The organism is Kluyvera sp. STS39-E (genome assembly GCF_040932435.1).
In the GTDB taxonomy this organism is placed as follows: Bacteria; Pseudomonadota; Gammaproteobacteria; order Enterobacterales; family Enterobacteriaceae; genus Kluyvera.
The window spans coordinates 57,076-171,903 of record NZ_JBFQGA010000003.1 but is presented as its reverse complement, the minus strand read 5'-3'; the positions used below and the strand labels follow the sequence as shown (position 1 = coordinate 171,903).

Here is a 114,828-nt window from a genome sequence, read left to right as displayed (position 1 = left end):
ATCGGTGAAGTGACGCGGTGGCTGCGTTTGCCGCTCAACCACTTCGCCGCTTTCACACAATAGCTCATCGGCTTTGGCGACAACCGGCAGCGGCGTCCCGTCGTTATCCTCATCCCGCTCTTTTGCCCCCAGAAGCGTACGCCAGCCGGCTTCCGCCAGAAAACGCGCTTTAGCGACAAATTTCCCGTTAGCAATATCGAGATCAATCTGACATTTACGAAACACCGCATCCGGGCAGAATTGCATCAGATACTGACGGGCAACCAAGGTGTAGACCTTGGATTCGTTTTCGGTGAGATTAACTTTGCTGGAACGAGCTGTCGGGATAATCGCGTGGTGAGCATCGACCTTTTTATCATCCCAGCAGCGGTTACGGATATCGATATCGACCACCGGCTGCGGAAGCAGATCCGCCGCATGAACACTAATAGCGTTAATCACCGCCTGACGCCCGGCAAAGTGTTCTTCCGGCAGATAGCGGCTATCGGAACGCGGATAGGTGATAAGTTTGTGGGTCTCATACAGCTTTTGGCAGATATCCAGCACGTTCTGGGCGCTAAAGCCAAACCGTTTCGCGGCTTCAATCTGCAGGGCCGATAACGAGAACGGCAGCGGTGCGGCTTCAGAATCGCGCTTGTCGTTATAGGCGGTGACAATCGCTGGCTGACCGCTAATACGCTTAACGACATGTTCAGCCAACGTTCGGTTGAGTAAGCGCCCCTCTTCATCCTGATGCGGTTCACAGGCTTCACTCGGCTGCCAGACGGCGGTAAAACGCTCGTCCTTCGGCGTGATAATATGCGCCTTCACTTCAAAGAAATCTTTCGCGACGAAGTTTTCAATCTCTTCATCACGACGCACCACCAGCCCCAGCACCGGCGTTTGTACGCGGCCCACGGAAAGCACGCCCTGGTAGCCAGCGTTACGACCAAGAATGGTATAGGCACGCGTCATATTGATGCCGTATAGCCAATCGGCGCGCGCACGGGCCAGCGCGGAAACGCACAGCGGGATAAATTCACTGTTGGCACGCAGCCGAGAAATCGCCCGCTCTACGGCCTGCGGGTTAAGATCGTTGATTAGGCAGCGCTGCACCTGATGGCGCTTTTCTGCGCCCAACTGGAGATAGTCCAGCACTTCATCCACCAGCAGTTGCCCTTCACGATCCGGGTCACCGGCATGAATGATTTCCTCAGCGTCGTGGAGGAAGCGCTTAATGACGTTGAGCTGCTTGGTGACCGACGCCCGGGGCTGGAGCTGCCATTTTTCCGGGACAATCGGTAGGTCCTGCAAATTCCAGCGCGCATAGCGGCTGTCATAAACATCCGGCTGCGCCTGTTCCAGAAGGTGACCGATACACCACGTCACCACCTGACCGTTGCCACACTCGATAAAACCGTCGCCCTTGCGGTGAGGCTTAGGCAGGACGTCGGCAATGGCGCGAGCCAGGCTCGGTTTTTCCGCGATAAACAGGCGCATGGATTCAGCGCAGCTCGATCATCGGACGGCCACCACGCGCGGTAACCAACTCGCCAATGGCGGTCAGATTGATACCAAACTCAGCGGCAGCGGCGTGTACCGCCTCTTCGGCGTCCGGTGTCACTGCCAACAGCAGGCCGCCGGAGGTTTGTGGATCGCACAGCAGCGCACGCTGCTCTGCGGTCATCGCGCCCATCAGATGACCATAGCTGGCAAAGTTACGTTCAGTGCCACCTGGAACCGCGCCAAGCGAAATGTACTCTTCTACGCCCGGCAGTTTCGGCACCGCATTAAAATCAATCTGTGCCTGCACGCCTGCGCCTTGGCACATTTCGCTCAGGTGACCCAGCAGACCAAAGCCGGTGACATCGGTCATGGCTTTAACACCTTCGATATTGGCAAACGCGGAGCCGACCAAGTTCATCTGGCACATCACTTCCGTTGCCAACCCCTGATGTTCAGGCTTAAGCAGTGATTTTTTCTCAGCGGTGGTCAGCACGCCAATGCCAAGCGGCTTAGTCAGAAACAGCTTACAGCCAGCTTGCGCAGTGCTGTTTTTCTTCACCCGCTCCGTTGGCACAATCCCGGTGACCGCCAGGCCGAAGATAGGCTCTGGGGCGTCGATGGAGTGACCGCCCGCCAGCGCGATACCGGCCTGTTTGCAGGCAAAGCGGCCGCCTTCGGTCACTTCGCGGGCAATTTCCGGCGCCAGTTTGCTAATAGGCCAGCCGAGAATGGCGATAGCCATAATGGGCTTTCCGCCCATCGCGAAAATATCGCTGATGGCGTTGGTGGCCGCAATCCGACCAAAGTCGAATGGGTTATCGACAATCGGCATAAAGAAATCGGTGGTACTGATGACCGAGGTACCGTTACCCAGGTCATAAACAGCAGCATCGTCGCGCGTTTCGTTGCCAACAAGCAGGTTCGGGTCGATAAACTTTGTTTGCTCGCTGTGCAGGATGGTCTCCAGCACCTTCGGCGAAATTTTACAACCGCAACCCGCTCCGTGGCTGTACTGCGTTAAACGAATGGCCTGCTCGCTCATGGACAACTCCTGTCATTGCTCTGGCATATGCGTAAGGACCATATGGTAACGCCAGAACCGGGCGGTGATAAGTACGACTGTCTGAATTCGCGGGCATTTGCCTGGAATACAGACAATCGTCATGGATTTTCAGAGATAACGGACGAACGGCGCCGTATCCGGGGCGACTATCGTGGTCGACGCTTTCAGCTGTGGGGTGCCAAGATAGAGGAAGCCGACAATTTTATCCTGTGGCCCGCAATCGAAACCATCACGTACTGCCGGGCTTTCCGTCAGCGCACCGCTGCGCCAGATGCCGTTAAAGCCCTGTGCTACCGCTGCCATCTGCATCGCCATCACCGCGCATCCCGCCGACATTTCCTGCTCCCACACTGGTACTTTCGGGTGCGCTTGGCATTTGGCGATCACGGTAATAATCATCGGCGCGCGAAACGGCGCTGTGCGTGCTTTTTCAATCGCTTTTTCGTCGCCCTGTGCTTCAACCGCGCCCTGCTCCAGCAGGCCGCTGAAACGTGCGCGACCTTCACCTTCAATAATCACGAACTGCCACGGCTGCAACGTGCCGTGATCCGGTGCGCGCATCCCGGCACGCAGAATATTCTGCAACGCTTCCCCAGCCGGTGCCGGCTCCGCAAGACGGGAAGCACTGCGGCGATTTACCAATAATTCAAGGGCATCCATTTCGTCACTCCTCTTACGTTATTTTTCATAAAATTAACATGCACGAGGATTTTGTTACAGCACCGAAGGCGATTCCTGCTGACAACCGGCGACGGTCTATTTAGGATAGCCACACGTTTCACCGTTTCGGTGAACCTTTTATTTTTAGCAGGGAGAATACATGCGAACCGTATGGCGCTTCATTGTCGGATTCTTTAAATGGACGTGGCGATTACTTAATTTCGTCCGTGAACTGGTGCTCAACCTGTTCTTTATCTTGCTGGTGCTGGTTGGCGTTGGCATCTGGATGCAGCTTAGCAGCAGTACCACCGAACATAGCAGCCGCGGGGCGTTGCTGATGGATATCAGCGGCGTGGTGGTGGATAAGCCGTCCGCCAGCAGCAAACTGAGCGTTATTGGCAAGCAGATTTTCGGCGCCAGTTCTGACCGTCTGCAGGAAAACTCCCTGTTCGACATTGTGCAGACCATCCGTCAGGCCAAAGACGATCGCAATATCACCGGTATTGTGCTCGATCTCAAAAACTTCGCCGGCGGCGATCAGCCGTCGATGCAGTACATCGGTAAAGCGCTGCGCGAGTTCCGCGACAGCGGCAAGCCGGTGTACGCGATTGGCGACAGCTACAGCCAGGGTCAGTACTACCTTGCCAGCTTTGCGAATAAAATCTGGCTGTCGCCACAGGGCGTCGTTGACCTGCATGGCTTTGCCACTAATGGGCTGTATTACAAAACCCTGCTCGATAAGCTGAAGGTGTCAACGCACGTGTTCCGCGTTGGGACCTACAAGTCCGCCGTTGAGCCATTTATCCGTGATGATATGTCACCCGCCGCGCGTGAGGCAGATAGCCGCTGGATTGGCGAGCTGTGGCAGAACTATCTCAATACCGTAGCGGCTAACCGTCAGATTACCGCTCAGCAGGTATTCCCGGGCGCGCAGGCCATGCTCGACGCCCTGCGTCAGGCCGACGGCGACACGGCAAAATACGCACTGGATAACAAACTGGTGGATACCCTTGCCTCAAGCGCCGAGATCGAAAAAGCGATGACCAAGGCGTTTGGTTGGAGCAAAACCGATAACAGCTTCCGCGCGGTCAGTATGTATGACTACGCGGTGAAAACACCGGCAGATACCGGTTCAAGCATTGCCGTGGTCTTCGCTAACGGTGCCATTATGGATGGCGAAGAAACCCCGGGTAACGTCGGTGGCGATACGACGGCGGCGCAGATCCGCGATGCGCGTCTTGATCCGAAAGTGAAAGCCATTGTCCTGCGCGTCAACAGCCCTGGCGGCAGCGTCAGCGCCTCTGAAGTGATTCGTGAAGAGCTGGCGGCTGCGAAAGCGGCGGGTAAACCGGTAGTGGTGTCGATGGGCGGTATGGCGGCCTCTGGTGGCTACTGGATCTCAACCCCTGCGGATTATATTGTCGCCAGCCCCAGTACGCTGACCGGCTCTATTGGTATCTTCGGGGTCATTAATACCGTGGAAAATACGCTCGATGCTATCGGCGTTCACACCGATGGCGTGGCGACCTCGCCGCTGGCCGATATCGCGGTGACGAAGGCGCTGACGCCGGAAGTACAACAGATGATGCAGCTCACCATTGAGAACGGCTACAAGCGCTTTATCACCCTCGTCGCGCAGTCGCGTAAGAGCACGCCGGAAGCCATCGATAAGATTGCTCAGGGCCACGTGTGGACCGGTGAAGACGCTAAAGCCAATGGTCTGGTCGATAGCCTCGGTGACTTCGATGATGCGGTGGCGAAAGCCGCTGAGCTTGCGAAAGTCAAAACGTGGCACATTGACTACTATCAGAGCGAACCCACGTTCTTCGATATGGTGATGGACAGCATGTCCGGCTCCGTGCGTGCAGCGCTGCCACAGGCATTGCAGGCATATCTGCCGGCACCGCTGGCGTCAGCGGCAACCGCGGTCAAAGCCGAGAGCGATAAGCTGGCGGTATTTAACGATCCGCAAAATCGCTATGCAATTTGCCTGACCTGCGCCAATATTCGCTAATCGTAATCCCCTCCTAGCCGGAGGGGATTTTCTTTAGATAATTCATTCGACGAACCCATGCAAAAAAAATCCATATACGTCGCCTACACCGGCGGGACCATCGGGATGCAGCGCTCCGATCATGGCTATATCCCCGTTTCCGGACATCTGCAGCGCCAGCTAGCGTTGATGCCTGAATTCCATCGGCCCGAGATGCCAGACTTTACTATCCACGAATATGACCCGCTGATGGACTCCTCCGACATGACGCCGGAAGACTGGCAGCATATTGCGGACGATATTAAAGCGCACTACGACGAGTATGACGGCTTTGTGATCCTTCACGGCACCGACACCATGGCATTCACCGCCTCCGCGCTGTCATTCATGCTGGAGAACCTGGGGAAGCCAGTGATTGTGACCGGGTCGCAGATCCCGTTGGCTGAGCTGCGTTCAGATGGGCAGATTAACCTGCTGAATTCGCTGTACGTCGCGGCGAACTACCCGATTAACGAAGTGACGTTGTTCTTCAATAATCGTCTGTATCGCGGCAACCGAACCACCAAAGCCCACGCAGATGGCTTTGATGCCTTTGCCTCGCCGAACTTACAACCGCTGTTAGAAGCGGGGATCCATATTCGCAAACTGGGCACCCCACCCGCGCCGCATGGTGAAGGCGAGCTGATTGTGCATCCGATTACTCCGCAGCCTATCGGCGTGGTGACCATTTATCCGGGCATTTCCGCCGATGTGGTGCGCAACTTCCTGCTGCAACCGGTTAAAGCGCTGATCTTGCGCTCCTACGGCGTCGGTAATGCGCCTCAGAACGGTAATTTTATCAACGAACTGACTGAGGCCAGCAAGCGCGGCATTCTGGTCATTAATCTGACCCAGTGTATGTCCGGCAAGGTGAATATGGGCGGCTACGCTACCGGTAACGCGCTGGCACAGGCGGGCGTGATTAGCGGTTCAGATATGACCGTCGAGGCCACACTGACTAAGCTGCACTATCTGCTGAGTCAGGGGTTAGATGCCGAAACTATCCGCCAAGCCATGCAGCAAAACCTGCGTGGCGAACTGACGCCTGACGATTAAGGAGAATGTCATGACCCAACGCGCACTGTTATTGGTCGATTTGCAAAGTGATTTCTGCGCCGGCGGCGCGCTGGCCGTGGCGGAGGGTGACAGCACCATCGACGTCGCCAATCTGCTTATCCGCGCCTGCCAAATTCGCGGTGATAACGTGGTCGCAAGCCAGGACTGGCATCCCGCCAACCACGGCAGTTTTGCCAGCCAACACGGGGTTGATGCTTACAGCCAAGGATTACTGGATGGCTTGGCACAAACCTTCTGGCCTGATCATTGCGTACAGGACAGCGAAGGCGCGGCGTTTCATCCGCTGTTGACCCAGCAGAGTATTGATGCGGTTTTCCACAAAGGTGAAAACGTTAATATCGATAGTTACAGCGCCTTTTTCGATAACGGTCATCGGCAGAAAACCGGACTGGATGCGTGGCTGCGTGAGCAAGGCATCAGCGAATTAATCATTATGGGGCTGGCAACGGACTACTGCGTCAAGTTCACCGTGCTGGATGCATTACAGCTGGGGTATACGGTCAACGTGATTACCGATGGCTGCCGTGGCGTTAATATTCAGCCACAGGACAGCGCTAACGCGTTTATGGACATGGCAGCAGAAGGCGCGACGTTATACACCTTGGACGATTGGCTGGAAATTCAAGGTTAAATCGCTCAACTGTGGGCCGGATAAGGCGTATGCGCTGCCATCCGGCCATGCGCCATACCCGATGGCGCTGCGTTTTTAAGGTCTAAAATCACCCACTTATCTGGGCTACTTTTTCATCGCATCACCTTCCCTCCCCGTGAACCCCTTCGCAGTTTTAACGCAGCGGCAATGCTATGTTCGAACGGTTGTTTTTTCGCCACGCCATTATCGTGGCGTGTTTGCTTTTTTAATGTCAAAGAGGACCGTGTATGAAACTTTTGCCTTTGCTGGCAGCATTGCCCCTGCTCTGCGCTTCGGTTGTTTCCGCTAATTCCCTGATGTCGGTTGGCTACTTTAACGGAGGCGGTGACGTGACCGCCGGGCCGGGCGGTGATATTAATAAGCTCGATGTCCGCCAAATTACCCATCTCAACTATTCGTTCGGCCTTATCTACAACGATGAAAAAGATGAAACCAACGACGCGTTAAAAGACCCGGCAAAGCTGCACCAAATTTGGTTATCGCCAAAGGTGCAGTCCGATTTAGAAAAAATTCCCGTTCTGCGTAAACAAAACCCTAACCTCAAAGTCCTGCTGTCAGTTGGCGGCTGGGGAGCTCGCGGCTTCTCTGGCGCCGCGGCAAGCCCGGAGGCGCGCACGGTATTTATTCATTCCGCCCAAGAGGTGGTGAAAAAGTATGGCCTTGACGGTATCGATCTCGATTGGGAATACCCGGTAAATGGTGCCTGGGGGCTGGTTGCCAGCCAGCCGGCGGATAGAGACAACTTCACTACGTTGCTAAAAGAGCTGCGAGCGGCTTTTGGCAGCCATAAGCTGGTGACCATTGCCGTTGGCGCTAACGCTGAAAGCCCGAAAAGCTGGGTAGATGTGAAGGCCATTGCCCCACTGCTGGATTACATCAATCTGATGACCTACGACATGGCGTACGGCACTCAGTACTTTAACTCGAACCTGTATGATTCGACCCAGTGGCCAACGGTGGCGCAGGCGGATAAATACAGCGCCGACTTCGTGGTGAATAACTATATTGCCGCTGGCTTGAAACCGAGCCAAATGAACCTCGGCATCGGTTTCTATGGCCGCGTGCCGAAGCGTACGGTAGAGCCGGGTATCGACTGGAGCAAACCAGACGCGCAGAAAAATCCCGTAACTCAGCCCTATTTCGGCGTACAAGAGGTTGAACTGTTTAAATCGCTGGGCGTGGATTTGAGCAAAGACACCTATGTGAAGTACAACGATATCGTCGCCAAACTGCTAAACGATCCGCACAAACGCTTCACCGAGCACTGGGACGACCAAGCTAAAGTGCCGTGGCTGTCGGTACAGTCGAGCGACGGGAAAGCACTGTTTGCGCTTTCGTATGAGAACCCGCGTTCGGTCAGTATTAAGGCCGACTACATCAAGAGCAAGGGGCTCGCAGGAGCGATGTTCTGGGAGTATGGCGCAGACGACAACAACCAGTTGGCAAAGCAACTGGCTGAGTCATTAGGTATCAAGCACTAAGGTCAATAGTATTGACGCCGGTAGCCCACCGGCGTCATTCCTCAGTGTTGCTTAAAGGTCATAATAGGCTTCGGCGCGATGCCGAAATCTTCTTTCAACTGCTGCTTACTTTTCATCACCATCTGACCCTGAGTGTCGATAGTCATGTGCTGCGCGTCATTGTTATGGCGAGATTGCCAAAGCATCACCAACTGCAGACTGTTTTCTTTTTGTTCGTCGGTCAGGGCGACACCATCCGGCCATTTTCCGAGCTCTACAGCGGTCACTAAACGCTGGTAAATTTCCGGCGTCATATTGTCGATCATTTGCTCAATACTCATCTCCAGCCCCTTCTCCTTTGGAATAATTTGCTGAATCGTTTTTTCAACCCTTGGTTGAGCTACCGTTCTCTTCATCCGTGAAGTTCAGAGACGCGGAATTGACGCAAAAACGTTCACCTGTCGGCTGCGGACCATCGGGGAAAACGTGTCCCAGATGGGCATCGCAATTTCCGCAACGAATTTCAGTACGTTGCATACCGTGGGAGTAATCATTGAGATAACGAATCGCCGTGTCGCTCACCGGCTCGTAAAAACTCGGCCATCCGCAGCCAGAATCAAACTTGCTTTCGGAATGAAATAACGGCGCATCGCACACTAGACAGTGGTAAACCCCATCACGCTTGTTATGGAGCAAACGCCCGGTAAATGGCGGTTCCGTGCCGTGTTTTTGCGTAACGTAAAACTGCATTTCGCTTAGGGATTTTTGTAATTCTTCTGGGGTGGGTTTATTTACCATTTTGCTCACATCTCACTATGGAAAATACAATTACCAGAGGATTCTAACAAAACATTAACAATGAAACTTGATCTTTTGTTCTAAACTTAATCGGCGTGAAAAGGCAGCTGGGTTATTGTGACCCAAGTCACATTTTTATCTTCTGCGCCCTTTAAAATCCCCGGCGCCGCCCTCATGTGGTTTCAGGCTCACAGGAAGAGTGAGGCAGGTCATTCGAGCAAAGCTTAGGCAGCAGATTGATTTGTCGCAATGATTGACACGATTCCGCTTGACGCTGCGTAAGGTTTTTGTAATTTTACAGGCAACCTTTTATTCACTAACAAATAGCTGGTGGAATATATGACTATCAAAGTAGGTATCAACGGTTTTGGCCGTATCGGTCGCATTGTTTTCCGTGCTGCTCAGGAACGTTCTGACATCGAGATTGTTGCAATCAACGATCTGTTAGACGCTGAATACATGGCTTACATGCTGAAATATGACTCCACTCACGGCCGTTTCAACGGTACCGTTGAAGTGAAAGACGGTCATCTGGTCGTTAACGGTAAAAAAATCCGTGTTACCGCTGAGCGTGACCCAGCTAACCTGAAGTGGAACGAAGTCGGTGTTGACGTTGTTGCTGAAGCAACTGGTCTGTTCCTGACTGACGAAACCGCTCGTAAGCACATCACTGCTGGCGCGAAAAAAGTTGTTCTGACTGGTCCTTCCAAAGACAACACGCCTATGTTCGTTAAAGGCGCTAACTTCGAAAAATATGCTGGCCAGGATATCGTTTCTAACGCATCTTGCACCACCAACTGCCTGGCACCGCTGGCAAAAGTTATCAACGACAACTTCGGCATCGTCGAAGGTCTGATGACCACTGTTCACGCGACCACCGCTACTCAGAAAACCGTTGATGGCCCATCTCACAAAGACTGGCGCGGCGGCCGCGGCGCATCCCAGAACATCATCCCATCCTCTACCGGTGCTGCTAAAGCAGTAGGTAAAGTACTGCCAGAACTGAATGGCAAACTGACTGGTATGGCGTTCCGCGTTCCTACTCCGAACGTATCCGTTGTTGACCTGACCGTTCGTCTGGAAAAAGCTGCTTCTTATGAAGAAATTAAGAAAGCACTGAAAGCTGCTTCCGAAGGCGCAATGAAAGGCGTTCTGGGCTACACCGAAGACGACGTAGTTTCTACCGATTTCAACGGTGAAATCTGCACTTCCGTATTCGATGCTAAAGCAGGTATCGCTCTGAACGACAACTTCGTGAAACTGGTTTCTTGGTATGACAACGAAACTGGCTACTCTCACAAAGTTCTGGACCTGATCGCTCACATCTCCAAATAAGTTGAGATGAGAATCTGATCCAAAAAGGCGACCTCGGTCGCCTTTTTTTATGGCTATGTTTTAAACACCAAGGATTGCAGCATGATTAACAAAATTTTCGCTCTTCCGGTTCTTGAACAGCTTACCCCTGTACTCTCTCGTCGCCAGCTTGATGAGCTTGCGGTTCTCGTTATCGACCACCCAAAAGTAAAAGCCTCCATCGCCTTCCAGGGCGCACACCTGCTCTCCTGGAAACCGGCTGGTGAAGAAGAGGTATTGTGGCTCAGTAATAACACGCCGTTCAAAAACGGCATTGCACTACGTGGCGGCGTGCCAATTTGCTGGCCGTGGTTCGGCCCGGCGGCGCAGCCTGGTTTCCCGGCACACGGCTTTGCCCGTAACCTGCCGTGGGAACTGAAAGCGCATAACGAAGACGATAACGGTGTGGTGCTGACTTTTGAGTTGAAAAGCAGCGACGCAACGCGTCAGTATTGGCCGCACGAATTCAGCCTGCTGGCCCGTTTCAAGCTGGGTAAAACCTGCGAAATGGAGCTGGAAGCACACGGCGAATTCGAAACGACCACCGCGCTGCACACCTATTTCAACGTAGGTGATATCCACGCAGTGAAAGTAAGCGGCCTTGGCGACCGTTATATCGATAAAGTGCAGAACGCTGAGATTGGCGAACTGAGCGACGGCGTACAGACCTTCCCAGATCGTACCGACCGCGTTTACCTCAATCCAGAAGCCTGTAGCATTATCCACGATAGCTCACTGAACCGGGCGATTGATGTCGTGCACCATCACCACGTCAACGTCGTCGGCTGGAACCCAGGTCCCGCGCTGTCGGTCAGCATGGGCGATATGCCAGATGACGGTTACAAAACCTTCGTCTGCGTCGAAACCGCTTGCGCCAGCGCTCCACAAAAAGCAACGGCAGAAAAACCTGCACGCCTGAGCCAGACCATTCGTGTTGTAAAACGCTAATCCTCTCCCCTGCGTTCTCTGTCGGGTAATACGTGATTACCCGACAGCTTTCTTTAGACCCACATCAATAAGCCCTTTAAATCTAAATACAGATATTGGACATCACAATGCCGGAAGGAATAACCATGGTGGGGTCGAGAGAGAAGCAGAAACCTAGCGAGGTCATGCGGTTGAAACCCGCACTTTAATAAAAAGCCTCATAACGGTGCAGTGCTCCGTTATGAGGCGCGACGACAGTGCGTCTTTATCTCGTTCAGGAAGTCAGACGCTTGGCCTTAGACTCCCAGTGAGCTTTAGAAGGTATAGGTCACGCCGGTGGACAACAGACCGCTCCAGCTCTTATCAACCATTGGGCTGTCGGTGATTTCATCAGACAGACGGGTATAACGTGCAGTGCCGTAGACGCTCCAGTTACCCGCAAAGCGGTAGTTGGCGCTCATTTCCAGATACGGGTTCCAACTGTTGCTTGGATCGTAGCTGCGCAGGCCGCTGCGTGCGGCTTCACGATGGGATACGCCGTAATAGTACTGGTTCTGGTTTTCGCTGTTCCACTCGACGCCAATGCCCGGCGTTAAGGTCAGGCCGCCGTTGGTATAGCGATATACCCAAGCCGTGTCCCACACGATACCGTTGCTGTTATCGAGCACATCACCAGACAACGCGGTACGCAGCGAACCATATTGCGTGTGGTGCATCCAGGATACACCTGCCATCACGGTAGATTTACGCTTATCAAGTCTACGCAGTTGGCTGTTGTCGCTGTCGCCAGGCTTGAAGTACGTCGGAGACCAGTACCCCATCACCGAGAGCTGGTCGGTACCGTCGTTCCACAGATAGTAGCCGCCGCCCAGACCACGGAACCAGAAGTTATCCCCTTCATAGTTGATAACGGGTACAGGATAGACATCGTGGTCGTACTGTTTGTATGGATGTTCCACAATCCCCACGCCTGCGCCCAGCGTGAGCTTGCTTTCCGCCTGTGCAGCAGTTGCAGAAGTGGCGATCAGTACCCCGAGAGCGAGAAGTTTGATTCGATTCACAATCCGTAATTCCTTTTTATTCAACGTATCAGCGGCAGAAGTTTACCTCCCACACTGCCGTATCACAAACTTTTTACTTTTAATGGCAAAGTATGACCGGCCATTTTCTCCGCCAGGGATGGCAGTACGCTTGCAAATACGTGACAGCTATATGAAAGCATAAAAAAGATTAAAAGATTTAATGGCGTATTATTTGATGAGTTATTGATATGTCATTGAAATTCGTTTTTATCGCCATGCAAGTTTTGCAAATGCCATCTACGCTTATTTTTAGAAGGTGTCATTGCCGCGCACGTTAACCTTACTGTCCAACAATCTGGCACACGGGTTGCTGGGAAAAACAGTGAGCGTCGCTCAGCTTACCCCTTCCGGGAGCCCACACTATTCATACCAATGGCTCTTAACCTGTGCTAAAAAAATGAAAGGACGGCATGCCATGAATATATTCGATCACTATCGCCAGCGCTATGAAGCTGCCAAGGACGAAGAGTTCACACTGCAGGAGTTTCTCGCCGTATGTAAGCAAGATCGCAGTGCCTATGCTAACGCGGCGGAACGGCTATTAACGGCTATTGGCGAGCCGATAATGGTTGATACGGCCCAAGAACCACGGCTTTCCCGTCTCTTTTCAAACCGAGTCATTGGGCGCTACCCCGCGTTCGAAGAGTTCTACGGCATGGAAGAAGCCATTGAACAGATTGTTTCCTACCTGAAACACGCCGCCCAGGGACTTGAAGAGAAGAAACAGATCCTCTATTTGCTCGGCCCGGTGGGTGGTGGTAAATCATCGCTGGCCGAACGACTGAAATCGCTGATGCAGCGCGTGCCGATTTACGTGCTCAGCGCTAACGGTGAACGCAGCCCGGTCAACGATCATCCGCTATGCCTGTTTAATCCGCAGGAAGATGCGCAGATTTTGGATAAAGAGTTTGGCATTCCGACTCGCTATCTGGGCACCATCATGTCGCCGTGGGCAGCGAAGCGTCTGCATGAGTTTGGCGGTGATATTACCAAGTTCCGAGTGGTCAAAGTCTGGCCGTCCATTTTGCAGCAGATAGCGATTGCGAAAACCGAACCTGGCGATGAGAACAACCAGGATATCTCCGCGCTGGTCGGTAAAGTCGATATCCGTAAGCTTGAGCACTTCGCGCAAAACGATCCTGATGCCTACGGCTATTCCGGCGCACTGTGCCGGGCAAACCAAGGGATTATGGAATTCGTTGAGATGTTTAAAGCCCCTATCAAGGTGCTGCATCCACTGCTGACCGCCACGCAGGAAGGCAACTATAACGGTACCGAAGGGATCTCCGCCCTGCCGTTTAACGGCATCATTCTGGCGCACTCTAACGAATCTGAGTGGGTGACCTTCCGCAATAATAAGAACAACGAGGCGTTCCTTGACCGTGTTTATATCGTCAAGGTGCCTTATTGCCTGCGCATCTCTGAAGAGATGAAGATTTACGAAAAACTGCTCAACAACAGTGAACTGACCCATGCGCCATGCGCACCAGGCACACTGGAAACGCTGTCACGCTTCTCTATTCTGTCGCGTTTGAAAGAGCCAGAGAACTCCAGCATCTACTCCAAAATGCGTGTCTACGACGGTGAGAGCCTCAAAGACACCGATCCGAAAGCCAAGTCGTACCAAGAATATCGCGACTACGCCGGTGTAGATGAGGGGATGAACGGTCTTTCTACCCGTTTTGCCTTCAAAATCCTGTCCCGCGTCTTCAACTTCGATCACGCCGAAGTGGCGGCGAACCCGGTACATCTTTTCTACGTGCTGGAGCAGCAGATTGAACGCGAGCAGTTCCCGCAGGAACAATCGGAACGTTATCTTGAATTCCTCAAAGGCTATCTGATCCCGAAATACGCCGAGTTTATCGGCAAAGAGATCCAGACCGCCTATCTGGAATCCTACTCAGAGTACGGTCAGAATATTTTTGACCGCTACGTAACCTATGCCGACTTCTGGATTCAGGATCAAGAGTATCGCGATCCGGATACCGGTCAGCTGTTCGACCGTGAATCTCTGAACGCCGAGCTGGAAAAAATCGAGAAGCCTGCCGGGATCAGCAACCCGAAAGACTTCCGCAACGAGATCGTCAACTTTGTGCTGCGCGCCCGTGCCCACAACAACGGCCGCAACCCGAACTGGACGAGCTATGAGAAGCTGCGCACGGTTATCGAGAAGAAAATGTTCTCCAACACCGAAGAGCTGCTGCCGGTGATTTCGTTTAACGCTAAAACCTCAACCGATGAGCAGAAAAAACACGACGACTTCGTCGATCGGATGATGGAAAAAGGCTACACCCGCAAACAGGTTCGCCTGTTGTGTGAATGGTATCTGCGTGTCCGTAAATCATCATAACGGTGAAGCCCGGTAGCACTTATGCTCGCCGGGCTCACCACAATAACCAGCCTGTAGGCCGGATAAGCGGAGCGCCATCCGGCATCAACAGACGCGGTAAGTTGGCAAAGCAGTTCAGGAGGGCTTATGACCTGGTTCATTGACCGGCGTCTGAACGGCAAAAACAAAAGCGCGGTTAACCGCCAGCGCTTCTTGCGTCGTTATAAAGCGCAAATTAAACAGTCGATCGCCGAAGCCATCAACAAACGTTCGGTTACCGACGTCGACAGCGGAGAATCCGTTTCTATTTCGACGGATGATATCAGCGAGCCGATGTTCCATCAGGGGCGCGGCGGGTTACGTCACCGGGTACACCCCGGTAATGACCATTTTGTCCAAAACGATCGTATTGAACGTCCTCAGGGCGGCGGCGGTGGCGGCGGTAGCGGCCAGGGGCAAGCAAGTGCCGATGGCGAAGGCCAGGACGAATTTGTTTTCCAGATCTCCAAAGATGAATATTTGGATCTGTTGTTTGAAGACTTGGCGTTGCCAAACCTTAGACGCAACCAGCAACGTCAGATAACGGAGTATAAAACTCATCGCTCCGGCTACACCGCCAACGGCGTGCCGGCCAATATTAGCGTAGTCCGTTCACTGCAAAACTCGCTTGCTCGTCGGACGGCAATGACCGCAGGTAAACGCCGAGAACTGCATGCGCTGGAGGAAACGCTGGACGAAGTCGCTAAAAGCGAACCGGCACAGCTACTGGAAGAGGAGCGGTTACGCAAAGAGATAGCCGAGTTACGGGCTAAAATCGACCGTGTGCCGTTTATTGACACCTTTGACTTACGCTACAGAAACTACGAAAAACGTGCGGAGCCTTCCAGCCAGGCGGTGATGTTCTGCCTGATGGACGTTTCCGGTTCGATGGATCAGTCAACCAAAGACATGGCCAAGCGCTTTTATATCCTGCTCTATCTATTCTTGAGCCGGACCTATAAAAACGTCGAGGTGGTCTATATTCGCCACCACACCCAGGCCAAAGAGGTCGACGAGCATGAGTTCTTCTATTCGCAGGAGACCGGCGGCACCATTGTTTCCAGCGCGCTGAAGCTGATGGATGAAGTGGTGAAAGAACGCTATGACTCTGCGCAGTGGAACATTTATGCGGCGCAGGCTTCGGATGGCGATAACTGGGCCGATGATTCGCCGCTGTGCCATGAAATTCTGGCGAAGAAAATATTACCGGTGGTGCGCTATTACAGCTACATTGAAATCACCCGCCGGGCACATCAAACCCTTTGGCGTGAGTACGAACACCTTCAGCAGACTTTTGATAACTTTGCGATTCAGCATATTCGCGATCAGGATGATATCTACCCGGTGTTCCGCGAGCTGTTTCATAAGCAGGGTTCAACGATTAAGGACTGACTTATAAAAAATCAGCCGGGCATCTTAAATAACCGGCTGATTTTTTTTACCAACTCACTTCCTAACTCAGACCGTCAGAAACGATATTTAACCCCGAGCATGACCGAAGCATCGCTGTAGCTGTTATCCCCCACCTGCACGGCGGTACCGCCCCAGAGATTCAGCGACGGCGTAAGCTGCCCCTGCATGCCCAGTTTTAACTGCGCGATGTTACGCGCACCATCAACTGAAACCGTTTCGCCATTCATTCTGACACCAAAGTTTTCACTGTTATGCAGCCAGTTGGCCTCAATATACGGTTTAAATTCGCGCTGTTGGTCATCGTCTAGATGCGAGTGGCCTTTCAGATACAGGCGGACACCGAGGCGCGTTTGAATGTTGCCGCTATTCACGTCCTGCACGGTAGTGCCATTGTTCTCGACGAGAGAGCCGTTGTTTTTAACACCCATCCAAATAACCTGCGCCTGCGGCTGAATATACACCGCCGTGCGTGCATATTGTGCCAGCTGGCTAATGTGGCCGGTCTCAAGTGAAGCCGTTATACCATGGCTTTTCCAAGACTCGCTTGGCTGACCGGAGCCCGTGAGGTCATTGTTAAACCAGTTGTACAGCGCCCAGCTATCAACATACCAGCCGGTTTTGCGCTGGGCATTTTCGAACCACGTGAGGTAACCACCGGCACTGTAACCCTCAATCTGTGAGTCTGCGCGATAGCCCGTCAGGTGTGAACGGGTGTTGGCTTGCTGGTTGGCATAACCCGCCATCACCCCGGCATCCCAGCGGTCGTCACCGGTAAAACTGCCGTTGACCAATTCGCCGCCCAGCTGTGCCACATAGCGATTAGACTGAGTTTTAAGCTGATCATTGCCGGATGAGAAACGATTATGCCCCCCTTCCTGCCGTAGCCACATAGCCGTTTTCTTCATCTCACCGCTGATAGGGTCGAAGTATTCCGTCCCCCCCTCGCGATCATCTAAGGTCAATGTAAATAACGTATTGGCTGCTTGCAGGTTGGCGAGATAAGCGCCGACTTCCGGACGATAGGCCTTCGGCCCTTCGGGATCACTCGGCACCGTGGTCTTAGGATCGACATGGTTGGTCAAATACCAGTTTTTCCCTTTTTGAGTGAGGAAATAATCATACGCCCCGGCGGTGATGCGGCCGCTTTGATAAAAGGCGTTGCTAGCGGACCGGCCCAGGACTTCAATAACCTTAATACCGTTCAGCGCTTTTTCACCCTGCCCGCCGACGTTATTGATTGCCACCCCGGTAGAACCACTGGTATTGCCGGTTATGGCCAGTAAGTCTGACGGCGATTTGTCGCCCGCCAGCAGCGTGTTCATCCGCAGTATACTGCCCTCGCCGCCGACATAATCCCCATTCACCTGCAGTCGGTTGGTGAGCGAGGAGTCATTTTGCCGGTAGAGTTGGATGGTGCCATTATTTTGTAGCCCACCGTTGACGGTGAATCGGCCCGATCCCGTGGACTGCTCAGCGGCGCTGCCCACGACAAGCATCGCGCCCTGTTGCAAGAGGGTATTACCCGCACTTCCGCTGCCTGAAAGCTGTGCACCGGACTGAACCGTCGTATCTCCAGCCACACTCCCATCGACGTTCAGCACGCCTTGTTCAACCGTAGCCTGCCAGCTATCCTTGCTGTGACCAGTAAGATCGAGTATGCCCTCGCCGCGTTTAGCCAGATTTCCGCTGCCCTGAATCGCCTGAGCAAGGGTGGCGCTATGAGCTTGGGTATCAATAAAACCGTTGCGGTCAGTCACCGTTAATGGGCGGCTCGCGGCAAGGTCAAGATTGTCATTGAACCTTAGGCCACCACCGTCAAAAGTTATTGCACTGCTGGCATCACCTAATGAACTCTCTTTGCTTACCGCAATAGCGCCCTGATTGATGGTCGTACCACCGCGCCACTGATTGCCTGCCGGCGCATCAGGCTGCAAAGTCAGCGTCCCGTCACCGGTTTTTACGACCTGTCCGCTGCCCGTTATCTGGCCCGCGTAGTTTTCGTTTTTATCCTGAGTCAGCCGCAGAATGCCATTATCGATAACATTATTGAGATTGTTTCCACTTCGCGTCGGAAGGCTGCGTGCCGGCGCCTCTACGGTTGCGGCCGCATCATTATTGCCCTGCGGATTAATCACCAATTGGCCGTTATAGCCGCTATTGTCGCCTGATAATCCCAGTGTTCCCTGATCCACGCTGACAATGGTGAACCCGTTTAACGTACCCGAGATATCCCAGCGGCCCTCGCCATCCTTGGTGAGAGTACTGAAGTTGGAGATATCCCCCCGCAGCCGGTCCTGCGAGTTAAGCGAACCGTTTAGCGTCAGATTATTGACGCCCCCGCCACCGTTGATATTACCGGTGACTAACGAGTTGCTGTAAAACTCCAGATCATCATTACCGCGGCCAAAGGACAGGCTGCCAACAACTTTACTGTCCGGATGATTGACAAACACGATACCCGCACCGCCGGTGGTGGAGCTGGTGCCAAATACTGGTGCCGTACCGGTTTCACTGGTGCCTCGGGCAATCACGCCAAAGTTTTCCACCCGGTTGCGTACCGTTGGCGCGCCGTAACTGCGTTCATCATCCTGGAACCAGAGGGCAGCAGCATTACCGTTAGTTTGAATGTGACCGCGATTAATTATGGTGTTACCAAAGCCCATAACGTTAACAGCTTCGGCGTTATTCACGCGGCCATTCGACATGACAACGCCACTTGGAGTCACGGTAATCTGGCTGTTAGAAACCACTTCAATGGTGTTTGCACCCGCATTCAGCAAGCCGACAGAACCCGCCTGCGCCGCATTTTCTACCGTACCGCTAACGTTAACCACGTTGCCGTCATTAAGGCTGATTGCCGGAGCGTTACCACCATTAAGCACCGTATTGGCATCTACAGAAACCGTTGCATTGCTGGTGTTACGCCCCTCACCGATTTTCTGTAGCAGCGTTCCACCTCCGCCACATTGCACATTATTTGACGCTGATTGACAGACTGCGGCGCTGGCAGGAGCCGAAAAGGCGCCAGTAAACATTGCCGATTGGATCAGCAATGCAATATATGTTTTCTGCATGTTAAAACTCTTTCGAAAAACGCTTTATTTTGTCAAAGAAATAGACTGATTAGCTGGGCATTTGGCGCAAACCTAGTTAAACATTCGACACAGGAACCAGTGAATGAATGATTATCCTGCTCTGAATATGTTAAGGTCGCAATAGTGATGTTTAAATATATTTCTATTGCAGATATTGCGGTGATATGAACTTAAAAAGGATGCAGGGAACGATCCCATGGAAATGGATACGCCTATGGGCGGCAAAGAAAATGAGAATTATTCTATCAAAAATATTTATTCCACTACTGCATTGCTAGAGATACCATTCACCGCGTGATAAAATTGTTTCTGAAAAGAAAGAGCAAACCGTTTAATCATGAAACTTCAGAATAAAATACTCCGCTTTGTCATCTCCGGTGGCGTGTTGATACTTACCTCATCGTTTCTTATCTATGAGTTAATCGCCACTCATCGTGATATGTCTGACTATATGAAATATATTGTCGACAAAGGCGAATCAGCTTTTCTCTATGATAAATATCAGAATCAACTGATTATTTCGCAGTTTGCAAGAAAGATGGACGACCGCCCTTCCGCCGCCGCGGTGGCCCGGGCCTGCGCGAGCGTGCAGCACCGCGGTAAGGTCAGCGGCCTTAATATCGACGGCAAGGGCTATTCACCGCTACATGGTTCACTTTCCGTTGGTAATAAACCCTGCAACCAGTGGGTGAACGATCTTCCGGCACTGGAAGCATTTGATGCGGCCATCGCCAATATGACGGTCTGGAAGCCGGTTTTACCTAATGAGCCACGGCCAAATAAACATTTTCGTTACTATATTGATTTAATGAATCAATATGTTTATTTCAATTCACCCGTTATTATTAACGATCCGTCATTAACCAGCTGGAATTTCCTCTATGGAAGCCGTCTTGGTATTTCTCCTGGCAGCCTCGAAAATTTATTTCTCGGGCGCACCGTAGTCTCCAGCATTTACATCGATACTTTCACTCGAAAGAATATTTTAACGTTCCTGACGCCGGTCTATAAACAAGAGCAGCTCAAAGGCATCGTCATGGTTGACCTTTCTCGCCAGGATATGCACGATATTTTTAATACCCGCGATCGGCCGCTAGTCTGGCGCTACCTTGATATAACCTTTACCGATTTAGATACCAACGCCCATATCGAGGTGCACCGCAGCGCGTCGCACCTGCTGAGCTACGTTCACTATTCCCGGCCGCTAGCGGAAAATATGCAGGTTGAAGTGTCACTCGATGTGATGTATTTCCTACTGAGTTCGTGGAAGCTGTTTCTGTTTTATCTGGTGACGACCCTCGCTGTACTGCATTTGGTGCGCACCCATTTCCGTCTTTATCGGACAGTCAGCAAAGAAAACATCAGTGATGGACTAACCGGGTTGTATAACCGCAAGATACTCTCCACGGTGCAGAGTATGCGCTTGCAGCGTCTGACCGAGCAGGGTGTCGGCATTGTGGTTATCGCGCTGGACTGCGATAAGCTCAAGTACATCAACGACACGTGGGGTCACGATGAGGGCGACCGCGCCATCATCATGCTGGCCCGAGCCATTTCAGCCACTATTCGCAAAAGTGACTACGGTGTGCGTCTCGGCGGCGACGAGTTTTGCATTATTCTCGTCGACTACGAAGAAGACGAAGGCCGAGTGATTGTCGAGCGCATTCAACAAAATCTGCAGCAAATCGATACCAATAACCGCGTGAGCTTCTCGTGGGGGGCCTATAAGATGCGCTCTGGCGACACGCTTGATGAGGCCATGAAAATCGCCGATCAGCGACTTTACCAAGATAAAAAGAGCTGATGCCTCACCATCACCGGAGAATGACATGATTGAACCGATAACATCCGATATCCACCAGCAGCTATTAGCATTGCTCGACAGTCATCAGGCGCGCTACCGCGTGGTGTCGCACGAGGCCGTGGGGAAATGCGAAGCCATATCGGAAATACGCGGCACTGCGCTCGGCCAAGGAGCAAAAGCACTGGTGTGTAAAGTGAAAGGCAACGGCGTGAATCAACACGTGCTGGCGGTCTTGGCCGCTGACCAACAAGCCGATCTTTCACGCCTCGCCCAGCATCTCTGCGGTTTGCGGGCATCGCTTGCCAGTCCGGCTGAAGTTGAAGCTCTGACCGCCTGCGTTTTTGGCGCCATCCCACCGTTTAGTTTTCACCACTCGCTGAAGCTGGTGGCCGATCCGCTGCTGTTTGAGAATTTTGCTGAGATTGCCTTCAACGCCGGCAGCCTTGAAAGATCGGTTATCCTCAACACCCAAGACTACCTGCGTATCGCCAAGCCTGAACAGGTCGCCTTCCGTCGTCAGGACTAGTCACATCAGCACGACCGGAGACGATTCCACTGTTTATCTGCAATAGCCGTTGATGAATCGTGGCGGTAAGCGAGTTAATCAGGCAAATGCCTGAAATCCTCTAAAAATATTGAAAAAAGCCTGTTTACACTACGCGTTTTGCGTACAGTAAGCAGGCTACTTTTTCTCTTTTTGGCAAGGATTTCCATTTTATGCTCGATACCACTCTGCTAATCCTTCTTGGTTTGGCGGCACTTGGCTTTGTCAGCCATAACACTACCGTCGCCGTATCCATTCTAGTGCTCATTATTATCCGCGTTACCCCGCTCAGCACTTTTTTCCCTTGGGTTGAAAAACAGGGGCTAAGCATTGGCATCATCATCCTGACCATCAGCGTGATGGCGCCTATCGCCAGCGGCACGCTGCCTGCCAGCACGTTGCTGCACTCATTCGCTAACTGGAAGTCATTGGTGGCAATCGGCGTGGGGGTGTTTGTCTCATGGCTTGGCGGGCGCGGCGTGACGTTAATGGGCAGCCAGCCGCATCTGGTGGCCGGTCTGTTGATCGGCACCGTACTCGGCGTGGCGCTGTTTCGCGGCGTCCCGGTGGGGCCGCTCATCGCCGCAGGGCTGGTATCTCTGCTTATTGGGAAGTCGTAGTGAGGGCTGCCAGATAGCGCCCCGGCGTTTGTCCCAGCCCCTTGCGAAACATAGTGATAAACGCGGTAGTGGAATCATAACCCAGCGATAGCGCAACCTGTTGGACGTTAAGCCCGCGCACCAGCATTTGTAGAGCAAGAATCAATTGCAACTGGTGCCGCCAGCGACGGAAGTTCAGCCCGGTCTCCCTGACCACCAGTCGCGCAAGGTTACGTTCGCTCATCGCAAATCGACTGGCCCACTGGCTCAGCGTTTGCCATTGCGCGGGTTCGGCTTCCATCATCTCCACCATTAAGCGAATTTTAGGATGCGCCGAGACCGGTAGCTGTAGCTGCTGTTCCGGCTGCTGTGGAAGTTCATCAAACAACACCTGGATGAGGCGCTGCGTTTCTGCCGTCTGACGCGCCGCTTCATCTCGCTGGGCCAGCGCTAATATCAGCTCACGAACCAACGGTGAGATTTTCAACGTGCAGCAATGCGCGGGCATTTTTGCCGCACCGGGTTCAATAAACAAAAAGCACAATTCCGCCTGCGGGGTTGCGCGGTTGCTGTGCGGCACCTCACCGGGCACCCACACCGCAAACTGCGGAGGCACCATCCACAGCGCATTTTCGACTTCGCAGGTGATGGCCCCGTGCAGCGCCAATATTAACTGCCCCTTGCGGTGCTGATGCTCTGGGATGTACTGCTCTCCCTGAACCACCTGAATACCGAAAGCCACGGCTGCATCCTGATGGCTATCCGGGTGGTAGCCATCTAAACCCAGTCCTAACATGTTTTTGTCCGAATTTAGCGATAATCTGTCATTTTAGCTTGATTTCAATGCAGGCCAAAGCAGGTATTGTAGTCATCCCATTTTTTTGTTGAGAAGACTATGTCTCGCACATCTCCTTCTTCCAGCCAACGCTGGATGCTGATTATTGGTATTTTACTGATTGCCTCGACGCTGCGCGTCACTTTCACCGGTGCAGCACCGCTTCTGGATGCTATTCGCGCCGAATACGGACTGACAACCGCGCAGACTGGGCTGTTGACGACATTACCCTTGCTGGCATTTGGCCTTATTTCTCCCCTTGCCGCCGGGGTCGCTCGCCGTTTAGGGATGGAGCGAAGCCTGTTTATCGCCATGCTGCTGATTTGCGCAGGGATCGCAATCCGCTCGCTTCCCTCAGTGCTGCTCATGTTCGCAGGAACCGCGGTGATTGGCTGCGGCATTGCCCTCGGCAACGTTCTCCTACCGGGCCTAATTAAGCGAGATTTCTCAAACCATGTCGCTAAATTTACCGGCGCGTACTCGGTGACCATGGGTGCCGCGGCCGCGCTGGGTTCCGCGCTGGTTGTACCGATTGCGCTGAGTGGTTTTGGCTGGCGCGGCGCATTGCTGGCGCTGATGGCATTTCCGCTACTGGCGCTGGTATTCTGGCTACCGCAGTGGCGATCGACGCAGACAACTGCGATCTCCGGCAGCGGAGCAGCACATAATCGCGGGATTTGGCGGTCGGCGCTGGCCTGGCAGGTGACGTTGTTCCTCGGGTTAAACTCGTTGGTCTATTACGTCATTATCGGCTGGCTCCCGGCCATTCTCATTAGCCAAGGTTATAGCGAAGCGCAGGCAGGCTCTCTGCATGGCCTGCTGCAGTTAGCGACGGCAGTCCCCGGCTTTATCGTCCCGATTATTCTGCTGCGCGTCAAAGATCAGCGTGGAATTGCAATTACCGCCGCGCTGATGTGCGCCGTCAGTGCCCTCGGCTACATTCTGCTGCCCGCTCAGGCGGTGGCTTGGACAGTGATATTCGGTTTTGGCTCAGGCGCCACGATGATCCTCGGGCTGACCTTTATCGGGCTGCGTGCCAGTTCCGCACACCAGGCCGCCGCACTTTCCGGTATGGCACAGGCGGTCGGCTATTTGCTGGCGGCATGCGGGCCGCCGTTAATGGGAAAAATGCATGATGTCAGCGGCACATGGCATATTTCGCTGGTCTCATTAGCGGTCATTGCGCTGGTGATGGCTGTATTTGGCGGGTTAGCGGGACGTGACCGGGAAATTAACGCCGGCTAATTGGAGCGATGGTAATCGCTGATGGCGTGATTCATATCCCGCCATCAGGCATCTAGCGTTTGAGATTACCGCGCGGCGGCGTACAGGAACGCCTGCACCAAAGGTGCTGGACGTCCAGCCAACGCATTGCGTTCATGCTGGAATAGCGTCGCCACAAAGAATGGATGAGTCACCAACTCCACCGCACGAATATCGCCGTTGTCATCCCAGCCGGTGACCCGCAGCGGCTGGGTATCCAGTTCAGCGGCAAAGTCAGGGGAAATACCGTAGTTGCAGTGGTAGCCTTCTTCAATTGTGTCACGACCGTAGGCGCGCGCAATCAGCGTATTCGCTCGCAGCTCGATGGCGTCCGTTTTTTCCACCAGCGAGCAGGTTAACGGTGCTATCACCATCCGCCCTTCTTTATCGGTTTCCGCGTGTGCAGCATCTTCCCAACCCATCACATTGCGGGCGTATTCAATAATCGCGTGTTGGAAACCGCCGCAGGTGCCGAGGAACGGCAGGCTATTTTCCCGCGCGTAGCGTACCGCCATCAGCGCGCCTTCGGTATTGCGATACGGGCTAGCAGGCACCAACCAAAGCGCATCGTAGCCGGATAAATCTTCAGCGCTCTTGATATCTTCAGTGGCTAACCACTGGTACTTAACGGTAAGTTCAAGCACCGCCGCAGCGTCATCAAGGGCGAGGGGAATCGCCTGATGCGCAAGCACATCGGCATTGTAGTCGCCAACCAAGGCAATACGAAGGGAGGGAGTGACAGCAGCGTTTTCCATGAGAGTCCTTATGTGCAGACATTAACGAACGGCATAAGGAGCCTCAGACTAGCGATCTACGCTGCCAATAGCAACACCCGGATAGCGAACCCCGCCATTCTTTGTGGTATGGTCAAAAAAGGATAAAGGGAGGAAGGATATGATCCAGTGTAAACGCGTTTATGAAGACGCAGCACCCGATGATGGTTATCGCGTTTTAGTCGATAGACTCTGGCCGCGCGGCATCAAAAAGGAAAACCTTGTCTACGATGAATGGTGCAAAGATTTGACCCCTTCAGCCGAGCTTCGCAGAGCCTATCATGGAGAAGTCATCGATTTTCCAACGTTCTGCCAGCATTACCGCGAAGAGCTTTCGCACCATCGCGACGAGGGGCAGCGTTTAGCAATGATTGCCAACACGCAAGGGCTAACGCTGATTTACGCCACCACCAACACCGTGCAAAATCACGCACGCGTGCTCGCCGACTGGCTGAAAAATCTATAACACCCTAGCGACGTCTTCTGACGTCGCATTATTCCACAAGCGCAGTACGTTCTTCCGTCGGCAGCGCATCGGGCGTTAACGGCAACAGATACTCGGCGCGTACAAACGCGAAACCGTGTTGCCCTTCGCCTGTAGTGACATCGCCGGTCACTAGCCACAACGCGCGCGGCGCATCAGCATCTAGCTCCGTCATGACGCCATTGACGGGATTCAAGCAACGCTCTCCGGGGTTAATCAGCGCAAACAACTCAACGCTCTTACCAATATTGCCGCGGCCAATAACAGTACGGGCACCAATGATAATGGCAGTGGTCCCCGGCTTTAGCGAAAACATACGACTCTCGTTAATCAGATTTATCCTAGAGGCGCTAGTTTACGCAAAGCCGCAGTCACTGTCATTTTTTCTGCGGATGATCGCGACGCCACAGCGCCCATTCTTCGATCGTTTCGCCGTTGGGTAACTTACAAAGGCTAAATTGCCCCTGAGCATTCATCTGCGGAATGCTTGTCCCGCCCTTCTCTTGGCAGTAAACCGCAGCAGGATTCGCCATACCCACCTGCGGTGGCGTCGGTGCATCTGGGACGGTCTGTTTGGCGCAACCAGCCAGTAAAATAGGTAACAATAAAGCCATACGATTTGACATAAGCCGTCCTTAATCTCCACGGGAGTTTAGCTTTAAACTCCATAATTTCTTCATTTTAGCTACACTTTTGCGACGTAAAGTAGCCTCGTTCTCAACTGACCAGAGAACAGAACATTCCATAATCAATGAGTTATTTTTGCCCCATCTCCCCCGATGGGGCTTTTTTTTTAGAATATAATACATTGAAATAAAAGGATTTATTTCTCTCAGTGTCCACGCATTGACCACATCAAACAAAACCCTGTCCATTCGGCAGGGTTTTTTCATGTATTGATTATACCTTTCGCCGCCCAATTAAACCCAGACACATGACTAGATCCTTTTAACAAACCCGCGCACTACTTTGCAAAACTTCAAACCGGACAAACTCCCCGACAGCCCGCGCCCCGCAAGGCGTCACCAATTATCGGCCAGACTTCCAGCCAGTTGCGCCGCGCCGTTATGATCGTGACGGAAAGTAAAACGATCCTTTTAAAAACATTAACTTATCCAATCAGTTAGCCGCGCTGGCCGTAGCGCTTTTTGCAAAGTGTCGCAATCCCTTGCGTTGCGTGCAAAAGCCAGCAGACCACAAACGCCCAGCAGTGGCGCGGGCTGGCGGGTCGCTTTGCGCAAAAATTCTTTTGCAAAATTTTTTAGATCCAAATAGCGCAGGCGGGTGCGGTGTAGCGCCGTTTCCGTCTCGGATCCGCTTCCGTCTGCATTCTGTCGCTGCGCGTGCGGGGCGTGGTTGAACGAACGCAAAAAAGGCCGAACGGTGTCGACCTTGTACTTTTGCGCGTGCTGTGTGGCGTTCTGTGAGGTCTGGCGGCGTGGGGGTTTCCGTCAGGCAATGAGAGGACTGTATTTTTCCTTTAACGTGCCGGTTTTAGTGGCCGCGCTGGTGAACTGGTCGGCCTGGGTTGGTGCGCCGACGCTTGGGTGCGTATGCGAGGCGCAGACCTTCGCCAGCTCGCTGACCACGTCCAGCGTATCGGTTAACAGCGTCAGGACGTTAATATCTTCACTACCCAGTTTTACCACTGGCGCGATTAACTCCTGCGCCTGGGCGACGCTGCGGCGAATGCCGGTAATTTTCTCTGTAAGCGATTTGCCCACGTTAACAACGGCAGCCCCTTTGATGTTGTCGTCCAGGTTGCCGCCAACCTCGCGGTTTACGTTCCGGCCAACACTGACAGAATTGTCCTTGCTGCAGCTCAACGTCAGACCGCCAGACGTGCCGACGCTGTAATCCCCCTCGGCGATGTGAACAACCGCCCCGGCCATCAGTGTGGCCGTGCCCAACACGGTGGTTTTATCCGTGGCCTGGATAGTGGTTTCACGCGCAACCAGCGTGCGCTTTTCATCGTCGGCGGTAACTTCGCGTGTCATGGAGTTTTCGCGGATAACCTGATCTGTCTGGCGTTCCCAGTCACCGGCCACCGTCACCCGCTGCGAAACGCCATCGCGTTGTTGCTGCAACTGCTCGCCAGGCTTAACCGCTGGCAGGCTGTGACCCTGGGCCATTATCTGACGGATAAAGGGTTTATCCTGGCGACCGCCAACAAAACCGATCTCCACCTGCGTGCCAGACGGCGGGAATTGAAACATACCCGACTCACTGCCCGCCATTGGCACCGGCAGCGGCACGGCAGAATAAACCGGCGTGTTGGCTGCCGGGTTTCCGTCATCATCCAGCAATTGCAGATCGACGGCGTAGCGCGGGCGAAACGGGTCGGCGATGTTACCGCTTGATACGTCTTCGCTATGCGCCACAACCATGGCGAGTTTCGGCAGGTGTAAACCGGATGCCAGTTCCGGGTAGGCGCTTTCGGCCTGGCGCTGAAATGTCGATTTCTGCAACGGCTGGCCGGTGGCTTTGTTGCGTGGCTGCCAGGTGATTGCCATATCGTCGTTATTTAACCGAACCTGATTTAACCGCTGGCCGTTGACCTCCACGCCGGGGCGCAAGCTCTGGATCATTGGCACGGTCATGGAATTGCCGCCGCCCGTTGACTGGCTAAACTCTGGCGGGATCTCCACCGGCTTGCCTGCAAATAAACTATGCTCAGCCGCGCCCGTAAAGACTGCGCCGTCCGGCATCTGATACCAGACATAATCCGTAATGGAAAACGCCCGGCCCAGCGTCGCCAGCAGCTGGTAACCGGTGCCGCTATGGGTAAAGTGTGGAATGGGTGTATCGGCATAAGCTGCGCCAGCTGGCGGCGCAACGGTTAACCCGCTTTGCTCCGATATCCAGTCAGTGATCTGGCGTAACGTGGGGTGCTGGAAAGAACACGGCCACATTTTATCGAAAATGCCGATAAGCTCCCGCACGAACAACCGGCAGGAACCATTATCAGCAGGCTGCGATCGCTCGACGTACCCCGTAAACCAGCGCAGGACTAACCCATCGTAACCCACATCAACGCGCACCATTTTGCCGGTGTAATCCGTCTCAGTGTTGGCTGTGATAAATCCGCGCCCGCACGCGTTAAGCTCCAGCACAATGTTGCAATCCACCATCTCGATCGGGTCGCGGGATAAGAAAAGGCGTTTAATCGGTTTCATGGCTTACCCCAGCGCGTCGTTAATAGGCTTCAAAACTTTTTCTTCAAGCCAGCTCATTTTATCCGGCGTCTCGTCAGCAGATACGGAAGCACCCGCGCCGCTTGCGCCGGTTTGTTTTGTGCTGGCCGTGGCGTTCCCCTTCCTCGCCTGCCGTTTCTCCGGCACGCTGCCTTTTTCCCGTAAAGTAAAACTCACCTGCCAGGCGAGGCGGTCTTCCTGCGGGACGGCATCAATCTGGCCGGTAAAGGTGGCCTCACGTAAATTGATAGCCGTCGCCGTCGCATTGGCGACGCGGTAAACCTTAAGCTCACCACTTGCCGCCGTTGCGGATGCCAGCTGGAAAAGGCGTTGTAAAACGGCTTCGTCGTCGAAGGTGACCAGCCCGGAGACGCGCAGCTCTTTGGCTTTTATGCCCTGTTCAGCATTGGCCGTGCTCGATGTCTGCCCGGACATGTCTTTCTCCTGAAATTGCATCGACGGCGAAACGAGCATGTTTTGCATCGGGATGCCCTCACCATCAAGCGCGAGTAATGCTGTCTGGGTCATGGATCATTCCTTGTAAGTCAGAAAGCGAATCGCCAATAAACATCATTGCCGCTGTATGCACGGCGGTTGTCTGCGGGAATCCTTTAAGCAGCTCCAGCGCTGCGGCAGTGTGGTTGCCGCTGTAATTAAAGGCCCATACTTTGGCGCTGGCCTGTTTCAACTCATCCATTGCCCCGCTCAGGGCAGCCAGCTGCGCGGCGCGTTCTTTGATAAACCCGGCAACCTGGCTTTGCAGCTCTGCGGGATTTGTGCCGGTTGCGGCTTCCAGCTGCGCGGCGGCAATGCGCTGCGCATTGACGGCCAGGCGGCTGGTTGAAACGGACAACGGCACGGCGACCGGCAGGGCATCAACTTTTACCGGCAGCTGCATTTTTACGGCGCTCAACTCAGCAGCGGCGGCAGCCATGCGGCTAATCTGGGTAAACGCGGGCGCGGGGAATACCGTTGCCAGCTCTTTTAATGCCGTCATAAAAATGTCGTGGGTGTTTTCGGCAATCATCATGACGATCACATCGCCATTCCCGCCACTGGTTGCCAGCTTGCCCGCCAGATACCCCAGCGCGTTGGCCGGGCTTAAGTAGCCGCCTGAATCATTAAGCTGGCCCAGTCCATAAACCCACGGATGCGCGGGAATAATTGAGCAATTCATCGCTGACATAGAATCAGAAAACGCGAGACGGGCATCACGCCACATTTTATTTAATCTCCGGCCATTCAATATCAGGCGCTGAATCCGTGATTACGGCTGTAACCTCGTCGATATAATCCAGCGTTTTATTTACTTTATCTTTTTCTTCGTCAGTTAACTGGCGGCCCATTAATAATTTAGTTTGCAATACCGAAATAGATTCCTGCGCGGCATTAATTAAAAACTCTTTTTGTGCCTCAGCGCTTGCGACCGCTGCGGCATGGGATGCCTTTTCATCCAGTTTCCACGTTTTACCATTCCAGACATAAAATTCGCCGGGGTATGGAATGGTTGTTGTATTTTCTGGCAGCGCTCCCGGCTTACTGATATAAACAGGCTGGCCGGTTTCGGTATCATATACCGTTTGCCCACGGTGATTTTCCTGAATGCTCCATTCTTTTTTATTTAAATCAAAAATTGCCACACTGTCAGCCGGGCACGCGGGCGGCTCAATATCGGTAGAATTAGCAGGTAACCCCGTAAACGGCTGAATATAGGCATCACTTGTGCCGATGAATTCTTTTGTATCCGCACGCAGATTAAACACTTTAATTAATTGTACTGTAGCGCTCATTTTGAATGACATTATGCCAGCCTCACGATGTAGTTAAATGCGATGTTTTTAACGGTGGTTTCTTCGTTCCCGCTTTCTTCAATAAAGATTTCATGCCCGTGCGGGCCAAGCTCCACAATGTGAGCATGGGCGCCGATATACACGACGTGAGGGTGCAACCCCGCTACAGTAGTGGCAAGACCTCCAGTCCATACCCCGGATCCCCCGCCCGATGCATGCTTGCTGTTCGAAATGGTCGTCAACACGCTTGCCGTCAACCTATGATCGTGATCGCCGTTCTCCGTGGTTGTCTTTGAACCATAATCAAATTCTTGCGTTAACTTTGTGCCCAGGTCAGTCTCAGAAATCGTTGCACCATGACCGTGCTTTTTGTTGCCGTCTTCCTCGTATGACAGCACATCGCGCCCATCCGGGCGGCCCTTGATAGTCTGGCTACGCATATCCGGGAGAATGCCGTCAGGATAGGCCGCACCCAGCAGCGGATAAACGACCGGGTCAAATGTCTGCCCCAACATCAACGCCCATTTTTTTGGCGGCGTGTCAGTCGGCCAGGGCTGCGGGATGCCAACCGGCAGCACATCATTGATATCCATCGCGGCCAGCTCACCCAACCCCAGATCATCATTTAGCCCCTTCGGGCGCAGGTCAGTGATGTTGCCGTCTTCGTCAACGCTGGCTATCGCATACACATAATGCGGCCGGCCGTCCTGCTGGTAATTCTCCAGCGCATCCGCAACCGTGATTTTGCATTGAATGCCCCAGACGCTGGTCAGCGTTCCCGCCCAGCAGACATCCAGCCAGACCTTTACCGGGCCTGTTACCTCAATATCTACATTCTCAGGCAGATCCGCACGCAGCCCGGCAACATAACCCGCGCCCTGGGTCACGAAATATTGCTCACCCTGGCGAGCAACCAGCCAGCCGTTGCCAAAGAACGCGGCGTCGCCGTACAAATCGACATTTTCAACGCGCTTGCGCTCATCAATGCCAGCCAGGCGGGCGGTAAAATCGATCTGCCAGGTTTCGGCAGGCGTGGTGATTGCGGTCGCCGCTTTCGCGCCGGTGTATTCCATCATCATGGAACGTACCAGGACGTTGCCTTGTTGACCGGCAGCGTTTTTAATTTTCCGCTGGGTTGGCGCATGAATAACCATCGCCAGCACGCCGGACTCACTATTCACCAGACCGATCCAGTTAAAATCAAAATCGCCGACATCCGTGCCAATGGTTACCGAATAACTAACGGCGTTGTCATTAATAATGCCCGCCTTACTGACTTCCTGCCGATGTACAATCTTATCTGCTGCGGGTAATGCTTCCGTAACATCAACCGGCTTTGTAATATCCAGCCCCGGAATATAAGCGAAGACAAATTCATCCAGCGTAACGGGAGTATTATCGATCGCCTGCTGCGCTTTCCAGTCCTGAAATGCTTTTGTAATAGCAACCTGTGACATAAATAAACCTCTAAATCTTTGCGCTGTATGTTTCGTTTGAATCTTTATTCTCTGGGGCAAGCGCGGCGGGATAACAAATATATTCGCCGTCATACCATCCCACGCCGATGGTTATTGTTTTGCTCGTAATAACCTCAAAACGATATCGGCGACACGTTCGGCCATACTTGCGGATTATCTCCAGAAGCAAATCACTATTATCTGCAATCTGGCTATCGGTCACGCGGGCGACAATAACGTCCCAGTCTTCCGCGTCTTGTCGTTCCAGCAATTCGACTTTGCCAATACCCAGCCGGGCGAATATGGCAATAAACCCGGCAATTTCCCCAGCCTGCTGGGCGTTAATAAACGCGTAACTCACCCGCTTGCGGTAAAGCTCCAGCGGCTCGCCATTGAAACGGGTCATATCACGTTCCCAGGCGATGAGGCTCAGAATCGGCTCGGCGCAGGTCAACGGGTCAAATTGCCTTAACGGCCAGGTTACCCACTCGTAAACCTGCGACCAGAATTTCACGCACGCCCGTAATAGTCGCGCCGGGTCGCCTTTATCCATCCATGACGGCAGTTTCAGCCCGGCCAGCTTCTGGAGGAAATCAGACATTTTCGCCCCCTTCGTCCAGGGTGTTTTTAATCTCCACCGCCAGCGCATCCAGACGGGGGATCGTCAGGTCGCTGATAATGTCCGACAGCGAAAAGGCCAGCGAATCCACATCAACAAAGGTTTTGTGAATTTCACGTCCCAGATTTGAAAATGAGAAACGCGAGTAAGGCCATGTCTTTTTTACGTCGTAATTGGCGTTCTCACGAAACGCGCAACGGATCAGGTTAGCAATATCAGCCTGCAACCTGGTGACGGCCTCGTCGCCCAGGTTGTCCATACTTTCGACATACACGGTCACCGCCAGACTGTGACGCGTCTCCGGCATGGCGTAACACTGCAAATCATCGCCGTGGCCGTGGTGCCCCTGGCCGGTGATATAGTCATTCACCGTATCAATAAAGGGCTGTGACGCTTCCCCACTATCCAGCAGCAAATAAGCGTTTGCGGTGCCTGGCCCGCGCGGCGCATCGTGCAAAAAGAAAATGCGATCGATACTCAGCCCGACAACGCCCGAAATCATGCTGCGGTAGATAGCGTCAGTGTGATAGCTGCCAACCAGATTAAACTGGTTGCGCGTGCGGTCGCGCAGTTCGTCGTCGGTTTCCTCATCGGCCCCGGCGTGATTAGCCAGTCGTCTTCGTTAACGGCGCTGGTGATACCGTCCACCGCGACCGGCATGATCCGGTAATAACCGGGCGCAAGGTTGTAGCCGGTGCCGGTGCCCGTCGCCGTGACGGGGATTAATGCGCTTTCAACGCCTGCGGCGATGGTCGTGTCCTCACTGACCGATAAGGCATACACCGTGCCGTTAATGCGCTCGGTTTGTACCAGCGTACCGGCAGGAACGACGACCGCGTCAGCCGAATTCACCTTAATGAATCGCAGCACGCCACCGGCAGCGCTCGCCGGTTTGGCCTCGATATTCACCGCCCACGCCAGCAAGCGCAGCATAGCCCCGGACGCCGTCGCCACAAACATATTGCGCAGCACCACGTCGATCAGCGCGGCACGCAGCCATAACACTGGCGTGGTGACTATTTTCGAAATCAGCCGCCAGAAAGGTGACATCCGCGACGTATTGGTGACAAACCCTTCGGCCTGTACGGTACTTTTAAACACGGCGGTGATTTCGGCTTCCGTTGACGGCATCCCGCTATCATTCAACACCTGCTCAAAATCAACGGTCGGCTTCTCAGTCATAGTTAACCCCCGTTTCAATGCTGCCGAAATCGTAGGTTTCAGCCGTCACATACAGCCGTTCAATACTTTCTTCGGTGATATAAATTGTCCCAGGGATCAGACGTTCGTCGCTTTCCACCAGTAATGACAGCTGGGTCAGCACGTCACCGCGCATCGTCGGGCTACGCTCCCCGATCAGACGGGTTGCAATGCCGCTTTCCAGAATGCTGTGGATGATGTCTTGCGCGATGCTGTCCCGGTTGTTGCAGCGCTGCGGCTCGTTGCCACTGTCCAGCGTGAAATCGCCGTCAGTGATCAACAGGTCGATGTATTTCAGTTCGGTACTCATCCGGCGTTAAGCTCCTGCCATTCGGCCAGCTGGGCCGGGGTGATTCCATTCGGGGCGTTGATGTAGGTATCGCCCCACGTTTTACGGCTATCCACTACGGTTTTACTGTCAGATTTAATCTGACTCATCAGCCCGCCGCGTGGGATGTCGGCGCTTGGCTGGTTACCGGTCAGCAGTGACGGCCCGGTCATTTTTGGCGGTGCTGCAGCTGCATTCGGTGCGGTCACCGGCTGCGGGATATCGGCTTTGACTTCGATATTGACGCCCGGCAACTTGTTTAGCTTCTCAACAATCCAGTTGTAAGCCGTGGTAAAGCCTGCGGTGATTGATTTCCATACCTCGTTAAACACCTCGCCCACCTGTTTGGCGACGTCCATCACCCAGGCGAAAGCGTCCGTATTCATCAGCGCCGTGGTCAGTTCTTCCCAGTGGGTGACGACATACCAGATCCCCACGGCCAGCAACGCCAGCGCGGCAATAATCAGGGTGATCGGGCTGGTCAGGATTTGCATTGCCACACCGGCGAACATGGAAGCCTTACCGTAAAGCCACATAACGACCGATGCCGATTTAACAATCGCGGTTAATCCCACCATCACGAAGCCAAACACGCCCATAACGATATTTGTCGCCGCGCCAGCCAGGCCAAGAGACAACACCGCCAGCACCACATAACCCAGCACGCGGGCGATATTCGGGAACATTTCCAGCCAGCGGGCAAACGTGGCCCCAACAGCGGCGGCTTTATTCATCATCGGCGTAAGAATCGGGATCAGCGTGTTGCCCAGGGCGACGCGCATCGCGTAGAAAGTCGCCTTGATACGTTCCCACGGCGCGGCCATACGTTCGGCCATTTCCTGGGCCCGTTTCATACCGTCATTGCGCCCCAGCTCGGTGATGCTGCGATTTAGTGCGTTTTGCTGGCCGTATAGTTTTTTAATGACATCCGCACCGCCGCCGAACGCCGCGTCCAGCGCCTGCTGGGCTTTGACGTTCCCTTCAATGCTGGCGCCGTATTTGTTTTGCAGCTTCTGGAGAATGTCGCCCATTGGCAGCATTTTTCCGCTGGCATCAACAAAACTCATCCCCAGCTTTTCAGCTGCGGCGGGGGCGCTTCTCAAAAACTGCTCGTAAATGCCGCTGGACTCGGTGCCCAGGGTGCGCGAAAGCGTGCCCAGTACCGCGAATTGTTCATCCATGCTTACGCCAAAATCGGCCCCGGCGTTTTTGGTGCCCTCGATCAGCTCCTGCATGGTCTGCATTTTCACGCCGAAGTTTTGCACCATGTACGCCGTTTTACCGGCCAGCTGTTCGGCAAACTGGACGTGCCCCAGGCTGGACAGCTCCGCATTAAACCGGGATGCCATCGCGCCGATATATTCGCCCGCTTCCTCGCCGGTCGCCTTAACACCTGCGGCCAGCGTGTTGGCAGCGATAGTGACGCGGGGTAAATCCATATCCGACAGCCCGGCCATTGCGCCTTTCATCGCATAGCTTGAATTGACGACATCAACCGCGCCCTTGCCGTAACGCATACTGAATTTAAGCGCCTCACTGGACAGCTTTTTCAGCGCATCCCCGGCCACGCCTTTGGATCCGACTTCATTTAGCGCGGCGTTCATTTCGTAGGCCGGGCCAACCACGCCCGCGATGGATTGAGCAACACCCCAGACGGCGGCAGCACCGATGCCGATTTTCGTAAATGACGCCTGCGATTTTTCAGCAAAACCCGACAGCGAAGACTGGGCCGTTTTAAGCGGCCGCGTCAGCTTGTCGATAAGGCTCAATGTGAAATCCAGGTGACTCATATCATTTTCCGTTTAGTGCCAGGGCTATGCCGTCTGCCGTTTTCCGGGCTTTGGTCTGGGCGAAATACTCATCCAGCCATAGGGCGCGGGCGATGCTTTCTTCGTCGTCGGCTTCGTGCGGGAGGTAGTAGCGGCGCAACGCAAGATACTGCTCCAGCGCGTTTCCCCGTATGGCCGCCACCCGCGCCGTTAGTTTTTTACTTCGATCTCAAGTTTCGGTGAGTAAATTTCGTTCACCTTCTCAACGATCTGCATTTCGCAGCCCGGATAACTTTCCATGAGTTCAACCAGCTGCGCTTTGCAGTCGCCGGACACGATACGGGACAGATAAGTCGCCATCGGTGCCATTTTGTTGGTCAGGGTCATTTCGTTAATCAGGTTATTGAACGCGGTTTTATTCGGCTCAAAAGTCAGGGAAACGCCCTGCACAGTCATGGTGATCGGTTTTGCTTTGCTCATTTGGTTAAATCCTTTCGTTGTCGAATGTTGCCCACAAGGGCGTTATGTCGTGCGGCGCAATCGACATACATTTGCCGATAAGCGGTTAACGCCGCGTCATAGTCATTTCCGGTCGGCCCGGCCAGACGCGGCAGGGTGACCGGGCAAAGAGTCAGCTGGTTTTCCTGATAAGACTCGCTCGGCTTGATCTGCACTTTCGTTGAACAACCGGACGTAATCATCAGTAGCGCAAACATTGCTAAACACCGGCTTAATGGTTTCCGTATGGATAACCCGTTCCGTGCGCACTTCATTGGCTTTTAGCTCCGCGAGTTTTTCTTCCAGCAATTCGCCAGATTTCTGCGTCGCATCCGCGACCACCTGGCGGGTTTTGTCGCCCGCCTCATTAACGGCCAGCGTCAGCTTTGCGTCATACCAACCGTGCGCCTGCCAGCCGAAGACCATCGCAGCAACCAGCAGCAAAAGCGGCCCCAGCTGATCACGCATCAGCGCACCCCTTCGTGCGCAAGGCTAAAATGATTGCCGTCAGGGCGTGATTTGAAGCGCCCGCCCCACGACCCGCCCAGACTTTCCCAGTATTCACCCAGCGCCAGGTAATCCTCGGTGCGGGTTTTGTACTGACCGTTCACAAACAAATTGAAATCAACGGCCAGTCGCTGGGTATGCAAACTGTTTGCAATGCCGCTGCCTTTTTTGGCGTTCAATGCGGCTTGCTCCGGCGTGCGGTACGCTTCGCCAAACGTCAGGCGCAGACCGCGATCGTTAGCCCATAAAATCAGCTGGGCGATTTTCACCGCGAAGACCTGCTGTTTTTCGCTCAATGTCATGGCGTTTTCTTCCCCCATTTCCTGATATACATTTCAAATCCACGCTTAAGGCCGGCTTCGATAAACGCGGCCCCCAAAATGCCCAGCCCGCAGGCAATCGCGACGACGACCAGCTCCGGCATATCCGGGTATTTCAGCAGCGGGATTGCTGCCAGTGGGGCCACGGCGGCCCCCAGAATCACGCGGCCCAGCAACAGGCGAATGGTTAGCGGCTCATTGCTCACCATCAAATGCCCCAGGCCAATCACCGCGCCAATCAGCAGCAGCTTTGCTAATAGCCCTTCTCCGTTCTGCATGTCGTTATCCTTTCAGGTCGCGAGTATCACGGGCTGACAGGTACGACACGCCATCGATCGCGATAAAGTCCGGGCTGGTCACCATGAATTTAATTTTCTTGGTGGTCTTGCTGGCCTCGTTGGGGTTGATGTTGACAACGTCAGACAGCGAAGGGACGCAGCCAAACACCTCGATTTTTTCTTCGTCGTCGCCCGCGTTGGCATAGAACAAAAAGTCCTTTGCGGGAATATCACGCCAGCTGCCTGCGGCGCGGGCTACGGCGGTGAATTTCTTGAAGTTCTGCGAATCGACTTCGACTTCCACGTCTGCGGATACCGATCCTTTGGTGTACCCGTTCGGGACGCCGCGCGTTTGCGCTACGGCGCTGTTATCGGTAATGGTGACGGTGGCGTTTTCGACGTGAATCATGACGCCGTCATAGTTCACATCAAACGACCCGCCGCTAATGCGTTCTGTCATTGTTAGCTCTCCAAAGAGGTGTCAAGTTCGATACTGACGCTGATTTGAGTCGCGCTTTCGTATGGTCGAACGACAAGAAAAACTTGTACGTGCGTACTGGTTGCCCAGGCGATGGTTACATCACCATCTTTCGGCGGTTTCACCTCGCCGGGGAACGGCACGCCGTTGATTTCAACGGATTTGGACATCTCACGCAGCGGCGCAGCAAAGTGCGTTTCATTCGCCCGGATGCTTCCAGGGGTACTATTGAGCGAACGATTTTTGATTTTCGGAATCGCAATCAGTCGGACGCGGCGCGATGCCTTATCAACTACACGGACATTTTCAATAACCTGATAGTCACCGCCGTTTACGTCCAGGGTGCGACCTTCACACCAGTAGATCCCCGGATAATCGGCGTACCACATCGGCACGCTGTAGCGGAGTTTCTCCAGCGCCTGGATTACACCGAGATCGATTTCCACCCCGGTGCCATCCACCGGCAACGCATCGCTACCCAGTGCCGTGACTGCGCCGGTCGCAACGCGGGCCGGGCTATCGGCCACGGTCACCGAACGGTTACACAAGCGGCCAGCCAGGACGCCGGGTTCATTTCCCCAAAGACGCGGCACAAGTTGCACACCAGGTGCGGCAATATCGTTAGCCAGCGCGGCCAGACGCTCCTGATAATCAGCCCACGTTTCGGCATCCTCCGGGCCGCCAACGGCCAGGGCAAACCAGACAAAACGCCCATTAACAGCCTGTAGCGTCGTGCGCATCTCGTTTGCGCGGTTAATAGTCGCTTTCTCAGCAACATCAAAGACCAGGACAACCCCTTCAACGGATGCCGTAGACTGGGCAGCAGAAACAGCGCTCATCCAGTCCTCATCCGCTTTGTAGTCCTCTGCCTCTTTATCCGGGACAGCCATAACGCGAGCATAGGCAAACCAGTTTTGCCCGGCGTTATTGGCAGCTGCGGCAACAATTTGCTTTAACAGGCTGTCCTTTTCGCCGAACGCAGCATCCAGATCAGTGCCTGAATTGATCGCCAGCGTTTTGCCGACGTTGGTGTCGCCATACCCTACAAAGAGGACGACACGTTCGATCTCTGTGGTGGTGCCGTTGTAGCGGTTTTTTTGGTCAATAGTGACTGACGGTGCGGTCATTCTTACCCCCTGATACCTTGCGCGTTAACGTCCCAGCCGAAGCCGATCGCTTGCATTTGCCGCGCAATAATTTGTTTAAATTCATCATCGCTTACACCCAGGAAAACACGCCCAGGGATATCGATCGTCCAGGTACGTTTGGACGGTGTACCTTTCAGCTTGCGGATAACTAACCCCGCCTGGGCCATGCTCATGGTTGCCATAATTTGTTTACTGGACGGCTTCACCCAGCGTTTACCCTTTCGCACCTTGTAGCCCAGCGAGCGCAGGCGCTTTGCCTGGCGTGGTAACGCGGGCTGGTTTGCCTGCGGTTTACGCGGTGCGCCGCTCGCTTTCATCTGGATGCTTGCGCCGTCCTGCTGGACAGCGCCAACCAGACCGGCCGCAATGGGTTTATTGCCGTTCCGGTAGTTGCCGCCCTTGAGGTAAATCCGTACCCCCTGGATTTCCGGCATTTCCCGCACCGCCAGCAGTTTGGGCAACCCCTTTAACATCTTTCCCTTGCCGCGCTTGCGTGGTGCCCAGGGCGTCCCATCCGGGGCCGCCTGCTGGCGTTGGTGACGCTTTGCCGCCGCCACAATGCCCAGCTTCGCGATACGCCATAACAAACGCTGGCGTTTTTTGGGGGGCAAATCAGCTTTCGCCAGTGCCTCACGCAGCTGCGCTAACTGCTTTTTGTCCAGCTCACCCCGGATCATGACGCTGGCCCACGTTTGGCGATGATGTCCATTTCTGCCGCGACCCAGATTTCTGGATTAACGATGTCCCAGCGCTTGCCCTTGTACGGGATGGGGCCGTCTTCCATTTGTCGAATGACTAACGGGTCAGCCAGCCCGATGACAACGTCCAGGATGCACGACCCCTCGTCGTCAAACTCTGGATCGACGGTAGGCTCTGCTAACTTCAATTCGTCGCGCAGCTCGTTGGCGTGCTCATTCGCCCAGGCAATCACCAGGGCATAAATCAGGCCCGGCGAATACCGGCGATAGGGGAAGTTATCCCACGACAACCGGGCGCTGTAGGTCAGCACGCCGATCCGGGTCTGGTTGTTGCCCAGCGCTTTGGCGCTGCGTACCAGCTCGCAATCGTCCATCGAACTGGAAAACATCTGCATGGCCTCGGGCGGCAGATGGTCAGTAATAAACGCCGTCAGGCTTTCCAGCTGGCTCATATCAGATGCACCCCCACGCGTGGCTTTTTCAGCATATTGCGCATCACCGTTGCCGCCTCAGCCAGCAGGCTGGCGCGGGTGTCCTGGCTTTCCTGGCCTGGGTGCGACTCGCGTCGCCCGATGGTGGCAAACTCGCCCAGTAAATCGGCCTTTGCGCGGGCGTAAACGGCTTTCTTGTACTGGGCCGTCAGCTGGGATTCCTTCCCCATCTTCGCGCCTGGCGCGTCTGCGGCTTTCTCGCAGGCTTTCGCGTTCCAGTAGGCCACCACATCGGCCAGGGTGTCGTTAACCTCGGCAATGGCCGCCAGCAGGGCCACGCCTGCGGTTTCTGGTGGCAGGTCTGCGGGCAGCGTGCGCACCTTCTGAAATTCAGCCAGATCCAGATCGGGCCAGAACGTCACGCCGTTGGTGATAACGGTCGGCGTTGTCGTCACTGGCTTGCCGCTGATACTGAAACTTGGGCCGCTCATGGTTCACACCTCAGTTTTGCAATAGAAACGGGCTAACGGGTTCCACGGCCAACAACCGCATGGTTGATGCCTCCCCCGCGCCCGTCCCGGCTTGCGGGAGTCGTTATTGTTCGGTCAGGCTGGCAATACGGGCGCGAATCTTGTCGCGCATCGTTTTAACCCCGGCGTTTTTGTTGTACGCCGCCGCCTGGGCTAAAAGCGCATCAGCCTGTTCAAGCGTGCTGACATCATCCACGGCAGTGGCACGCGGCTGGCCGTTGTTGTCGCGCAGGATGTAAAGCCCGGCGAACTTGTACCACTTCGCGTTAATGTCTTCGTGAAGCCGCCATTTCTCGCGGATGTTTTCAAATGTGCGGCTGAAATACGGCTCAATACTGCGACCGGCTGCGGCTTCATTGGTCGCCCACTCCAGCACCGTGTCGGCCACGAATGCCGGTAATGTGCTTTTGAAGTTTTCCGGCGTGGCCTGCTGCTCAGTGATTGCCACGTCAGCCCAGTCCAGCGCCTGGCCCATTTCCCCCGTATCGAACAACCAGATCACGCAGTAAACCAGGGCCGGGTTAGCGAAGCGGGTGTCGCCCGCGAGATACGCTTCAACGATCGGCATCCAGCGCGGCAAAAGAGCATCACGCTTCATTTCGACGCGGTCTTCTGTACGCGGCAAACTGCGCAGCCGTTCGACATCCCTTTTCAGCTCCAGCATTTGCAAATGGAAGCTCACCGGCGATGCCGTCAGGGCTTCGCGCTTATCCAGCGCCTGGACTGTTTTCACGCGTGCGCGGTGTCGTTGACACGGGGTCATGGTTATTCGCCCCCTTCTGGTGCCGCCACCTCACCTGCCAGGGTGATTTTGTCGAACGCGGCGTAAAGCTCGTCATGCTCGACGGCGTAACCTTCCATGCGCAAATAGTTGTTTTCAAACTGCTTGCGATCGTCGCTCCAGTCGGCTTTACGCTTACGGGTGCCCGCCTGCGTGTAAATATGCAGGTTGCTAAGGGTTGTAATGATGAGGCGACCTTCTGGCATAAACGGCGGGGTGTACACCTGTTTGCCTGCGATGTTGCGGTTAATCAGTTGCGCCGCGACTTTTTCGGTTGGGCGGTCAACCATATTCATCATGGTTGTGGCGTCCTTCCCAATCAGGTCACCGGAAATCAGAACGCAAAGGTTCGGATCATTGCGGTAATGCTCCAGAATGCAGGTATGAAGCAGGTCAGTAACTGCCGCATCCAGCGACACATAATCCGCTCCAGCACCGCCCAGCGTGACCGCATCGGTGATGATTTGGGTCGGCGTACGCGTTTTGACGATCTGGTGCCAGCCGATGTTAACGTCTTCACCATTCGGATTTTTTTCCGGGTCGGTGTCTTCGGCAACACTCACGCCGTTAAACGCCACGCGCAGCATATCCAGCGCAAATTGCTCATTGCTGAATGCCTGAATCAGCTGGAAGAATTCATCTTCACTGCCGGAGTTTGCCCAGTTGGTCAGCGTGTCATAATCCAGGAAGGAACCAGAATCCGTCTCAGCCAGCTTGTACTCGTTACCACTGACGCCCAGGGAACGGGAGAAGCGGCCGCCTTTCTTACGACCGGTATAAATACCCGGCTTACCGGTACTGATAACCTGGCCGGTGGTCTGCTGGACGTCTTTCACATTGACCAGGCGCAGGAATTCGGAAGACTCTAGCAACGCCTGGCGCAGCATGGTTTCTTTTGGTGGTGTGATCGCAAACATCTTGGCGGTGTGCTGCACGCCATAAGATTTAGCCAGGGCCGCGGTAAAACTTTGCAGCATTTGCTCGGCGCGGGCTGATAGTTGTTGCGTATGATGCATTTTATTTTCCTTAAATCAGGCGCTTAAACTAATTCACGCGGTTTGTTGCTGACCCCAGGCGCATTGCCAGGGCGACGCGTTCCGTTACCTTCCATCACGGACAGCTTGGTCATGACGGTGGTCAGCTGTTCGGCCAGATCGTTAAGCGGGTTACCAGCGGGCTGGCGGCCAGCGGAGAAATCACGGCGACGGCTGCGGGTACGCTGACGGCGGGCCGATGCCGGGGCGGCGCTGAATTTTTTCATCACTTTTGCCAGGTTGGCTTTTGCGACGCTGAATTCTTCCGCTTTGACTTCGTCTTCCGGGTTCTCTGCGACTTCCTCGGCCAGGTCTGCCACTTCGGCGGCCGCGTCGGCGATTTCATCGGCAATAACGGCCACTTCGTCGGCGGCCTGCTCTGGCGTATCAACGGCGGCAGCGTCACCCGCTGCGGCAGCAGTGCCGCTTTGAACTAAATCCAGAATTTTCTGGATGAGGGCTTTTAATTCTTCCATTTTTTCTCCGTCGCCCTCGGTGGGCTTGTCAGTGTTTGGCTCTGGTGTTGGTGTAAAACTTTTATCCGCATTAAATAAACGCGTGAAAAAACCCGGCTTATTTTTCTGCAAATTACCCAGGCTGAAAGTTTCAAGGCTACCGCGTTCGGAATCCCTTTCTTCTCCAGCCAGTACAAACTTAATTTTTTCCGTTCCAAGACTCGCCGGAATATCGGTCACCGCCAGTCCAAAAAGATATTCGCGGCCACTACCGCCGAAATCAGAAACAAACTCAGCAGATGTAAAAAGCTTTTGCCCCATCGCATTGGCATCAATTAAGAATTGATTCGGGATTAACTGGGCATATAACTTAGTAACATCACCTTCCGTTTCCACTTTCAGCGCGTCCACTTCGCCAAGATTGCAGGTAAACTCACGCTCACCTAAAGCGTATTGCGGATGGTGCGGCCAAATCATGGCGGTATAGGTTTTGCGGGTGTAGGTTTCTGCCGCATCGATCAGCCACTGCGGCTCAATGTTGCGACCGTCAACCGCTGGCCCAGACGTAGCAATACAAATCCAGTCCGTTTTTAAATTAGGTTGTGGCATAACTGACCTTTAACAATGATATTAAATAACGGTAATTCGTTTGTAGTTGTCAGTATTGCCAATTAAATTAAATGTCGCGATGCATTTATTTCTTATGTATTCGGTTATAAATAGTTAACCACCTTTTGCCGATATTTAATTATCAATTCAGGCAAAAAACACCGCCATAATGGCAGCATGGCTAAATACTCCGATGAATTAAAAGAAGCGGCCCGCACGCTTTATATAAAAAGCTGGTCGCCGAAAGATATCGCGCAGGAATTGAATATTCCACCGCGTACTATTTACCACTGGGCGGATGTCGGCGAGTGGGCATCACTGCTGCCCGTCGAATCAGTGGAAAACGTCATTGCCCGTCGCATCGACCAGCTGTCTCGCCGCGAGAAAAAAACAGCCCTTGAACTGGAAGAACTGCGCGATCTGATTGCCCATCACGTCAAACTCATGGCGCAGCGCAACAAGCACGCCGAAAAGCTGGCAGAAATTCAGGCCAAAAAAGCGGCCTATGACGGCGAAGGGTATTGCCTCAGCAGCGCAGGCGGCGAACCAGGGGAAGGAAAGCGCCGGTATAAGAAAAACGACGTGTCCGGGCTGACGCCTGAAATGCTCGATACCTGGGCGCGGGAACATCTTTTCGAGTACCAGCTGCATTGCCGCGAACACAAGGGCGAAGACTGGCGCTTTATCCTGAAAAGCCGACAAATCGGCATGACCTACTATTTCGCCTGGGAAGCGTTCGAAGACGCGGTCGTCAGTTGCGACAATCAGGTCTTTTTCTCGGCATCCCGCGCCCAGTCGGAAATTTTCCGCGAATACATCGTCCAGATTGCGCAGAATCATTTCGGCATCACGCTGACCGGCAAAAATATTCGCCTCAGCAACGGGGCGATCCTGCGTTTTCTTTCAACAAACGCCAGCACCGCGCAGGGCTTCAACGGTCACCTGTACGGCGACGAAGTCTTCTGGATCCCCAAATTCACGCGCCTGCACGAAGTCGCCAGCGCGATGGCGACGCATAACAAGTACCGCACGACGTACTTTTCAACGCCCAGCGCCAAAACGCACCAGGCCTACACGGTCTGGACAGGTGACGAATGGCGCGGCGACGACGCGAAGCGCAAAGGCATTGAGTTTCCGAAAGACAGCGCCATGCGCCAGGGCGTCATTTGCCCGGATGGGATCTGGCGCTATGTCATCAACATGGAAGACGCTATCGCGGGCGGCCTGGGGGCGCTGGTTGATATCGAACGCCTGCGCAACAAGTACAACCCGACCGCATTCGCGATGCTGTATATGTGCCAGTTTGTTGACAGCAAAGACGCGGTCTTTAAGTTCTCCGTGCTGGCAGGCTGTGAAGTAGACAGCGCCACCTGGGGCGACTATGACCCCACCGCCGCGCGGCCATTTGGCAACCGTGAAGTATGGGCCGGTTTCGACCCGTCCCGCAGCGGTGACAACTCAACCTTTGTGATTGTCGCGCCACCTATTCACGACGGCGAACGCTTCCGCGTGCTGGCGATCTGGCAATGGCAGGGCTTTAACTTCAGCTGGCAGGCTGACCAGATCCGGCAGCTTATGCGCCGCTTCAATATCACTTACATCGGGATTGATACCACCGGCCTGGGCAAAGGGGTTTACGACCTTGTCAGCAAGTTTGCCCCACGTGAAGCAACCGCAATTCTTTATAGCGTCGAAAGTAAAAACCGCCTGGTCATGAAGATGATCGACGTTGTCGAGCGCAAGCGCATTGAATGGGCAAAAGACGCTATCGACGAAACGAACAAAGAGCGGGCCGAAATACCGGCCAGCTTTATGGCTATCCGGCGCACCACGACCAACAGCGGCAACGCGCTGACGTTCGTCGCCGAACGCTCAGACTCAACCGGCCACGCGGATGTTTTCTTTGCTATCTCGCACGCCGTTATTAATGAACCTATCGACCATGAATTTGACCGCCCATCGGGCTGGCACTTTGGGGAAGCAGCATGACAACTAAAAAGCGCAAGGCGAAAAAATTCAAGGCCCAGGGCGCAAGCGATATGAAGACATTCACGCCGGGGCGCGGGAGTGTCATCACCTTTGGCGAACCAGAACCAATCCTGACGACCGGCACCGATTATCATAATATCTGGTACGACAACGAATATGATCACTGGCGATTGCCGATTGACCGCCTCGCGCTGGCGCAGCTGCCGAACCTTAACGGCCAGCATGGTGGCGTCCTGTATGCCCGCCGCAACATGATTGCCAGTGGCTACACTGGCGGCGGGCTGACGACTGACCAGGTCGAACAAATGGCATTTGATTACCTGATATTTGGTGACGTGGCCATCCTGAAAATTCGCAACGTCTGGGGGGAAGTGATCGACCTTCTGCCGCTGCCGTCGCTTTACCTTCGCTGCCGGAAAGACGGCTCGTTTGCCGTTCTCCAGGAAGGGCCTGCCCTTATCTATGACCCGGAAGACATCGTCTTTTTCAAGATGTATGACCCGCGCCAACAGGTTTACGGGCTGCCGGATTACATCGGCGGGATTCACTCGGTATTACTCAACAGCGAAGCAACCATCTTTCGCCGCCGTTATTACAACAACGGTGCGCACATGGGCTTTATTCTGTATACCAGCGATCCAAACCTTACGCTGGAAATGGAAAACGAAATCAAAGATAAGATTGCGGCGTCCAAAGGGCTGGGCAACTTCCGCAACATGTTTATCAATATCCCAAAAGGCGACCCGGAAGGGGTCAAAATTCTGCCGGTTGGCGAAGTCAGCGCCAAAGATGAATTCGCGAACATCAAAGGCATCACCGCACAGGATATTTTCACCGCTCACCGCTTCCCCGCAGGGCTGGCCGGTATCATTCCAACCAACGGCGCGGTAATGGGCAACCCGGAAACAGCCCGGACAACCTACCGAAAAGACGAAGTTATCCCGCTTCAACGCAAATTTATGAACGGCGTAAACAGTGACCCGGAGATCCCCGCACGCTTACACCTCAATTTTGACGTTGAAACACCGGTAATTAGTACCGATAAGGGCGAAAAATGATCGTAATTAAGTTAAAATCATCCCCATTGTTATCAATGGCGTGCGGGATGGTGAACATGCGAGTTTTCAAAATTAAATGTCCGGAATGCGGATCACCGGCCACTATTCGAAAATCAGACTGGAAAGACAAGAAACTGGCGGATTTGTACTGCGCCTGCACAGAAGTTGAATGCGGTCATACGTTCGTTTTTAACGCTTCCTTTTCTCATACTCTTAGCCCTAGCGGGCTAACTGGCAACAAGTTGGTAAAATTGCTGATTGACCGGCTCAAACCGGAAGAAAAGCAATTCGCATTGAATTTGCTGAGCGAACAGACTTTATAAATGCGATTATTGAAGCTCATGGAATACAATTTAACATTGGATAGTAAATACGTTCGAGGGAATATATGTTGAATATCGATTATGCTGAAGGCCTTAATGTACCGGCAAAAATATCCATCGGAAGCATTGATGATCTAGACTGTACGCTAATCATTGCAAGGAACTCATTTCCCCATTTAAAAATGGGTGATTATTTTTTCTCAAATGAGGTAGATGCGTTTCTAAACAACCCGCCTAACTTAATATCTTTAAAATCACAGAGGGAAACATTCACTCTGTATAACTCTGAAAGAACCGGAGATTCATTAATCCCTGAATATGTAACCACCGGATCAAAACCAGAGAATATTAACGGTGTCGATATTTCACTTTCAGGATTATATACATTCTTTGATGGGCGCTCAAATTTTACAGTAAGCGACTCATGTATTAAAAAAGACATTACGGACTGCTTCATAAAAACTGAGTTCAATATAAATGGTGAATTGTATACTTTTTCAGTAGAGCATGACTACTCCTTCAGCAAAAAGATAGACACCACCACCATTGTTGAAGATGCGTTCATTAGAATTAGAAAATCTGAAGGTGACGTATCGCTTGATGCAATTAAATGCATTATAAAAAAAACAAGAATTTTATTTTCACTCATGCTAGGTTTTGATCTCTCCATCCGAAAGACATGGCTTATTAAAAATGATGGGGCTCGGTGTAATTCATTGTATTTTCATGCGCCATCAAAATTAGAGCATCCATTTGAAAACTCTCATGACTGTTTTATATTCCCAGCTCAACTACTAACTAATGATGAATGGAACAAAATTCTAACCAGCACTTTTAATGGAGACTCAAGCAGTACTCTTTCAGAGTTCTGGGTCAGGCTAGTAAGCATGTTCTCTTATAAGGGATTCTGGGAGTATGAAATACTCGGAGTTGTAAGCCTTTTAGATGCATACAGTAAAAAACACCATGAAACCCACACTAATAAAACAATATCCTTACGTAAATTCGATAAATTAAAAGACAGCATTAAAAACACTCTTCGAGAGTATAAAAAATCATTGCCAGCAGATAAAAAACACACTGATTCATGTGAAGTTATAGATAACATGATTCTTCAGGTTGGCTACATAAAAAACACAAACGCTCAAGATTTTAGGTTGATATTGAAACTTCTAATGGAGACAATTAGCGTTGACATTCAAAATTTAATTTCTTTTAAAGATGAAGACTTTGAAACGATAATAAAAATCAGAAATGCAGCAGCTCATGGCGCACCTATTGATGAAGAGATTATGGCCAATTTGCAGCGGGTAATGATTGTAAAAGAAAAAATAAAATTCCTGCTGCTTTATTTATTTTTTAAATCCATGAGCTTTTCCGATAAGGATTTCATAAAGCTATGCAGGCACTCATTTAGTAAAATCAAGTTCGGCGCCGCTCTGGATTCATATACGCTAAACATGATGAGTGGCACTGGAATTGCCTTAAATATTGACAACGAAGACATTGCCAAAGCAAAAAAAACATCCAAAGTAAACACCGTCATAATTCATCACGTTAAATCACAGAAATGTGAGATTGGCAATAACACCATTCAAGAAATAATGGATTCAATGTATTCGTCAAATAAAGGAAAATTCATCAATTTCGTTGATTTGATTTACGCAAATTATCTCATTGACGAGATATTTTCCGTTCAGTATGCATCCTCATTATTCCTTTGCGCAGAAGATGTAAAAATAGAATTGCACGGGGCATACTTAATACAAATAAATGATTAGTTTTTATCTCTGTAAACTGAGCATTTGAGTATTTTTGCATACTCTCCAAATGGATCAAATTGTATCTGAGATACATTAATACCGTGGTTATCCCTCAGCCGTTCCCACAACCGGGCAATCCTCCCCGGTTCATGTACCTGCTGACGGGTAATCAGCTCGCCGCTAACTTTGGCGCGGTAAACCGTTGCCCCAACAGTCAGGCAACCGCCTTTCAATAGCGATAACGCCAGCGCCTCGCCAAGCTCCAGCCAATGCAATGCCGCCTCAGACTCCAGACGAGCGATCGCCGGGGCCAGCTCAACGCGGCGGGCATTCTCAGCCAGACTTCTGGACTCTAATTTCTCGGCAGCAGCCCGCCAGGCAATATCTAAATCACTGCCTGGGGGATATGGCGGGGCAACATTTCGACGTGGCGGCGGCATTTCCCTGAGTCGCTTCCACAATTTGCGGCGCTGCCTATCGGTCATGTTGTCAAAATCGAATATTTCATCATCTGAATTTTCTCTCATTACCTCGCCGTCAGATGAAAAATCGGTGATTTTTTCGTCTTCCGTAGAGTTATTGACAGAACTCCAAGCGTCGCCCAGGGGCGACGAATTAACGTCAACCCCCAAACCGGGGCCGCATTCGGCCTCGGTGTTGGCTGACGATTTGGCGCGAATTGTCCACTTAACCTGGCGCGTGCAAATTCGGGACATTTCCCCCAGTCGCGGCGACCAGACCCCATAAACCTTTTCGGGGATCTCACAATAGGCGTTCATTTCGTCGGCGGGCTGGTACGCCAGGCGCACCACGTAGCGATCACGCGGAATCAATACACCGCCCTGCCGGATGATATAGGTCGCGAAGCATCCAACATCCGCAGCGGCGCAAACGGCATCCATCGCAGGATCATCAAGCTGGGCCGCACCGCGTTTAAAGGTGTTGGCAATTTTCTGGCGGGCTGTGATCTGGTTGCTCAACTTGCGCAGCTCACGGTAAACCGATACAGGCGGCTGGCCCAATGGCTGGAATTGCCGGATACGGTGAAGTGACGCCCAGGCCATCGCATATTTTGCTGTTTCATTCAGCGGCTGGCCACTTTCGTCGTCCAGCTCACCGGCCAACGCGTGGCCGTCGATATTCTTTGAAATGTATTTTGCAATGTAAGCCGTTGCCGACCCCTTTCGCGGATCCATCTTTTTGGACTTAAAGCGGGCTCCCGTATTGCGGCCCAGCTCGGCGCGGTCTTCCTTGATGAAGTATTCCCGCAGAATGGCGACGGTCGCTTTGACTTCCGCTTGTGGCATGAATAGCAGCGCGTGCCAGTGTGGCGTTGCGTCGTGGTGCGGCTCGGCCACCCGGAAGCCATAAGGGCGTAAATTTTCACGCTTCAATTTTGCCGTGGCACGATTCCAGACGCGGCATAAATAGCGCTGCGCCTCCGCTACGGTGGTGTGATTCCATTTGCTGTTATGGTGGCCCGATTGGATATTGCTGTGATATTTCGACGGGCACGTGATGGTCAGAAAGATGCCAACATCGCCACGACTCTGGGCGACCAGCTCCACGCCAGCCATTCGGGCCATAAGCTCATGGCGGCGAATGGCTGGGTTAGATGTGGATTTATTAATCATATCTTCCAGTGATGAGACGTTGCCGTCCTCATCGACCAGCTCATGATTTTTGAAGAATTCACGGTTTTTGCGGCGCTGCTCCTGCCACTCGATCAGACTGGATGCGCTGACGTAAGCGTGCGCCTTTTTATTGACTGCGCCGACCGCACGCAGCTGGTTTTCGCGCCAGTCACAACGCAAGCGCCAGATTTTGCGGCCCCACCAGTCTGGCGAAGACATTCGCAGAATGGCGGTAAAGATGCGATCGCGTTCCCACGGCGCACGCCAGGCAGGAGGCACAACACGCAAGGCCAGCATTTCGCGGCCCAAATGCCAGTAAAGCCAATCAAGCTGATCGTTCGTCATTGAATCAACGGTCAGCTTTTGCGCCTCGCACTCCGTGTTAAACATTTCTTCCAGACGGTTGGCGATCTCATGCGCGGCGCTTAACGCTTCGCGCTTAGTAAAACCGGCAAGGCGCTGCCATTCCTCTTGCCAGTACGCGGCCAGCTCGCTGCCGATGTTAGTTTCTGCGCCCTGGCGAATACGCACGACATCAAGACGCATTAAGGATTTTTTCACGGTGCCCATAAGAAAATCATTAATGTGTCGGGCTTCGCGGTTAGCCCGCAGCCAGTCTATTTTTTTGCGCCACACTTCGCGGATGTAATACGGCTCAGACAACAAACGGGCCTCCACCCCTTCCGGCGTATCTGCCCACGCAGCCGCTGCAGCTTTGGCCGCTTCATTCTGCTGACGAATAAAATCTTGATGCCTGGCTAACGGCAAGCCGCGCGGCTCGTATCTGTCCAGCGACTGGATCAGCGCGTTGCGGTCGCGAACTTCGTCGGGGTTATAACCGGCCTCTTTGAATAGGTGATCGATGTGTTTTTTGACGGTAGGGTGATGCGCCACCGCCCCGGCAAGCGGGGCGATTTTTTTCGGAATGTAAACATATGGGCCAATAGCCGGGCGCGGGGCGTTCCAGGGCCATGCGAAATCAGTCATAGCGGCCCTCAAAATGGCAAATCATCATCGGCGTAACCTGGATCAACCGCCAGCGTAACCGGGCTGCCACGTTGAAAACTCAATGCTTCGATGAAGGTAGAAAAAGCGGCCGTATCGCGAACACAAACGCCGTCATAAAAAGCGTCAAACTCAACCAGCCAGAAGTTGCCCAATTGCCAGCGGTCATGAATACGATCAACAACCATCGTTGCGGTGATTTCCCCTTCCGGGCTGGCGGGGTCAAAACCGATAAACTCCTGCGCGGTAGCCATCAGAAAGCCTCCACGCCATTGGCCGCAGCCGTTGCCAGCATTTCGTTGTAGGTCGCGTCACCCATCACCGAACCGCAGTCAGGACAAAGGCCACCACCGGCACGCCCGCAGCCGTCGCAAACTTTGAGAACACCGATCACCTCGTTAGCCTTTTCGCGCTTCTGGGTGTTGGCGCTTACCGAACGCTGGACGGCGATTTCCTGGAAGCGGAAGTCTTTGTAAATTTCGCGGGTCAGTGGGGTGTCGCTGTTAGAAATCACGACAGATGCGCCCGTCTCTCGGTTTGCTTTCAGAATGGCGGCAACCAGCTGGCGGTGTTGCTCCTCACCAAATGGGCCGGTGTGATACTGGGTAAAATTGGCGGTGTCACTTTTAGGCAGGTACGGCGGATCGCAGTAAATAACGCTATCAGGGAAAAGGGGCGCGTTGATAGCGTCCGCGAAGTCACTACAAAGAAATAAAACGCAGGTATCGCGGGCCTTTTCAGAGAACAAGCGGATCTCCGCTTCTGGCAAATACTGCGTTTTTTTGTCGCTCTCCTTTCCGTACGGGACGTTGTACTCACCTTTCAGGTTGTAGCGCACAAGGCCGTTGTAACCGTGGCGGTTCAGGTACAAAAAGAACGCTGCGCGGGCGACGCTGGCGACGCTGGCGAAACGGTGGCGCAGATGGCGACCTTTCGGGTGATTGAACATGTCGCGGAACTTTGCATAATTTGCGCTGGTATTGCGGTTCTTAAACAAGTCGCGAGAAAGGTTTATCAGTTCATCAGGGGTACTTCTGGCAACACGATAAAGGTTAATCAAATCGGGGTTTATATCGCTCAGGATGTAGCGGCGATAATCGGTATTCAAGAAGACGGAAGCACCACCCACAAACGGTTCAACCAGGCATTCACCTTTCGGCAGTACCAGCTGTAAATCGGACATAACGCGGTTTTTACCGCCCGGCCACTTAACGAGAGATCGAATCATTTTTACTTTCTCCAGGGTGCACGAAGCCCGACGCGTTAGCGCCTGTTTCTTTTTCGTGGTTCGTTATTTGTTAGTTGGTTGGTTTTTCCGGTTCTACCGGCTTGTCTCGTATCGCCTGAATTTCAGCGCGGGGCGCGGCGTAGTCTTCAAACTCCCACGGCAGCGCGGCGGCGAATTCGGCCAGGCGTTTAATGCCAAGCAACAATGTTGCCTGTTCGGTTTCGCTCAGACTTGCGAACGGCTCGTCCAGGTGACGGCGGGTTAGTTGCGGCATTCCTGCCACGCGGCTGGCCGCTTCATTCGCCAGCATGAAAACAACCTTTTTACGGGTTTCATCCAGGCGATCGAATCGGGTTGCCGTGTCGTTGGCGCGGGTCAGAGTCAGGCTATTTTGTAAAATCGCCCGTTGCTCTAAGAACTTGCGACGGCCAGGCAACTGGCCGGTTGTTTCCATCAACATAACCACCTCCCCAGAACTAAGCGAAGATACCCATTAAGCGGGCAAACCAGCGACGTTTACCGCGTGGCTTTGACATGAAAGGTAAACGGCAGTGTTTCATAAACTGCACGTCCGTTGCTTTTGGTTGGTAGAACTGGCCGTCTGGGGTTTCAATCCACCCACGAGAATGGGCGCGATGCGTAATTTGCTGGCCCCGGCTTAAAAGGCTGGCGAATGATGGGTCTTGAGTTATATCCATAATAAAACTCCATTAAATTTAAGTGGATGCCGGGAAAGTCCACACGCCCGGCGCGTGATTCCTGTGGTAGCATTGAATCGCCAAAAACAAGCAACCACGGAAAAGGTGAGATTTACTTATATGGCGTAATTGAAAGGAAAGGTCGGGCAAGTCGCCGAACTAAAAGCCCCCTCTTTCGCAGGTAATACACATGCGTTAGCGGTTACCATTTCTTTCATCCAGTCAATAATCGCGATAGCTGTTTTGTAATCGCACCCACCCAAAGCCGTGAGCATGTTGTCTGTACTTTTGTGCAAGTTATCCATTGATTCTTTTACTTGCTGAGGACCGCTATACATGTGCATTAATTTCGTAATCTCCAATACAACCCATACAAGCTGGACATGGCGAATCGTTAACGAAAAGGGGGAAACCATCGCAACGAGCAGCCAAACGTTTGAAACTCGCTATTACTGCATTGATGATGCTGAAAAATTCCAGCAATCAATTCCTGATGCTGGTTTTTATGACTTCGCTGGGATCCCAATTGACGAAATGCATCTTTCAAATGGGCGCACGCATAAAGGCAAAAAACCAATCAAGATTGCGTAACCCCGGCTAAATTTGCCCATTCCTTAATCTGCTCATCGCTTAAGGGATGGGACAAATAAATCGTAATAATCATGATGGATTCCCCAGACCTAACCACATCAACCACCCTTCCCTGATTTCTTTCGGGCGGCTTTCATAGGCAAGCTTCATGCCATTATTCCAAGCTGGAAGATAAACCCAGTATTCACCCGCACGCCCGGAGGTGGATTGCGGATCGGTCATTTCAACAACGGGCAGCTTCCCTTTCTCTATCATTCCTTTCACGGCTGCCGGAGTTTTGCCAATCAGTTTTGCGAACTCCTGGTAAGGAACGGCATCAGTTGCGCTTACAAGCTGTTTGCTCATCTGCTACATTCTCCTATTGTGTGTTTAATTGCTCTTAATGGGTTTTAATTGCCCTTAAAGCAATATACGCCACAAGCAAATAATTATCCATACGCGTAATCATTTCCCAAGGAGGTTTTTGTGTCAATCCCTATTTCAGAGAAACTGAAGCTTATAAGAGAGTCGGAGCGGCTTAATCGTCGACAATTCAGTGAGTTAACAGGCGTTGTTTACAGCACACTTTCAGGCTATGAAGCGGGGACAAAAAGCGCGAGCCTAGATCCCATCATGAAAATCTTTCAGCACCCACAGTTCATCAAATACACCCTGTGGTTTATGACCGATCAGGTATCTCCTGAATCCGGTCAAATCGCACCGGCGCTCGCACACTTTGGGCAAGATGTAACAACATCGCAGCACTCAGACCAAAAGACTGGTTAACCATTCACCATGCGTATGTTTATTACAAACTTTGTTTACTTGTTACTAAGTACGATAGATACGACAAAGGATTGAGACATAAGCGCAAAGAAAAACTAACAGCGGTACAAAAACAAAAATCTAACGCCATTCATTTGGGGGTCTTATGACAATTAAGAAACTCGATGATGGTCGGTATGAAGTGGACATTAGACCGGCTGGACGCAACGGAAAACGCATCCGCCGTAAGTTTGACAAAAAGAGTGAAGCTATCGCATTCGAAAAGCACACTCAGTTCAATTATCACGACAAAGAATGGCTTTCTAAGCCTACTGATAAGAGGCACCTTTCAGAGTTGACTCAAATTTGGTGGGACTTAAAAGCAAAGCATGAGGAATGGGGAAAATATAGCCGGGGGAAGGTAGAGAAATTTGCAGCCATAACCGGTGATCCCTGCGCGTTTCAAATCACAAAGACGGTAATCAGCCAATACGTTGCTGCTCGCCGTGGAGAAGGAATAAAACCTTCCACCATTAACCGTGATTTAACCTGTATCAGTGGCATGTTCACCGCTTTGATTGAAGCGGAATTATTCCACGGTGAGCACCCGATACGGGGAAGGAAACGACTGAAAGAAGAGAAACCAGAGACTGGGTATTTAACAAATGAGGAGATTGCCGCCCTTCTATCTGCACTTGAAGGCGACAATAAAAAAATAGCCGTTCTATGCCTCAGCACCGGCGCAAGGTGGGGTGAAGCCGCAAAACTAAAAGCGGAGCACATCATCCATAACCGCATAACGTTTGTTAAAACCAAAACGAACAAACCGCGTACGGTTCCAGTGTCTGAAGAGGTGTGTGAAATGATCATGAGCGTTAAGCGTGGGTTCCTGTTCCCAAATGCTGATTACACAGCGTTTCGTCAGGTATTGAAGGAAGTAAAACCTGATTTACCCGCAGGACAGGCAACCCATGCCTTACGCCATAGCTTTGCCACACACTTTATGATTAACGGAGGAAGCATCATCACGTTGCAGCGAATACTCGGACACTCGCGAATTGAACAGACAATGGTCTATGCGCACTTCGCCCCGGAGTATCTATAGGATGCAATCTCACTTAACCCATTAAGGGGCCGCGTTAACACCGAAAACGTCCACACGGAGTCCACACTTGGGTGATTAAGAGTGGCTTTCAGTGGTCTTGAGTGATGCTCTAACCCGCATTACACCGCTGAAAGCCCATGTAACAAAGGGGAGCTAACGCCCCCGATGGGGCTTTTTTTTGCCTGTCACAAGCACGTGATGCTCGGGGATAAAAAACCTTTTAGTGACAGAATGCTTACCTTATCGATACATAATGTATAAAATTTAGGTTGTCCGATTTCGTTTAAGATCATACCTCATCACACACCTTCATCGGGGGCCTTTGTTTTCATGTCAGATATTATACTTGCCCGAGTATCGCAAACACTTGCTACGGAACAGTCGCTAGAAAGCCTCGTTCGACAACTGCTTGAAATGCTTGAGCTAGTAACCAATATGGAATCAACATATCTGACCAAGATTGATACTCAGGCCCAGCTGCAGCATATCGTCTATTCACGCAACAGCGGTGAAATGAATATCCCAGAAAATCTCTCCGTGCCGTGGGGCGACACGCTATGCAAGCGAGCGATGGATGACCAATGTTTCTATAGCGACCACGTGCCGGAGCAATGGAGTGACTGTGATGCGGCCAAAGCGTTGGGGATCACCACCTTCCTGAGTACGCCAATTCACCTCACCGATGGCTCGCTATACGGAACGCTATGCGCCACCAGCACAGCGCAGAAACCGCTAAGTTTTAACGGCGAGCAGGTGCTCCAGCTATTTGCGAGCATTATTGCCCGCTATATCGAGAAAGAGTCGCTGGTATCTCAGTTGCAGGAGGCTAACGCGGCGCTGATTTATCATTCCTATACCGATGCACTAACCGGGCTGCCTAACCGCCGGGCCGTCTTCGATAACCTAGAGATCCTGTTCTCCCTCGCAAGACACTTAGATCATTCGGTACTTCTGGCGTTTATTGACCTCGATAACTTCAAAAAGATAAATGATTTATACGGTCACGAGGCTGGGGATTCTTTTTTACAACAGGTTGGGCAGCGACTGAAGCTGGGTATTTCCACCGAAGATCAGCTAGGCCGTCTGGGGGGTGATGAGTTTATGGTCGCCACGCTCGCCCGCACCACCTCGCAGCTTGAACAGTTTACTCAGACGCTCCGCCAACTGCTTATCGGTGATTATTTATTAGGCGACTCGCTTATCCACTACCCGGGAGCGAGCATCGGTTCCGTTATCGTTGACCCAAATGAAATGAATCCGGATGGCGCCCTACGCGCTGCTGATAGCGAAATGTATCAGGACAAAAAATTTCGCCACCGCGCAAGAAATTAACGCCCTGCCCTTCAGCGAATTACAGTATCATACGCGCCATATAGGAATAGAAATCAGGACATCACAATGAGACTGGGTATCGCTTTCCCCATTGTTATCTTTTTCATCGCGGTGATTTTTCTGGGCTGGTTCTTTATTGGCGGCTATGCGCTTCCGGGAGGAGCACAATGAGAAAAACCACGATTATTATGCTGATTATCGCCATCGTCACCGTTGTCGGCGTTGAGTTCGGTTGGTGGTAAACCAAGGATAAGCCACCTTAGCGCTGGCTTATCGCCTTTCCCCACGTTTTTTCTTCATCTGATACATCTGCGCATCGGCCTGCTGAATAGCGGCGTCTAGCGTGTTGAGGCACGGCGCAACACCCCAAGAAACCGACAGCGGCACGGGCTGATTATCTGGAGCAAACGGGACAACGGCTATTTTGGCGGCAATTCGCTCTGCCACCATATGCGCATGCGCAATATCCGTATCGTTTAACAGCACAACAAACTCATCACCGCCGCTGCGAATGACCCAGTCACTGTCTGCGCGAACGTCGTTTAGCATACATTGTGCTATCGCCTGCAATGCACGGTCTCCGGCATTGTGGCCGTAGCTATCGTTAATGTGCTTGAACTTATTACAGTCAAAAAGAATCACCGTCATAAACGGCAGTGAACGCTGCTGGATCAGCGCAAAAATATTACGGGTAAAGCACCCCGTTAATGGATCCCGATAGAATCGCAAATCGGCGTGGTTAAGATGATAGCGAATCAAAAAGAACAGCAGAATTAAAAGCGCAGGAGCCAAAGCGAGTAACGCCCATGCATTTGAATCGTGCACAATAAATAACCAGAAAGGTAATGAGTATTTAATATCATATCGCGATGAGACACCGTGAAAATGGTAGCTATCCAGCCAGTGACAGTTATTAACGATACACAGCACATCACCCTTATCTCGACTCTGTAATCCAAGCACCAAGGCTTTTGGCACCTGTTGGGCAAATGCCAACTGCAGCATCCGCGAGAGTTCGGGGCGAGAAATATCGTAGACCAAATAGCCAATAATATGATTACTCGGCTCGCCTTCGGACAGGTCATAAATAAAGCTGACCACGCTGTAGGCTTTTTCACCCGTTATTTTATCTTCGTAGAAATCGGTTACGCTGAGCGATTTTTTGAGCCCGCTTTTTTGTAGCACCCGGTCGTAAAACATTTCCGGTTCCGCAAAAAATGCGCGCGGATTGCTTGCCATTTGCGATGAGCTAAAAGTAAACGGGACAGAATCCGCCGCGTTAAACCAATAGAACCAGTTGCCGTTACTATCGATAATATAGCGATGGGTATCATGCTGTTCAGGGTTTAAGGCGTGAACTTTATCCCGAATATATTCTGCGGCGACGTACAAACAACGCGCGTTACGCTCCGGCTTCTTTGCGATTAACGCACCATGCTTGTTATCTAGCGCCCCCGGCGTGGCATTGATCCCCCACTCATCGCCGCGGGGATGGAATACATCGGCTTCACCGCATAGAAAATGGCGGTTCACCTGCTGATAACGTACGCCCGCCGCTTCAGCCATCAACTCATTGTCGTTAAACATGGTCATCATCTGGTTTTGCAGGTCGTGGATCCCTTCCGTCACCTGCGAGAGCGCGCGCTGATAGAGGAAAAAGAGTGCAAGGCAGATCAGTAGGCAGGTCAAAATTGCCGATGCCAGCAGAGACTGTTTTTTGCGCAGATTATCCTGAATTATTCTCACCGACACCCCGTTCTGATGGACCCATTCCTTAAACACCATCCACACGGTCAACTTGCGTCATGCTTCGTTTTCATGGCGTATCGTCAATATTATGTACGAAAAATTTCGTAGGCAGGAATTTGATCGTGTCAGGTCTTTAGCGCCGTGGCAATAGGATTTGCGAAAGGCGAGCAGAACGCTCGCCTGAATTGATTAATGTGTGCGCGAATCGTCTGAACCTAAAAGTAAGAAGCCCAGTGGAATAGAGAAAAGGACAGTAAAGATGGTGCTGTAGACCATGACCATTGCCCCCTGCAGCACGAACATACTAGTCGTCCACTCCGAATACGGCAGATTGTACTCGCTGACTACACCGCCAAAGGTAGCGCGCCCAACAACCGCTAAGGCAATGACAAATATCACCATTGCACACAACAGAAATTTTTTGCCATTCGGCGTACGAAGTTTTTCCAGAATCATTGCATCCTCCCGACGCAGAACTCACCATATTTTGCTGTATTTGTAACACTAATGAAGCATAAATTGAATGTATTTTGTTGCGTTACATTCACAATTATCGGCATCAGTAGATCAAACATTTAACCCAAATCATAAGATGCATTTAAAATGCATTTTTTGATAAACAGCCCAGATAATTTGTGGTTTAATACTTTCAACGCAAAGGGGGAAAACATGCTACGCATTCCGCAAAGTTGTATTCATACCCGTTCCACACCGTTTTGGAACAAAGAAACAGCACCCGCCGGTATTTTCCAGCGTCATTTAGATAAAGGGACGCGGCCAGGCGTTTATCCACGGCTTTCCGTGCATCAAGGTGCTATCCGTTATCTCGGTTTTGCTTCGCAAGAGGCACCGCAACCGGAAAACGAACTCATTATTGAAGCCGGTCATTTTGGCGTGTTCCCACCCGAAAAATGGCATTACATCGAAACGATGACCGACGATACCGTGTTTAACATCGACTTCTTTGTCGAAGCTGATGTGCTGAAATCTCTCTAGGCATTAGTCCTAGCAGTAAGGAGCCATCTATGTTACGTATCCCTGAAAATTTTGTTCATTCGCGTTCGACCCCGTTCTGGAATAAAGATACTGCGCCTCAGGCCCTCTTCACTCATCACAATACCAAGGCCCACGTTTATGGCCGTCTTTCCGTGATGCAAGGAGCGGTGCGCTATTTCGGCTTCCCTAACGGCGACGCTACCGAACCGGATGTCGAGTTGGTCATTGAAGCCGGTAGTTTTGGTATCTCTCCCCCACAGAAATGGCACCGTATCGAACTGCTGACGGATGATACCTACTTTAATATCGATTTCTTTGCCGACCCGGATGCAACGCTTGAAGGTAAAGGCCTAGGGAAAGTCGTTAACTCACATAAGGGGTAATAAGATGGGTAAGGCAACTTACACGGTGACCGTCACCAACAACAGTAACGGCATTTCTGTTGATTACGAAACCGAGACACCGATGGAACTGCTGGTCCCTGATGTTGCGGCTGATGTGGTCAAAGACTTGATCAATACCGTTCGCGCCTACGATACCGAAAACGAACATGATGTTTGCGGTTGGTAATACAGCGCATCGGAAAATAAACGGGAGCCAGTGGCTTCCGTTTTTTTTATCTATCTCGCACCGTTATCCACGACGCTCATACGAATAACCTACTGCGGTTGCGAATATTAATACTTTTGCAGGAGCGTTTCGCGGGCCATTTTTTGCCAGGTTTATTACAAACCCCACGCGAGATAACCTTATGGCCTGGCGTCCTTTTTTATATGTCATCATTACCGAAACTCCTCAACGTACGCCGCGGCGAGCTAAACTTAAGCTGGTACGTAAAGCGCCTTAACGTTATTTGCGATGAGGAAAACGGGATGAGAAAATCATTGTGGCTAAGCCTCGGCTTTATATTCGTGGTTTGCGGCTGCGCAAGCCAGTCTGAACAGGCGAGCAATATCAAGATTGTCGAAGTGGCCGATCCAATGCTTAGCCATTGCCAACGCGTGCAGGATGTCAGCACCGAGCGTAACGCTTGGGCCTTTGGAATGGGGTATTTTTCCGCGCGTAAGCAGGTGGTGTACGATCTACAAGAGCAAGGCAAAAAGCTGGGTGCAGATACGCTGGTGGTCACAAACCAAAGCTATATCCCGGTTAGCGGCATCACTAAGGCCAGCGGAACAGTTTACCGCTGCGCAAAATAATAAAAAAACCGCCCGAATAAACCACCCCGATAATTACGGAGGTCTATTTCTGGCGGTTATTTATGGCGTCGCGATTTACTCGAAGAAGACTTCAGGGTTGTCCGCTAAAGAGATAAACCGTTTGGTGCCTTTATCCAGCGTGCGAATCGATCCGCTTTCAATATCGTAGACCCAGCCGTGCAGGCGAATTGCGCCATCACGCAGGCCGACGGCGACAGATGGGTGAGTTTTGATGTTGTTCAACTGCGCAATGACGTTCTCTTCCACCATTGCGTTCACTTTATCAGTTTCATTGTCGAACGTTTTCTTCTCCACAACCGCTTTCGCTGCATCGGAATAGCGCAGCCAGTGAGACACGGCAGGCATAGGGTCCAGACACTGACAGGTGGCGATAGCTTTCATTGCGCCGCAGTTAGAATGTCCGCAGATAACGATATCCGTAACGCCTAACGCCACGACCGCATACTCGATGGTTGCGGACACGCCGCCCGGTTCAGGACCAAAGGATGGCACGATATTGCCGGCGTTGCGGATAACAAACAGCTGCCCCGGCTCTTGTTGGGTCACCAACTCAGGCACCAAACGACTGTCTGAACAGGAGATGAAAAGTGCTTTTGGATTCTGGCTGGAAGCCAGGCTGCGGAAGAGTTCCTGACGTTTAGGAAAAACTTCTTTCTGAAAGTTGAGGAACCCTTCAATGATATGTTGCATAGCAGTATCTCTTTCTCGTTATTACGCAGGTCATGATGGAAATCACGTTTTCAGTGTACCACCTAAGTGCGGAAGGGAAAGAGTTCAATCTTAGTAACGCACTGCTTACCACTTAGCTACATCATTTTCCAACGCTTGCCGGGTTAGCGCCCCGACTCGACTCCAGCTCTAGTGTTGATGTTGCCATTAAGATAGCCGCCCAAATCAATGGTAAAAAAACCGCCTGCAGGCGGTCTCAAAATCTCGGCGCCATACCATATTTCGGTGAATTGATGTTGGCAGCCCATACCTTGATGTCATTTTGCAGCAATAACGTGAAATCAGACTTCAGATGATCCACCATCTCATTGACCCGTTGGGCATCGTTTACGGCAAAGTGTTCAATCCTATTCTTACCCAGCGGCACGCAGCTGTATTTCGCTGGCATATCTTTGCCGTTCACATTCAACGTGCCACTGCCAGCGGTGCACGGCCCCTCTGATACATAAGAAACCACCAAATTGGCGCCGCTCCGGCCTGGCTGTGAAATGCTCAGCATGACCGGTCTTCCATCTGAGGTCTGTGTCATGTCATAAAGAATGGCATCTTTTAAATACCACGTATTGTATTCCCGTTCCTGAAAACTCGAATGTGAAATGGGAGAAATAATAATCAGCGCAATGATTGTAATAACCCTATATTTCATAAAACATTGCCTTTATGAGTGATTGTTCTCATTATTCAGATCACGATAAAAACGACAACAAATAAAATATATCCCTACTATTTTTGGCTGTAATTGCTTTTATGTCAGGACAGTTTCTAACCACACAAGGTCATACGCAACAAACTGTGGCGGCTATCAGGCCTCACAGCAGTTTAGTTCATCCCGTGGTGATTCATTATACTTCTGACTTTAGCATTGCGCCGTAACCAGAACGCACCCAAACGCCTACTTGTCCTTGTCTAGCGAATGGAGAGCCATTTTGAGCACTTGATAGTTCTTCTTTAGTTCGCTATCAGGAGCATCCTCACCAACCTTTTGGAAAAAATCGCTTCTTGTTTGAGCCTCTGCATGTTCCCAGAACAAATCGCTGATGTTCTTTTCCAGTCTCAATCGGGTAAACGATTTTTGCGAGTTTTTACCATCCAAGACGGCTGATAGCGCATAGAAAAGAGAAATAAGAAACATAAAGACACAGAGGGAAACGACAAGGTTTAGACCGAGGAAATAATTCAATGCGAACGCCCCGCCGATCCCAACAAGAGACATGATAGAAGCGCTCCAAACGGACAATAAAACACTTCCTAAATGACCCATAACACCCTCTGGTTACTGTGATTTTGGCAGCAGCGATATCCTACGCTACAGCAAGCGAAGCCGATAGTATCTAGCCTTGAAATAATGCCACTCAACGTCAGTGCGTTTTAAACATGACCAATATCATTTCCTCAAAAGCTTAAGGGACAACCGTCAAGTTCGCAGCCTCCTTCTAGCACAGCGCGCCTGAAGAGGTCCGCGCTGAGCGGTGAGTTCAAGTGTCAATACGACGTTCCCCTTAATTAAGAATCGTACGTGTTATAAGTAGCGCGTAATAGATGACAAATATGATGAAACATTTAATTAATCGTTTTAGCATCAATACACCAATTTCCCTTGTGTATTTACGTTAAAGGAACACGACACTATCAATGGGAATTGCCACACAAAAGTTCTAGAAGATCGCAGCATCTTCAATTTATTAATAAACAATCTTTTCATTCATACCATCCTCTTATTGAACTAACCTGACATTCCGATTTGTAATACTTAATTCCAATTTCTAGCGCAGGCATTCTTTCATTAGGAATGTTTAACTTTTACGTTGAAGCCATTAATTTTACTTGTGAAATAAATGTAAGATGAAGTTTCCTGCCTATACTCAATCTGACATCCTAAAACTGGAGTTTTCCCATGCAAAAAAGTGTCCCTTTTAGAAGGACGATGATTGCCAGTGTGCTGACGTTAGCCGCTGGCGCGGTGTCCACTGTTCATGCTGCCCCTGCAACAACGAACGCAGCGGAAAATGCGCCAAAACAAGATTCATCAAAACCAAACATTGTCGTTATTTTTGGTGATGACATCGGCTACTGGAACCTGAGTACTTATAATCAGGGCACAATGGGCTATAAAACCCCGAATATAGATAGCATTGCTGCTGAAGGCGCCAAGTTTACATCTTATTACGCTGAGCAAAGCTCTACCGCAGGCCGCTCATCATTCATCACCGGGCAAATGCCATTCCGTACAGGCATGAGTAAAGTCGGAATGCCGGGGGCGCCTCAGGGTCTGCAAAAAGAAGATCCGACTATTGCGAACATCCTGAAGCAATTGGGCTACGCGACCGGTCAGTTTGGTAAAAACCACCTCGGCGATCGCGATGAATTCCTGCCTACGGCGCACGGTTTTGATGAGTTCATGGGGAACCTTTACCACCTGAACGCGGAAGAAGAGCCGGAGAACCCGGACTACCCGAAAGATCCAGCCTTCCGCAAAGAATTTGGCCCACGCGGCGTTATTAAGAGCACCGCCGACGGCAAAATTGAAGACACCGGCCCGCTTACCATTCAGCGTATGAAAACCGTGGACGAAGAAACTCTCGCGGCTAACAACGACTTTATGGAGCGCCAGGTTAAGGCCGGTAAGCCGTTCTTTACCTGGTTCAACACCACCCGTATGCACAACAAAACCCACCTAAAAGATGGGAGCATTGGCGCAACGGGCCTCGGAACCTACGCTGACGGCATGGTAGAACACGATAAGATGATTGGCGAAGTGCTGCAGAAGATTAAAGATCTCGGCATCGAAGACAACACCATCCTCGTTTATACCACCGATAACGGCCCGATGACGGCCACCTGGCCAGATGCTGGCGAAACGCCATTCCGCGGTGAGAAGAACACCGGCTGGGAAGGCGGTTTCCGCGTACCGGCGATGATTCGTTGGCCTGGTCACGTCAAACCAGGCACGATCATTGACGGCATTTATGGTAGCAACGACTGGTTCCCAACGCTGGTCGCCGCAGCCGGTGATGCAAACATTAAAACCGAGCTGTTAAAAGGCTACAAAACGCCATCCATTACTTACAAGGTGCACTTGGATGGCTACAACCAGCTCGACTACCTCCAGGGCAAAGGCCCGAATCAGCGTAAAGAGTTCTTCTACTGGAGCGATGACGGCGACCTGCTGGCCATGCGCTACGATCGTTGGAAGGTTCACTTTATGATTCAGGAGCATACCGGTCTGGATCTGTGGAAATATCCGTTCACCAAACTGCGTACACCGCTAATCTTCGACCTCGAAGCCGATCCGTTGGAAAAAGGCAGCGACGGTATGGGATACAACTCCTGGTTCTACGATCGCCTGTTCCTGATGGGTGGCGCGCAGAAATACGCGAAAGATATGCTGGAAACCTTTAAAGAGTTCCCACCACGTCAAAAACCGGGTTCGTTCACCATTTCCGATGCCTCGGCGATGCTGGAACAAGGCTCTAATATCAATAAATAACCAAAGCCTCCGGGCAGGCTGTTAATACGGCCTGCCCGTTTTGAAAGAGTAGTGACGTTTTTTTGTTAGGGGTCTGCTATATGAAGTACAGCACCACACTACCGGTTAAAGCGCTTCCGTCGGCGGAAAAATATGACGGCAAAGGACCAGAATACAAGCGCCGCTTTCATGTGATGGCCAAGCCTACCGGTTCGACCTGTAATCTTGACTGTTCTTACTGTTTTTATCTGCATAAAGAAGAGCTACTGCATCAGGACAGACATACCGGCATGAGTGACGAGGTACTGGAGAATTTTATTCGCCAGTATATTGACGGTCAGGACGGCGACCAGGTGGTCTTTTCCTGGCAAGGCGGCGAGCCCACACTGATGGGGCTGGAATTTTTCCAGAAGGTCGTCAAATTTCAGAAGCAGTATCAAAAGCCCGGCCAGCGCGTCGAAAACGACTTACAAACTAATGGCGTGTTGCTGAACGACAAATGGGCTGAATTTCTCAAAGAACATCAATTTCTGGTGGGCCTTTCGATTGATGGCCCACGAGAACTGCATGACCGCTATCGCGTTACCCGTAGCGGCAAACCGACCTTCGACAAAGTGATGGCGGGCGTTGAGGCCCTGAAGCGTCACGGCGTCCCTTTTAATGCGCTAGTCACGGTTAACCGTACTAACGCTCGCTTTCCGTTGGAGGTGTACCGATTCGTCACTCGCGAACTGGGCGCAACCTACGTGCAGTTTAACCCCTGCGTCGAGCCGGTTGATTTTAAGCAAACCGCACCGCAGTTCTGGCAGGATGACACCATCCCGCTTACCGGTAGCCGCCGCGCGCGACCTGGCGATCTCGACTCTATCGTCACCGACTGGTCGGTAGATCCTGAAGACTGGGGCAAGTTTCTGATCGCCGTGTTTGAAGAGTGGGTCAATACCGATCTGGGCCGTGTGCAGGTCAATTTATTCGAAACCGCAGTTGCCCAGACTATGGGCATGCCTGCACAGATTTGTACTCATTCGGAGTTCTGCGGTAAAGGGCTGGCGATTGAGAAAAATGGCGACATTTTTTCCTGCGATCACTATGTCTATCCGGAATACCAAATTGGCAATATTGAACACGCCCAACTTTCACATCTGGCCTTTTCCGAACGACAAAAAGCGTTTGGTATGGGAAAACGCGACACGCTGCCCAACTACTGCAAAACCTGCCCTTATCTCAAAATGTGCTGGGGGGAATGCCCAAAAAACCGCATTGCGCGCGCGCCGGACGGCGAGCTAGGGCTGAACTATCTTTGCCCGGGCATTAAAGCCTTTTTCAACTATGCCGAGCCAATTCTGGTGGGCATCACAACCTTAATCAAACGTGATTTTGCAGGGTTACGCCGATGATAAATCGAGAAAAGTTATTGCAACTTGAACAACGCATGAACGAGCAGGTTCTCGGTCAGGAAGAGCTGGTCCGCATGTTGATAGTCGCCCTGCTCTGTGACGGACACGTGTTATTGGAAGGTTTACCGGGCCTAGCGAAAACCCGCGCCGTGCGTGAACTTGCCCGTCACGTTGAGGGGGATTACCGCCGTATTCAGTTCACACCGGATCTTCTACCTTCTGACATCACCGGCAGCGAAATTTATCAGCAAAACGCAACCCGCGAAGAAGATCAGTTCCGCTTCCGCCCCGGCCCGGTGTTCGGCAATATCATTCTCGCCGATGAAATCAACCGCGCCTCGGCCCGCGTGCAGTCCGCACTGCTGGAAGCCATGGAAGAACGCCACGTCACTGTGGCGGGCAACAGTTGGCCTCTGCCTGGCGTTTTTATGGTCCTCGCCACGCAAAACCCGGTGGACCAGGAAGGGACCTGGCCGCTGCCTGAAGCCCAACTGGACCGTTTTTTGATGAAGGTACTGGTGCACTACCCGTCAAAAGAAAACGAACAGAAAGTCATGCAGCTAGTGCGCGCCGAGCAACAGCAAAAGTATCAACAGCTGACAAACGCCACATCTTCTATTCAAGATATGCCCGAGCCACTGATGCTAAGCCAACAGGAAATCGCCGAGTGCTGGCAGGCGATTTCCGCCGTCCACGTCTCCTCGACGGTCGAAAACTATATCGTCAACCTGGTGGATTTAAGCCGTCACCCACAGTCAGTGAGCGATACGCTGGCCGGTTATCTGACGTTTGGCATCAGCCCTCGCGGTACGCTGGCACTAGAGCGCTGCGGCCGGGCGCAGGCTTGGCTGGAAGGCCGGGATGCAGTGCTGCCTGAAGACATTAAAAAGATTGCACCGGCAGTGTTGCGCCATCGCCTGATGCTTAGCTACCAAGCCAGCGCCGATAACTGCACCCCGGACGATGCGGTGCGGATGCTGCTTGATGCCGTGGTGGCGTAATGAGTAGCGCCGTTCGCATTGACCTGGATACGCTGCTGAAACTCGCCGCGGATGCGCGAGCCATCAATAATCCACCGGGTCAAATCCCTCCGGGCGCGCTTGGCGGTGAACGAACATCGCGCCAGCAGGGCCGCGGGCTGAATTTTGACAGCCTACGCCGCTATCAGCCCGGTGACGACGTCCGCTTGATCGACTGGCAAGCCACTGCCCGTATGCGCACTCCGTGGATCCGCCTGTATAACGAAGAAAAAGAGCGCCCCGTGTTTCTGCTCGTTGACCAGCGAAGAGACATGTTCTTTTCAACGCGGGTACAGACAAAATCTGTTGCCGCCGCCAAAACCGCCGGGCTGCTGGCTTGGCGCAGCTGGCACGACGGCGATCGTTTAGGTGGCATCGTCTTTGGCGATCGGGACTTTTCCCTGCACAAATGCCGCGCGCCAAAAAGCACGCTCCCCGCTTTTCTCGACGATTTAGTGCAGTACAACCATGCCGCGGCAGACAACTACCCTCATGAGGCCCCCCATTCGCTTTCGCTGGCGGATATCTTGCGCCATAGCCTGCCGTTGATTCCCACCGGTTGCTGGGTCGCGTTAATCAGCGACTTTCATGATCTGGATAACGAGAGCGATGCGCTGCTAGCGGCGCTTCGCCGCCGAGGGGAAGTGAGCGCATTCGTCATGCTCGACGATCTGCATTTACGCCTGCCCGCACACGGACGGCTGGCCGCCCGCTATGAGGGGCAAGAAGCAGCATTCTCGCTCTCGTCGGCGCTACAAGACGACATCAAACAGAGCATCACCGCACGACTTTCAGCACAGGCGTCGCGCCTCACGCGACTTGGCGTCCAAGTAAAGCAGATAGTCGTCGCCGGAGATCTGCTCAGACAGCTACAAAAAGGGGTTTAGATGCTGGAGAAAGGATTTACGGTGCCCGAACTGGCGGAACCGGTTCTCCCTGAATCGCCGTCATGGTTTCCCCTGCCACCGGGATGGTTTGTTCTCGGCGGCATCATACTCGTCGCGCTACTGATTTTTCTCATCATTCGTATCGCCAGATGGCGGCGTAATCTGTGGCGGCGCCAGGCCCTAATAGCCCTCAATCATCCACAAACGGTAGATAGCTGGCTGCTGCTGATGAAACGCATTTTGCTGGTGCACCAGCCACGTGAACAGGTGAGCGGTTCGCTGGACCCAGCCCAATGGCTGCGGAACGTACCGTTGGATAACGCGTTGCGCGAGAATCTTTGCGAACGCTACTGCCAACCAGAAAACCAGCTCAGTGATGCCGATACCGCGCGGCTGCGTATGCAGCTTCGCGTCTGGCTTAAAGGATTGCCCCATGTCTGAATACTTCTCACGTCTGGCATTCGCTTGGCCGTGGGCCTGGGCGTTGCTCATCCTACCGCTGGTTGGCCGCTTTGTGATGGCCAAAGAGCATTCGCTGAAAGAGTATGTCCGGGTTCCTTTTTTGCCCGGGCTAATTAATGAACTCCAGCTCAATAGCCAGCCCGCTCGTGGCGGAAAGCTGTCAACGGGCCTGTTCTGGCTGGTCTGGGCACTGCTGGTCTGCGCCCTCACCCGCCCAGAATTGCTAACCCCGCCACAGCATATTGAAAAACCGATGCGCAATATCATGCTCATTCTCGACGTTTCTGGCTCCATGGAGAAAAACGACGTCGCGGGCGGCATCACGCGCCTGCAGGCAGTGCAGGCCTCTGTTAAAAAATTCGTCGCGGCCCGCAAATCCGATCGCATCGGCCTTGTTATCTTTGCCAACAGTGCCTGGCCCTTCGCGCCGGTCAGTGAAGATAAACAGGCGCTGGAAACCCGCATTAATCAGCTTGCACCGGGCATGGCAGGACAACAGACGGCAATTGGCGACGCGCTGGGCGTGACGGTGAAGCTGTTAGATTCCAGCGGCGATAATGATGCCAGCAAACTCGCCATTCTTCTGACTGATGGTAATGACACCGCGTCACAACTGACGCCGCGCCTCGCCGCGCAGCTGGCGGCCAGTCATCACGTACAGGTTCACACCATTGCTTTTGGCGACGTTAACAGCGGCGGCGATGACAAAGTGGATTTAGGTCTTTTACAAGATATTGCCCATATCACCGGTGGACATGCATGGACAGCCGAGAACAGCGGCGCGTCGTTGGATGCTGTCTGGCAAGAGATTGACGCCATTACGCCAGTACAGGTGAAAAGCATCGGCTGGTCATGGCGTATACCGCTATTTGCCTGGCCGCTTGCCGCTGCGCTAATCGTACTTCTGGCTTTTAATCTGTATCGCGCATTCAGGGAGAGATTGGCATGAGTGATTTCCACTTTTTATACCCCTGGCGTTTGCTGCTACTCATCCCCGCCATCGCACTATGGTGGTTGCCGTCTGCCGGTCGTAGCGCCTGGTCGCGAATTATGGATAAGCCGCTGGCGAAAGCACTGATCGTCGGGCAACAGCGTAAACTCACCCGGGTATTGCCATGGCTGGCAATGCTTAGCGTCCTCGCGCTAGCAGGCCCAAGCTGGCAGCGTCAGCTTCCCGCAGCCCTAACGCCGGAAAGCAACGTCATGGTGATTTTGCAGCAGGATACCGCAATGTTCGCCAGTGACCTGCCACCCAGCCGACATCAACGGATGCAGACCAAAATCATGTCGCTCATGGAGCGCATGCCGGGAACCCGTTTTGGCCTAGTGGTCTATAGCGGCGGGGCTTGGTTGACGACCCCGCTGACCGTCGACACGGCGTTTTACTCGTTATTCCTGCATGCGCAAACGCCTGCATTATTGCCGTCTGGCGAAGGCTCTGGGCTTCAACATGCGGTCTCTCTGGCAATGCACAATATGCCCACCGCGCCGCGCAGCATAATCTTAGTCGCCGATAACCTCAGTCCAGATGATGCCAGATGGCTTGGCGAACAAAAAACGCCATTGCAAATCTGGGTGCCTGGAACCGCTCAGGGGGGCGCGCTGCCCGATAAATATGCCGCCAGCGGTACCGATACACGACTGAACGTTTCGCGCTTTGAGCAGGTACGTAACGATGGGATCCCGGTCACGCTGGTGACCACCGATGAGGATGATCTGCCCGTGGTACAAAGCCACATCCAGCAAAGCGTCACCGCGCAGAACAATGCGCGTAGCGATTTACACTGGCGTAATGACGGCTGGATGTTGGCTATCCCACTGCTCGCTATGTTGCTCCTCTGGCGTCGGCAGCTTTTTTGTTGGGTCTTAGTCGCGCCGCTTTTACTCTGGCAACCTTCCGGGCACGCCGCCTGGCTGGACGCTTGGATAACCCCGGATGTACAAGGGCAGCGCGCGTTTTCCGCAGGGGATTATGCCCGCGCAGCTCAGCATTTTAGTGATCCACTCCGACAAGGTATCGCATGGTATCGGGCAGGTAATTATCCCGCAGCTACCGCTGCGTTCCGCCAGGCACAACAAACCCCGGAAACGCTACTCTGGACGGGCAATACCTATGCCCAGCAAAAACAGTGGCAGCAGGCGCTAAACAGCTATGACCGTGCGTTAAGCCTGCGGCCGGATTGGAAGCTGGCGCAGGGCAACCGCGCGAAAATAGCCGCGATCATCATGCAACTACGACAAAAGGAGCGTGAGAACAAATCTGCGCAGGGTGAAGAAGAAGATTACAAACCCGATGAAATTAAGCATGACCTGAAACCCCACCAGGGCACGGAGCAAAAAGATATTCAACCCATTACCGGAGCGAATCCGCAGGTGAATCAGTGGTACGAAAATCTGGCGGTTTCACCTTCGACGCTGCTGGAAAGTCTCTACCGCACCCAGTCAGGAGAAGACCAATGAAGCTTATCTGGTTATTACTGCTGGCGGTGCTTCCCTGCCAGGCGGCAATGACGGTCGCCCGTGAATTGATTGCTCCTGAACATGTTGTCCCGGGCCAACCGGTGCGGGTAGCGGTGACGTTCTGGACAGATTCTTGGTTTAACCCGCCGCCGCAGTGGCCCGATTTCCCAGTGGAAAATGGCGATATGCTGACCAGCGCACCACCAAATCAGCTGTTGACCCGACATGAGGGCGGCACCAGTTGGAGCGGCGTACGTATGGAGCGTCAGCTTACTGCTTGGGATCAGGGCAAGCTGCGTTTACCCGCTTTCGAAATGACATTAACCGGCTCTGGACAGGCGCCCATCACGGTCAAGATGCCGGCAGTTGATACGCAGGTTAACTGGCCACAAGGTGTTGAGCAGCCGGACCGCTTCCTGCCCGCATCCAGCTTCTCGTTAAGCCAGAAGGTGAATATCTACCGCAGTGGTAAAGATAAAACACTGCGCGCTGGTGATGTTATCGAACGCATCGTCACCGCTCGTGCCACCGATGTGATGCCCGCACAGATCCCACCGCTGCTGTATGCCATCAACGGCACGCATACCCAGCGCCTGACACCAGAGAACCGTCTCGTGACCTCTGGGCGCGGCGATATTGAAGGCGCAGAACGCGTGGAAACCCTCCGCTATTTGCCGGTTGTTGCCGGTGAAGTCACGCTACCACCGATTAAATTGCGCTGGTGGGATACCACCTTGCAGCAATGGCAAACTGCTGAACTACCCGGCAGCACTTACACGGTTGCGCCTTCTCGCACGGCCGGCGCTGAATCCGCATTAAAAGGCAGCCGCGATACATTGACCTGGCTAAACGCACTGCTGCTGGCAGGCGGCGTCGCGTTACTCGTGTTGATGTTTATTTTCCGCCGCACCTTACTACGTAGCGCGCGTTTTTTATCTCACCGCTGGCACCGATTCTGGCAGCCGCTTTCGCTACCGGGACAAACCCCGGATAACAGGAGTTCACGATGAAGCGTACATTAATCGCACTGACTTTATGCGCCCTCTGCGGCACCGCCGCGGCAGAGCCACTATCAGCATGGAACGATACGGCAGCCAAACACGCCATCGAAGAATGGGTACAAAACACCACTAATCCAGACAGCTCAGCGTTTATTCCCGCCGAAAAACGCTTCGTCGTATTTGATAATGACGGCACCCTGTGGCCGGAAGCGCCGCTGACGTTTCAGATTCAGTTCGCGCTGGATGAGATCAAACGTCTGGCCCCGCAAAATCCGAAGTGGTCAAGCGACGCGCTGGTGCAGGCCGTGTTGAAGAATGATATCAAAACCGTCGCCGCTTCTGGCGAAAAAGGGCTTATGCACCTGTTGTCGCTTACGCACAGCGGTATGGCAACTGATGACTTTAATCAGCGCGTCTCCAACTGGGTTTCTTCGCATAAAGACCCGCGTTTTGGCTGCCAGTACGATCAGATGGGATATCAGCCGATGCGACAGCTACTGGATTATCTACGGGAAAACGGCTTCAAAACCTGGATTGTCTCCGGCGGGGGTATCGATTTTATGCGCGTACTGTCGCAAAAGATGTACGGCATTCCGCCTGAACAGGTAATCGGTTCGTTCTCGCTTAGCGAATTTGCGTTATCCGGCGATGGAACAAAAATCACCAAGACGATGTCTGGGGCTTTCAATGACGATGCGGCCAACAAACCCGTGGCAATCCATCTTTTCATGGGCCAGCGTCCTGTTGCCGCATTTGGCAATAGTGATGGCGATCTCGCCATGTTGCAGTACACGGCGGCTAATCCTAACGCCAAAACCTTCGGACTACTGGTCCATCATACGGATGCCGCACGTGAATATGCCTATGACAGCCATCCACCAGCCAGCGGGAAACTGGTTGAAGGATTAACGCAGGCGAAAGTGCACGGCTGGACCGTCGTCGATATGAAACAGGACTGGAAGACCATATTTGACCCAGCACAGTGCATGACCAAACCGGGACCATAGAATTTTTTATGCTTACACCTGAGAAATTAATCAGGGCCATCATGTCGAATTGAAATGCGTTTATTCAGCATACAAGTGGGCTGATTGATTGCTTTAAAGAAGTCAGATCATAACAATTTTTTTCTTCAGGCTTACTTATCGACAGTTCGTATTGTTCGGCTTAATGGGCTACTCATATCAACACTTATTAATCCTGTATCCCTATTTTTAAGCACTTAGCTCCCCCGTTCTGAAAAGCAGTTCTATAGTTTTGTAGGATGCACATTGATGTCAGCCTTTCGCACAAACATTACGATTAATCACTCCTACTTGTTGAAGGTAATGGAATGAACAAAAATATAATTCTTGGCTCTGGGTTGCTTTTTTCGTCTTTAAGTCACGCTAGCGCTCTCTATTTTTATGAGATCGCCACAGAAGATACTGCACTGGCTGGTGCAGGTCAGGCCGCTCGGGCTCAAGATGCTTCTACACTATTAACCAATCCGGCCGGTATGACTCGTTTACCCGATCACATGATTACCGGAGGTTTGCAGGCAATGGGTGGAGATATACCCTATTCGCTCGATGATAAATCAGGCGGACGCCAGAGCCCCGGCAATGTGATGAAGCTTTTTCCCAATGCCAGCATGTTTTATACACAGCGACTCAGTGACACGGTTTCCGCCGGTTTGGGGTTGTACGGCAACTACGGGCTTGGCATTGATTTTGGCAATTGGGCTGGCGACCGCCTTATCAAAAAAAGCACCATGGTCGCCATGACTCTCAGCCCAGGCATTGCTTGGAAATTGAGTGATAAAATCTCTATCGGCGCCGCAACCGGACTGAACTATGGTTTTCTGTCACTGACCCGCAATGTCGATGGCAACGACGAGAAACAAAGCGACCATGACTGGGCAATGAATTATCGCCTGGGTCTGTTGATGGATTTAACCGACCAGACGCGGGCGGGGATTAGCTGGACCAGTAAAACTGACTACCACTTTAATATTGACGGCAAAGCTCGGTTCCCTAATCTGCCGAACGTGGAATATAACCTGCCGATCGCCGCCCAAGTGCGCGCCCCCCAGCAGATAATGATGAGTCTGGTACATGATATAAGTAAGCAATGGTCAATAATGGGTGACCTTGGCTGGCAGGACTGGAGTCAGTTTGGGAGCCCACAGATTTCTGTTAAAGGACACTCAAGTGACCGAAATAACCGCCTGAAGGATACCTGGCATACGGCTATCGGCGCGCAGTACCGACCTGATGAACAATGGCGAATTAACGCCGGTGTCGCTTTTGACAGTACGCCATATCAATCTCAAAGCGATGTATCACTATCATTACCGACAGGCGACGAATGGCGTTTTGCGACCGGGGCTCAATATCAGATAAGCTCCGCCAGCAATATTGGCTTTGCCGTCGAGTATCTTCATATGCAGTCCTCTAAAGTTCAATCGCCGGTATTTGGCGGGAAATATGACAATCCATGGTTATGGTTTGCTAGCGTAAATTATAGCTATCAGTTCTAATGCTAGGACTTCCCACTAAAATCCCCCTTCCTCTAAGGCGTCTCTCTAATATGTTATTCATAGGAGAGACTGCTTTCGTTTTATATTTTTCGAAACACATTAAGGTTTATTGATAGTTACCGAAATCATTCACTTTTACTGAATCAATATTGGAATACACTCATTAATCACGAACATTAAGAAGCTTTACTGGGTAGTCAATTATTTCTATTTTGTCAAACCTCACGACAACACCTAAAAAAACAAAAACCCAATATATTCAACACTATAAATACGACCACCACATTGTAAATGTTAAAAAAATAATTTTAATGTCAATTTAAGTTATGCTTTAGTGTTGTAGTATTGCTAAATGTAAAAAAGAGGTTAATGTATAAATATCAATGTCTACAAAGAACTTGCAGGCATTACTGAGGAGTTTTCGGATTTATTTGTCACTACCTAAACGAGGGTCACAATGAAACTAAAGCTTATTGTCAAAAGCCTAGCGCTGGCGGGGCTAATGACAACCGTCATCCTTCCGGCTTATGCAGATATATCGCCAAAGGACGCAACGGACGCCACTAAAAAGGCCAATGACGCCCTTTATAATCAGCTGCCTTTTTCTGACAATACTGACTTCACTAATGCCCACAAAGGTTTTATTGCTGCGCTACCTGCTGAGGTTATCAAAGGTGAGCAGGGAAACGTGGTCTGGGACCCACAGCAGTATGCATTTATTAAAGAAGGTGAAAAATCACCTGCCAGCGTTAACCCGAGCCTGTGGCGTCAATCCCAGCTAATTAATATCAGTGGTCTGTTTGAAGTCACTGATGGCGTCTATCAGATCCGCAACCTTGACCTCTCCAACATGACCATTATTGAGGGCAAAGAGGGCATTACCGTTGTTGACCCGCTGGTTTCTGCCGAAACAGCCAAAGTGGGCATGGATCTCTATTACAAAAATCGCGGTAAAAAACCAGTTGTCGCGGTTATTTATACCCACAGCCACGTTGACCACTATGGCGGCGTTCGCGGCGTCATTGATGAAGCTGATGTGAAATCGGGCAAAGTGAAGGTTTACGCACCATCAGGCTTTATGGAAGCCGCCGTGGCGGAAAACATCATGGCCGGTAACGTCATGAGCCGTCGTGCCAGCTACATGTACGGCAACCTGTTGAAGCCTGATGCAAAAGGCCAGGTTGGTGCCGGCCTTGGTACCACAACTTCAGCCGGTACCGTAACGCTTATCGCCCCAACGAACATCATTGAAAAAGATGGCCAGAAAGAAGTGATCGATGGCCTGACCTATGACTTCATGCTGGCGCCGGGTTCCGAAGCTCCGTCTGAAATGCTGTGGTTTATCGAAGAGAAAAAACTCATCGAAGCCGCTGAGGACGTGACACATACCCTGCACAACACTTACTCGCTGCGCGGTGCCAAGATCCGCGAGCCATTGCCATGGTCTAAGTACATCAACGAAGCCATCGTTCGCTGGGGTGATAAAGCTGAGATTATTATGGCTCAGCACCACTGGCCGACTTGGGGCAACGAAAATGTGGTTAACCTGCTGAAAAGCCAGCGTGACCTCTATCGTTACATCAACGACCAGACGCTGCGTATGGCAAACCAGGGTCTAACCCGTGATGAAATCGCGGCTGAATTTAAGCTTCCTGACAGTCTTGCGCACACCTGGGCTAACCGCGGCTACTACGGCTCTGTCAGCCATGACGTAAAAGCAACCTACGTATTGTACCTCGGCTGGTTCGATGGCAACCCGGCAACCCTTGACGAACTGCCGCCTGAAGAGGCTGCGAAAAAGTTCGTTGATTACATGGGCGGCGCGGATGCCATCATGAAGAAAGCCAAAGAGGACTATGATCAGGGCAACTATCGCTGGGTCGCTCAGGTGGTCAGCAAGATTGTCTTTGCGGATCCGAAAAACCAAGAAGCCCGTAATCTGGAAGCCGATGCGTTGGAGCAACTGGGTTATCAGGCGGAGTCTGGCCCATGGCGTAACTTCTACCTGACCGGTGCGCAGGAATTGCGTAATGGCGTACTGAAGGGGCCAACCCCGAACACTGCAAGCCCGGATACCGTTCGTGCAATGACCCCGGAAATGTTCTTCGATTATCTGGCGGTACACATCAACGGACAGAAAGCAGGTAAAGCTAAAGCTGTATTTAACATTGATCTTGGTAACGACGGCGGTAAATACAAGCTCGAGCTGGAAAATGGCGTCCTAAACCACACGGCTAACGCGGAAGCCAAAGATGCCGATGCCACCATTACGCTGGACCGCGCAACGCTGAACAAAATCATCCTGAAAGAGGAAACCCTAAAACAGGCTGAAGATAAAGGCGAAGTTAAAGTTAGCGGTAACGGTGCTAAGCTCGATGAGATGCTGGGATACATGGACAAATTTGAATTCTGGTTCAATATTGTCACACCATAATATCTCTTGTGTTAAAAAGCTGCCTGCGGGCAGCTTTTTATTATCAACTTTATAACGTAATCCAGAATTAAACATTTTCTTTATTTCTTATTAGAAGCCTGATGCTAATATTACGTGCACTAATCAATCCCATACGTTCTATAAAACGTACACTATGACTTAACAGCAGCCTTTTTTCGTTCGCGTGCCAACATTATTTTTTGGTTGGTTAATTTAAACTTAGCACCTCCCCACTAAATCATCATGATGTGCTACCCCAAAACAAATAAAGGAGGTGCTCATGTTTTTTGAATCATTTTCTTCAAAAATAAAAAACAAATTGTGGGCTTACTTTTTGCCCTCTTTCATATCAAAGAGCAAAGCCAGCAATGAGCCATACAACTATTATGGTGTTTACTTTTCTGATGCAAAACAGGAGAAGTACATACTTTCTGACAGGATTGGGAACAATGTTATCCTCGAAAAGTGGAACAAAGAGATAAAATCCTATTCCGCGACAGAATCATTTTCCATCGCCGATCTTGAAATGATGAATGTCCAAATAGTGCATTGGGTAAAAAATGGGCCTTTAAGATTTGATTCCATATTGAATTTTTCATTAAACCATTTCACTCGAATTGCCTATATCAAAAACAGTGTATCCAGAGCCAAGAACGGAATATCATCAAAATTTCATAACAATGATGAGATGATAGGTTTAGATCGAGTTAATTTATTGCACATGCTAATTAATGAATATGTTCAACAATCACCAGATAAGACTCACACTGGTGTCACATGTGATGAAATCATTAACATGATTTATGGTAACCTTTGGCACAACCACATAAAAAACGAGGATTTTAGAAGGAAAACACTTTTACTCTTGCAATCATTTATTATTACTGGTGATGTTAAATATCGGGATGATCGATATTACGTCCAGGGACAAGCCATTGCCACTATTCTGTCTTGGCAGTCAGAAGCGAAAAAAGAGAAGCAACAATCGAGGACGCAGAAAAACATCAGTCGCTTAATGTTAATCATTACAGCATCAACGCTCATAATAACATTGGCGATTCTGGCTCAAGCAGGGATTGTTAACTTACATAGCTTATGGGGACATATTAAAGAGTTAGGTCCTTTTCGCTTACTATTCAAACTAATATGATCGTAAGTACTTTTAACTCATTGTCCTAAATCAGCATCATTTCTTGGGTGTTAGATTTCCCACTTTTTGTAACCCAGTACTATCGTTAAACCGGCTCAGACTCCTCCCCTGCACCGTTACCTAGACTAGAGAAGCGCTAAAAAAGTGAATGCCGCCCGTAGGCGGCAAGAGGATTTACTCGCTGATTTCCAACGCATCCTGGATGGCATCAGCCAGTGCGGCAACTTCCTGAGAAACGTTGCGCAGGTCCATCTGGGAGCGGATCCCCGAGTTTGCAGTAGAGGCAGAAACGGACGCTTTAGAGATTTCCAAAGCAGCCTGCACGGCCAGCAGACGTTTGCGATTTTCAGCAGCATCGGCACCGGTGGCGCCGTCGAGATCGAAGTACCCTTCTAACATTGTAATCTCCTTGTGTTTACCTCATTAGTTTAGGGTGATAGCTGTGAGCAAGCTATCAAAATCGACGTTATTATTGCTACGGCCCTACGACTTTCGTGAGGCCGCCCCTCAATAATTGCCGATCCGCGTCAGAATCGAGCGTTATCGGCAACGCGTCGACTCTCTGACATTATCTAGCTGACTGTTGTTTCTTGAGGTGCGCTAATAATGACTTTATTCCTACCGGATCGTTTCGCCTCGTACAGCGCCAGATCAGCTTTACGCAAGACAGCATACACATCATTTTCATTATCGCTAAACCCAGCAACGCCTAAGGAGATTGTAACCTTATCGGCATAGGGGAAATGCGCATGTTCAATACCTTCTCTAATATGTTCAGCTAAAGTGCTGGCATCCGACATATCGGTATAAGGCAATAAAACAACGAACTCTTCACCACCAAACCGGCAAATAACATGCCCACTCAAGCAAAGCTCACGTAACTTATCACTGAATGCAACAAGCACCGCATCACCGCCATCATGACCATATTTGTCATTTATTTTTTTAAAATGATCAATGTCAATGGCTATGACGCAATGCTCATCAGATTGACGATACTGTTTCAGCGACGAACTGAACCCTTTACGGTTATACAACTTGGTAAGCGGGTCTTTCATCGCTTCATCACTCAGAACGCTCACCCGCCGTGCCATAATCTGCAAGTGCAAACTGAGCGCATCCTTAAGACGTTCGGCTTCTTTATACCAGACCTTGATATTGGATAGTTTCTTGATGGTTGACTCACCGTCTTCCGCACGAGTGCATTCTGCCAGTTTTTCCAGCGGCGTTGAAATTCTGGTCGCGAAAACGGTAACGGCGGTAATCGTTAACACAATAATCGCGAGGGTAAACCAAAACGCATTAACCACCGTTTCTAGTAAAATCCTAGAAACGCCTTCAGATGCCCCTGAAATGATGATTTTCCAATCGGCCTGCTGCAGGCTTGCATATCCGATAAGGCTACCACCACTCTTACTGTCGCCAAAGAAATGCCCACTCTGCTTTTTGAGAATTTCTGCATAATAGTCAGGAACTGATTTTAGGTTAGTACCAATAAGCTTAGGGTCACTATTAAAAATAATCTTACCGTTATCATTGATGACACTAACATCTGTTCCCTTCTCATAAAAATGCATACTTAGAATATCGCTAAGCATACTTTCTTTCTGAAGGTAGATAGTCCCACCGATATATCCGATATAATTCCCAGAAGAGCTAAAGAGTGGCTGTGAAATAAAGACAACATAATTTCCCGCCGCTGAAACAAACGGTTCTGATATGTAACTTTTTTTCGCTTCGATGGCCTGAACGCTTGCCTTAGAATGCAGTTTTAAGCCAACAAGATTGAGACTCTCAGGGGAGGCGGCAGCTATAATGGCATCAGAGTTAACGATAACCACTGAGTTAAAAAATCCAGATTGCAAGCGGAGTCGCTCGGCTTCACTCTTCAACTGCTCAATATTATTCAGGTTTTTTATTTGTTCAGCGCTGTAAGCAAGTTCTCGTTGCGCAGTAACAAGGTATCGGTCCGTGGTATCGGCCAATTTGCGGGCATAAGCAAGATTGTTATCAAGTAAACGATCTTCAATATTTCCCTTCTGAAAGAGGGTCAATGCACTCAGCAGAAGCATAGAGGTAAACAGAATTCCGCCGACGGACAGCATCAACATAAGAGTGCGTAAGTGAAATTTAGTCCTGAGCATAAATCTTCACGCTTACTAAAAAATCCTTCATTTTCAACCGTTCCTAAAGTCTAGCTTCAAGCAGCTTATGCATGCCATCCAACTTCTTAACACATTAAGACCAACTAATACCACGCCAATATATAATATTTTTACATGTATAACGAAAGCATAGTTTCTATCGGCCATCTTGCAGTCTTTCAATAATCTATTTTAGTAACTATTCGAATTCTAATAATAAAAAACGGGAACCAACCGGCTCCCGTTTATTGTTAACCCAATATCTGGATTACATGTTCGCGATAATCGCGTCACCAAACTCTGAACATTTCAGCAGTTTAGCGCCTTCCATCAGACGTTCGAAGTCATAGGTTACGGTCTTAGCTTCGATAGCGCCTTCCATACCTTTAACAATCAGGTCTGCCGCTTCGAACCATTCCATATGACGCAGCATCATCTCTGCGGACAGAATGATAGAGCCTGGGTTCACTTTGTCCTGACCAGCATACTTCGGCGCAGTACCGTGAGTCGCTTCGAACAGTGCGCATTCGTCACCGATGTTCGCGCCAGGGGCGATACCAATACCACCAACCTGTGCTGCCAAGGCGTCAGAGATGTAGTCGCCGTTCAGGTTCATACAGGCGATAACGTCATATTCAGCCGGACGCAGCAGGATCTGCTGCAGGAACGCATCGGCGATCACATCTTTAACGATGATATCTTTACCGGTGTTCGGGTTCTTAATTTTCAGCCACGGGCCGCCATCGATCAGCTCGCCACCGAACTCTTCACGCGCTAACTGGTAACCCCAGTCTTTGAACGCGCCTTCGGTGAACTTCATGATGTTGCCTTTGTGAACCAGAGTCAGAGAGTCACGGTCGTTGGTGATCGCATATTCAATCGCCGCACGAACCAGACGTTTAGTCCCTTCTTCGGAGCACGGCTTAATGCCGATACCGCAATGTTCAGGGAAGCGAATTTTCTTCACGCCCATCTCTTCACGCAGGAATTTAATCACTTTCTCAGCGTCAGCGGAGTCAGCTTTCCATTCGATACCTGCGTAGATGTCTTCTGAGTTTTCACGGAAAATAACCATGTCGGTCAGTTCAGGGTGTTTCACCGGGCTTGGGGTGCCTTGGTAGTAACGAACTGGACGCAGACAAACGTACAGATCCAGCTCCTGACGCAGCGCAACGTTCAAAGAACGAATACCGCCGCCAACTGGCGTAGTCAGAGGACCTTTGATTGCAACGCGGTAGTCGCGAATGAGATCCAGCGTTTCTGCTGGCAGCCAGACGTCTTGGCCGTATACTTGAGTGGATTTTTCCCCGGTGTAAATTTCCATCCAAGAAATTTTACGCTCGCCTTTGTAGGCTTTCTCAACAGCGGCATTCACAACTTTGATCATCGGTGGGGTGACATCAATACCGATGCCGTCGCCTTCAATGAATGGGATAATCGGATTGTGCGGCACGTTCAGCTTGCCGTCTTTCAGGGTGATTTTTTGACCTTCCGCCGGAACAACTACTTTGCTTTCCATTCACCTCTCCTTCGAGCGCTACTGGTGTGCTCGTCATCCTTTACGCCACAGGTTCTTGCCGCTACTACGCCCACTCCATCGAGTCTGGAGATGCACTGTCTTACCGTCTTCCTGCAACACAAAGAGTTAGAGCATTTTTGTTAATGTTTTGTAATAAGCCTGTCAATACTACCTGATTGTTTGGCGCCATGAAAGACTCTCGTTATTAGGCTATAATGCGCGAATCTATAAAGCCTGAAAATACTATGATTAAGACTTCATTTAGAAAAAACCAGCTTGAGCGATTCAGCTCACGACAAGCAACCAAACAACGCAAAGATAACCAACCAAAACGCGTTATCTTGTTTAATAAACCCTATGATGTTTTGCCGCAATTTACCGATGAAGCCGGTCGCAGCACGCTAAAAGATTTTATTCCCGTGCAGAATGTATACGCCGCAGGGCGACTTGATCGGGATAGCGAAGGCCTGTTGGTGTTAACCAATGATGGCGTGTTGCAGGCAAAGCTCACGCAACCGGGCAAACGCACCGGGAAAATATACTACGTGCAGGTTGAAGGAGAACCCAGCGCAGAGGCGATGGATGCGCTGCGTAACGGTATAACGCTTAATGATGGTCCCACGCTGCCCGCCGGTATTGAACGCGTGGCGGAACCGGAATGGCTTTGGCCGCGTAATCCGCCCATTCGCGAGCGCAAATCTATTCCAACGGCTTGGCTTAAGGTGACGCTGTACGAAGGTCGCAATCGCCAAGTCCGCCGCATGACTGCGCACGTTGGCTACCCCACCCTGCGTTTGATTCGCTACGCGATGGGCGACTATACGCTGGACAATCTGAAAAACGGTGAATGGCGTGATGCATAAATAAACGCGGAGATTGCCTCTCCGCGTTTATTTACCTCATCGATTACGAGATGTCCGGAACAATAAGGCTCTTATATTTCTCCAATATCGGTGAGTTCGCATCCGATGGATTCTGCAGCTGCCACAGGTTACGGCTGAGTCCATCATTCACCAGATAAATCACCCCGGTTTCGATAGCCGACATCAAACAGAGCATCACCGGCTCGTTCACCGTGTAGCCAACTTCGCCTTCCAGTAAACGTTGATAGTCAATATAGCGGAATACCCCAGCCTGGAACTCGTAGGACAGAATCGTTTTACTGGTGTTAACCGAGGACAAAACCTCACCGGTGCTGACGTTAACCACACGTAGGTTTACCGCTATTTGATCGAGCTGATATTCCGTGCTGGCGCCAATGCCAAAGTAGCGCGCGCCTGCCCCACCGGATTTCACGTTGCTTTCATAGCCAATAATCGACCCTTCGATAAGAATATTGGCGGCCACCAGAGAAGGAAGCTGCCCGCGGTTGTTATCTGAAACCGTGCCATTTTCCTGAGCTGCGCGAATAATTTTTCGTTCATTTAACAAGTTTTGCAGCCCCTGGCGCTCCAGCGGAGTAAACCAGTTTGAATCTTTTAAGGCTGATACCAGCATTGCCGTGGCGCTTTGCGGAACTGACGTTGAGAAGTTACTGGCCGGATAGGGTTTAAACTGCCCGGTCTCATCCTGGATGTTATAAACCGAAACGAACAATTTTCCTTTCGGCGCAGGGAGGTGAGTTAAGTCCTGATAGCTCTGCGACCGAGGCAAAAGCGTCGGTTTGGCTGCCTGTTGAGGGGGAGAGGTAATGCAGCCCGTGAGCATAAACAGGCTAACAAAAATGGCCACTATGCCGGTTATATTTTTCATGTCCGTTTCTCGCCACTGATTAATTTGTTGAAATGCTGCTCAGGCCACTGACCTGAATGGTGGACGATTTCCCTGTGGCGCGGTCGAGAATATTCATCATCAACTGTCCATCGGTATTGGTGATATCAACAATAAAATCTTTGGTCACCAGACGTCCCGGTTTACCGGTGGAAATGTTGCCCATTAAGCTTCCGAGCAATTGTGATTGAATAGCCGATGTAAAGTTGTCGAGCGCTGAGGTGGGCGTTGCGCCACTCCCCCAGTCGTAAGCATCGGGATCTTTATATGAGTTTTGCGCATTTGCTTCCGAAAGCAGAAATGCACCGTTATTCGGATTGCCGCCAAAATTAGGGTTAACGAACTGGAAAGTCATATTTCCAGCTTGGGCTGTGGTAGATAGAAAACCAATGCCAAGAATCAAAGAAAGCACTTTCATCGTACACTCCTAGAACTCATCGCTGGTTAAGTCGCCGGTATTTAATAACGCTTTGTTAATTGCACGCTTTTGTAACTCCTCATAGACCGAGGCCAGTGCGATATTAACTTGTTTATTAAAGTCATTTTTACTGGGGAATAAGAACGTTTGGAACAATAAATCTTGGTCAATTTTGATTGTTATCCAACTGCCCCACCGGGCACTGGGTCGTTCATTAATCGTAATTGAACCAGGATATTCTTCCTCCCAGTGATCGGTAAACGCCCGATAGAAATCATGGCCAACGCGAGTGATCGTATTATCCGTCACTAACCCTGGTACTTCTATTTCCGCTGAATAACTGGCATTCGAAGCCAGCAGCATCATAAATGATGCTATTACTATCTTCGGATATTTCATAATTATCGTCTAAGGTTGTCATTTGCCCAAGTAACAGCTTGGGTCCTGTTTTTTACAGAAATCTTACGGAATAAATTATATAAATGTGTTTTCACTGTATTTTCGCTAATAAATAGCAAGCGAGCTATTTCAATATTTGATGCTCCCATTCGGAGCTTATTGAGAATGTCTTTTTCTCTTTGCGTCAGGCCACTGGTATCGTCATGATAACGATAGCTACCGGACTGATTAATGAGATAACTGGTAAGATCGTGTGGAAAATGGCAACCACCAATCCGTACGTTGCGGATACCTTCAATTAAACTATGTTGATCAACGGATAGGTAAAATACTGCGCTGATCCCAGGCCAGCTTTCTACTTCATGAAACTGATAGTCTTCCGGCATATTGATCAATAAAACCTTGACCTTATCACGCAGGCGCCTCAGCTCGCTTTGCCACAACATCGTTCTTTTTTTATCTGATTCACTTAAGTCAAAAAGCACCAAAATACGTTCTGCATTAACGTGTTCCAGCATTTTTTGGATATTTTGTATTTTTACATTTATTGCTAAAGATGTTTTGAGCTGATGTACCAGCGCTGTCGCCTGCAATGACGGTCTGGTTATTAACAACAGAATGTCACTATTCCCCGCTTCTATTTCTTTCGGCATTATAAGACTCCATCCCGTTTGCTGCTCGGAACGCGACTCTTTCTGATGGACACGAAAAATACCAAGAAAGAGTCGCGGTCCTGTGTAGTTGCTGATTAATAAGTATGACAATAAAGGTATGAAGGCACGATTAGTGCGCTTGATTCCTAAGTGCTGCAATACTGTTCAATCTAGACATTGCCATTTTTATCGCAAGGGGCATTTATGTTTCAAAATGTAACATGAAAGTATCAGTATATTTCAGCGTACTTTTTATTACTCTCTGTTTTTTATGAAGAATTAACCAGAAACAGTTTTTATTGATTTAGATATGAATGGCGTATTTACTGCTGATTCTTATCAGAGTATGTCAATCCCAAGCCATCTTAATGGCGTCTGTAAATTTTTTATTCCACCACAAGCCCCATGAAATGGATGCTTTCGCTCACGTGTAAACTAATTAATACAAAAAAAGGGTATTTACATAGCCGCCTAACAAAAATCCCGTACATGGGGCGCACCATCTCGCCTCTCACCCCTTATTTTCATACTTTATGTTGAGAGGCGATTTTAAAATACAACATCCAGGTGAAAAACACCTTTATGCCTCTCAGACATACTCAATCCATAAATCAGATTCATGCCATAGCTGTTAATTGGTTATAGCTTGGCTGATTTAACTCCTGACTTTAACCGTCGGTTAAATCTAGGTGCGACTATGAAAAGATGTTTTTTAATATTATCAATGTTGGGATTCTCGTGTTTTGCAACTGCGGGAGGTGATTTAGCGGGCTCTGAATTCTCAGGTCTCAATAAATTAAATCAAAGCTACGATATGATTGCAATTACTGGTCAACAGGGCAATGGTAATACTGCGTCCATTAATCAGTCCGGTAACCATATTTACGGCTCAATATCCCAAGTTGGTGGGCAAAACTACGCGGCATTAAGTCAAAATGGCTTTAATAATCGCGCAGATATAGCCCAGTACGGTAATGGCAATAATGCCACGGTTAACCAAACGGGGATGAATAACTCCGCCACATTAGTACAGGTGGGTACGGGTAACCAATCGGATATAAATCAAACTGGTTTTGAGAACTCTGCAGAAATTGTCAGTAGAGGCAAGGGCAATCTCACGCAGATTAATCAAACGGGCACAAACCGCGGTGCGGCTGTTGTGCAAAACTCGGCAGGAATGGCAATTCGTATTACCCAAAATTAGCGTTTTAACTGACTGACCAATCTCTAAACCTATGGGGTATCACATGAAAAAGTGGAATATTGTTATTTTGTCTACAGTGTTAGCGTCCGGTACGGCGATGGCAGGGTACGGTCCGGGCTCCAATCCTAATCCCAATCCAACCCCCTCGACCGGCGTGAGCATTCCTCATGCAAACTTCAACGCCCCAACCAGCCCGGTGCTTCCGGTCAGCGGAAAATGGGATGGCGTGGTCCATATCTACCAATCAGGCAACAATAACAGTTCTTACGCCGCGCAGAACTCTGCGACCAAATCCACTGTCGATGTCCACCAGCAAGGGGACTGGAACAAATCAACCGTTAACCAGTCAACCTCGCAAAGCGCAGTGGTCATTAACCAACAAGGCACGGGTAACCAGTCTTACGCCGCGCAATCTGGCTCCGGTAACTCAATTGGCGTAGGCCAACTGGGCACAGGGCACTCCTCTACTGCGATTCAGGGTGGGACAAGCAACGCCATTAACGTGTCGCAAAATGGTGGCAGCTACAACAGTTCCTATATCGATCAGAAAGGCAAAAACAGTTCTGTTGATGTGACCCAAGTTGATTACCGCAACAGCTCGACCGTGAATCAGAATGCGGAAGGCTCGATGGTGGTGATTGCACAAAGCGGCTCCTACAACAGCAGCTATGTTGATCAAACCCGAAATAACAACCTTGCTTACGTTCAGCAAGGCGGCGGTTCCGGCAACAGTTCAACGGTTATCCAGCACTAATCTGACCGTTCAGCCGGATGACTTTTCATCCGGCTGATTTGCATTCTAAACGAGGCCCCGCATGCATATTCTTCTCATCGCTGCCGCGCTCAGCAATCAACTGTGGTTTGAAGCCCAGCCGCAGGCCGACTCGCTGGTTATCACCCCTATGGCCACGCTCGCCGCCGACTGCGACTGCCAGCTCACCATTAATGTTGTCCATCAGGGACAGTCCGGCACCAGCAACAGTAGCCAAAGCGGTAGCGTCAAACTTAAAGGACAGCAGCCCCAGGCGCTCGCCAATATGCGTCTTGAAATTCCACAGGGTGAGTGGGCGCAAATTACCGTGACTCTCAGCAACAGCAGCGGCGTGATTGTCCAGCAAAGCTGGAGTTCTCCAACGCGGGTTTGATTTCTCCCTCTCCTTCTTTATATCCTTATCGTCTACTCACCAGATAAGGATGCCGCATGTTCAAACCACACGTCACCGTCGCCTGCGTAGTTCACGCCAAAGGCAAATTTTTGGTCGTTGAAGAAACCATCAATGGCAAAGCGCTTTGGAACCAGCCAGCAGGCCATTTAGAGGCGGATGAAACGCTCGTGCAGGCCGCGGAACGCGAGCTGTGGGAAGAAACCGGCATTCGGGCCACGCCACAGCATTTTATCCGAATGCATCAGTGGATTGCCCCGGACAAAACGCCGTTCTTGCGCTTTTTATTCGTCATTGAGCTAAACGAAATGTGCGCTACCGAGCCGCATGATAGCGATATAGACCGCTGCCTGTGGGTGAGCGCTGAAGAGATCTTACAGGCCGGCAATCTGCGCTCGGCGCTGGTTGCCGAGAGCATCCGTTGCTATCAGCAAGAGGCCCGCTACCCGCTGTCATTGCTGGGTGAATTTAACTGGCCGTTTACAGAGGGTGTCAAGTAAAAGGCTGCGTGATAGAATATGCCGCCTTGAAGTCCAATGTCGTGAGTATTCCAATGTCAGAAAGCCAGAAAAAAGTAATCGTCGGCATGTCCGGCGGTGTAGATTCCTCCGTTTCCGCCTACCTGTTGCTGCAACAGGGCTATAAGGTAGAAGGCCTGTTCATGAAGAACTGGGAGGAAGACGACGGCGAGGAATACTGTACGGCTGCCGCTGACCTTGCCGATGCGCAAGCGGTGTGCGATAAGCTCGGCATTGAGCTGCACACGGTAAATTTTGCGGCCGAATACTGGGATAACGTATTTGAACTCTTCCTCGAAGAGTACAAAGCTGGCCGTACGCCAAACCCGGATATCCTGTGTAATAAAGAAATTAAATTTAAAGCCTTCCTCGAATTTGCTGCCGAAGACTTGGGCGCGGACTACATCGCCACCGGTCACTACGTACGCCGCGCCGATGTAGACGGCAAAAGCCAACTGCTGCGCGGCCTTGATGGTAATAAAGACCAAAGTTACTTCCTTTATACCTTAGGACACGATCAGGTTGCCCAAAGCCTGTTCCCGGTCGGCGAGCTGGAAAAGCCGCAGGTGCGTAAAATCGCCGAAGAGCTGGATCTCATCACCGCGAAGAAAAAAGACTCGACCGGTATCTGTTTTATCGGCGAACGCAAATTCCGCGAGTTCCTCGGCCGCTACCTGCCAGCCCAACCGGGTAAAATTATGACCATCGATGATGAAGAGATCGGCACCCATCAAGGCCTGATGTACCACACTCTGGGCCAGCGTAAAGGTCTGGGTATCGGCGGAACCAAAGAAGGTAGCGAAGATCCGTGGTACGTAGTGGATAAAGACGTTGAGAACAACATTCTGGTTGTCGCTCAGGGTCACGATCACCCGCGTCTTATGTCGGTTGGGCTGATTGCCCAGCAGCTGCACTGGGTTGACCGCGTGCCGGTCACCGGCACCTTCCGCTGCACCGTCAAAACCCGCTATCGTCAGACGGATATCCCATGCACGGTCACCGCGCTGGATGCCGAACGTATTGAGGTTCGTTTTGATGAACCTGTTGCCGCCGTAACCCCAGGTCAATCCGCCGTGTTCTATCGCGGTGAAATTTGCCTCGGCGGCGGCGTCATTGAGCAGCGCCTGCCGCTGCCGGTAGCATAACCATAATTAGCAACGTGACCTTCACCGTGGTGAAGGTTTAACGTAGCCTGTCGGAAGCTGCGGCCTCTGACAGGCGCCAACAAGGAGTGAGCGTGGCGAAGAATTATTATGACATCACCCTGGCGCTGGCGGGCATTTGCCAGTCGGCCCGTCTGGTGCAGCAACTGGCCCATCAGGGCCACTGTGACGGCGATGCGCTACACGTTTCGCTAAACAGCGTTATCGATCTCAACCCGGATTCCGCACTGGGCGTTTTCGGTGGCAGTGAAGCTAATCTTCGTCTTGGTCTTGAAACTTTACTCGGCGTGCTCAATGCCAGCAGTCGCCAGGGGCTGAATGCGGAACTCACCCGCTATACCCTGAGCCTGATGGTGCTCGAGCGTAAGCTTGATGCTGCGAAAGGGGCAATGGATACGCTCGGTAATCGTATTAATGGTTTACAACGTCAGCTTGACCATTTCGACCTGCAGTCAGAAACGCTGTTAAGCGCCATGGCGGGCATTTATGTCGATGTGATAAGCCCGCTCGGTCCACGCATTCAGGTGACCGGTTCTCCTGCCGTGCTGCAAAGCCCGCAGGTGCAGGCGAAAGTTCGCGCCTCGTTATTGGCCGGTATCCGCGCCGCGGTGCTATGGCACCAGGTCGGTGGCGGTCGTCTGCAGCTGATGTTTTCTCGTAATCGCCTGACCACTCAGGCAAAACAAATTCTTGCTCATTTAACCCCGGAGTTATGATCTATGGAATTATCCTCACTGACCGCCGTTTCCCCTGTCGATGGACGCTACGGCGATAAAGTCAGCGCGCTGCGCGGCATTTTCAGCGAATACGGTTTGCTGAAATTCCGTGTACAAGTCGAAGTACGCTGGCTGCAGAAGCTGGCCGCACACGCAGCCGTCAAGGAAGTTCCTGCTTTTGCTGCTGACGCAAACGGTTACCTTGATAGCATCGTGACAAACTTCAATGAAGAAGACGCGGCGCGCATTAAAACTATCGAGCGCACCACCAACCACGATGTGAAGGCCGTTGAGTATTTCCTGAAAGAAAAAGTCGCGTCCGTGCCTGAACTGCACGCGGTGTCTGAGTTTATCCACTTCGCCTGCACCTCTGAGGACATCAACAACCTGTCCCACGCGCTGATGCTCAAAGCCGCCCGTGAAGACGTGGTGCTGCCGTACTGGCGCAAAGTTATCGACGCCATTAAAGATCTGGCCGTCCAGTACCGCGATATTCCACTGCTCTCCCGTACCCACGGTCAGCCAGCAACGCCGTCTACCATAGGTAAAGAGATGGCGAACGTCGCTTACCGTATGGAGCGCCAGTTCCGTCAACTGGGCCAAGTAGAAATTCTTGGCAAAATCAACGGCGCGGTGGGCAACTATAACGCCCACATCGTCGCCTATCCGGAAGTTGACTGGCACCAGTTCAGCGAAGAATTCGTGACCTCTCTGGGCATTCAGTGGAACCCGTACACCACGCAGATTGAGCCGCACGACTATATCGCCGAGCTGTTTGACTGCATTGCGCGTTTCAACACCATTCTTATCGACTTCGATCGCGATGTCTGGGGCTACGTGGCGCTGAACCACTTCAAGCAAAAAACCATCGCCGGTGAAATTGGTTCTTCCACCATGCCGCACAAGGTCAACCCAATCGACTTCGAAAACTCCGAAGGCAACCTGGGTCTGTCCAACGCCATGCTGCAACACCTAGCGAGCAAACTGCCGGTGTCCCGCTGGCAGCGTGACCTGACCGACTCCACCGTGCTGCGTAACCTCGGCGTGGGTATCGGCTACGCGCTGATTGCCTATCAGTCCACCTTAAAAGGTGTGAGCAAGCTGGAAGTAAACCGCGATCGCCTGCTGGACGAGTTAGACCATAACTGGGAAGTGTTGGCCGAGCCGATTCAGACCGTGATGCGTCGCTACGGTATCGAGAAGCCGTATGAGAAGCTTAAAGAGTTGACCCGCGGCAAGCGCGTTGACGCCGAAGGCATGAAGCAGTTTATCGACGGTCTGGCACTGCCAGAAGAAGAGAAAACTCGCCTCAAAGCGATGACGCCAGCCAACTATATTGGCCGTGCAACGACCATGGTCGACGAACTGAAGTAACCTGCCCTTCTCCCTCCTTCGCCTGAAGGAGGGAACTTTCCTATCAATTTAGTTAATGTTTATCCCCATAAAGCCATAATCAGCGTTAAAATATTCATGTCATTAATTTTATGGAGAAACAGCATGCGCGTACTCGTCGTTGAGGACAACGCTCTGTTACGTCACCACCTGAAAGTACAGCTGCAGGAAATGGGCCATCAGGTGGATGCCGCAGAAGATGCGAAGGAAGCGGATTATTACTTAGGCGAGCATATCCCGGATATTGCGATTGTTGATTTGGGCCTGCCGGATGAAGATGGTCTGTCGCTCATTCGTCGCTGGCGCAGCCACGATATTTCGCTGCCAATCTTAGTGCTGACGGCACGAGAAAGCTGGCAGGATAAGGTGGAAGTCTTAAGCGCCGGTGCCGATGACTACGTCACCAAGCCGTTCCATATTGAAGAAGTCTCCGCACGTATGCAGGCCCTGATGCGTCGTAACAGCGGTCATGCTTCGCAGGTTATTTCCCTGCCACCTTTCCAAGTTGATCTCTCACGCCGCGAACTCTCTATTAATGATGAGGTGATTAAACTCACCGCTTTCGAATACACCATTATGGAAACGCTGATCCGCAATAACGGCAAAGTGGTGAGCAAAGATGCTTTAATGCTCCAGCTGTACCCGGATGCCGAGCTGCGTGAAAGTCATACCATCGACGTGCTGATGGGGCGCCTGCGTAAAAAAATTCAAACCCAATATCCCCATGATGTCATCATCACCGTGCGCGGACAGGGGTATCTATTCGAACTGCGCGAATGAAAAATCTCCGTCGGCATATCCTGCCGCTTTCACTGCGCATGCGTTTCCTACTGGCAACAGCCGCGGTGGTTATCGTGCTGTCGTTGTCTTACGGAATGGTGGCGCTGGTTGGCTACAGCGTCAGTTTCGACAAAACCACCTTCCGTCTGCTGCGCGGTGAAAGCAATCTGTTCTATACCCTCGCGAAATGGGAGAACAACGCCCTCACCGTCGATATTCCGGATAACCTCAACCGGCAAAGCCCGACGATCGCGCTCATTTATGACACCCAGGGCAAGCTGTTATGGCAGCAAAAAAATCTCCCTTGGCTGGTCAGCCGTATCCAGCCTGAGTGGTTAAAAGGCAACGGTTTCTATGAGATTGAGGCCGACGTCAACGCCACCAGTTCGCTCCTGCGCAACGATCATGAAATGCAAAAAGAGCTAACGGAGATAAGCCAAGACGACGATGATGCCGAGCTAACCCACTCGGTCGCGGTGAACAGCTATCCGGCGACCAATATCATGCCAGCCTTGGTGATTGTGGTCATCGATACCATTCCTATTGAGCTTAAACGCTCCTATATGGTCTGGAGCTGGTTCTCATACGTGCTGGCCGCTAACCTGCTGTTGGTTATCCCTCTACTGTGGATTGCCGCGCACTGGAGCCTGCGCCCGATTGCCGCGTTGTCACGAGAAATCCGCGAATTGGAAGATCACCATCGTGAGAATCTCAATCCTGAGACCACTCGCGAGCTCACAAGCCTGGTGCGAAACCTAAACCGCCTGTTGAGTAGCGAGCGCGAACGTTACGACAAATACCGCAATACCCTCACCGACTTGACCCACAGTCTGAAAACACCGCTGGCGGTGCTACAGAGTTCGTTGCGATCCCTTCGCAGTGAGAAGATGACGGTCAGCGAGGCTGAGCCGGTGATGCTGGAGCAAATTAGTCGGATTTCGCAGCAGATTGGCTACTATCTCCATCGGGCCAGTATGCGTACCGACAACACGCTGCTAAGTCGTGAACTGCATCCGGTGGCTCCGCTTTTAGACAGCCTGACCTCCGCGCTGAATAAAGTCTATCAGCGCAAGGGCGTGAATATTACGCTCGATATCTCGCCTGAGATCACTTTCGTTGGCGAGAAAAATGACTTTATGGAAGTGATGGGCAATCTGCTCGATAACGCCTGCAAATACTGTCTTGAGTTTGTCGAGGTTTCCGCGCGGCTAACCGATGACTACCTGCATATTATCGTTGAGGATGACGGCCCGGGGATTCCGCAAAGCAAGCGCAATATCGTCTTTGACCGCGGCCAGCGCGCTGATACGCTGCGTCCAGGTCAGGGAGTTGGCCTTTCCGTCGCCCGCGAGATCGTTGAGCAGTATGATGGGCAAATCATTACCCGCGATAGCCTGCTCGGCGGGGCAAAAATGGAAGTCATTTTCGGTCACCAGGATATTGAGAGTCACGAAGGGTAAATAATGTTTCCGTAGCAGAGTAGTTTTGTGAATACGATGTATAATCCGGACATACATCTGCTGCGGAAATATCAATATGGAATATCACTTAACGCTAAACTGGCCTGATTTTATGGCGCGCTACTGGCAAAAACGTCCGGTGGTGCTTAAACGCGGCTTCGCCAATTTTATTGACCCCATTTCACCGGATGAGCTGGCAGGTCTGGCGATGGAAAACGAAGTCGATAGCCGCTTAGTCAGCCACCTTGACGGCGAATGGCAGGTCAAACACGGGCCGTTCGAAAGCTACGACCATTTGGGCGAAAGTAACTGGTCGCTGCTGGTCCAAGCCGTTGATCACTGGCACGAACCCTCCAGCGCGCTGATGCGCCCATTCCGCAGCCTCCCCGACTGGCGTCTTGACGATCTGATGATCTCTTTCTCGGTGCCGGGTGGCGGCGTAGGTCCGCATCTCGATCAGTACGATGTGTTTATTATTCAGGGTACCGGCCGTCGCCGCTGGCGCGTAGGTGAGAAAACCGCGCTCAAGCAGCACTGCCCGCATCCGGATCTCCTCCAGGTTGCGCCGTTTGAAGCCATCATTGATGAAGAGATGGAACCCGGCGACATTCTCTATATTCCGCCAGGATTCCCGCATGAAGGCTATGCGCTGGAGAACTCGCTCAATTATTCCGTCGGTTTCCGTTCGCCGAACAGCCGAGAATTAATCAGCGGCTTTGCCGACTATGTTTTACAGCGCGACCTGGGCAATGTGCACTACAGTGACCCGGACGTCCCGTCACGCGATCATCCGGCTGATTTATTGCCAGAAGAGGTCGAGCGCCTTCGCGGTATGATGCTGAGCCTTATCGATCAGCCAGAACATTTCCAGCAGTGGCTGGGGGAGTTTATCAGCCAGTCGCGTCATGAGTTGGATATTGCGCCACCGGAGCCACCGTATCAGCCCGATGAAGTGTATGACGCTCTGCAACAAGGCGATATGCTGCAACGTTTAGGCGGCCTGCGGATGATTCGTATCGGCGATGACTTCTTTGTTAACGGCGAAAAGATTGATTCTCCGCATCGTCAGGCGTTGGACGCCATGGCTGGCAGCATCATGCTGGAAAGCGCCCATTTTGGCGAGGCGCTGGACGATCCGTCCTTCTTGGCGATGCTGGCAGCGCTGGTAAACAGCGGATATTGGTTCTTCGCAGAATAAAAAATAGGCCGGATAGCGCATTGCTTATCCGGCCTACAAATCGACCCGGCTCGACGTGGCCGGGTCACTTTTACTGCCCGCGTTTCGCCGTCAGTTCGGCAATACGCACAATCACCTTCACTGCGTTCTCCATCCCTTCCAAGGTCACAAACTCGTGCTTACCGTGGTAGTTATAGCCGCCGGTGAAAATGTTCGGACACGGCAATCCCATGAATGACAGCTGTGCGCCGTCCGTGCCGCCGCGAATAGGCTTCATATCAGGCTCAATGCCACAATCCCGCATCGCCTGCTGGGCGATATCCAGAATATAAGGATGATCGGCCACCTTTTCGCGCATGTTGTAATAGCTGTCTTCAATAATCAGCTCGATATAACAGTCCGGGTGAAGTCCTTTGCCAACCTTCTTGGCAATCTCCATCATTTTGCGTTTGCGGGCTTCAAACTCTTTGCGGTCAAAGTCACGCACAATGTAGTGCATCTCAGCGCGATCGACCGACCCCTTGATGCTGGTCAGGTGATAGAAGCCTTCGTAGCCTTCGGTTTTCTCCGGGCTTTCATCGGCAGGCACTTCAGCATGGATCCGCGCGGCCAGCGACAGCGCATTGACCATCACGCCTTTCGCGGTCCCCGGATGGACGTTATTCCCGACAATCTTAATGGTCACGGAAGCCGCATTGAAGTTCTCAAACTCCAGCTCGCCGACGCCACCACCGTCTACGGTATAAGCCCACTGCGCGTTAAACGCTTCGACGTCGAAGTGTTTAGCGCCCTTGCCCACTTCTTCATCCGGCGTGAAGGCCACGCGGATATCGCCGTGAGCAATATTTTTCTCTTTCAACACCGCCAGCGCGGTCATGATTTCGGCAATACCGGCTTTATCATCGGCACCCAGCAATGTTTTGCCATCGGTGGTGATAAGCGTTTGCCCCAGCAGTTGATGCAGCACCGGAAACATCACCGGCGACAGGACTTCGTCGCCAATACCCAGCGCGATATCACCACCACGGTAGTTCTCAACAATTTGCGGGTTGACGTTTTTACCGCTGAAATCAGGCGCGGTATCAACATGGGAAATAAAACCAATCGCCGGAATATCGCCGCTCACGTTAGCCGGCAGCGTGCCCATCACCGTTCCTTTTTCGCTTAAGGTAACGTTGACCAGCCCCATCGTTTCCAACTGCTCTTTAAGCAGGTGCAACAGCTTCCACTGCCCTTCTGTACTCGGCACCTGACGCACGCCAGGTTTCGATTGCGTGTCCAGAGAAACGTACTGCAAAAAACGTTCAAGCAATTTATCCATGTAGCCACCCTCTCTTTTTGTGACAACATTATCATTAAGCGAGAAAAGACAAATATTGCGTCAGGTCACTTTTAACCCGGCAAAGGTGACTTTTTTTTGCCGAACAGTATCTAATACATATACGTAGCTTAGACAAGGATTGGCGATTGAGGGTGGATTGCCGTAGAATGCGAGCCCTTATTGATACATTTCAGACCTCTAAACGTCTAAAGGTGGTTAACCACAAACCCCGCGTCATACAGTAACACAACATCATTCGAGCGGCTTGAAGGATAACGTGTATATGGTGCGTTTACATGGGACAGAGTAATAAATTGAATACAAAATCGCGTTCGCTATCACCACTGGTGAAACTGGTGGGGATTCGCAAGGACTACGATGGAAAGACGGTCATTCCTGACCTTGATTTGACGATTAATAACGGTGAATTTCTCACCTTGCTTGGCCCCTCTGGCTGCGGTAAAACCACCGTTCTTCGCCTGATAGCCGGGCTTGAAAACGTTGACGCGGGACAGATCTATCTTGAAGACCAAGATATCACCCAGATCCCAGCCGAGGATCGCCACGTCAATACCGTGTTCCAAAGCTACGCATTGTTCCCCCATATGACCGTTTTCGACAACGTCGCCTTCGGTTTACGCATGCAAAAAACCCCCTCTCACGAAATCACCCCACGGGTTAACGATGCTCTGCGCATGGTGCAATTGGAAGAATTTGCCCAGCGTAAGCCAAACCATCTTTCTGGTGGTCAGCAGCAGCGCGTTGCCATTGCTCGTGCGGTGGTGAATAAGCCAAGCCTACTGTTATTAGACGAATCGCTTTCTGCGCTCGATTATAAGCTGCGCAAGCAGATGCAAAATGAATTGAAAGCGCTGCAGCGTAAGCTTGGGATCACCTTTGTCTTCGTCACCCACGATCAGGAAGAAGCCCTGACCATGTCCGATCGTATCGTGGTGATGCGCGACGGCAAAATCGAGCAGGACGGCACGCCGCGCGAAATCTACGAAGAGCCGAAAAACCTGTTTGTCGCCAGCTTCATCGGCGAGATCAATATCTTTAATGCGTCAGTCATTGAACGTCTCGATGAGCGACGTGTGCGCGCCCACGTAGAAGGACGCGAATGCAATATTGACGTCAGCTTCCCGGTTACGCCCGGACAAAAGCTTAACGTCCTGCTGCGCCCTGAAGATCTGCGGGTCGATGAAATCCACGACGGCGTGGAGATTGAAGGGCTGATTGGCTACGTTCGCGAGCGCAACTATAAAGGGATGACGCTGGAGTCGGTGGTCGAGCTGGAAAACGGCAAAATGGTCATCGTCAGCGAGTTCTTCAACGAAGACGATCCTGACTTTGACCATTCGCTGGACCAGAAGATGGCGATTAATTGGGTAGAAAGCTGGGAGGTTGTACTGGCTGATGAAGAGCACAAGTAAGTTCCAGAATGTGGTGATTGCCACCATCGTCGGTTGGCTTGTGCTGTTTGTGTTTCTGCCTAACCTGATGATTATCGTCACCAGCTTCCTAACGCGGGATGACGCCAATTTCGTCCAGATGGTCTTTACCCTGGACAACTACACCCGGCTACTCGACCCACTGTATGCCGAAGTGCTGCTGCACTCGTTGAACATGGCGATTATTGCCACGCTGGCATGCTTGATACTGGGCTATCCGTTTGCTTGGTTTCTGGCGCGCCTGCCGCAAAAGGTGCGCCCGCTGCTGCTGTTTTTGCTGATTGTTCCTTTTTGGACCAATTCGCTTATCCGCATCTATGGGCTCAAGATTTTCCTCAGTACCAAGGGCTATCTTAATGAATTCCTGCTGTGGCTAGGCATCATTGAAACACCCATTCGCATTATGTTTACCCCGGCGGCGGTGATTATCGGGCTGGTTTACATTCTGCTGCCGTTTATGGTGATGCCACTGTATTCCAGCATTGAGAAACTCGATAAACCCCTGCTTGAGGCGGCGAAAGATCTCGGCGCCAATAAGTTTCAGACGTTTATTCGCATCATTATTCCGATGACCATGCCGGGGATTATCGCCGGCTGTCTGCTGGTGATGCTGCCGGCGATGGGGCTGTTCTACGTTTCAGATCTGATGGGTGGCGCGAAAAACCTGCTGATTGGTAACGTCATCAAGAGCCAGTTCCTCAACATCCGCGACTGGCCGTTCGGCGCGGCCACCAGCATTACGCTTACGGTCGTCATGGGGCTGCTGATGGTGGTGTACTGGCGTGCATCGCGCTTGCTTAACAAAAAGGTGGAGCTGGAATGATAGGTAAACTGCTGCGCGGCGGTTTTATGTCCGCCATTTACGCCTACCTCTATATCCCGATAATCATCCTTATCGTGAATTCGTTTAACAGTTCGCGCTTTGGTATTAACTGGCAAGGTTTTACCACCAAGTGGTACGGTCTGCTGATGAATAACGACAGCTTGCTTCAGGCGGCCCAGCACTCGCTGACCATGGCGATTGTCTCCGCCACCGCGGCGACGCTGATTGGCTCATTAACCGCCGTGGCGCTGTATCGCTACCGCTTTCGCGGTAAGCCATTCGTCAGCGGGATGCTGTTTGTGGTCATGATGTCGCCGGACATCGTGATGGCTATCTCCCTGCTGGTGCTGTTTATGCTGCTGGGTATCCAGCTTGGCTTCTGGTCGCTGCTGTTTTCGCACATCACCTTTTGTCTGCCGTTTGTGGTGGTGACCGTCTATTCGCGTCTGAAGGGGTTTGACGTGAGGATGCTGGAAGCCGCGAAAGATCTTGGCGCGGGCGAAATCACCATCCTGCGCAAAATTATCCTGCCGCTGGCGATGCCCGCCGTGGCTGCGGGCTGGCTGCTGAGCTTTACCCTGTCGATGGACGACGTTGTGGTATCGTCTTTTGTCACCGGGCCAAGCTATGAGATCCTACCGCTTAAGATCTACTCGATGGTCAAAGTCGGCGTATCGCCGGAAGTCAACGCATTAGCCACCATTTTGCTGATGCTCTCGCTGGTGATGGTGATTGCCAGCCAGCTTATTGCTCGTGATAAAACCAAAAGCCTGCAGGTCAGGCGCTAACTCTGGGGACGTTAATAATGAAATGGTCACGCCACCTGTTTGCTGCTGGCGCCTTAGCACTCGGTATGAGTGCTGCTCACGCGGACGATAGCAAAACCCTCTACTTCTACAACTGGACGGAATATGTGCCGCCTGGGCTGCTTGAACAGTTCACCAAAGAAACCGGCATTAAGGTTATCTATTCGACCTATGAGTCGAACGAAACCATGTACGCTAAGCTCAAGACCTATAAAAATGGCGCATACGACCTAGTGGTGCCATCGACCTATTTTGTCGACAAGATGCGCAAAGAAGGCATGATTCAAAAGATCGACAAAACGCAGCTGAGCAACTTTAAAAATCTCGACCCTGAGATGCTCAATAAGCCGTTCGACCCCAACAACGATTATTCAATTCCCTACATCTGGGGCGCTACGGCTATCGGCGTCAACAGCGACGAAATTGACCCTAAAACCGTCACCAGTTGGGCCGATCTGTGGAAACCACAGTACAAGGGCAGCCTGCTGCTGACTGATGATGCGCGCGAAGTGTTCCAGATTGCCCTACGCAAACTGGGTTATTCTGGTAACACCACGAATCCCAAAGAGATTCAGGCCGCCTTTAATGAGCTGAAAAAACTGATGCCCAACGTGGCAGCATTTAACTCAGACAATCCGGCCAACCCGTATATGGAAGGCGAAGTGAATCTGGGCATGGTGTGGAACGGTTCCGCCTACGTTGCGCGCCAGGCGGGAACGCCGCTTGCGGTAGTGTGGCCGAAAGAAGGCGGCATTTTCTGGATGGACAGCTTGTCCATTCCCGCAAATGCCAAAAACAAAGCCGGTGCGCTGAAGCTGATTAACTTCCTGTTACGTCCAGATGTGGCGAAACAGGTGGCGGAAACCGTCGGCTACCCGACGCCAAACCTGGCCGCGCGTAAGTTGTTAAGCCCGGAAGTCGCCAACGACAAATCGCTGTATCCGGATGCGGAAACGGTGAATAAAGGTGAATGGCAGAACGACGTTGGCAGCACCAGCACGCTGTATGAAGAGTATTACCAGAAATTAAAAGCCGGACGTTAAGTTCAGCGTAGTGCCGGATGGCGGCGTTGCCTTATCCGGCCTACATGCTTAACCGTAGGCATGTTGCCTTATCCGGCCGACGAATTTAACCGTAGGCCGGATAAGCGCAGCGCCATCCGGCGCTGCAAACCATCATAAATCCTTCAGTAACGCCTCTACGTATGCAGGCACAACCTCACTTGCCAACCCGTAATGCTTCTCTTCAAACTCACTACCAACCTGGCTCGGTTCGAGATTAAGCTCTACGGTATGCGCGCCGTGCAGTTTCGCTTCATGAACAAAACCGGCCGCCGGATAGACGTGCCCAGAAGTGCCGATGGCAATAAAAATATCGGCCATCGACAGCGCCAGATAGATATGGTCCATCTCAAACGGCATCTCGCCAAACCAAACGATATGCGGGCGCAGCGGTGCGGGGAACTGGCAGCAGTGACAGCGTTCATCAACCGACAGTTCGCCCGGCCAGTCGAATACCTGGCCGCTCTGGGTACAGCGCACTTTTAGCAACTCACCGTGCATATGCAGCACGTTTTTGTTGCCCGCGCGTTCATGCAGGTTGTCGATGTTCTGCGTCACCAGCATAAATTTGTCGCCCAGCGCCTCTTCCAGACGCGCCAGCGCCAGATGCGCCGCGTTGGGTGCGATCTCTGGCTGCTGGAGCTGGCGGCGGCGTTCATTATAGAAGGTCTGCACCAGCTTAGGATCGCGCGCGTAGCCTTCCGGCGTCGCCACATCCTCGACTTTATGCTCTTCCCATAAACCGTCCGCCGCACGGAAGGTGCGAATTCCTGACTCCGCTGAAATCCCGGCGCCCGTTAACACCAGCACCCTTGGTTTTTCCATCTGCTCTGACATAGTCCTGTCCGCAAAAAAAGTTCGCTGGCGCAGACGCTGGCGCAGCTGACGTTTATTCCGACGAAAACGGCTCAATCGATGTAAGCGGCGCGACTGCATAGCAACTCCACGTTAGTTTGTTAGATGAAGGAACGCCGCACCGCGCATGCCTCCTGCATCACCGTGGCGTGCACGTTCAATGCGCGGCGGACGGGCTACAGGTAATAAATGGCGCGGCAGGCGGTGCGCAAGTCCATCACCGATCGCTGAAAAATTAGATAACCCACCGCCGAGCACCAGTAAATCCGGATCGACAATGGTGAGAATGTTGCCAAGGCAGACGGCCAACAGATCCAAATAGCGCTCAACGTGCTCGCGCGCCTTGCTGTCACCTTGCTCCCATAGAGCAACAATTTCCGGCGAGGTCAGCGACTGCTGGTAAAAATGGTTGTACAGCCAAGCAAAACCACGACCGGATAAATAGTTTTCAATACAGCCGAGCTGACCGCAGCCGCAGCGGGTCAACGGGAAATCGCGCCCCACCACTTCCAGCGCGTCCACCGGCAGACGAATATGACCAAACTCGCCGGTAATATAACTGTGACCGGTAATCGATTTACCGTTCTGGACGATACCGCCGCCCACGCCGGTGCCAAGAATCAGCCCCATCACCAGCGGGTACTGGGTAAATTCATCATCCCAGGCTTCTGAAATCGCAAAGCAGTTGGCGTCGTTGTCCAGACGTACATCGCGATCCAGCAGACGACTCAAATCCGCGCGCAGCGGCTTGCCGCTGGCGGCCGGAACGTTCGCGGCATACAGCAATCCGCCTTCGGTTTCAGGCATTCCCGGGATACCAATACCGACACTGCCCCGGCAGTGGAAGCGCTCGTCGGCTTCTGCTACCAGCCCAATTACTGCGTCAAGAAAGGCTTGATAGCCCTCCTTCGGCGTGGGGATTCGTTTTTCCCACTGAAGCTGGCGTGATGAATCAAATACGCCCAGCGCGATTTTGCTGCCGCCAATGTCAAATCCATAATGCATCATTGTTTTCCTCTAACTGACGCACGCAGCAAAGCCGCGCCGTCAGGACGTCAAATTACTGGCCACTCAGCACCCTCGCAGGGTCAATACGACTGGCGCGGCGAGCGGGATACCAACTCGCCAGCAGACTCAGCAACAATGCCGTGACCAGCACATAAACGACATCCAGCCAGTGCAATTCAGACGGCAGGAAGTCGATAAAATAAATGTCGCCAGATAAGAACTGGTGACCAATAAGCTTTTCAATCAGGTTAATAATGCCGGTCAGATACAGAGAGCCAAGCACCCCGATAACCGCCCCGCAGACGCTGCCAAACAGGCCAGCTAATAAACCATACCATACGAAAATTGCGCGGATCAGCCCGTCTTTGGCACCCAATGTGCGCAGCACCGCAATATCGCTACTTTTGTCTTTTACCGCCATGACCAGCGTCGAGACAATGTTGAAGCAAGCCACGCCGATAACCAGCACCATCGCCAGATACATAATGGCGCGGATCATCTGAATGTCGCGGTACATATAGCCATAGGTGCCGATCCAGCTTTTAATGTAGACGTAGTTGTTGGTCACTTCGCCCGCGTCACGCACCAGCTTGTTAGCGTTAAACACATCCTGCACTTTAATCGCGATACCGGAGATGCTCTCGCCCATGTCGAGGTACTGCTGGGCGTCTTGAATCGGGATCATGGCAAAGCTGTGATCGAGCTGGCCGCTCAGTTGCAAAATACCCGTCACGTGCAGGCGCACGCGTTTTGGCTGCAACAGCTTATGCTCAGGGTTGGAGTTGGGGATCATAATCGACACCCAATCACCGGCCTTAACTTTCAGCGCGTCGGCGACCCCTTTGCCGAGGATAATCTGCTGCTCCCCCGCCTTGAAGTTGGCCCACGCGCCGTTTTGTACAAAGCTTGGCAGCGCGCTCAGCTTGCTTTCCTGCTGCGGATCGACGCCTTTCACCTGAATCGCGCGCAGATTGCTGCCGCTTTCGATAAGGCCGGTAAAGTTAATATATGGCGCAGCCGCTTCAATGCCCTTAACCGCTTCGACTTTTGGCAGCACCGCGCTCCAGTTGGTCCACTGTTGGTTAACGGCTTCGATTTCACCGTGCGGCACGACCGCCAGAATGCGGTTATTTAGCTCGCGCTCAAAGCCGTTCATGGCACTTAGGCCGATGATCAGCACCGCCACGCCAAGCGCAATGCCGACGGTGGAGATAACGGAAATCAGCGACACCATGCCACCGCGTCGACGCCCACGGCTAAAACGCAGGCCAATGAGTAACGATAACGATGGAGCCATTACAGCGCCCCCATCAGGGTCAGTTGGTCGCTTAGGCGACCGTCACGCATCTCCAACTGACGCCCCATCCGTTTTGCCAGTTGCAGATCGTGGGTGACCACCAAAAATGCGGTGCCCTGCGACTGATTCAATTCGCCCAGCAGTTTGAAAATACTGTCGGCATTTTTGGCATCGAGGTTACCGGTCGGTTCATCCGCCAGCACCAGGCGCGGGTTATTCACCAGCGCACGGGCAATCGCCACACGCTGACGCTCGCCGCCGGAAAGTTCGGAAGGACGGTGGTTGGCACGATGGTCAAGGCCAACCGCCTTCAGCATATCCAGCGCACGGCTGTTAATTTCCGCCGCTTTCTTTTTACCGATAAGCAGCGGCATCGCCACGTTTTCCAGCGCGGTAAAGTCCGGCAACAGATGGTGGAACTGGTAGATAAAGCCGAGCTTCTGGTTTCGCAGCTCCGCTTTCGCCGCGGACGACAGCTTGCTCATCGGCTGGCCGCTGAAAATCACGTCGCCAGAGGTTGGTGTATCCAGCCCGCCCAACAGATGCAGCAGCGTACTTTTGCCCGAACCGGAGGTGCCGACAATCGCCATCATTTCGCCTTCGCCAATGCTGAAGCTGACATCATGCAGAACGTCGGTTTGCACGGTGCCTTCCTGATAGCGTTTGCACAGGTTGCCGCATTGCAACAGGATCTTATTCATAACGTAAAGCCTCAGCGGGTTGAGTGGCGGCAGCGCGCCAAGAAGGGTACAGCGTAGACAGCAGCGCCAGGGCCATCGCCACCAGCGCAATCACGATAACCTGCAGCGGCTCGATGGCAACCGGCAGCGCCGCGCCGTCGAGGAACGCACCGATAATCGGCATTAAATTATTGAGCTGGCTTGCAAGGATAACGCCCAGCACCGCGCCTAATAACGCGCCGATAATCCCGGCGCTGGCGCCTTGCACCATAAAGACGGTAAGGATCTGACGCGGCGTCAGCCCCTGAGTTTGCAAAATGGCGACCTCGCCCTGCTTCTCCATCACCATCAGCCCCAAAGAGGTGATGATGTTAAACGCGGCAACCGCGACGATAAGACTCAGCAGCAGGCCCATCATATTTTTTTCCATGCGTACGGCCTGGAATAGCTCGCCTTTACGTTCGCGCCAGTCCTGCCATTTGGTGCCATCCGGCAGCGTTTGCTGGCTTAAGGTATCGACCTGCAGCGGTTTATCCAGCCACAGACGCCAGCCGGTAATGTTACCCAACGGGTAAAGCATCAAACGCGAGGCATCTTGGATATTAACCAGCATTTGGTAGCCATCGACTTCACTGCTGGCAGCAAAGGTGCCAATCACCGTAAACAGGCGCTGGCTTGGCAAGCGCCCCATTGGCGTAAACTGGCTGGCAGACGGCACCATCACGCGAATTTGATCGCCACGGTTAACGCCGAGCTGCCCGGCAAGCTGTTCACCGAGGATGACATTGTACTTCCCGGCCACAAGGTCGGTCTGTTTGACGTTTACCAAGAATGGAGTGAGCGGATCTTGTTGCGCCGGATCGATCCCCAACATCACGCCAACCGATACGCTGCGCGCACTTTGCAGCACCACATCACCGGTGGTGAGCGGCGCAATACGGGTGACGCCTTGCAGTTTGACGCTCTGTTCAGGAAGTTTTTGCGGGTTTAGCGAGCCTTGTTCAGCGCTCAGAATGGCCTGCGGCATAAGCCCCAGAATGTTGTTTTGCAGCTCACGTTCAAAGCCGTTCATCACCGAAAGGACGGTAACCAGCGCCATTACGCCAAGCGTAATACCGATAGTCGACAGCCAAGAAACAAAGCGACCGAAGCGGTCCGCTGCTCGCCCACGCATGTAGCGCAGGCCAATAAATAGTGCGACAGGTTGGTACATGTAATCCGTCTGGTTGCTGATAGCAGAAGGACGAGTATATAAGCGAAAGCGCAATGGGTAAATGACTGAACCGTAAGCGAAGCCTGACATTCGGCAGACGCCACAACACGAACATTGAAATTTCCGCCGTGGCGGTCAATAGTGTCGTTTTCCCTTTACTTGCGATTTCATGATGATCCGTACATTGAATCCGCTGTTCTTATACTCCGGTGCCCTGCTGTTAGCGCTGTTTCTTATCTACACCGGCGTCAGCGCCACCGAGAAAGTGACTTGGATTATGGAAGTCACGCCGGTGATTATCATCGTTCCCGTTCTGCTGCTGACGGCTAAACGTTACCCGTTGACGCCGCTGCTCTACACGCTGATTTTCTTTCATGCCATTATTTTGATGGTCGGGGGCCAGTATACCTACGCGAAGGTGCCGGTCGGTTTTGATGTGCAGGCATGGCTGAACCTAGACCGTAATCCGTACGATAAGCTGGGTCATTTCTTCCAAGGGCTGGTTCCAGCGCTGGCGGCGCGCGAAATTTTGGCTCGCGGGATGTTTGTTCGTGGCCGCAAGATGTTGGCGTTTCTCGTCTGCTGCGTTGCGTTGGCTATCAGCGCCACCTACGAGCTGATTGAATGGTGGGCCGCGCTGGCGATGGGACAAGGTGCCGATGATTTCCTCGGCACTCAGGGCGATCCGTGGGATACCCAGTCGGATATGCTCTGCGCCCTGCTCGGCGCGCTGACCACGGTGCTTTTGCTGGCCGGCGTCCATTGCCGCCAGTTGCAACGTTACCGGTTAATTCCGTCCACGTGATTGCCGGATGGCGGCGCTTGCGCCTTATCCGGCCTACAACCACATCCCCGTAGGCCGGATAAGCGCAGCGCCATCCGGCGTAATCTACCCTCGTCGCAATTTAATAATCAAAATCGGCAAGGCAAACAGCAGCGTCAAAAAATTCGCCATACTGACCGCCGTATCTTCAATCATCACGCCGTAAATCAGCCACATCACCAGCCCACAAACAAACATCACGTACATCAACCCCGAGATGCCTTGGGTATTACGGGTGGTAATGACCTTAACGGCCTGCGGCAAAAAAGAGAGCGTGGTGAGGCCAGCGGCCAAATAGCCAATCCAAGATGTCCACTCCATGATTATGCCTGCACATTGCGAGCCACACCGGACACCGTGACCGGTTTGCCCAGCACCACGGCGGGCTGAGGCACTTTACGATACTTATCCAACAGGTGGATCTGCACCTTGCGCAGCGTATCGCCGTTCAGACGGTAATAGCGGAAGTACAACACCAGCGTGACAATGAAGAACAGCGCCGGTAGCACAATCATAATAAACTGCATGCCCTGAACAGTTTGCGCCGACTGCGCCACGTTCGGGGTATAGCCAATAATGCCCAACACCACGGCGATGAAAAAGGCGGCAAACGCCGAGCCGCCTTTCACCACCATGGTCTGTACCGAGTAGGCAATGCTTTCGCAGCGGATGTGCAGCTTGAATTCGCCGTAGTCTACGGTATCCGCCACCATGATCACCTGAAGCACCCAGAACAGCGCCGTACCGACGTTAAGGAACACCCCTGCCACGATAATCATCGGCGCATTGTGATATCCCGCCAGCGCCATGGCAAACAATCCCGCGCAGCTAATAACCGGCAGAATGGATGCCGCGGCCCATAGCACGCGCCGCGACCATGCATTCACCAGTCGTGGAAAGAGGATCAGTGTGAGTAAGTTCGCCGCCCCTGCGTAGGACAGATAGTACGGGAACAGCGCCGCATCGCCGATGACATAGGTGAAATAGTAAATCGCAAAACCGGTAATAATGTTTGAGGCGATATTGTAGGCCAGCGCCATACCCAGCAGGCAGGAGAGCTGATCGTTTTTGTAGATCAGCGCGACGATCCCTTTTAGCGTCAGGCGAGAACTGTCGCCGGAGGCATCATTATCGGAGGAAAACACTTCATGCACGTTGCGCAGCGTGACGAGGGTCGAGACGATAAAGAAGCCGATCAGCACCAGCGTGAACATCTGGAAACCGAAACCGCGATCCGCCCCGCCGACTGCGCTCACAAACGGCAGCGTGATACCCGCCGTCACAAACCCTGCCAGGCTTGCAAAAAAACGGGGATACGGCACCAGTTGCTCGCGTTCGCGCTTATCGAGCGTAATCGTCGGCACCAGCGACCAGAAAGGAATGTCCATGATGGTATAGGTCATCCCCCACAGAATGTAGGTGACGCAGACAAACACCACCTGCGCGGTGCCTTCAAATAGATGGGCGCTGAATAACAAGAACAGCACCAGTGAGTTAGCGAGCGTGCCGACAAAAATCCACGGTTTAAATTTCCCCCACCGTGTGCGGGTGGCATTCACTATCCAGCCCATAATCGGATCGTTGACCGCATCCCAGATACGCGCCACGAGAAACAGCGTGCCCACCAAGCCAACCGACAGCCCCACCACATCGGTGTAGTAATACATCAGGTACATGTAAACGATGCCGATGGCGAAATCCTTACCAAACGCACCGAATCCGTAACTTAGCTTTGTTTTCAGAGAGATGCTCATAGGGTACCGGGTCACTGTTACCAGCGCCCGCCTTCTGTTATTAGGAAGAGGTAAAGCGCCGGATACTTTGCCCGGCGCCATCATTTTTTAGCGGTGCAGCCAGGCCGGGAGCCAATTTCCATGAGCGGCAATCAGGTCATCCACCAGCGCATAAATTTCTTCAATGCCTAATACCGCCGCGGTGTGCGGGTCCATCATCGTGGCGTGGTAAACGCGGTCGCGGTTTTCCGTTAGGATCGCCTCCGTCAGCAGCGTTTGGACGTTAATATTGGTCTGCATCATCGCCGCCAGATGCGCGGGAATGGTGCCCACTTTAGTTGGCTGAATACCGTTGGCATCAACGAGGCAGGCTACTTCAACGCAGCTGCCCTGCGGCAGATTGTCGATAAGCCCATCGTTACGCACGTTGCCATAAATCACGCTCGGCTCGCCGGTCCATAGCGCATTCATGATGGTGCTGGCGTACTCTCGCGACGGCTTAATGTCGATCCGTTCGGCGGTTTTGTACTCTTCTAGCTCTTTATGCCAGTTTGCCAACTGCTCAACGCAGCGTTTCGGATACTCATCCAACGGCACTTTATAGCGGGCAATCAGGTCTTCGCGTCCCGGCTTGATAAACCACGGTGTATATTCGGCAAAGTGTTCCGAAGACTCGGTGACGAAATAGCCCAGCTTTTTGAACATTTCGTAGCGCACAATATTTTGGCAGCGATCATTGCCGTGCAGGTTGGGCTTTGGCGCCTGCCCAGACTCATAGGCCGCCAGCAGTTCCGGGTACAAATCCACGTAATGACCGTCGGCGGTTTTGCGCTCAAGCTCGAGGTAAAACGCCATATGGTTAATCCCGGCGCTGCGATAGCGAAGCGTGGATGGGTCAATATCCAGATCACGCGCCAGCTCTTCCGCAGTCCCCTGCACCGAGTGGCACAGCCCGACCTGCTTGATGTGCGGATAGCGGGCATACATTGCCCAGGTATTCATCGCCATCGGGTTGACGTAGTTGAGCATGGTGGCATTCGGGCACACTTCCGTCATGTCGTCACAGATTTGCCAAAGATGTGGAATGGTGCGCAGCGCGCGCATAATGCCGCCAGGACCGAGCGTATCGGCGATGGTTTGCTCAAGTCCGTGACGTTTACAGACCTCAAAATCGGTCACGGTGCATGGCTCGTAGCCGCCAATCTGGAAGGCGACAACGACAAAATCAGCATCCTGCAGCGCCGCTCGCTGCTGGGTATGGCAGGTGATGTGCCCCGATGCACCGGCGGAGTCCATCAGTTTACGCACAACAATGTGCGACTCTTCTAAGCGCTTCTCGTCGATATCCATCAGCGCGATATGCGCCGACTTTAACGCCTCGCGATGAAACACATCGCCAAGGATATTCTTAACGAAAATGGTCGAACCTGCGCCGATAAACGTAATTTTTGGTGCTGCCATCATGACTCTCCCGAAACAGTAGTGAACGAGATAATGGTGGCATGCGGTTCGGCGAAAAACTTCCAGCTTCCGTAAGGAGCATTCCCATAAACTCAGATCCTATGCGAGCCAGATTGAGATCTGAGGTTTTGGGACAAAATCACCGGAAAAGCAGAGTATCCGGCCTCGCTTTCATTCTATTATCAATATCAGATGCTGAATTTGTGCCCGGATCCTCGGCGCGACTCGGCAAAAGCTGGCATGATTCTGATAATTCAGGAAATGGAGTTACGATGAGTACCGAGCCGATAATCTTTCTCCCGCCCGATCCGCATATGTGCAATGGCGATGAAAAACAGACCCGTAGTCCGTTGTCGCTCTATTCCGAATATCAGCGTATGGATATTGAGCTTCGCCGCCCGCACGTGATGCCCACCAGCCACTGGCACGGACAAGTGGAAGTCAACGTACCGTTTGACGGTGACGTGGAATACCTGATCAACAACGAAGTCGTGCGGATAGAGCAAGGCCATATCACCATGTTCTGGGCCTGCACTCCGCATCAGCTCACGCATATCGGCCATTGCCAGCAGATGGCTATTTTCAGCCTGCCAATGCACCAGTTCCTTTCTTGGCCGCTTGACCGCGAGTTGATTAACCATGTCACCCACGGAATGGTGATTAAGTCGTTAGCGACTCAGCAGCTCAGCACCTTTGAAATTCTGCGCTGGCAGCAGGAGATGAGCAGCCCAAATGAGCAGGTACGTCAGCTCGCCGTCGATGAAATCGGCCTGATGCTCAAGCGCTTTAGTCTGTCAGGCTGGCAGCCTATTTTGCTCAATAAAACATCACGAACGCATAAAAATAGCGTCTCGCGCCATGCGCAGTTTTATGTCAGTCAGATGCTGGGATTTATTGCCGACAATTACGATCAGGCGCTGACCATTAACGACGTCGCGGATCACGTTAAACTCAACGCCAACTATGCGATGGGCATTTTCCAGCGGGTGATGCAGCTCACCTTAAAGCAGTACATCACCGCGATGCGTATCAACCACGTGCGCGCCCTGTTGAGCGACACCGATAAAACCATTCTCGACGTCGCCATGACCGCTGGCTTTCGCTCGAGCAGCCGTTTTTACAGCACATTCAGTAAGCTGGTCGGCATGTCGCCACAGCAATACCGCAAACTCAGCCGACAGCGTAAACCGCTTATCTGAGGCAATATCGTCATTTTCAGCGGTTGCACTCCCGCCGCCATCACGGATAATAAGATCATAAAATTGATATTATTACCGTGAATAACACGGTTTTTTTTCTGGAGAACGTGCGCTGACTATGCCTGAACATGCCCGTTATGCCCTACCCACGAAAGCTGGCGAACAGCGTCTGCTTGGCGAACTAACCGGTGCCGCCTGCGCCACGCTGGTTGCAGAGATAGCCGAACAGCATCCCGGCCCGGTGGTGTTAATCGCCCCGGATATGCAAAACGCCCTACGTTTACATGATGAAATCGGTCAGTTCACCGATACGCTGGTGATGAACCTTGCCGACTGGGAAACGCTGCCTTATGACAGTTTCTCCCCGCATCAGGACATTATCTCCTCACGTCTATCAACGCTCTACCAACTGCCAACCATGCAACGCGGCGTGCTGATCGTCCCAGTAAGCACCCTCATGCAGCGCGTTTGCCCGCACGCTTTCCTGCACGGCCACGCGCTGGTGATGAAAAAAGGTCAACGGCTATCGCGTGACGCTCTACGCAGTCAGCTTGATAGCGCGGGCTATCGTCATGTCGATCAGGTCATGGAACACGGTGAATATGCCACCCGTGGCGCGTTGCTTGACCTCTATCCAATGGGCAGCGATCAGCCGTACCGACTGGATTTTTTCGATGATGAAATCGACAGCCTGCGCGTCTTCGACGTCGACAGTCAGCGCACGCTGGAAGAAGTCGAAGCCATTAACCTGCTTCCGGCCCACGAATTTCCGACCGACAAAACGGCCATTGAGCTGTTCCGCAGCCAGTGGCGCGATAAGTTCGACGTCAAGCGCGACGCGGAGCATATCTATCAGCAGGTCAGCAAAGGCACGCTACCGGCGGGCATCGAATATTGGCAACCGCTATTCTTTAGTGAGCCGCTGCCAGCGCTGTTCAGCTATTTCCCGGCCAACACACTGTTGGTGAATACCGGCGACATCGAAGCCAGCGCCAACCGTTTCCAGACTGATGCACAGGCGCGTTTTGAAAATCGCGGCGTCGATCCTATGCGTCCGCTGTTGCCGCCAGCCCAACTATGGCTGCGCACCGAAGAGCTTAATAGCGAGCTGAAAAAATGGCCGCGAATCCAGCTTAAAACCGAACATCTGGCCAAAAAGGCGGCCCACGTTAATCTGGGCTTCCAGCCGCTGCCGGACCTTTCGGTGCAGGCACAGAATAAATCCCCACTGGAGAACCTGCGAAAATTCGTCGAGAGCTTTACCGGCCCGGTGATTTTTTCGGTGGAAAGTGAGGGGCGGCGTGAAGCGCTTGGCGAGTTGCTGGCGCGGATTAAACTCGCGCCAAAACGCATTGAGCGTCTGGATGACGCCGCAGGTAACCAGCGCTATCTGATGCTCGGTGCGGCTGAGCACGGATTTATCGATACGCAAAACAACCGGGCGCTGATTTGCGAAAGCGATTTGCTCGGTGAGCGCGTGGCCCGTCGCCGTCAGGATGCACGTCGGACCATCAACCCCGATACCTTAATTCGCAACCTTGCCGAGCTGCATATTGGCCAGCCGGTGGTGCATCTTGAACACGGTGTCGGCCGCTATGCCGGAATGCAAACGCTGGAAACCGGCGGGATCACCGCCGAATACCTGATGCTGATGTACGCCAACGACGCCAAGCTTTACGTCCCGGTGTCCTCACTGCATTTGATTAGCCGCTACGCCGGTGGCGCAGACGAAAGCGCGCCGCTGCATAAATTGGGCGGCGACGCATGGTCACGCGCACGGCAAAAAGCCGCCGAGAAAGTCCGCGACGTGGCAGCAGAGTTACTGGATATCTACGCCCAGCGCGCCGCGAAGGAAGGTTTTGCCTTTAAACACGACCGCGAGCAGTATCAGCTGTTCTGCGACAGCTTCCCGTTTGAAACCACGCCGGACCAAGCGCAGGCCATTAATGCCGTGCTCAGCGATATGTGCCAGCCGCTGGCAATGGATCGCTTGGTGTGTGGCGACGTTGGCTTTGGCAAAACCGAAGTGGCGATGCGCGCGGCCTTCCTGGCGGTTGAAAACCACAAGCAGGTAGCGGTGCTGGTACCAACGACCCTGCTGGCTCAGCAGCACTACGATAACTTCCGCGATCGCTTTGCCAATTGGCCGGTGCGTATCGAGATGCTGTCCCGTTTCCGCAGCGCCAAAGAGCAAACACAGATTCTGCAAGAAGCCGCTGAAGGCAAAATCGATATTCTGATCGGCACCCACAAGCTGCTGCAGAGCGACGTAAAGCTCCGCGATCTTGGTCTGCTCATCGTCGATGAAGAGCACCGCTTCGGCGTTCGTCACAAGGAGCGTATCAAAGCGATGCGCGCCGACGTCGATATTTTGACCCTCACCGCTACCCCTATTCCGCGAACCCTGAATATGGCGATGAGCGGCATGCGCGACCTGTCAATCATTGCCACGCCACCGGCACGTCGCCTGGCGGTAAAAACCTTCGTTCGTGAATATGACGCTCTGGTGGTTCGCGAGGCGATTTTGCGTGAAACACTGCGCGGGGGTCAGGTGTATTACCTGTTCAACGACGTGGAAAACATCCAGAAAAAAGCCGATACGTTGGCAGAACTGGTGCCGGAAGCACGCATTGCCATCGGCCATGGCCAGATGCGTGAGCGCGAGCTGGAACGGGTGATGAATGACTTCCACCACCAGCGTTTTAATGTGCTGGTGTGTACCACCATCATCGAAACCGGTATCGATATTCCAACCGCCAACACAATTATCATTGAGCGCGCCGACCATTTCGGCCTAGCACAGCTGCATCAGCTGCGCGGGCGTGTCGGCCGTTCTCATCACCAGGCCTACGCCTGGCTGCTGACGCCGCATCCAAAAGCAATGACTACCGATGCACAAAAACGTCTGGAAGCCATCGCTTCGCTGGAAGATTTAGGCGCCGGTTTTGCGCTGGCGACGCACGATCTGGAAATTCGTGGCGCGGGCGAACTGCTGGGTGAAGGACAAAGCGGGCAGATGGAATCTATCGGTTTCTCGCTGTATATGGAGATGCTGGAAAATGCCGTCGATGCGCTGAAGGAAGGCCGCGAGCCATCGCTGGAAGATCTCACCAGCCAGCAAACCGAGGTTGAGCTGCGGATGCCATCGCTGTTACCGGATGACTATATTCCGGATGTGAATACGCGTTTATCCTTCTACAAACGCATTGCCAGTGCCAAAGGCGAAAACGAGCTTGATGAGATTAAAGTCGAGCTCATTGATCGCTTTGGCCTGCTGCCAGATGCGGCGCGCAACCTGCTGGATATCGCCCGTCTGCGCCAGCAGGCGCAAAAGCTGGGGATCCGTAAGCTGGAAGGCAATGAAAAAGGCGGCGTGATTGAATTTGCCGAGAAGAACCATGTCAACCCAACATGGCTTATTGGGCTACTGCAAAAACAGCCGCAACACTTCCGTCTGGACGGCCCAACCCGACTGAAGTTCTTCCAAGAGCTCGGCGATCGGAAAACCCGTATGGACTGGGTTCGCCAGTTTATGCACCAGCTCGAAGAAAACGCCCTCGCCTGAGGGTAATCCATCGCTTATCCGGCAAACGTTCCCTGATTGTCGGCCGGATAAGCGCAGCACTATCCAGTCTTTTTCCTCAACAATCCCCTCCCCTTATCACCATTGACGTAGTGAAAACCCGTTTTATTTTGCTTAATTTCTCTGCTTACTTTTGTTTACATCTCAATAAAAATGCGTATATTTCTCATTTGCATTCACAACGCA

General features: G+C 52.1%; 114 protein-coding genes and 2 pseudogenes (1 of these 116 only partly in view). 56 read left to right on the top strand and 60 right to left on the bottom strand.

Annotated features, from left to right (window positions below; translation table 11 throughout):
* The 3 genes from AB4K05_RS07345 to AB4K05_RS07335 form a co-directional block, all read right to left on the bottom strand.
* Window positions 1–1,479: the 5' portion of a DNA topoisomerase III gene (locus AB4K05_RS07345; protein WP_368479334.1), read on the bottom strand. It extends 462 nt beyond the left edge of the window; the window shows 1,479 of its 1,941 coding nt (coding positions 1–1,479); its start codon is at window positions 1,477–1,479; its stop codon lies beyond the left edge, outside the window.
* A gap of 4 nt (window positions 1,480–1,483) precedes the next feature.
* A complete protein-coding gene (selD, locus tag AB4K05_RS07340; RefSeq protein ID WP_368479333.1) occupies window positions 1,484–2,527 on the bottom strand; it encodes a selenide, water dikinase SelD in 1,044 nt (347 codons plus the stop codon).
* 129 nt (window positions 2,528–2,656) lie between these two features.
* Window positions 2,657–3,208 (bottom strand): NAD(P)H nitroreductase, encoded by a 552-nt coding sequence (locus AB4K05_RS07335; RefSeq protein WP_368479332.1) that lies wholly within the window; start codon window positions 3,206–3,208, stop codon window positions 2,657–2,659.
* A gap of 160 nt (window positions 3,209–3,368) precedes the next feature.
* On the opposite strand from AB4K05_RS07335, the gene sppA reads away from it, so the two are divergent.
* The 4 genes from sppA (at window position 3,369) to AB4K05_RS07315 (ending at window position 8,450) form a co-directional block, all read left to right on the top strand.
* The gene (gene sppA / locus AB4K05_RS07330; RefSeq protein WP_368479331.1) at window positions 3,369–5,222 is read left to right on the top strand and encodes a signal peptide peptidase SppA; all 1,854 of its coding nucleotides are present in this window, start codon (window positions 3,369–3,371) and stop codon (window positions 5,220–5,222) included.
* 57 nt (window positions 5,223–5,279) lie between these two features.
* The gene (gene ansA / locus AB4K05_RS07325) at window positions 5,280–6,296 is read left to right on the top strand and encodes an asparaginase (protein ID WP_368479330.1); all 1,017 of its coding nucleotides are present in this window, start codon (window positions 5,280–5,282) and stop codon (window positions 6,294–6,296) included.
* Between the two features lie 10 nt (window positions 6,297–6,306).
* The gene (gene pncA / locus AB4K05_RS07320; RefSeq protein ID WP_368479329.1) at window positions 6,307–6,948 is read left to right on the top strand and encodes a bifunctional nicotinamidase/pyrazinamidase; all 642 of its coding nucleotides are present in this window, start codon (window positions 6,307–6,309) and stop codon (window positions 6,946–6,948) included.
* Between the two features lie 248 nt (window positions 6,949–7,196).
* Window positions 7,197–8,450 (top strand): glycoside hydrolase family 18 protein, encoded by a 1,254-nt coding sequence (locus AB4K05_RS07315; protein ID WP_368479328.1) that lies wholly within the window; start codon window positions 7,197–7,199, stop codon window positions 8,448–8,450.
* Window positions 8,451–8,491: 41 nt separating this feature from the next.
* Here AB4K05_RS07315 and AB4K05_RS07310 read toward each other — a convergent pair whose 3' ends face one another.
* Together AB4K05_RS07310 and msrB are read right to left on the bottom strand one after the other, a co-directional pair.
* The gene (locus AB4K05_RS07310) at window positions 8,492–8,770 is read right to left on the bottom strand and encodes a YeaC family protein (RefSeq protein ID WP_368479327.1); all 279 of its coding nucleotides are present in this window, start codon (window positions 8,768–8,770) and stop codon (window positions 8,492–8,494) included.
* A gap of 43 nt (window positions 8,771–8,813) precedes the next feature.
* A complete protein-coding gene (gene msrB / locus AB4K05_RS07305) occupies window positions 8,814–9,227 on the bottom strand; it encodes a peptide-methionine (R)-S-oxide reductase MsrB (RefSeq protein WP_368479326.1) in 414 nt (137 codons plus the stop codon).
* Between the two features lie 339 nt (window positions 9,228–9,566).
* Between msrB and gapA the strand changes: the two genes are divergently transcribed.
* Window positions 9,567–10,562, top strand: coding sequence for a glyceraldehyde-3-phosphate dehydrogenase (gene gapA, locus AB4K05_RS07300; RefSeq protein ID WP_368479325.1), 996 nt, complete (start codon window positions 9,567–9,569; stop codon window positions 10,560–10,562).
* An 81-nt stretch (window positions 10,563–10,643) separates the two neighbouring features.
* Entirely contained in the window at window positions 10,644–11,528 is an 885-nt protein-coding gene (locus AB4K05_RS07295) for a D-hexose-6-phosphate mutarotase (protein ID WP_368479324.1), read from the top strand.
* 293 nt (window positions 11,529–11,821) lie between these two features.
* On the opposite strand, the gene AB4K05_RS07290 is transcribed toward AB4K05_RS07295, so the two are convergent.
* Complete coding sequence (locus tag AB4K05_RS07290; protein ID WP_368479323.1) at window positions 11,822–12,568, bottom strand: MipA/OmpV family protein; 747 nt, start codon at window positions 12,566–12,568, stop codon at window positions 11,822–11,824.
* A gap of 436 nt (window positions 12,569–13,004) precedes the next feature.
* On the opposite strand from AB4K05_RS07290, the gene yeaG reads away from it, so the two are divergent.
* Both yeaG and AB4K05_RS07280 read left to right on the top strand, forming a co-directional pair.
* Window positions 13,005–14,939, top strand: coding sequence for a protein kinase YeaG (gene yeaG / locus AB4K05_RS07285; RefSeq protein ID WP_368479322.1), 1,935 nt, complete (start codon window positions 13,005–13,007; stop codon window positions 14,937–14,939).
* A gap of 126 nt (window positions 14,940–15,065) precedes the next feature.
* On the top strand, window positions 15,066–16,349 hold the full coding sequence (locus AB4K05_RS07280; RefSeq protein ID WP_368479321.1) for a YeaH/YhbH family protein: 1,284 nt from the start codon (window positions 15,066–15,068) through the stop codon (window positions 16,347–16,349).
* A gap of 74 nt (window positions 16,350–16,423) precedes the next feature.
* Here the strand turns inward: AB4K05_RS07280 and AB4K05_RS07275 are convergent, their stop codons facing one another.
* Window positions 16,424–19,444: an autotransporter outer membrane beta-barrel domain-containing protein gene (locus AB4K05_RS07275; protein WP_368479320.1), complete on the bottom strand. Its 3,021-nt coding sequence runs from the start codon at window positions 19,442–19,444 to the stop codon at window positions 16,424–16,426.
* Between the two features lie 358 nt (window positions 19,445–19,802).
* Here AB4K05_RS07275 and dgcJ point away from each other — a divergent pair, with 358 nt between their 5' ends.
* From dgcJ to AB4K05_RS07260, 3 genes are all read left to right on the top strand, one after another.
* Complete coding sequence (dgcJ, locus tag AB4K05_RS07270) at window positions 19,803–21,269, top strand: diguanylate cyclase DgcJ (protein WP_368479319.1); 1,467 nt, start codon at window positions 19,803–19,805, stop codon at window positions 21,267–21,269.
* A 25-nt stretch (window positions 21,270–21,294) separates the two neighbouring features.
* The gene (locus AB4K05_RS07265) at window positions 21,295–21,795 is read left to right on the top strand and encodes a YbaK/prolyl-tRNA synthetase associated domain-containing protein (protein WP_368479318.1); all 501 of its coding nucleotides are present in this window, start codon (window positions 21,295–21,297) and stop codon (window positions 21,793–21,795) included.
* A gap of 191 nt (window positions 21,796–21,986) precedes the next feature.
* Window positions 21,987–22,433 carry a DUF441 domain-containing protein gene (locus tag AB4K05_RS07260; protein ID WP_368479317.1) on the top strand — a complete coding sequence of 149 codons (447 nt, stop codon included), beginning with the start codon at window positions 21,987–21,989 and terminating at the stop codon, window positions 22,431–22,433.
* Here the strand turns inward: AB4K05_RS07260 and AB4K05_RS07255 are convergent.
* Window positions 22,417–23,208 (bottom strand): helix-turn-helix transcriptional regulator, encoded by a 792-nt coding sequence (locus AB4K05_RS07255; RefSeq protein WP_368479316.1) that lies wholly within the window; start codon window positions 23,206–23,208, stop codon window positions 22,417–22,419. The two genes, AB4K05_RS07260 and AB4K05_RS07255, sit on opposite strands and share 17 nt — an antisense overlap.
* Before the next feature lie 99 nt (window positions 23,209–23,307).
* Between AB4K05_RS07255 and AB4K05_RS07250 the strand changes: the two genes are divergently transcribed.
* Window positions 23,308–24,492, top strand: a complete 1,185-nt coding sequence (locus AB4K05_RS07250; protein WP_368479315.1) for a CynX/NimT family MFS transporter — start codon at window positions 23,308–23,310, stop codon at window positions 24,490–24,492.
* A gap of 65 nt (window positions 24,493–24,557) precedes the next feature.
* Here AB4K05_RS07250 and AB4K05_RS07245 read toward each other — a convergent pair whose 3' ends face one another.
* Complete coding sequence (locus tag AB4K05_RS07245) at window positions 24,558–25,265, bottom strand: CTP synthase (RefSeq protein WP_368479314.1); 708 nt, start codon at window positions 25,263–25,265, stop codon at window positions 24,558–24,560.
* Window positions 25,266–25,404: 139 nt separating this feature from the next.
* Here AB4K05_RS07245 and AB4K05_RS07240 point away from each other — a divergent pair, with 139 nt between their 5' ends.
* On the top strand, window positions 25,405–25,749 hold the full coding sequence (locus AB4K05_RS07240) for a DUF488 domain-containing protein (protein WP_368479313.1): 345 nt from the start codon (window positions 25,405–25,407) through the stop codon (window positions 25,747–25,749).
* 28 nt (window positions 25,750–25,777) lie between these two features.
* Here the strand turns inward: AB4K05_RS07240 and AB4K05_RS07235 are convergent, their stop codons facing one another.
* The 24 genes and pseudogenes from AB4K05_RS07235 to AB4K05_RS07120 form a co-directional block, all read right to left on the bottom strand.
* The gene (locus AB4K05_RS07235) at window positions 25,778–26,083 is read right to left on the bottom strand and encodes a hypothetical protein (protein ID WP_368479312.1); all 306 of its coding nucleotides are present in this window, start codon (window positions 26,081–26,083) and stop codon (window positions 25,778–25,780) included.
* A 61-nt stretch (window positions 26,084–26,144) separates the two neighbouring features.
* Window positions 26,145–26,393, bottom strand: a complete 249-nt coding sequence (locus tag AB4K05_RS07230; RefSeq protein WP_368479311.1) for a DUF333 domain-containing protein — start codon at window positions 26,391–26,393, stop codon at window positions 26,145–26,147.
* 825 nt (window positions 26,394–27,218) lie between these two features.
* A complete protein-coding gene (locus tag AB4K05_RS07225) occupies window positions 27,219–28,943 on the bottom strand; it encodes a hypothetical protein (RefSeq protein ID WP_368479310.1) in 1,725 nt (574 codons plus the stop codon).
* Between the two features lie 3 nt (window positions 28,944–28,946).
* Window positions 28,947–29,489 carry a hypothetical protein gene (locus AB4K05_RS07220; protein WP_368479309.1) on the bottom strand — a complete coding sequence of 181 codons (543 nt, stop codon included), beginning with the start codon at window positions 29,487–29,489 and terminating at the stop codon, window positions 28,947–28,949.
* A complete protein-coding gene (locus AB4K05_RS07215; RefSeq protein ID WP_368479308.1) occupies window positions 29,461–30,183 on the bottom strand; it encodes a hypothetical protein in 723 nt (240 codons plus the stop codon). The genes AB4K05_RS07220 and AB4K05_RS07215 overlap by 29 nt, the downstream gene beginning before the upstream one ends.
* 1 nt (window position 30,184) lies before the next feature.
* Window positions 30,185–30,763, bottom strand: a complete 579-nt coding sequence (locus AB4K05_RS07210; protein ID WP_368479307.1) for a tail fiber assembly protein — start codon at window positions 30,761–30,763, stop codon at window positions 30,185–30,187.
* On the bottom strand, window positions 30,763–32,208 hold the full coding sequence (locus tag AB4K05_RS07205; protein ID WP_368479306.1) for a phage tail protein: 1,446 nt from the start codon (window positions 32,206–32,208) through the stop codon (window positions 30,763–30,765). Before AB4K05_RS07205 ends, AB4K05_RS07210 begins: the two co-directional genes overlap by 1 nt.
* Window positions 32,209–32,218: 10 nt before the next feature.
* Window positions 32,219–32,809, bottom strand: a complete 591-nt coding sequence (locus AB4K05_RS07200) for a phage tail protein (RefSeq protein ID WP_368479305.1) — start codon at window positions 32,807–32,809, stop codon at window positions 32,219–32,221.
* Window positions 32,802–34,009: pseudogene (locus AB4K05_RS07195) on the bottom strand (baseplate J/gp47 family protein). The gene AB4K05_RS07200 and the pseudogene AB4K05_RS07195 overlap by 8 nt, the downstream one beginning before the upstream one ends.
* Window positions 34,002–34,337 carry a DUF2590 family protein gene (locus tag AB4K05_RS07190; protein ID WP_368479304.1) on the bottom strand — a complete coding sequence of 112 codons (336 nt, stop codon included), beginning with the start codon at window positions 34,335–34,337 and terminating at the stop codon, window positions 34,002–34,004. The pseudogene AB4K05_RS07195 and the gene AB4K05_RS07190 overlap by 8 nt, the downstream one beginning before the upstream one ends.
* The gene (locus AB4K05_RS07185) at window positions 34,334–36,145 is read right to left on the bottom strand and encodes a phage tail tape measure protein (RefSeq protein WP_368479303.1); all 1,812 of its coding nucleotides are present in this window, start codon (window positions 36,143–36,145) and stop codon (window positions 34,334–34,336) included. Before AB4K05_RS07185 ends, AB4K05_RS07190 begins: the two co-directional genes overlap by 4 nt.
* 1 nt (window position 36,146) lies before the next feature.
* Entirely contained in the window at window positions 36,147–36,326 is a 180-nt protein-coding gene (locus tag AB4K05_RS07180; protein ID WP_368479302.1) for a hypothetical protein, read from the bottom strand.
* Window positions 36,327–36,334: 8 nt separating this feature from the next.
* A complete protein-coding gene (locus tag AB4K05_RS07175; protein ID WP_368479301.1) occupies window positions 36,335–36,604 on the bottom strand; it encodes a putative phage tail assembly chaperone in 270 nt (89 codons plus the stop codon).
* 102 nt (window positions 36,605–36,706) lie between these two features.
* Window positions 36,707–37,090 carry a hypothetical protein gene (locus AB4K05_RS07170; RefSeq protein WP_368479300.1) on the bottom strand — a complete coding sequence of 128 codons (384 nt, stop codon included), beginning with the start codon at window positions 37,088–37,090 and terminating at the stop codon, window positions 36,707–36,709.
* Window positions 37,090–37,431, bottom strand: a complete 342-nt coding sequence (locus AB4K05_RS07165; RefSeq protein ID WP_368479299.1) for a M15 family metallopeptidase — start codon at window positions 37,429–37,431, stop codon at window positions 37,090–37,092. Before AB4K05_RS07165 ends, AB4K05_RS07170 begins: the two co-directional genes overlap by 1 nt.
* A complete protein-coding gene (locus AB4K05_RS07160) occupies window positions 37,428–37,727 on the bottom strand; it encodes a holin (RefSeq protein WP_368479298.1) in 300 nt (99 codons plus the stop codon). Before AB4K05_RS07160 ends, AB4K05_RS07165 begins: the two co-directional genes overlap by 4 nt.
* Window positions 37,728–37,731: 4 nt before the next feature.
* Window positions 37,732–38,187 (bottom strand): phage protein, encoded by a 456-nt coding sequence (locus AB4K05_RS07155; protein WP_368479297.1) that lies wholly within the window; start codon window positions 38,185–38,187, stop codon window positions 37,732–37,734.
* 2 nt (window positions 38,188–38,189) lie between these two features.
* Window positions 38,190–39,332: a DUF2586 domain-containing protein gene (locus tag AB4K05_RS07150; protein ID WP_368479296.1), complete on the bottom strand. Its 1,143-nt coding sequence runs from the start codon at window positions 39,330–39,332 to the stop codon at window positions 38,190–38,192.
* 2 nt (window positions 39,333–39,334) lie between these two features.
* The gene (locus tag AB4K05_RS07145; protein WP_368479295.1) at window positions 39,335–40,030 is read right to left on the bottom strand and encodes a hypothetical protein; all 696 of its coding nucleotides are present in this window, start codon (window positions 40,028–40,030) and stop codon (window positions 39,335–39,337) included.
* On the bottom strand, window positions 40,027–40,503 hold the full coding sequence (locus AB4K05_RS07140) for a phage tail protein (protein ID WP_368479294.1): 477 nt from the start codon (window positions 40,501–40,503) through the stop codon (window positions 40,027–40,029). Before AB4K05_RS07140 ends, AB4K05_RS07145 begins: the two co-directional genes overlap by 4 nt.
* Window positions 40,500–40,973 (bottom strand): head completion/stabilization protein, encoded by a 474-nt coding sequence (locus AB4K05_RS07135; RefSeq protein ID WP_368479293.1) that lies wholly within the window; start codon window positions 40,971–40,973, stop codon window positions 40,500–40,502. The genes AB4K05_RS07140 and AB4K05_RS07135 overlap by 4 nt, the downstream gene beginning before the upstream one ends.
* 103 nt (window positions 40,974–41,076) lie before the next feature.
* Entirely contained in the window at window positions 41,077–41,781 is a 705-nt protein-coding gene (gene gpM / locus AB4K05_RS07130) for a phage terminase small subunit (RefSeq protein ID WP_368479715.1), read from the bottom strand.
* The gene (locus tag AB4K05_RS07125; protein WP_368479292.1) at window positions 41,778–42,809 is read right to left on the bottom strand and encodes a phage major capsid protein, P2 family; all 1,032 of its coding nucleotides are present in this window, start codon (window positions 42,807–42,809) and stop codon (window positions 41,778–41,780) included. Before AB4K05_RS07125 ends, gpM begins: the two co-directional genes overlap by 4 nt.
* A gap of 23 nt (window positions 42,810–42,832) precedes the next feature.
* Window positions 42,833–43,891 carry a GPO family capsid scaffolding protein gene (locus AB4K05_RS07120; protein WP_368479291.1) on the bottom strand — a complete coding sequence of 353 codons (1,059 nt, stop codon included), beginning with the start codon at window positions 43,889–43,891 and terminating at the stop codon, window positions 42,833–42,835.
* A 177-nt stretch (window positions 43,892–44,068) separates the two neighbouring features.
* Here AB4K05_RS07120 and AB4K05_RS07115 point away from each other — a divergent pair, with 177 nt between their 5' ends.
* From AB4K05_RS07115 to AB4K05_RS07100, 4 genes are all read left to right on the top strand, one after another.
* The gene (locus AB4K05_RS07115; protein ID WP_368479290.1) at window positions 44,069–45,880 is read left to right on the top strand and encodes a terminase family protein; all 1,812 of its coding nucleotides are present in this window, start codon (window positions 44,069–44,071) and stop codon (window positions 45,878–45,880) included.
* On the top strand, window positions 45,877–46,938 hold the full coding sequence (locus AB4K05_RS07110; protein WP_368479289.1) for a phage portal protein: 1,062 nt from the start codon (window positions 45,877–45,879) through the stop codon (window positions 46,936–46,938). Before AB4K05_RS07115 ends, AB4K05_RS07110 begins: the two co-directional genes overlap by 4 nt.
* Before the next feature lie 47 nt (window positions 46,939–46,985).
* Window positions 46,986–47,261, top strand: a complete 276-nt coding sequence (locus tag AB4K05_RS07105) for an ogr/Delta-like zinc finger family protein (RefSeq protein ID WP_368479714.1) — start codon at window positions 46,986–46,988, stop codon at window positions 47,259–47,261.
* 65 nt (window positions 47,262–47,326) lie between these two features.
* On the top strand, window positions 47,327–49,042 hold the full coding sequence (locus AB4K05_RS07100) for a hypothetical protein (RefSeq protein ID WP_368479288.1): 1,716 nt from the start codon (window positions 47,327–47,329) through the stop codon (window positions 49,040–49,042).
* Here AB4K05_RS07100 and AB4K05_RS07095 read toward each other — a convergent pair.
* The 5 genes from AB4K05_RS07095 to AB4K05_RS07075 all read right to left on the bottom strand — a co-directional run bounded on the left by AB4K05_RS07095 (window position 49,039) and on the right by AB4K05_RS07075 (window position 53,589).
* The gene (locus tag AB4K05_RS07095; RefSeq protein ID WP_368479287.1) at window positions 49,039–51,645 is read right to left on the bottom strand and encodes a replication endonuclease; all 2,607 of its coding nucleotides are present in this window, start codon (window positions 51,643–51,645) and stop codon (window positions 49,039–49,041) included. The genes AB4K05_RS07100 and AB4K05_RS07095 overlap by 4 nt on opposite strands.
* 8 nt (window positions 51,646–51,653) lie before the next feature.
* On the bottom strand, window positions 51,654–51,917 hold the full coding sequence (locus tag AB4K05_RS07090; protein ID WP_368479286.1) for a hypothetical protein: 264 nt from the start codon (window positions 51,915–51,917) through the stop codon (window positions 51,654–51,656).
* Window positions 51,917–52,891, bottom strand: coding sequence for a Dam family site-specific DNA-(adenine-N6)-methyltransferase (locus AB4K05_RS07085; RefSeq protein ID WP_368479285.1), 975 nt, complete (start codon window positions 52,889–52,891; stop codon window positions 51,917–51,919). The genes AB4K05_RS07090 and AB4K05_RS07085 overlap by 1 nt, the downstream gene beginning before the upstream one ends.
* Before the next feature lie 70 nt (window positions 52,892–52,961).
* Complete coding sequence (locus tag AB4K05_RS07080; protein ID WP_368479284.1) at window positions 52,962–53,351, bottom strand: hypothetical protein; 390 nt, start codon at window positions 53,349–53,351, stop codon at window positions 52,962–52,964.
* A 16-nt stretch (window positions 53,352–53,367) separates the two neighbouring features.
* The gene (locus tag AB4K05_RS07075) at window positions 53,368–53,589 is read right to left on the bottom strand and encodes a phage filamentation protein Fil family protein (RefSeq protein ID WP_368479283.1); all 222 of its coding nucleotides are present in this window, start codon (window positions 53,587–53,589) and stop codon (window positions 53,368–53,370) included.
* A 336-nt stretch (window positions 53,590–53,925) separates the two neighbouring features.
* Here AB4K05_RS07075 and AB4K05_RS07070 point away from each other — a divergent pair, with 336 nt between their 5' ends.
* A complete protein-coding gene (locus AB4K05_RS07070; protein WP_368479282.1) occupies window positions 53,926–54,180 on the top strand; it encodes a hypothetical protein in 255 nt (84 codons plus the stop codon).
* A gap of 69 nt (window positions 54,181–54,249) precedes the next feature.
* Here the strand turns inward: AB4K05_RS07070 and AB4K05_RS07065 are convergent, their stop codons facing one another.
* Complete coding sequence (locus AB4K05_RS07065) at window positions 54,250–54,525, bottom strand: regulatory phage cox family protein (protein WP_279264361.1); 276 nt, start codon at window positions 54,523–54,525, stop codon at window positions 54,250–54,252.
* A gap of 120 nt (window positions 54,526–54,645) precedes the next feature.
* On the opposite strand from AB4K05_RS07065, the gene AB4K05_RS07060 reads away from it, so the two are divergent.
* The 4 genes and pseudogenes from AB4K05_RS07060 (at window position 54,646) to AB4K05_RS07045 (ending at window position 57,532) form a co-directional block, all read left to right on the top strand.
* Window positions 54,646–54,945 carry a helix-turn-helix domain-containing protein gene (locus AB4K05_RS07060; protein ID WP_368479281.1) on the top strand — a complete coding sequence of 100 codons (300 nt, stop codon included), beginning with the start codon at window positions 54,646–54,648 and terminating at the stop codon, window positions 54,943–54,945.
* Window positions 54,946–55,090: 145 nt separating this feature from the next.
* Window positions 55,091–56,104: pseudogene (locus AB4K05_RS07055) on the top strand (tyrosine-type recombinase/integrase).
* Between the two features lie 255 nt (window positions 56,105–56,359).
* On the top strand, window positions 56,360–57,361 hold the full coding sequence (locus AB4K05_RS07050; protein ID WP_368479280.1) for a diguanylate cyclase: 1,002 nt from the start codon (window positions 56,360–56,362) through the stop codon (window positions 57,359–57,361).
* Between the two features lie 66 nt (window positions 57,362–57,427).
* Window positions 57,428–57,532, top strand: a complete 105-nt coding sequence (locus AB4K05_RS07045) for a YoaK family small membrane protein (RefSeq protein ID WP_100249921.1) — start codon at window positions 57,428–57,430, stop codon at window positions 57,530–57,532.
* Window positions 57,533–57,631: 99 nt separating this feature from the next.
* On the opposite strand, the gene AB4K05_RS07040 is transcribed toward AB4K05_RS07045, so the two are convergent.
* Entirely contained in the window at window positions 57,632–59,107 is a 1,476-nt protein-coding gene (locus tag AB4K05_RS07040) for a GGDEF domain-containing protein (RefSeq protein ID WP_368479279.1), read from the bottom strand.
* A gap of 192 nt (window positions 59,108–59,299) precedes the next feature.
* A complete protein-coding gene (locus AB4K05_RS07035) occupies window positions 59,300–59,566 on the bottom strand; it encodes a DUF2534 family protein (protein WP_368479278.1) in 267 nt (88 codons plus the stop codon).
* Window positions 59,567–59,779: 213 nt separating this feature from the next.
* Here AB4K05_RS07035 and AB4K05_RS07030 point away from each other — a divergent pair, with 213 nt between their 5' ends.
* The 4 genes from AB4K05_RS07030 (at window position 59,780) to AB4K05_RS07015 (ending at window position 61,305) form a co-directional block, all read left to right on the top strand.
* Window positions 59,780–60,106 carry a DUF1971 domain-containing protein gene (locus AB4K05_RS07030; RefSeq protein WP_368479277.1) on the top strand — a complete coding sequence of 109 codons (327 nt, stop codon included), beginning with the start codon at window positions 59,780–59,782 and terminating at the stop codon, window positions 60,104–60,106.
* 29 nt (window positions 60,107–60,135) lie between these two features.
* Window positions 60,136–60,489 carry a DUF1971 domain-containing protein gene (locus tag AB4K05_RS07025; protein WP_368479276.1) on the top strand — a complete coding sequence of 118 codons (354 nt, stop codon included), beginning with the start codon at window positions 60,136–60,138 and terminating at the stop codon, window positions 60,487–60,489.
* Window positions 60,490–60,493: 4 nt separating this feature from the next.
* Window positions 60,494–60,676 (top strand): DUF1869 domain-containing protein, encoded by a 183-nt coding sequence (locus tag AB4K05_RS07020; RefSeq protein ID WP_061280311.1) that lies wholly within the window; start codon window positions 60,494–60,496, stop codon window positions 60,674–60,676.
* A gap of 302 nt (window positions 60,677–60,978) precedes the next feature.
* Window positions 60,979–61,305: a DUF4156 domain-containing protein gene (locus AB4K05_RS07015; RefSeq protein ID WP_368479275.1), complete on the top strand. Its 327-nt coding sequence runs from the start codon at window positions 60,979–60,981 to the stop codon at window positions 61,303–61,305.
* A 75-nt stretch (window positions 61,306–61,380) separates the two neighbouring features.
* On the opposite strand, the gene AB4K05_RS07010 is transcribed toward AB4K05_RS07015, so the two are convergent.
* From AB4K05_RS07010 to AB4K05_RS07000, 3 genes are all read right to left on the bottom strand, one after another.
* The gene (locus AB4K05_RS07010) at window positions 61,381–62,016 is read right to left on the bottom strand and encodes a carbonic anhydrase (protein WP_368479274.1); all 636 of its coding nucleotides are present in this window, start codon (window positions 62,014–62,016) and stop codon (window positions 61,381–61,383) included.
* Between the two features lie 235 nt (window positions 62,017–62,251).
* On the bottom strand, window positions 62,252–62,701 hold the full coding sequence (locus AB4K05_RS07005; protein WP_368479273.1) for a hypothetical protein: 450 nt from the start codon (window positions 62,699–62,701) through the stop codon (window positions 62,252–62,254).
* 246 nt (window positions 62,702–62,947) lie between these two features.
* Window positions 62,948–63,316: a hypothetical protein gene (locus AB4K05_RS07000; RefSeq protein WP_368479272.1), complete on the bottom strand. Its 369-nt coding sequence runs from the start codon at window positions 63,314–63,316 to the stop codon at window positions 62,948–62,950.
* A gap of 633 nt (window positions 63,317–63,949) precedes the next feature.
* Here AB4K05_RS07000 and AB4K05_RS06995 point away from each other — a divergent pair.
* From AB4K05_RS06995 to AB4K05_RS06940, 12 genes are all read left to right on the top strand, one after another.
* Window positions 63,950–65,542, top strand: a complete 1,593-nt coding sequence (locus AB4K05_RS06995; protein WP_368479271.1) for an arylsulfatase — start codon at window positions 63,950–63,952, stop codon at window positions 65,540–65,542.
* An 80-nt stretch (window positions 65,543–65,622) separates the two neighbouring features.
* Window positions 65,623–66,918, top strand: coding sequence for an anaerobic sulfatase maturase (locus tag AB4K05_RS06990; protein WP_368479270.1), 1,296 nt, complete (start codon window positions 65,623–65,625; stop codon window positions 66,916–66,918).
* On the top strand, window positions 66,915–67,919 hold the full coding sequence (locus AB4K05_RS06985; protein ID WP_368479269.1) for an AAA family ATPase: 1,005 nt from the start codon (window positions 66,915–66,917) through the stop codon (window positions 67,917–67,919). Before AB4K05_RS06990 ends, AB4K05_RS06985 begins: the two co-directional genes overlap by 4 nt.
* Window positions 67,919–68,824: a DUF58 domain-containing protein gene (locus AB4K05_RS06980; protein WP_368479268.1), complete on the top strand. Its 906-nt coding sequence runs from the start codon at window positions 67,919–67,921 to the stop codon at window positions 68,822–68,824. The genes AB4K05_RS06985 and AB4K05_RS06980 overlap by 1 nt, the downstream gene beginning before the upstream one ends.
* Complete coding sequence (locus AB4K05_RS06975) at window positions 68,825–69,265, top strand: DUF4381 domain-containing protein (protein ID WP_368479267.1); 441 nt, start codon at window positions 68,825–68,827, stop codon at window positions 69,263–69,265.
* Window positions 69,258–70,235, top strand: coding sequence for a VWA domain-containing protein (locus tag AB4K05_RS06970; protein ID WP_368479266.1), 978 nt, complete (start codon window positions 69,258–69,260; stop codon window positions 70,233–70,235). Before AB4K05_RS06975 ends, AB4K05_RS06970 begins: the two co-directional genes overlap by 8 nt.
* A complete protein-coding gene (locus AB4K05_RS06965) occupies window positions 70,232–71,746 on the top strand; it encodes a tetratricopeptide repeat protein (RefSeq protein ID WP_368479265.1) in 1,515 nt (504 codons plus the stop codon). Before AB4K05_RS06970 ends, AB4K05_RS06965 begins: the two co-directional genes overlap by 4 nt.
* Window positions 71,743–72,756, top strand: a complete 1,014-nt coding sequence (locus tag AB4K05_RS06960; RefSeq protein WP_368479264.1) for an oxygen tolerance domain protein — start codon at window positions 71,743–71,745, stop codon at window positions 72,754–72,756. The genes AB4K05_RS06965 and AB4K05_RS06960 overlap by 4 nt, the downstream gene beginning before the upstream one ends.
* Entirely contained in the window at window positions 72,753–73,754 is a 1,002-nt protein-coding gene (locus AB4K05_RS06955; protein ID WP_368479263.1) for an HAD family hydrolase, read from the top strand. The genes AB4K05_RS06960 and AB4K05_RS06955 overlap by 4 nt, the downstream gene beginning before the upstream one ends.
* Before the next feature lie 326 nt (window positions 73,755–74,080).
* The gene (locus tag AB4K05_RS06950; RefSeq protein ID WP_368479262.1) at window positions 74,081–75,268 is read left to right on the top strand and encodes an OmpP1/FadL family transporter; all 1,188 of its coding nucleotides are present in this window, start codon (window positions 74,081–74,083) and stop codon (window positions 75,266–75,268) included.
* Between the two features lie 457 nt (window positions 75,269–75,725).
* Window positions 75,726–77,702, top strand: a complete 1,977-nt coding sequence (locus tag AB4K05_RS06945; protein WP_368479261.1) for an alkyl/aryl-sulfatase — start codon at window positions 75,726–75,728, stop codon at window positions 77,700–77,702.
* A gap of 280 nt (window positions 77,703–77,982) precedes the next feature.
* Complete coding sequence (locus AB4K05_RS06940; protein WP_368479260.1) at window positions 77,983–78,852, top strand: hypothetical protein; 870 nt, start codon at window positions 77,983–77,985, stop codon at window positions 78,850–78,852.
* A 174-nt stretch (window positions 78,853–79,026) separates the two neighbouring features.
* Here the strand turns inward: AB4K05_RS06940 and AB4K05_RS06935 are convergent, their stop codons facing one another.
* From AB4K05_RS06935 to icd, 3 genes are all read right to left on the bottom strand, one after another.
* The gene (locus AB4K05_RS06935) at window positions 79,027–79,251 is read right to left on the bottom strand and encodes a hypothetical protein (RefSeq protein WP_368479259.1); all 225 of its coding nucleotides are present in this window, start codon (window positions 79,249–79,251) and stop codon (window positions 79,027–79,029) included.
* A 173-nt stretch (window positions 79,252–79,424) separates the two neighbouring features.
* Window positions 79,425–80,963, bottom strand: coding sequence for a diguanylate cyclase (locus AB4K05_RS06930; protein ID WP_368479258.1), 1,539 nt, complete (start codon window positions 80,961–80,963; stop codon window positions 79,425–79,427).
* A 301-nt stretch (window positions 80,964–81,264) separates the two neighbouring features.
* Window positions 81,265–82,515, bottom strand: coding sequence for an NADP-dependent isocitrate dehydrogenase (gene icd / locus AB4K05_RS06925; protein WP_368479257.1), 1,251 nt, complete (start codon window positions 82,513–82,515; stop codon window positions 81,265–81,267).
* A 215-nt stretch (window positions 82,516–82,730) separates the two neighbouring features.
* On the opposite strand from icd, the gene rluE reads away from it, so the two are divergent.
* A complete protein-coding gene (gene rluE / locus AB4K05_RS06920) occupies window positions 82,731–83,378 on the top strand; it encodes a 23S rRNA pseudouridine(2457) synthase RluE (RefSeq protein WP_368479256.1) in 648 nt (215 codons plus the stop codon).
* A 43-nt stretch (window positions 83,379–83,421) separates the two neighbouring features.
* Here the strand turns inward: rluE and csgG are convergent, their stop codons facing one another.
* From csgG to csgD, 4 genes are read right to left on the bottom strand one after another with little or no spacing between them, the layout of a single operon-like run.
* Window positions 83,422–84,267: a curli production assembly/transport protein CsgG gene (gene csgG / locus AB4K05_RS06915; protein WP_368479255.1), complete on the bottom strand. Its 846-nt coding sequence runs from the start codon at window positions 84,265–84,267 to the stop codon at window positions 83,422–83,424.
* A 19-nt stretch (window positions 84,268–84,286) separates the two neighbouring features.
* The gene (csgF, locus tag AB4K05_RS06910) at window positions 84,287–84,703 is read right to left on the bottom strand and encodes a curli production assembly/transport protein CsgF (protein ID WP_368479254.1); all 417 of its coding nucleotides are present in this window, start codon (window positions 84,701–84,703) and stop codon (window positions 84,287–84,289) included.
* 9 nt (window positions 84,704–84,712) lie between these two features.
* Window positions 84,713–85,105, bottom strand: a complete 393-nt coding sequence (gene csgE, locus AB4K05_RS06905) for a curli production assembly/transport protein CsgE (RefSeq protein WP_368479713.1) — start codon at window positions 85,103–85,105, stop codon at window positions 84,713–84,715.
* Entirely contained in the window at window positions 85,105–85,755 is a 651-nt protein-coding gene (gene csgD / locus AB4K05_RS06900; RefSeq protein WP_368479253.1) for a biofilm master transcriptional regulator CsgD, read from the bottom strand. The genes csgE and csgD overlap by 1 nt, the downstream gene beginning before the upstream one ends.
* A gap of 646 nt (window positions 85,756–86,401) precedes the next feature.
* On the opposite strand from csgD, the gene AB4K05_RS06895 reads away from it, so the two are divergent.
* From AB4K05_RS06895 to AB4K05_RS06850, 10 genes are all read left to right on the top strand, one after another.
* The gene (locus AB4K05_RS06895; RefSeq protein ID WP_368479252.1) at window positions 86,402–86,959 is read left to right on the top strand and encodes a curlin; all 558 of its coding nucleotides are present in this window, start codon (window positions 86,402–86,404) and stop codon (window positions 86,957–86,959) included.
* Window positions 86,960–87,002: 43 nt separating this feature from the next.
* Window positions 87,003–87,713 (top strand): hypothetical protein, encoded by a 711-nt coding sequence (locus AB4K05_RS06890; RefSeq protein ID WP_368479251.1) that lies wholly within the window; start codon window positions 87,003–87,005, stop codon window positions 87,711–87,713.
* Between the two features lie 61 nt (window positions 87,714–87,774).
* The gene (csgC, locus tag AB4K05_RS06885; RefSeq protein WP_368479250.1) at window positions 87,775–88,104 is read left to right on the top strand and encodes a curli assembly chaperone CsgC; all 330 of its coding nucleotides are present in this window, start codon (window positions 87,775–87,777) and stop codon (window positions 88,102–88,104) included.
* 56 nt (window positions 88,105–88,160) lie between these two features.
* A complete protein-coding gene (locus AB4K05_RS06880) occupies window positions 88,161–88,622 on the top strand; it encodes an NUDIX domain-containing protein (RefSeq protein ID WP_368479249.1) in 462 nt (153 codons plus the stop codon).
* A gap of 53 nt (window positions 88,623–88,675) precedes the next feature.
* Complete coding sequence (mnmA, locus tag AB4K05_RS06875) at window positions 88,676–89,785, top strand: tRNA 2-thiouridine(34) synthase MnmA (protein ID WP_368479248.1); 1,110 nt, start codon at window positions 88,676–88,678, stop codon at window positions 89,783–89,785.
* 92 nt (window positions 89,786–89,877) lie between these two features.
* The gene (hflD, locus tag AB4K05_RS06870; RefSeq protein WP_368479247.1) at window positions 89,878–90,519 is read left to right on the top strand and encodes a high frequency lysogenization protein HflD; all 642 of its coding nucleotides are present in this window, start codon (window positions 89,878–89,880) and stop codon (window positions 90,517–90,519) included.
* A gap of 3 nt (window positions 90,520–90,522) precedes the next feature.
* Window positions 90,523–91,893 carry an adenylosuccinate lyase gene (gene purB / locus AB4K05_RS06865; protein WP_368479246.1) on the top strand — a complete coding sequence of 457 codons (1,371 nt, stop codon included), beginning with the start codon at window positions 90,523–90,525 and terminating at the stop codon, window positions 91,891–91,893.
* Between the two features lie 123 nt (window positions 91,894–92,016).
* On the top strand, window positions 92,017–92,691 hold the full coding sequence (gene phoP / locus AB4K05_RS06860; protein WP_052281760.1) for a two-component system response regulator PhoP: 675 nt from the start codon (window positions 92,017–92,019) through the stop codon (window positions 92,689–92,691).
* Window positions 92,688–94,151: a two-component system sensor histidine kinase PhoQ gene (phoQ, locus tag AB4K05_RS06855; RefSeq protein ID WP_368479245.1), complete on the top strand. Its 1,464-nt coding sequence runs from the start codon at window positions 92,688–92,690 to the stop codon at window positions 94,149–94,151. Before phoP ends, phoQ begins: the two co-directional genes overlap by 4 nt.
* 76 nt (window positions 94,152–94,227) lie before the next feature.
* Window positions 94,228–95,349: a cupin domain-containing protein gene (locus tag AB4K05_RS06850; protein WP_368479244.1), complete on the top strand. Its 1,122-nt coding sequence runs from the start codon at window positions 94,228–94,230 to the stop codon at window positions 95,347–95,349.
* A 70-nt stretch (window positions 95,350–95,419) separates the two neighbouring features.
* On the opposite strand, the gene pepT is transcribed toward AB4K05_RS06850, so the two are convergent.
* Window positions 95,420–96,649: a peptidase T gene (pepT, locus tag AB4K05_RS06845; RefSeq protein ID WP_368479243.1), complete on the bottom strand. Its 1,230-nt coding sequence runs from the start codon at window positions 96,647–96,649 to the stop codon at window positions 95,420–95,422.
* 296 nt (window positions 96,650–96,945) lie between these two features.
* On the opposite strand from pepT, the gene potA reads away from it, so the two are divergent.
* From potA to potD, 4 genes are read left to right on the top strand one after another with little or no spacing between them, the layout of a single operon-like run.
* Complete coding sequence (gene potA, locus AB4K05_RS06840) at window positions 96,946–98,082, top strand: spermidine/putrescine ABC transporter ATP-binding protein PotA (RefSeq protein WP_368479242.1); 1,137 nt, start codon at window positions 96,946–96,948, stop codon at window positions 98,080–98,082.
* The gene (gene potB, locus AB4K05_RS06835; RefSeq protein WP_368479241.1) at window positions 98,066–98,923 is read left to right on the top strand and encodes a spermidine/putrescine ABC transporter permease PotB; all 858 of its coding nucleotides are present in this window, start codon (window positions 98,066–98,068) and stop codon (window positions 98,921–98,923) included. Before potA ends, potB begins: the two co-directional genes overlap by 17 nt.
* Entirely contained in the window at window positions 98,920–99,711 is a 792-nt protein-coding gene (gene potC, locus AB4K05_RS06830) for a spermidine/putrescine ABC transporter permease PotC (protein WP_368479240.1), read from the top strand. Before potB ends, potC begins: the two co-directional genes overlap by 4 nt.
* Before the next feature lie 14 nt (window positions 99,712–99,725).
* Window positions 99,726–100,772, top strand: a complete 1,047-nt coding sequence (gene potD / locus AB4K05_RS06825; RefSeq protein ID WP_368479712.1) for a spermidine/putrescine ABC transporter substrate-binding protein PotD — start codon at window positions 99,726–99,728, stop codon at window positions 100,770–100,772.
* 132 nt (window positions 100,773–100,904) lie between these two features.
* Here the strand turns inward: potD and cobB are convergent, their stop codons facing one another.
* The 5 genes from cobB to lolC are packed head-to-tail and all read right to left on the bottom strand — an operon-like array spanning window position 100,905 to window position 105,843.
* Window positions 100,905–101,726: a Sir2 family NAD+-dependent deacetylase gene (gene cobB, locus AB4K05_RS06820; RefSeq protein ID WP_368479239.1), complete on the bottom strand. Its 822-nt coding sequence runs from the start codon at window positions 101,724–101,726 to the stop codon at window positions 100,905–100,907.
* Window positions 101,727–101,738: 12 nt separating this feature from the next.
* Window positions 101,739–102,650: an N-acetylglucosamine kinase gene (gene nagK, locus AB4K05_RS06815; RefSeq protein ID WP_368479711.1), complete on the bottom strand. Its 912-nt coding sequence runs from the start codon at window positions 102,648–102,650 to the stop codon at window positions 101,739–101,741.
* A gap of 55 nt (window positions 102,651–102,705) precedes the next feature.
* Window positions 102,706–103,950: a lipoprotein-releasing ABC transporter permease subunit LolE gene (gene lolE, locus AB4K05_RS06810; protein WP_368479238.1), complete on the bottom strand. Its 1,245-nt coding sequence runs from the start codon at window positions 103,948–103,950 to the stop codon at window positions 102,706–102,708.
* Complete coding sequence (lolD, locus tag AB4K05_RS06805; RefSeq protein ID WP_368479237.1) at window positions 103,950–104,651, bottom strand: lipoprotein-releasing ABC transporter ATP-binding protein LolD; 702 nt, start codon at window positions 104,649–104,651, stop codon at window positions 103,950–103,952. Before lolD ends, lolE begins: the two co-directional genes overlap by 1 nt.
* On the bottom strand, window positions 104,644–105,843 hold the full coding sequence (gene lolC / locus AB4K05_RS06800; protein ID WP_368479236.1) for a lipoprotein-releasing ABC transporter permease subunit LolC: 1,200 nt from the start codon (window positions 105,841–105,843) through the stop codon (window positions 104,644–104,646). Before lolC ends, lolD begins: the two co-directional genes overlap by 8 nt.
* A gap of 172 nt (window positions 105,844–106,015) precedes the next feature.
* Here lolC and AB4K05_RS06795 point away from each other — a divergent pair, with 172 nt between their 5' ends.
* Window positions 106,016–106,648 (top strand): DUF2238 domain-containing protein, encoded by a 633-nt coding sequence (locus tag AB4K05_RS06795; protein ID WP_368479710.1) that lies wholly within the window; start codon window positions 106,016–106,018, stop codon window positions 106,646–106,648.
* An 84-nt stretch (window positions 106,649–106,732) separates the two neighbouring features.
* Here AB4K05_RS06795 and AB4K05_RS06790 read toward each other — a convergent pair whose 3' ends face one another.
* The 3 genes from AB4K05_RS06790 to AB4K05_RS06780 form a co-directional block, all read right to left on the bottom strand.
* A complete protein-coding gene (locus AB4K05_RS06790) occupies window positions 106,733–106,987 on the bottom strand; it encodes a SemiSWEET transporter (protein ID WP_368479235.1) in 255 nt (84 codons plus the stop codon).
* Window positions 106,988–106,989: 2 nt separating this feature from the next.
* Window positions 106,990–108,420, bottom strand: a complete 1,431-nt coding sequence (gene melB / locus AB4K05_RS06785) for a melibiose:sodium transporter MelB (protein WP_368479234.1) — start codon at window positions 108,418–108,420, stop codon at window positions 106,990–106,992.
* Between the two features lie 87 nt (window positions 108,421–108,507).
* Entirely contained in the window at window positions 108,508–109,863 is a 1,356-nt protein-coding gene (locus AB4K05_RS06780; protein ID WP_368479233.1) for an alpha-glucosidase/alpha-galactosidase, read from the bottom strand.
* Window positions 109,864–110,132: 269 nt separating this feature from the next.
* On the opposite strand from AB4K05_RS06780, the gene melR reads away from it, so the two are divergent.
* Window positions 110,133–111,059 (top strand): transcriptional regulator MelR, encoded by a 927-nt coding sequence (melR, locus tag AB4K05_RS06775; RefSeq protein ID WP_368479232.1) that lies wholly within the window; start codon window positions 110,133–110,135, stop codon window positions 111,057–111,059.
* A 118-nt stretch (window positions 111,060–111,177) separates the two neighbouring features.
* Window positions 111,178–114,624, top strand: a complete 3,447-nt coding sequence (gene mfd / locus AB4K05_RS06770) for a transcription-repair coupling factor (protein ID WP_368479231.1) — start codon at window positions 111,178–111,180, stop codon at window positions 114,622–114,624.
* The last annotated feature ends 204 nt before the right edge of the window (window positions 114,625–114,828 follow it).

Bases quoted from the DNA above. Each gene is read 5' to 3' on its own strand.
- selD (WP_368479333.1), bottom strand. From the start codon at position 2,527: ATGAGCGAGCAGGCCATTCGTTTAACGCAGTACAGCCACGGAGCGGGT.
- AB4K05_RS07335 (WP_368479332.1), bottom strand. From the start codon at position 3,208: ATGGATGCCCTTGAATTATTGGTAAATCGCCGCAGTGCTTCCCGTCTT.
- sppA (WP_368479331.1), top strand. From the start codon at position 3,369: ATGCGAACCGTATGGCGCTTCATTGTCGGATTCTTTAAATGGACGTGG.
- ansA (WP_368479330.1), top strand. From the start codon at position 5,280: ATGCAAAAAAAATCCATATACGTCGCCTACACCGGCGGGACCATCGGG.
- pncA (WP_368479329.1), top strand. From the start codon at position 6,307: ATGACCCAACGCGCACTGTTATTGGTCGATTTGCAAAGTGATTTCTGC.
- AB4K05_RS07315 (WP_368479328.1), top strand. From the start codon at position 7,197: ATGAAACTTTTGCCTTTGCTGGCAGCATTGCCCCTGCTCTGCGCTTCG.
- AB4K05_RS07310 (WP_368479327.1), bottom strand. From the start codon at position 8,770: ATGAGTATTGAGCAAATGATCGACAATATGACGCCGGAAATTTACCAG.
- msrB (WP_368479326.1), bottom strand. From the start codon at position 9,227: ATGGTAAATAAACCCACCCCAGAAGAATTACAAAAATCCCTAAGCGAA.
- gapA (WP_368479325.1), top strand. From the start codon at position 9,567: ATGACTATCAAAGTAGGTATCAACGGTTTTGGCCGTATCGGTCGCATT.
- AB4K05_RS07295 (WP_368479324.1), top strand. From the start codon at position 10,644: ATGATTAACAAAATTTTCGCTCTTCCGGTTCTTGAACAGCTTACCCCT.
- yeaG (WP_368479322.1), top strand. From the start codon at position 13,005: ATGAATATATTCGATCACTATCGCCAGCGCTATGAAGCTGCCAAGGAC.
- AB4K05_RS07280 (WP_368479321.1), top strand. From the start codon at position 15,066: ATGACCTGGTTCATTGACCGGCGTCTGAACGGCAAAAACAAAAGCGCG.
- AB4K05_RS07275 (WP_368479320.1), bottom strand. From the start codon at position 19,444: ATGCAGAAAACATATATTGCATTGCTGATCCAATCGGCAATGTTTACT.
- dgcJ (WP_368479319.1), top strand. From the start codon at position 19,803: ATGAAACTTCAGAATAAAATACTCCGCTTTGTCATCTCCGGTGGCGTG.
- AB4K05_RS07265 (WP_368479318.1), top strand. From the start codon at position 21,295: ATGATTGAACCGATAACATCCGATATCCACCAGCAGCTATTAGCATTG.
- AB4K05_RS07260 (WP_368479317.1), top strand. From the start codon at position 21,987: ATGCTCGATACCACTCTGCTAATCCTTCTTGGTTTGGCGGCACTTGGC.
- AB4K05_RS07255 (WP_368479316.1), bottom strand. From the start codon at position 23,208: ATGTTAGGACTGGGTTTAGATGGCTACCACCCGGATAGCCATCAGGAT.
- AB4K05_RS07250 (WP_368479315.1), top strand. From the start codon at position 23,308: ATGTCTCGCACATCTCCTTCTTCCAGCCAACGCTGGATGCTGATTATT.
- AB4K05_RS07245 (WP_368479314.1), bottom strand. From the start codon at position 25,265: ATGGAAAACGCTGCTGTCACTCCCTCCCTTCGTATTGCCTTGGTTGGC.
- AB4K05_RS07240 (WP_368479313.1), top strand. From the start codon at position 25,405: ATGATCCAGTGTAAACGCGTTTATGAAGACGCAGCACCCGATGATGGT.
- AB4K05_RS07235 (WP_368479312.1), bottom strand. From the start codon at position 26,083: ATGTTTTCGCTAAAGCCGGGGACCACTGCCATTATCATTGGTGCCCGT.
- AB4K05_RS07230 (WP_368479311.1), bottom strand. From the start codon at position 26,393: ATGTCAAATCGTATGGCTTTATTGTTACCTATTTTACTGGCTGGTTGC.
- AB4K05_RS07225 (WP_368479310.1), bottom strand. From the start codon at position 28,943: ATGAAACCGATTAAACGCCTTTTCTTATCCCGCGACCCGATCGAGATG.
- AB4K05_RS07220 (WP_368479309.1), bottom strand. From the start codon at position 29,489: ATGACCCAGACAGCATTACTCGCGCTTGATGGTGAGGGCATCCCGATG.
- AB4K05_RS07215 (WP_368479308.1), bottom strand. From the start codon at position 30,183: ATGTGGCGTGATGCCCGTCTCGCGTTTTCTGATTCTATGTCAGCGATG.
- AB4K05_RS07210 (WP_368479307.1), bottom strand. From the start codon at position 30,763: ATGTCATTCAAAATGAGCGCTACAGTACAATTAATTAAAGTGTTTAAT.
- AB4K05_RS07205 (WP_368479306.1), bottom strand. From the start codon at position 32,208: ATGTCACAGGTTGCTATTACAAAAGCATTTCAGGACTGGAAAGCGCAG.
- AB4K05_RS07200 (WP_368479305.1), bottom strand. From the start codon at position 32,809: ATGTCTGATTTCCTCCAGAAGCTGGCCGGGCTGAAACTGCCGTCATGG.
- AB4K05_RS07190 (WP_368479304.1), bottom strand. From the start codon at position 34,337: ATGAGTACCGAACTGAAATACATCGACCTGTTGATCACTGACGGCGAT.
- AB4K05_RS07185 (WP_368479303.1), bottom strand. From the start codon at position 36,145: ATGAGTCACCTGGATTTCACATTGAGCCTTATCGACAAGCTGACGCGG.
- AB4K05_RS07175 (WP_368479301.1), bottom strand. From the start codon at position 36,604: ATGAGCAAAGCAAAACCGATCACCATGACTGTGCAGGGCGTTTCCCTG.
- AB4K05_RS07170 (WP_368479300.1), bottom strand. From the start codon at position 37,090: ATGCGTGATCAGCTGGGGCCGCTTTTGCTGCTGGTTGCTGCGATGGTC.
- AB4K05_RS07165 (WP_368479299.1), bottom strand. From the start codon at position 37,431: ATGACATTGAGCGAAAAACAGCAGGTCTTCGCGGTGAAAATCGCCCAG.
- AB4K05_RS07160 (WP_368479298.1), bottom strand. From the start codon at position 37,727: ATGCAGAACGGAGAAGGGCTATTAGCAAAGCTGCTGCTGATTGGCGCG.
- AB4K05_RS07155 (WP_368479297.1), bottom strand. From the start codon at position 38,187: ATGACAGAACGCATTAGCGGCGGGTCGTTTGATGTGAACTATGACGGC.
- AB4K05_RS07150 (WP_368479296.1), bottom strand. From the start codon at position 39,332: ATGACCGCACCGTCAGTCACTATTGACCAAAAAAACCGCTACAACGGC.
- AB4K05_RS07145 (WP_368479295.1), bottom strand. From the start codon at position 40,030: ATGATCCGGGGTGAGCTGGACAAAAAGCAGTTAGCGCAGCTGCGTGAG.
- AB4K05_RS07140 (WP_368479294.1), bottom strand. From the start codon at position 40,503: ATGAGCCAGCTGGAAAGCCTGACGGCGTTTATTACTGACCATCTGCCG.
- AB4K05_RS07135 (WP_368479293.1), bottom strand. From the start codon at position 40,973: ATGAGCGGCCCAAGTTTCAGTATCAGCGGCAAGCCAGTGACGACAACG.
- AB4K05_RS07125 (WP_368479292.1), bottom strand. From the start codon at position 42,809: ATGCATCATACGCAACAACTATCAGCCCGCGCCGAGCAAATGCTGCAA.
- AB4K05_RS07120 (WP_368479291.1), bottom strand. From the start codon at position 43,891: ATGCCACAACCTAATTTAAAAACGGACTGGATTTGTATTGCTACGTCT.
- AB4K05_RS07115 (WP_368479290.1), top strand. From the start codon at position 44,069: ATGGCTAAATACTCCGATGAATTAAAAGAAGCGGCCCGCACGCTTTAT.
- AB4K05_RS07110 (WP_368479289.1), top strand. From the start codon at position 45,877: ATGACAACTAAAAAGCGCAAGGCGAAAAAATTCAAGGCCCAGGGCGCA.
- AB4K05_RS07105 (WP_368479714.1), top strand. From the start codon at position 46,986: ATGGTGAACATGCGAGTTTTCAAAATTAAATGTCCGGAATGCGGATCA.
- AB4K05_RS07100 (WP_368479288.1), top strand. From the start codon at position 47,327: ATGTTGAATATCGATTATGCTGAAGGCCTTAATGTACCGGCAAAAATA.
- AB4K05_RS07095 (WP_368479287.1), bottom strand. From the start codon at position 51,645: ATGACTGATTTCGCATGGCCCTGGAACGCCCCGCGCCCGGCTATTGGC.
- AB4K05_RS07090 (WP_368479286.1), bottom strand. From the start codon at position 51,917: ATGGCTACCGCGCAGGAGTTTATCGGTTTTGACCCCGCCAGCCCGGAA.
- AB4K05_RS07085 (WP_368479285.1), bottom strand. From the start codon at position 52,891: ATGATTCGATCTCTCGTTAAGTGGCCGGGCGGTAAAAACCGCGTTATG.
- AB4K05_RS07080 (WP_368479284.1), bottom strand. From the start codon at position 53,351: ATGTTGATGGAAACAACCGGCCAGTTGCCTGGCCGTCGCAAGTTCTTA.
- AB4K05_RS07075 (WP_368479283.1), bottom strand. From the start codon at position 53,589: ATGGATATAACTCAAGACCCATCATTCGCCAGCCTTTTAAGCCGGGGC.
- AB4K05_RS07070 (WP_368479282.1), top strand. From the start codon at position 53,926: ATGTGCATTAATTTCGTAATCTCCAATACAACCCATACAAGCTGGACA.
- AB4K05_RS07065 (WP_279264361.1), bottom strand. From the start codon at position 54,525: ATGAGCAAACAGCTTGTAAGCGCAACTGATGCCGTTCCTTACCAGGAG.
- AB4K05_RS07050 (WP_368479280.1), top strand. From the start codon at position 56,360: ATGTCAGATATTATACTTGCCCGAGTATCGCAAACACTTGCTACGGAA.
- AB4K05_RS07045 (WP_100249921.1), top strand. From the start codon at position 57,428: ATGAGACTGGGTATCGCTTTCCCCATTGTTATCTTTTTCATCGCGGTG.
- AB4K05_RS07035 (WP_368479278.1), bottom strand. From the start codon at position 59,566: ATGATTCTGGAAAAACTTCGTACGCCGAATGGCAAAAAATTTCTGTTG.
- AB4K05_RS07030 (WP_368479277.1), top strand. From the start codon at position 59,780: ATGCTACGCATTCCGCAAAGTTGTATTCATACCCGTTCCACACCGTTT.
- AB4K05_RS07025 (WP_368479276.1), top strand. From the start codon at position 60,136: ATGTTACGTATCCCTGAAAATTTTGTTCATTCGCGTTCGACCCCGTTC.
- AB4K05_RS07020 (WP_061280311.1), top strand. From the start codon at position 60,494: ATGGGTAAGGCAACTTACACGGTGACCGTCACCAACAACAGTAACGGC.
- AB4K05_RS07015 (WP_368479275.1), top strand. From the start codon at position 60,979: ATGAGAAAATCATTGTGGCTAAGCCTCGGCTTTATATTCGTGGTTTGC.
- AB4K05_RS07010 (WP_368479274.1), bottom strand. From the start codon at position 62,016: ATGCAACATATCATTGAAGGGTTCCTCAACTTTCAGAAAGAAGTTTTT.
- AB4K05_RS07005 (WP_368479273.1), bottom strand. From the start codon at position 62,701: ATGAAATATAGGGTTATTACAATCATTGCGCTGATTATTATTTCTCCC.
- AB4K05_RS07000 (WP_368479272.1), bottom strand. From the start codon at position 63,316: ATGGGTCATTTAGGAAGTGTTTTATTGTCCGTTTGGAGCGCTTCTATC.
- AB4K05_RS06995 (WP_368479271.1), top strand. From the start codon at position 63,950: ATGCAAAAAAGTGTCCCTTTTAGAAGGACGATGATTGCCAGTGTGCTG.
- AB4K05_RS06990 (WP_368479270.1), top strand. From the start codon at position 65,623: ATGAAGTACAGCACCACACTACCGGTTAAAGCGCTTCCGTCGGCGGAA.
- AB4K05_RS06985 (WP_368479269.1), top strand. From the start codon at position 66,915: ATGATAAATCGAGAAAAGTTATTGCAACTTGAACAACGCATGAACGAG.
- AB4K05_RS06980 (WP_368479268.1), top strand. From the start codon at position 67,919: ATGAGTAGCGCCGTTCGCATTGACCTGGATACGCTGCTGAAACTCGCC.
- AB4K05_RS06975 (WP_368479267.1), top strand. From the start codon at position 68,825: ATGCTGGAGAAAGGATTTACGGTGCCCGAACTGGCGGAACCGGTTCTC.
- AB4K05_RS06970 (WP_368479266.1), top strand. From the start codon at position 69,258: ATGTCTGAATACTTCTCACGTCTGGCATTCGCTTGGCCGTGGGCCTGG.
- AB4K05_RS06965 (WP_368479265.1), top strand. From the start codon at position 70,232: ATGAGTGATTTCCACTTTTTATACCCCTGGCGTTTGCTGCTACTCATC.
- AB4K05_RS06960 (WP_368479264.1), top strand. From the start codon at position 71,743: ATGAAGCTTATCTGGTTATTACTGCTGGCGGTGCTTCCCTGCCAGGCG.
- AB4K05_RS06955 (WP_368479263.1), top strand. From the start codon at position 72,753: ATGAAGCGTACATTAATCGCACTGACTTTATGCGCCCTCTGCGGCACC.
- AB4K05_RS06950 (WP_368479262.1), top strand. From the start codon at position 74,081: ATGAACAAAAATATAATTCTTGGCTCTGGGTTGCTTTTTTCGTCTTTA.
- AB4K05_RS06945 (WP_368479261.1), top strand. From the start codon at position 75,726: ATGAAACTAAAGCTTATTGTCAAAAGCCTAGCGCTGGCGGGGCTAATG.
- AB4K05_RS06940 (WP_368479260.1), top strand. From the start codon at position 77,983: ATGTTTTTTGAATCATTTTCTTCAAAAATAAAAAACAAATTGTGGGCT.
- AB4K05_RS06935 (WP_368479259.1), bottom strand. From the start codon at position 79,251: ATGTTAGAAGGGTACTTCGATCTCGACGGCGCCACCGGTGCCGATGCT.
- AB4K05_RS06930 (WP_368479258.1), bottom strand. From the start codon at position 80,963: ATGTTGATGCTGTCCGTCGGCGGAATTCTGTTTACCTCTATGCTTCTG.
- icd (WP_368479257.1), bottom strand. From the start codon at position 82,515: ATGGAAAGCAAAGTAGTTGTTCCGGCGGAAGGTCAAAAAATCACCCTG.
- rluE (WP_368479256.1), top strand. From the start codon at position 82,731: ATGCGCGAATCTATAAAGCCTGAAAATACTATGATTAAGACTTCATTT.
- csgG (WP_368479255.1), bottom strand. From the start codon at position 84,267: ATGAAAAATATAACCGGCATAGTGGCCATTTTTGTTAGCCTGTTTATG.
- csgF (WP_368479254.1), bottom strand. From the start codon at position 84,703: ATGAAAGTGCTTTCTTTGATTCTTGGCATTGGTTTTCTATCTACCACA.
- csgD (WP_368479253.1), bottom strand. From the start codon at position 85,755: ATGCCGAAAGAAATAGAAGCGGGGAATAGTGACATTCTGTTGTTAATA.
- AB4K05_RS06890 (WP_368479251.1), top strand. From the start codon at position 87,003: ATGAAAAAGTGGAATATTGTTATTTTGTCTACAGTGTTAGCGTCCGGT.
- csgC (WP_368479250.1), top strand. From the start codon at position 87,775: ATGCATATTCTTCTCATCGCTGCCGCGCTCAGCAATCAACTGTGGTTT.
- AB4K05_RS06880 (WP_368479249.1), top strand. From the start codon at position 88,161: ATGTTCAAACCACACGTCACCGTCGCCTGCGTAGTTCACGCCAAAGGC.
- mnmA (WP_368479248.1), top strand. From the start codon at position 88,676: ATGTCAGAAAGCCAGAAAAAAGTAATCGTCGGCATGTCCGGCGGTGTA.
- purB (WP_368479246.1), top strand. From the start codon at position 90,523: ATGGAATTATCCTCACTGACCGCCGTTTCCCCTGTCGATGGACGCTAC.
- phoP (WP_052281760.1), top strand. From the start codon at position 92,017: ATGCGCGTACTCGTCGTTGAGGACAACGCTCTGTTACGTCACCACCTG.
- phoQ (WP_368479245.1), top strand. From the start codon at position 92,688: ATGAAAAATCTCCGTCGGCATATCCTGCCGCTTTCACTGCGCATGCGT.
- AB4K05_RS06850 (WP_368479244.1), top strand. From the start codon at position 94,228: ATGGAATATCACTTAACGCTAAACTGGCCTGATTTTATGGCGCGCTAC.
- pepT (WP_368479243.1), bottom strand. From the start codon at position 96,649: ATGGATAAATTGCTTGAACGTTTTTTGCAGTACGTTTCTCTGGACACG.
- potA (WP_368479242.1), top strand. From the start codon at position 96,946: ATGGGACAGAGTAATAAATTGAATACAAAATCGCGTTCGCTATCACCA.
- potB (WP_368479241.1), top strand. From the start codon at position 98,066: ATGAAGAGCACAAGTAAGTTCCAGAATGTGGTGATTGCCACCATCGTC.
- potC (WP_368479240.1), top strand. From the start codon at position 98,920: ATGATAGGTAAACTGCTGCGCGGCGGTTTTATGTCCGCCATTTACGCC.
- cobB (WP_368479239.1), bottom strand. From the start codon at position 101,726: ATGCAGTCGCGCCGCTTACATCGATTGAGCCGTTTTCGTCGGAATAAA.
- nagK (WP_368479711.1), bottom strand. From the start codon at position 102,650: ATGCATTATGGATTTGACATTGGCGGCAGCAAAATCGCGCTGGGCGTA.
- lolE (WP_368479238.1), bottom strand. From the start codon at position 103,950: ATGGCTCCATCGTTATCGTTACTCATTGGCCTGCGTTTTAGCCGTGGG.
- lolD (WP_368479237.1), bottom strand. From the start codon at position 104,651: ATGAATAAGATCCTGTTGCAATGCGGCAACCTGTGCAAACGCTATCAG.
- lolC (WP_368479236.1), bottom strand. From the start codon at position 105,843: ATGTACCAACCTGTCGCACTATTTATTGGCCTGCGCTACATGCGTGGG.
- AB4K05_RS06795 (WP_368479710.1), top strand. From the start codon at position 106,016: ATGATCCGTACATTGAATCCGCTGTTCTTATACTCCGGTGCCCTGCTG.
- AB4K05_RS06790 (WP_368479235.1), bottom strand. From the start codon at position 106,987: ATGGAGTGGACATCTTGGATTGGCTATTTGGCCGCTGGCCTCACCACG.
- melB (WP_368479234.1), bottom strand. From the start codon at position 108,420: ATGAGCATCTCTCTGAAAACAAAGCTAAGTTACGGATTCGGTGCGTTT.
- AB4K05_RS06780 (WP_368479233.1), bottom strand. From the start codon at position 109,863: ATGATGGCAGCACCAAAAATTACGTTTATCGGCGCAGGTTCGACCATT.
- melR (WP_368479232.1), top strand. From the start codon at position 110,133: ATGAGTACCGAGCCGATAATCTTTCTCCCGCCCGATCCGCATATGTGC.
- mfd (WP_368479231.1), top strand. From the start codon at position 111,178: ATGCCTGAACATGCCCGTTATGCCCTACCCACGAAAGCTGGCGAACAG.